This is a genomic window from Flagellimonas olearia, assembly GCF_009184425.1.
Lineage (GTDB): Bacteria > Bacteroidota > Bacteroidia > Flavobacteriales > Flavobacteriaceae > Flagellimonas > Flagellimonas olearia.
Genome location: NZ_WELG01000002.1, coordinates 1,035,871 through 1,151,213 on the forward strand (window position 1 = coordinate 1,035,871; position 115,343 = coordinate 1,151,213).

A 115,343-nucleotide genomic window follows, 5' to 3' on the forward strand; every position below is an offset into this window, starting at 1 on the left:
AACCAACTTCTTCAAGATTAGAGTTGACAAGTGTGGCCAACATTTTTTTGTTGTCCGCAAAAAATAGGCTCATTTCATAATCGGAAAGATTGGTGATCTGATATGTACTTTTTACTTTGAAATCAGTGGGTAGTTGCTTTTCAAAAAGTACTTCCTGAGCAAATACATGTGAAATGAATGCAGGGATGATAAGCAAATAAAACAAGGTTGATTTCTTCATGTTTTATCGCATAATTTAGTTAATACTTTCCCCATTCCCAACCCCATCTTCATCTGGGTTGACAAACACCAATTTTCCTTCTTGGTTTTCGGTCATCAAGATCATCCCTTGACTTTCCACGCCGCGCAATTTTCTAGGGGCAAGGTTTACCAAAACGGTCACTTTTTTCCCTACGATATCTTCCGGCTTAAAACTTTCGGCAATTCCAGAAACAATGGTTCGGGTATCCAGTCCGGTGTCTACTTTCAATACCAAGAGCTTATTGGCCTTGGGCATTTTTTCGGCCTCTACAATGGTGCCCACACGCATATCCAGTTTTGTGAAATCGTCAAAAGTGATGGTATCTTTTTCAGGGGTCACGGCTTTGTCCATTTGTGCATTTACTTTTTTGGTGGCTTCCAGTTTGTCCAATTGTTGTTGGATCTCCACATCTTCAATTTTTCTGAAGAGGAGTTCACTGGGGTTGATTTGATGCCCTACAGGGAGTAAGGTTTCGGAAGAACTTACACTATCCCAATTGATTTCGACTGCACTCGAACCTATGTTTAGGATGTTCTTTAATTTTTCCGAAGTAAAAGGCAAAAAGGGTTCACTGAGAACGGCCAAACCAGTGGCAATCTGAAGGGCAACGTACATAATTGTCCGTACCCGTTCCTCATCGGTCTTTATCAACTTCCAGGGTTCTTCATCGGCCAAGTATTTGTTGCCCAATCGGGCCAAGTTCATCAGTTCCTGACTGCCTTCCCGAAAGCGATACCGCTCCAAGGAGTTGGAAAGTATTTCGGGAAAGCCCTTAAGGGCTTGCAGGGTCTGCTTGTCCAAATCGGTGAAGGTGTTGGGAGTAGGTACCACCCCATTATAGTATTTATGGCTCAATACGGCTACACGGTTCACGAAATTCCCGAAAATGGCCACCAACTCATTGTTATTGCGAGCCTGAAAATCCTTCCATGTAAAATCGTTGTCCTTGGTCTCAGGAGCATTGGCGGTCAAGGCGTAGCGAAGCACATCTTGCATACCGGGGAACTCTTCCAAATACTCGTGCAGCCAAACGGCCCAATTCTTTGAGGTAGAAAGCTTGTTGCCCTCCAAGTTCAAAAACTCATTGGCCGGTACGTTTTCCGGCAAAATAAAATCGCCATGGGCCTTGAGCATGCTTGGGAAGATGATGCAGTGGAACACAATATTGTCCTTTCCAATAAAATGGACCAACTTGGTGTCTTTGTCCGTCCAATAGGGCTTCCAATCTTTTCCTTCACGTTTGGCCCATTCCTTGGTAGAGGAGATGTATCCGATAGGGGCATCAAACCAAACGTAGAGCACTTTTCCCTCGCCGCCTTCCACAGGAACGGGGATTCCCCAATCCAAATCGCGGGTCACAGCGCGGGGCTTTAGCCCATCGTCTATCCATGATTTGCATTGACCGTAAACATTAGGTTTCCAGTCGGATTTATGGCCTTCCAGAATCCACTCTTTGAGGAAATCCTCATAACGGTCCAAAGGCAAAAACCAGTGTTTGGTTGTTTTAAGCACAGGAACCCCTCCGGTTATGGTTGATTTTGGGTTGATCAGATCGGTTGCGTTCAAGGACGAGCCACAGTTTTCACATTGGTCGCCATAAGCTTCCTCATGTCCGCATTTGGGACAGGTACCGATCACAAACCTATCGGCCAAAAACTGTTGTGCCTCCTCATCGTACAATTGTTCGGTCTCTTCTTCAATAAAATCATCTTGATCATAGAGTTTTTTGAAAAAGTCCGAAGCAGTTTTATGGTGCACCTCTGCCGAAGTCCTGGAATAGTTGTCAAAGGAAATCCCAAATTCGGCAAATGATTTTTTTATGATGCCGTGGTACTTGTCTATGATCTCTTTTGGGGAGACCCCTTCTTTTTTGGCCTTCATGGGGATGGCCACCCCGTGTTCATCGCTACCGCAAATAAAGGCCACATCCTCACCTTTTAGTCTAAGGTAGCGGGAATAGATATCCGCAGGGACATAAACCCCGGCCAAATGGCCAATATGAATGGGTCCGTTGGTGTAGGGCAGCGCAGCTGTGATGGTATATCTTGAAGGAGACATTGTCTTGGGCATGAATGGTATAATTAGGCCCCAAAAATACTCATTTTGCAAGAAGCCTAAAATGGCTGGGTATGAAAAAGCAAAACCTCCGGATTGTGCAACCCAAAATTGGGGTGTGGGGTTGCGCAACTGGAGGCTTTTGCCATAACTGACTAGTGTCCCGCTCTTGTTACATGATCATTACGGATTTGCTCATTCGCTTATCCGCAACGGATATTCTGTATATGTATTTTCCTGTGGCCAAACTATCCCTCATATTTTCTCTAATATTGATTTCGGTTGAGCCTTCCAACATCATCTCATTGAAGACCGTTCCCACTTTTTGTCCTAGAATATTGAAGAGTTCAATGTCCACATGGGCGGCAATGGGCATTTCTAAATGAATGTGTGGTGCGCGTTGGTTAGGATAGTAAGGAGTATGTACAATGTTGTTCAACAAATCTGGATTGGGGTCCATTCCATCTTCACCCGGAGGTGTTTCCGGGAAGGTTGGAGGGTCGTTGTCCATGGCGATATCATCAAACTCTTCGCCGCTACAGTTAAATCCAAGATCAATGGCCCTGTAGGTGTATCCCAATAAATGTTGTTCCACCGATGCTCGGGGAACACAAAGCCATTCAGCCAAAACGGTACCATAAAGGTCCCTGAAGTCCATGGTGTATTCCAAATTTCCTCGGTTATTGGGCTCGTCTAGGGAAGGGTGATCGCCCACAAAGGCACTTCCACTCAATCCAGACCCGAAGAAAAGGGTAGGGGCGGCCTTACCGTGGTCGGTACCATTGGAGCCATTTTCAAATATCCTACGGCCAAATTCGGAGAAGGTCATGCTCAGTACCTTGTCATCTTGCTCTGTACAGGCCAAGTCTTCATAAAAGTTGTTGATGGCAATAGAGAGATTGCTCATGAGCCTTTCGTGTACAATAGGCTGGTTTCCGTGTGTGTCAAAACCGCCAATTGAAATCATATATACTTTAGTGCCAAGCCCTCCTTTGATCAACTTGGCCAATAGGGCCAATTGTCTTGCAAAGCCATTGTCTTGGTATTCCACACAACGCAAGGCATCACCACGCTCATAAGCTTCATGTATTTTGCCGGCATATTCGTAGGTGGTATTGGCAACACCTCTTAAAAAGCGTAATTGATCACCGTACATACAGTCATCAAATGGTGTGTTTTCATCCACATCATAAAACAAACCCGTCTCTGCAATCTGCTGTAACTGCTCCACATTGTTCGTTACAAAGGCGTAGTTGGTTTCCTCGCCCTGAAAGACCAAGTTGGCCAGATTCCCAATTTGAATGGCGGCAGGGGCCTCAGGAGGATTGATGAGATAATCTGGATATAGTTCTTCAAAATGTCTTCCCATCCAACCTGTGCGCTCCCCACTGAAACCCGTAGTGTTCAAATCGGTGTTCGCAAAAATATCGGAACCGGTAAAATGGGAAAGGCTTTGGTTTTCGTAACCTACCCCGTGCACGGCCTTGAACTGGCCATCACCCCAAAGCGATTCCAATGAGTTCATATAGGTGGGAACCCCAAAATCGTCAGTCAGTTTTAAGATTTTACTTTCAGGGATGTAGATATTGGGCCTTGCATTGGCATAGGAATCATATTGTTGTATGGGAATAACCGTGCTCAGTCCATCATTACCTCCGGACAGCCTGATCAGGACCAAAATATTGTCTGTTTCGGCAGCAGCAATCGCAGCAGTCAAGGGCGAGGGGGCCGAAGCGGAAATAAGGTTGCTCCCTAAGAACATGGAACCCGATCCTGCAATACCCAAGGCTTGGATAAAGGAACGTCTGCTCCAGTTTTTGTGTTCCAAATCGTGGCCTTCATGCTCAAGACCCTTATATGGAGTTGTATTGTGGTTGTGGTGAGAATCGCACATGGTGTAGGGTTATTTAAGTTGAAATTCGGGTTCTCTGGACATGTGTCTTAACAATAGGTATACTTGCGAAGGTCCAGTTTCCCAACCCAGCAAAGTCCAAGAGGGTTGGGTGCCCCCTTCGTAGTAGTTAACGTCCACATCGCTTCTGAAAGCGATATAGGCTCTATCATAGTCGGCATCGGTCAGTAGGCCTTTTGGTGTAAACCAGTCTATTATGGGTTTCGCCACCAAATCCGGGTTATTACTTGTTTGCCCTGCATTGCCCGAAAGTGCCAGTCCCAAATCCCTGAATTGTTCGGCATTGTCTTGGTAGAAACGCTGCAGGAACATCTCCGATGTCAGCCAACGGCCAATAATAAAATTGGTATTGATCCATTGCCGATCTCTTTGCCAACCGGCCACATCATAGGGGTCAAAAAGTTGCTGACCTATAAGCCCTGCAGAATCTATCATATTGATCACGGTGGTATCGTCATACCCAAAACCGGTTTCCTTGACCATGTTCAGATACAGGTCGAACGGACTTTTTATAATGACTCCGATCGTAGTTTCGTCAAAAAAGTGTTGACTTTTGAAAAGCTGGCGAAGTACTGGGGCAATTTCAAAATTGTTGGCCACAAAAGTTTGTGCCATCCCGTTAATAATGTCCAAGGCATTACCGCCTTCTTCCCCTGTGGAATCTGGGTGCACAAAATATTCATAAAGCTTCTTGCAGATAAACCCTGCAATTTCATTCCCTCTTTCGTTGAAGAGAATGTCAATGACATCATCATACCCCCAATTACCAGTTTGACCAAAAATGGTCTTGTTCTCTGTATTGAAATCCTCAGCGTTGAAGGTTACTTGTGTGCATCCTTCTTCCCCAGTTTCCGTATATCCCGATAACGCTTTTGAAGTTTCAATGATATCTTGTTCGGTATAGGCATTTCCCTCACCCAAGGTAAACAGTTCAAAAAGTTCCCTACCGTAGTTTTCATTGGGATTGTTCCCTCGGTTTCGTACCCCGTCCAAATAATACAGCATGGCACTTGTGAGGCCAATTTCGTGGACAAAGGTCTTAAAATTGCCCAAGGCGTTTCGTTGCAGGCAATTGATATAGTAGTAAAGAAATTGGTTACAGTTGTACACATCGATCTCGGTTACAAAATGATTGCTCCAAAAGAAGCTCATTCGATCTCGAAGACCGTTGGTGAGGAGTGCATTGCCGTAGGCGATTGAAAACTCTTCGAATTGGGCCCTTCGCATCTGTCCTGCCAAATCATCATCGTCCGGATAGTTGGCATTGGTCCAATCTGCCCATGCCGGGGCTGGAATGACCGGAGAGGCCAGTGCTTGATTTACTAGGTTGTCTACCAAACTCCCTGCATTTTGATTTATGGCATTGTTGATGGTTGGGACCGAGGCACTGAAATCAAGTCTCCGATAGAGATGGGCGGCACGTAGCCGATCCAATGGAGTAGTGTACGGCGCTAAGGTCGAGGTATTACAATTGATGAAGTACTCCATAGCAAATTCTGGCGTTAATTTGGTACATAGTTCGGGGCAACTATATGTTTATGCTAATGTTGGATGTGGTTCAATTGGGCCAACAAATTACAATCTTAACGTTCTGCACCCCATGAACTACCAAATTTTTCGATGAAATGCATCTTTTTTTCAGTATTTTTCTTTTTGCATGGCAAAACACACCGAATTTGGGAAACTAGGAGAGCAACTGGCAGTGGATTTTCTCTTGAACAATGGGTATGGGATTTGTGCGAGAAATTACCGGTACCTCAAAAGCGAAATCGATATAGTTGCCCAAAAAGGAAATACCTTGGTCGTTGTCGAGGTGAAGTCAAGAAATATGGGCTTTTTGGAAGATATTTCAGAGACAGTTAGCTCCAAAAAAATACAGCTTTTGGCCATGGCTGCAAATCATTATGTGCAACAAGAGGACCTAGATGTAGAGGTTCGTTTTGATATTATCAAGGTGGTTAAAAGGGGCAATAGTTTTGAAATAGAGCACCTTGAAGATGCGTTTTATTATTTTTAACCATTTGTTCGTTTTGTAACAATATGTTATTTTTGTAGCGAAGCCAAACTAAACCTAAAAATGAAAACAATCTCAGCGGTAGTTGAACATTACATCAAAAAGAAGCCTTTTTTGCAAACTGCCCTTGCGCAGGGCATCATTAACCTAACCTCGCTTTCCCGTCAAATCAAGCCCGAAATTGCCGATGAATTGGGCAAGGACGTCAAGGATGGGGCCATTGTGATGGCCCTTAAAAGACTATCAGACGACCTTGAATTCAGGGCCACGCACAGAATAGTGAAGGTCCTCAAGAACATTGGGGAAATTACAGTGCGTTCCAATTTGACCGATTATACCTTCTTGGCCTCTGATACCATATTACAACAACAGGCCCGACTCTTGGAGGAAGTAAATGCCAATCAGGATGTGTTCTATACCTCTTCCCGTGGGGTGAATGAAATCAATATTGTGATCAGCAATATTATGGATCGCGTGGTGGAAAAATATTTTAAGACGGAGCGCTGTACACAAAAAGTGGAGGGACTTTCCTCGATTACCGTAAAACTCCCTTCTGAGAATGTATCCGTGCCGGGAATCTATTATTTTATTTTTCAGCGATTGGCCTGGGAGGGCATTATTTTATACGAAGTGATCTCCACCACCAATGAGTTCACTATTCTGGTCAACGAAGAACAGGTCGATGTGGCCTTTAAGACCATAAAAGATCTAAAGTCTTTATAGTTGAGGATAAGGAAGCCAATTTTTCCGTCCAATTCGGAATTGAGGCGGTTCCCATAACAATTGTTAACTTCAAACAATTATTAAGGCTATCTATTCTATGAAACCATTGTTGAGACTCTCCTTGTTATTATGTGTATTGGGTTATCTACCCACCATGGCACAAGACCTCTATTTTCCCGAACGAAACGAATCATGGAAAATGGCGGACAAAAATCAGTTTAAGTACGATGTGCAGCAGTTGGGCGAAGCTGTGGATTTTGCCAAGGCTAACGAGTATTCTGGGTCCAGGGATTTGCGACGTGCCATTCTGGAAGGATTTCAGCGAGAACCCTTTCATGAAATTTTGGGACCAACCAAAAAACGTGGTGGTCCAGCAGGAATGATTTTAAAGGATGGCTATATCCTTGCTTCTTGGGGTGATACCAAGCGGGTTGATATGACCTTTAGTGTTACCAAGAGCTTTTTGTCCACGGTAGCGGGATTGGCAGAAGATGCTGGATTGATTCAGGATACCAAGGACAAAGTGGCCAATTATGTTTGGGACGGAACTTTTGATGGAGAACACAATACCAAAATAACCTGGGAACATCTGCTGCAACAAAACTCGGATTGGTCCGGAGAGCTTTGGGGTTTGAAGGATTGGGCGGACCGTCCACCCAATGAAGGGGGGCTGGACGATTGGAAATTCCGTAAGCTTAATGAACCGGGTACGGTCATGGAATACAATGATGTGCGGGTGAATGTTTTGGCCTATTCCCTGACCAATGTGTGGCGAAAGCCTTTGCCCATGGTTTTAAAAGAACAATTGATGGATCGTATTGGGGCCACCACCGCTTGGCGTTGGTATGGCTATGATCACGCTTGGACCGAAATAGATGGGCTACAGATGAAATCGGTTACGGGAGGTGGGCATTCAGGTGCCGGTTTGTTTATCTCTACCGAGGATATGGCCCGTTTTGGAATGGTGTTCATGAACCAAGGTAAGTGGGGCCAACAACAGTTGATCAGTCCGGAGTGGATTAAAAAAGCCACACAACCCTCAGTCCCCAATGTTAATTATGGCTATATGTGGTGGCTCAACCAAAAAGGGCCACGACATTGGGAGGGGGTGCCTGAGCACTTGTTCTATGCCGCTGGCTTTGGAGGCAATTTTATAGTGGTGGACCAAAGAAATGGATTGCTCATCGTAACCCGATGGCTGGAACCTTCAAAAATCGGGGAGTTTGTAAAGCAGGTGTACGAGGCATTTTAATCCTAGCCTAATTTCAAGTGGATATCACAAAACCCAAATTGAATGGCATTTTCGGGGTCTGATGGATTATCATAGGTCTTTAAGACCTTTTCTCCAATGTTGAATGGGATAGGGGCCTTGAAAATAGGTCCGTCAAAACAGAACGTATGGTATTCCCCGTTTTCACCACAAGGATCAACATCTGATGGAAATTTGTTTAGGAGTTCTTGGGACAATTCCTGTCCCAAAAAAGATGCATCCAATTTTGAATTGTTGATGCAAATGATCACTGCCCGAAACCCCAGTCCCAAAAATTCTTTTATCAATTGAGTGGTGTCCTTTTTCCACAAAGGGAACAGTGTGGTTAATCCATAAGGAGTTAGCATCTCCTCCCGATATTGCTTAAGGTCTTCCAGAAAGATGTCCCCAAAACCGGTATGGGTATACCCTTCGGAGCGCAATTGGGTAACTGTGTTTCGCATCAACTCATTGTATTGTTCCATACTGGGCTTTTCTGGAACTTCCAGGATATCCAAAGGAATCCCAACAGCCGCTGCTTGTGCCTCCAAAACTTTTCTGGGCAAGCCATGCATGGAAACTCGATTGTAATGCGCATTAACCGTGGTCAACAATCGGTCAACTTCATAATGTCCTTGCTCTAACAGATAGTGGAGTGCCAATGCGGAATCCTTGCCGGAACTCCAGTTGAAATAGGTCTTTGGTTTTTGTTCCATGAGTGGTTTTTGGGTTATGATACCGCCACTTTTTGGGGGCTAAGGGGTTCCAAAACCTTCAACGCCTTTTCCACACTGGTGACTCTATCGAATACCAACAACAAACGCAGTCCGTTACGGGTCTGCTTTTCCTTGAGTTTGGCTTGTTGGGGATGGTGCTGTACATAGTGCAACACTTGGGTGAAGGCGGCGGTTTGGTAAAACTTGGATTGCTGGTCTGCTATAAAATACCCCATGAATTTGCCCTTTTTCATAATGACCTTTTCCAGACCAATATCTGTGGCGATCCATTTGATCCGAATGGAATTCAACAAGTCCACGGCTTGCTGTGGCAGTTCCCCAAAACGATCCACCAACTCGGATTCATATTTTATGAGCCCCTCCTCATCCTTGATTTCATTGAGTTGGGTATAGAGGTTCAATCGCTCTGTGATGTTGTTGATATAGTCATCTGGGAAGAGCAGTTCAAAGTCCGTATCCAGTTGAATGTCCTTCACAAAAACTTTTTCCTTGTGGCCTTCCACTTCCTCGTACAACTCCTTGAACTCATTTTCCTTGAGTTCCTCTATGGCCTCGGTCAATATTTTCTGATAGGTCTCAAATCCTATTTCGTTGATGAAACCACTCTGTTCCCCGCCCAATAAATCACCGGCACCACGGATTTCCAAATCCTTCATGGCAATGTTGAATCCACTTCCCAAATCGGTAAATTGCTCTAGGGCCTCGATACGTTTTCGGGCGTCGGGGGTCATGACCTCATACGGAGGGGTAATGAAGAAACAGAACGCCTTTTTGTTGCTTCGGCCTACACGGCCTCGCATTTGATGCAGGTCGCTCAAGCCAAAATTGTTGGCATTGTTGATGAAAATGGTGTTGGCGTTGGTCACGTCCAATCCACTTTCCACAATGGTGGTGGAAACCAGCACATCAAACTCCCCGTTCATAAAGGCCAACATGAGCTGCTCCAGTTTTTTGCCTTCCATCTGTCCGTGGCCTATCCCAATTTTGGCATCGGGGACCAGACGCTGGATCATTCCGGCCACTTCCTTGATATTCTCAATGCGGTTATGGATAAAAAATACCTGCCCGCCTCTTTGGATTTCATAGGAAACCGCATCACGGATGATTTCCTCATTGAATCGAATGACCTGACTTTCGATAGGGTATCGGTTGGGCGGCGGCGTGTTGATGACGGATAGGTCCCGGGCTGCCATCAAACTAAATTGCAGGGTTCTTGGGATAGGTGTGGCGGTCAGTGTAAGCACATCAACATTTTGCTTGATGGAACGGAGTTTTTCCTTTACTGAAACCCCAAATTTTTGCTCCTCATCCACAATCAATAATCCCAATTCCTTGAACTGGACATTTTTGTTGACCAACTGATGGGTTCCGATGATAATATCGATTTTGCCTGCCGCCAAACGCTCCAGAACATCCTTTTTCTCCTTGGCGGTCCTAAAACGGTTTAGGTAATCCACGGTTACGGGCATATCCTTCAAACGCTCCCGAAAGGTTCTGCTATGCTGGAATGCCAAGATGGTAGTGGGCACCAGAACAGCCACTTGTTTCCCATTGTCCACGGCCTTGAAGGCCGCACGGATGGCTACCTCGGTCTTCCCAAAACCAACATCCCCACAGATGAGTCGGTCCATTGGGCGCTCACTCTCCATGTCCTTTTTGACATCTTGGGTGGATTTTTCCTGATCGGGGGTGTCCTCATACAAAAATGAAGCCTCCAACTCGTGTTGCAAATAACTGTCCGGGGCATATTGAAACCCTTTTTCCAGCCTCCTTTTGGCATATACCTGAATGAGGTTGAAAGCAATTTTCTTGACCCGGCTCTTGGTTTTTTGTTTGAGGTTTTTCCAAGCCGCTGAACCAAGCTTGTATATTTTTGGGGGTGCCCCGTCCTTGCCGTTGTATTTGGAAATCTTGTGTAGGGAATGGATGCTGACATATAATATGTCCCGGTCACCATAGATCAATTTGATGGCTTCTTGTTTCTTGCCTTCAACATCTATTTTTTGCAGTCCCCCAAACTTACCAATACCATGGTCAATATGGGTTACATAATCCCCAATCTCAAGTTTGTTGAGTTCCTTAAGGGTAATGGCCTGTTTTTTGGCGTACCCATTTTTCAGGTGAAACTTATGGTAGCGCTCAAAGATTTGATGATCGGTGTAACAGGCCAGTTTTAGATCTACATCAATGAAACCTTGATAGAGTGGAAAAACCAGGGTTTGGTAGTGTACGGTCTGATCTACTTCCTCAAAAATATCGTGAAGACGCTTGGCCTGTTGTTCGGTGGAACAGAATATATAATTGGTGAAACCCGCTTCCCGATTCTCATTGAGGTTTTCAATGAGCAGGTCAAATTTTTTATTGAAGGCAGGCTGGGGTTTGGTGTTGAATTGAATAGCAACATTATTGTTCTCTGTCTGCTTCTCGACTGCGCTCGAAGTGACAGTTGCTCCTATTTCAACACATAGAAAATCCTGCAATTGGGATTTCAGCAGAGTGGAGTCCACAAAAAGCTCTTGGGGTTTCGCATGCTTGATTTCCTCGCTTAGTTTGGTGAAACTTTCCTCCGCCTTGGCAAAAAAGGAATCAATGCGATCATAGATCAAAGCCGGGTTTTTGGCAAAAACCACCGTCTTGGATGAAATATACTTGAGGAAACTCTCACGGCTCTCCTGCAAAAATTTGTTCTCCACATTGGGTATAATGGTGATTTTCTTCACCTTTTCCAGAGAGAGCTGTGTCTCTACATCAAACGTACGGATGCTGTCCACTTCGTCCCCAAAAAATTCAATACGGTAAGGCTCATCATGTGAAAAGGAAAATACATCCACAATACCTCCACGTACCGAAAATTCCCCGGGTTCGGTCACAAAATCCACCCGTTTGAACTGGTATTCGAAAAGCACCTCGTTCAAAAAATCCAACGAAAGGGTGTCTTCCAATTTTATCTTGAGGGTGCTTTTGTCCAGTTCCTTTCGAGTGACCACTTTTTCAAAAAGAGCATCGGGATAGGTGACAATAATTGCCGGCTTCTTTCTGGAGTTGATACGGTTGAGGACTTCGGCCCGCAGCAGCACGTTGGCATTGTCCGTCTCTTCAATTTGATAGGGTCTGCGGTAGCTGCCCGGGTAAAAAAGCACATCTTTTTCCCCGATCAACTGTTCCAAATCGTTCAAGTGGTAGGCAGCCTCTTCCTTATCGTTCAAAATCAATAGAAAAGGTGTCTCGACCGATTTAAAGGTTTCAGAAAGTACAAAGGAAAGGGACGAACCCACAAGACCTTTGATGTTGATTTTTGGGGAGGGTTGAGACGTGTCGGATGTGTCCGAATCTGGGCTTTGGGCAATGGTATCCCGCAGTTTTCCCAGTGGGGAAGACTGTGCGTAGTGTTGTGAAATGGAGACTTTGGTCAATCCAAAAACTTTGCGACAAAGATAAAATGAAATGTTTTTTATAAAAAGTGTTTTTTGGATTTCTCAATCGTCCCTGTGTTCCTCATTTCGAAATGATACCGAGGTTTGTTCTGTTGGTAAGCAATTGGTCAAAAGGGCAATCTAGACTTTTTTGGTTTTTGACACGAATGACACAAACATTTCAAGTTGTCATTCTGAACTGAGCGAAGAATCTATTGGTGGTTGTAAGGTCTAAAGTTAGGACACGAACTATTTCGAATTCTTTTTGTCATTTCGAGCCCTGTCCTGAGTGTATGCGAAGGAGCTGTGAGAAATCTATGATTTGGTGGGATTTCTCAATCAATGTTCCGCATCTCATATCGAAATGACAAATCGGTGGTATTTTCAACCAGACCCCTGAGTGGAGTTGAAGGGGCATTTTTGGAAATCTAAACCTTGACCACAGTATCTTCCACAATAGCGAATACCTCATCTTTTTTTGTAGGCTTAAGGGTGTGGGTTCCCGTAAACTCCCCAAAGGCGGGTAGGATCATTTGGTTTTTGGTTTTAAAAAAGCAGGGGAGTCGCAGGCTTTGCCTTCCCAACCCCCTTAGCTTTACGGCAGGATGGATGTGACCGCAAAACGTGAATTTGGCCCCTCTTGTTTCAGGATGATGGGTCAACAAGAAATCATCGATGAGAAGTTCTGGGAAGATGGCAATGTTGAGCTGCTCAAATTTTAAGGGTGAAATGATATCGTGGTTCCCGGTCACCAGAATGATTTCCGCAGGGGTTTTGGCTACCCAATTTTCAAACAGCTCCCATTCCTTGTTGAGCGAGGAATGAAAAAGATCGCCCAAGAAACAGATTTGGAAAGGTTGTAGTTCGGACACGATTTGGTCCAACAACATATAATTTTTATGGACTGCCTTTTGGGGGACGGCCGCCCCAAATTTTCTAAAGTGCGATACTTTACCCAGATGCACATCGCTGATGAGCAATAGCGATTTTTCCACCCAAAAAACTCCGCCCAAAGGGTGCAATTGGAACTCCTGGTCTTGTATGATTATGTTTTGGGTCACGATAGTTTGCTGGTACAAATTTAATGGTATTGTCCTTTCGAACGAATGTGGGAAATCTTTTAAATTGACACGAATGGCACTAATTGTTGCAAGTGTTCTGTTGTCATTTCGAACCGAGCGAAGCGGGTGTGAGAAATCTATTCAAAACAAGATTTCTCAATCGTCGCCGGCTCCTCATTTCGAAATGAAGTTAAGCACAAGGAGTGACTATCGGGTCAGTTTTGCGGTCATGCGTTTAATGCGGTCTGCCAGTTTCTCATTGGACAACTTTTCCCGAAGACGGTCCGTAATGATGGGAAATGAAAACGGAGTAGCCTGGCTACATTTTTTCCAAACCAGGTCCTGTTGGGCAATACGTTCCAAGGCCAAGCGTAAACGACCCTCTTCCAACTGATGTTCAAACGTTTCGGTAAAGGCTTGCTGGTAAAGAAGGTTGTCGTCCTCAAAATCCTTGAACACATCGAATAGTAATTGGGAACTGCTTTGCAGATGCTTCATTTTCACTCCCTTCTCGGGGTAACCGGTAAAGACCATACCACTGATCACGGCAATATCCCTGAATTTCCTTCGGGCCATTTCGTTGCTGTTCAAACTTTTTTGAAGGTCGGAAAGCATGTAATCGGAAGTGAATAGATTGTTGTCCATAATATCCTGGATGTTGATTTCTTTATCGGACAGTAGTTCGAACCCATAATCGTTAAAGGCCAAGGAGCAGGTGATAGGGGTCAATAGACTTATGCGATAGGCCAAGAGACTGCTCATCCCCTCATGGATGGCCCTGCCCTCAAACGGATAAAAAATATGGTGGTACCCGTCAGAGGACTTAAAGGTCTCGATCAAAAACTGATGGGGCAACGGTACAATGCTTTCCTGACGTTGCTTTGCAAACATGGGGGCGAGTGCCCTAATTTCTGGACCTTGTTTGGAAATGGGCAGTTTCGCGGTATACAGTTCTTCCCGTAACAATTCGGACATTTTTGCTGAAAAACTGAGTCGACCACCCATCCAACTTGGAATTTTATTGCTGCGTTTGGAAGAATTGCGCACTTGTGCCGACATGCCCTTGATCCGGATGAATTCCAGATTCCTTCCTGCAAAGGTGAACACATCACCTGGGGTGAGTTTTGAGATGAACGATTCTTCAATGGTCCCGATATAGCCTCCCTTTTGGTAACGAACCGATAGACTGGCATCGCCCACAATGGTCCCAATCTGAAAACGGTGGCGCATGGCAATGGTCCTATGGTTTACCTTGAAACGGCCATCTTCTTCAACCTCCACCTTTTTATATTCATCATAACTTTTTAAGCTTTGGCTGCCCATGACCAAAAAATTGAGGAGCCACTGCCACTGTTCCTCGGTAATGGCTTGGTAGCAAAAGGTCTGTTTGATTTCGGGATAGATCTCTTCTGGAAAAAATCCATCGGAAACTGATAAGGTGGTCAGGTATTGTATGAGTACATCAAAACTGTTCAGATAGGGGATACGGTCTTCCACGGCGCTGTTCAATACCGCTTTTTGCATGGCCGAAGCTTCTATAAGTTCCATGGCATGGGTAGGTAAAAAGTAAATCACACTTTCCTTTCCCGGTCGATGTCCACTTCTTCCGGCGCGTTGTAAAAAACGGGCCACCCCTTTGGGACCGCCAATTTGGACTACCGTCTCCACGGGGGCAAAATCTACCCCCAAATCCAGACTGGAGGTACAGACCACGGCTTTGAGGCTTTCATTTCGAATGGCCTGTTCCACCCAAAGACGGGTATCCTTGTTGATGCTACCGTGGTGCATGGCCATTTCCCCGGCAAACTCTGGATATTTCTCCAATATTTTTTGAAACCAGATTTCGCATTGGCTGCGGGTGTTGGTGAACAGGAGGGTAGTCTTGCTGTTATGGATGATGGGCACAACCTCATCCAACAAATGCAGTCCCAAATGGCCCCGCCATGGAAAAGTTTCCATTTGCTCGGGGATGATGCTCTTTACGGTAATCTTTTTGTTGAGGTTGGCCTTCACCAAGACCGAGTTTTCCAAGGCCGGGGAGGTGGGCCCCAGCAGTACTTCCCGGGCCTGCTCCAGATTGCCTATGGTGGCCGATATACCCCAAATACGAAGGTTTTTGCAGATGGTCTTTAATCGGGAGAGCCCCAATTCCATCTGCACCCCCCGTTTGGTGCCCAACAGTTCGTGCCATTCGTCCACCACAATGGCGGAGCAATCCTTGAAAAGTTTCGCGTATCCTTTCGAGGACAACAACAATTGTAAACTTTCAGGAGTGGTGATCAAAAGATCGGGCATGGCCGTACGTTGCTTGGCCCGTTCCTTGGTAGAGGTGTCCCCGGTTCGGATGCCCACGGTCATTTGGGTGTCCAAATCTTGGGTAATGCGTTCTGCGGATTGCTTTATTTCTTGGGACAAGGCCCGGAGAGGGGTGATCCAAATCGCTTTTAACCCTTTTTTATGTTTGGTTTTATAATCCGGGTGGTTTTTAATGTGGTTGAGCACAATCGGAAACCAAAGCGCATAGGTTTTTCCGCTTCCGGTCGGAGCATTCAGCAGTCCGTGCTTTCCTTCCAAAAAAGCTTTCCAGGTTTCCTTTTGGAAAGGGAAAGGTTTCCAGTCTTGTTGACTGAACCAGCTTTCGGCAATATGGAAAAGCTCGGAATCTTTCAGATCTAAGTGCTTGAGGGTTGTACAACGGTACGAAAATTACAAATTTCTTTTGGTCGCATTTTTATGAACCTTTCTACTTTAAAATTTATATTTGTGCCACAAAAATTAAAGTATGCCCATTTTAGATTTATACGAGCACGGAGACCACAGGAAAAAACTGGCCCATTTTGCCACTTTGGCCACTTTGGCAGCGGTGGATGGCGAAATCAATCCAGAGGAAAAAGCCATTTTGGACAAATTTGCCTTTAAGCTGGATATCACTGAAGCGGAGTATAAGGAAGTGATGGAGAAGGGAAACAAGTATCCCATTGAGACTCCACACAGCGGTGAGAAACGCTACCAGAGGCTGTTCGAGTTCTTCCAGATTATATTTTCAGACCATCAAATCGATGAGCCTGAGCGTAAAATCGTGGAGCGATACGCCATTGGTCTAGGGTTTTCACCAAAAAGTGCCAACCAGATCATTGATAAGTCCATAGCCATTTTCACTGGGAAAATAGATTTTGACGATTACCACAGGATCATGATCCGTAAGGACGCCTAGGCGTTGGCCATAAACTCTTCCGCTTTTTCAACCATTTTTTTACTTCCACAGAAGAAGGGAACCCGTTCGTGAAGTTCGGTGGGCTGAATGTCCATGACCCGTTGGAACCCGTCACTGGCCTTTCCATGGGCCTGCTCTGCTATGAAAGCCATGGGATTACACTCGTACAGCAACCGTAGTTTACCCTTATGGGCCTTGCTGCTCTTTGGATACATATAGATACCGCCCTTGATCATATTCCTGTGAAAATCGGAAACCAAGGAGCCTATATATCTGGAAGTATAGGGTCTATCTCCTTCTTCTTTTTGACAATATTTGATATAGTCCTTCACACCTTGGGGAAAATGGATGTAGTTCCCCTCATTGACAGAATAGATGTTCCCATCTTCGGGATACTGCATATTGGGGTGCGATAGATAAAAGGTGCCCAAAGCCGGGTTCAGGGTAAAACCATTAACGCCATTTCCAGTGGTATAGACCAACATAGTTGAGGTGCCATAGATAATATACCCCGCAGCAATCTGGTTTTTTCCGGGCTGAAGAAAATCTTCAAGGGTCACTGGCGTGCCCACGGGTGTAATTCTCCGGTACACCGAAAAAATGGTCCCCACCGAAACATTGACATCTATGTTGGAAGAACCATCCAAGGGGTCTATGAGCACCACATACTTGTTCTGGTGCTGTTTGTCAAAACTGTTGATGCTGATAAAATCGTCTTCCTCTTCAGAGGCAATACCACAAACAATCTCCCTATTTTTAAGGGTCTGAATGAACTTTTCGTTGGCCAGGACATCCAACTTTTGTTGGCTTTCACCTTGAATGTTGGTTTCACCGGCAGCACCGATGATGTCCACAAGTCCGGCTTTGTTCACTTCGTGGTTGACCACCTTGGCAGCCAAGCGAATGCCATTGAGGAGTCTGGAAAGTTCACCGGAAGTGTATTGAAAAGAATCTTGGTTGGCGATGATAAATTCACCTAGGGTGCGATGCTGCTTATCAAACATGAAAAGGTTGTTTTATTTGACGACAAATATCGTGCATTTTGTGAAACTATATCGATTTCGTTGATCTTAAGTTTTAGATATTTATAACTTTGAGTTTTATTTGTAACAAATGGAATACTTGATTAGAAACGCCCGGAAAGAAGATATGGGGCAGGTCCTGAAACTGGTTCAGGAACTTGCCGATTTCGAGAACGAACCCGAAGCGGTGGAGGTTACCCAAGCTGATTTGGAAAAGGACGGTTTCGGGGAAAACAAGTTGTTCCATTGTTTTGTGGCCGAGGTGGACGATGAGATCGTGGGGATTGCCTTGGTCTATCCTAGATATTCCACTTGGAAAGGTCCTGTCATTCATTTGGAAGACCTTATCGTGGCCGAAAAGATGCGGGGCAGTGGTCTGGGGACCGCCTTATTGGATGAGGTGGTAAAATATGGGCACGGCCTTGGCGTAAAACGGATATGTTGGGAGGTGCTGGATTGGAATGATCCTGCCATTGAGTTCTATGAAAAGAAGGGAGCCAATGTACTGCGCGATTGGGATGTGGTACAGTTGGACGAAAAGGGAATTGAAAATTATATGGAAGATTTGGATTGAACTTCCAGTTAACAATACTATAGCATGAGAGTTTTTAAGTTTGGAGGGGCCTCTGTAAAAGATGCCGATGGAGTAAAGAATGTGGTAAATGTCCTCAACCAAATGGGGCATAAAGATACCTTGGTGGTGATTTCCGCAATGGGAAAGACCACCAACGCCATGGAGAAAGTGGTAGAGGCTTATTTCAAAGATAAGGATGCCGTGGTAGGAATATTGCAAGAGGTTATGGATTATCACGATGGTATCTTGGGTGATTTGTTCAAGAACCCATCCCATCCCGTATATGCAAGGGTTAAGCTACTTTTTGAAGAAGTCAATGGCTTTTTAACGTGGAACAAATCCCCAAAATACGCCTTTGTATATGATCAGGTGGTAGGTTATGGAGAATTGGTTTCGACAACCATTGTGAGCGAATATCTCAATGAAGTAGGACTCTCCAATGCGTGGTTGGATGTCCGTACCTTGATCAAAACGGACAATAATTACCGTGATGCCCAAATCAATTGGGAGCGTACCCAAGATGAAGTTTCTGCAAAGGTGGACATGTCCAAGTTGAACATTACCCAAGGCTTTTTGGGAAGTGATGACAACAACTTTACCACCACTTTGGGTAGGGAAGGTTCGGATTATACCGCGGCCATATTGGCCTACTGCCTCAATGCGGAATCCGTTACCATCTGGAAGGACGTACCCGGTGTGTTGAATGCCGATCCCAGAAACTTCAAGGAAACCCAATTATTGGAGCAGATTTCATATAGGGAAGCCATAGAGTTGGCCTTTTATGGGGCCTCTGTGATTCACCCTAAAACCTTACAGCCTTTGCAGCGCAAGGAAATTCCGTTGCACGTGAAATCCTTCGTGAAACCATCTGATAAAGGAACCACTGTTGGCAAAGGGGTCAATATAGTCCCCAAGATTCCATGTTTTATCGTTAAGAAAGATCAGGTGCTCCTTAAGTTGTCCTCTTTGGATTTTTCATTCATAGTGGAGAACAACATCAGTGAAATCTTCAAGTTGTTCCATGACCATAAATTAAAAGTGGATCTGATCCAGAACTCCGCCATTAGTTTTTCGGTATGTCTGGACAACAAATTCAATGGACTCCAGCCCATGTTGGATGAACTGAAACGAAAATTCAAGGTAGTCTGCCATGAGGATGTATCCCTTTACACCATTCGTCATTTTGATGATGCGGCCGTAAAATCACTTCAAAATGGAAAGTCCGTACTTGTGGAACAACGTGGCAAGGAAACGGTTCAGCTTGTGGTAAAATAGAATAGTTTGCGATACTTTTTGGGATCCAGACCCCAATACCCGTAATTTTCTATCTTTACGTTTACCTAAACAATACGAAAATTTATGGGGCTGGTTTCTGCGAAAGAGGTAGCAAAGGTAATTCATCTGGACAAGTATGGCTTTTTGGGCACCTTTGTAGGGTGGCTCTTAATGGTTGCCACCAAGATTACCTCCATAAACCGATTTTACAATAAGAACAAGGAACTCGATGGCCCCGAATTCTTGGAGTCCATTTTGGAGTATTATGAAATTGACTTTGAGGTTCCAGAGGAAGATTTAAAAAGACTCCCCAAGACGGGTCCGTACATCACCATCAGCAATCACCCTTTGGGCGGTATAGATGGTGTCCTGCTATTGAAACTGATGCTGCACGAGCGTGAGGATTTCAAGATCATAGCCAATTTTTTGCTGCACCGTATAGAGCCGTTGAAACCCTACATTATGCCTGTAAATCCTTTTGAAAACCATAAGGATGCCAAGAGCAGTATCATGGGTTTTAAGAATGCACTCAAACACTTACAGGAGGGTCATCCGCTGGGGATTTTCCCAGCTGGGGAAGTCTCTACATACCGGGATGGCAAATTGGTGGTGGACCGTCCATGGGAAGAAGCCGCGATCAAATTGATACGTAAGGCCGAAGTTCCCGTGGTGCCCATTTACTTTCATGCACGTAACAGTCGACTCTTCTATCGGTTGTCCAAAATGAACGATGTGTTCAGGACGGCCAAGTTGCCTTCAGAATTGACCTCGCAGAGTAGGAGGCCCATCAAGGTTCGAATAGGTCAGCCCATTTCCGTGGCCACACAGAATGAAGAAGAAACCTTGGAATCCTACACGGAACTGCTTCGCAAGAAAACCTACCTCTTGGCCAATGTGTTCGAAAAAGAGCGTTTGATCGATAAGGTGCCGACCACATTGAAGATTCCCAAGCCTCCCAAGAAGATAGCCACCCCGGTTAGCTCCAAAGTGTTGGAAGGGGAAGTGGAAAAATTGCGGGAGAAGGACTGTAGGGTACTCCAGAGCAAGAACTATGAGGTATATCTGGCCCAACAGAAAGACATTCCCTTTATCCTGAATGAAATAGGAAGACAAAGGGAGATTACGTTCCGCGAAGTTGGGGAGGGGACCAACAATGCCATTGATTTGGACAAGTTCGACTCCTACTATCACCATCTCTTTTTATGGGATGATGAGGAAAAGAAGATTGTGGGCGCCTACCGGATGGGATTGGGATCCGAAATCTTCAATCAATACGGGATAGATGGGTTTTACCTGCAGGATCTTTTCCGTTTTGAACCCGAACTATATGGGATGATGGAAAAATCCATAGAAATGGGGAGGGCCTACATCATCAAGGAATATCAACAAAAACCTATGCCCCTTTTCCTATTATGGAAAGGAATTGTACATACCACATTGCGTCACCCTGAGCACAAATATCTGATTGGAGGAGTGAGCATCAGCAACCAGTTTTCCAATTTTTCCAAATCCCTGATGATCGAATTTATGAAATCCAATTATTGGGACCCCTATGTGGCACAATACATCCGACCCAAAAAGGAGTTCAAGGTAAAGCTCAATGATGCGGACAAGGAGTTTATTTTTGATGAGACCCAGGCCGACCTCAACAAGTTTGATAAACTGATCAGTGAAGTGGAACCGGGCAGTCTTCGTTTACCCGTTTTGATCAAGAAATACATCAAGCAAAACGCCAAGGTAGTGGCCTTTAATGTGGATCCGCTGTTCAACAATTCCGTGGATGGACTCATGTACATTCGGATTGCGGATCTCCCTGAAAGTACGGTAAAACCCGTTATGGAAGAATTTCAAGCAGAGTTGGAGCGTAAAATGGGGCAATGAGTTGGTCATTGAAAATCTTTTGGGCAATCGGGTTTCTTTCCACATTTTCTGTTCAAGTATGGGCCCAGGAGATAACAGGAACCGTTCTCGATTCTAAGACCAAAGAACCCATTTTTGGTGCCTCGGTATATTATGACGGGAGTTCCGTGGGTACCATGACCGATGAAAACGGGAATTTTGAAATACGCCTTCCCTACCGGAACAATGCTGTTTTGGTGATAAGCCATTTAGGATATCAGGCCAAGGAAATGGTCAATTTGCCCGAGGATGCCATATTACGCGTACTCCTCCAAGAACAGGTTGAAGATCTTCAGGAAGTGGTGTTGACTTCCGATCCTTTTTCGCGTAAGGAGAAATTGGAAGTCTTCCGGCTGGAATTTTTGGGGGACACCCGGGGAGGACGTTCCAGTATCATTGAGAACGAAGAGGATATACGGCTGTATTTTAACTCGGAGGACAATACCCTTTCCGCATACTGCGATAAGCCTATCGTGATTCAGAATGATTATTTGGGCTACCGGGTTTTCTTTTACGTGGATGAGTTCAAGATTTTTTTCAAAAGGAAAAGTTTGGAACGTATTGATAATATTCATCAGACCCTTTTTGATGGATCTACCCGTTTTTTTGACACCTCCCAAGGGAATCCCAAAATTGCAGAGCGGAGAGCAAAGGCTTATCTGGGTTCTCCACGACATTTCATGAGAGCCTGTTGGTATGGCGATGTTGAAAATCAGAATTTTAAGCTCAAAAAGAACTACAAGGATGTGGTCCTGACGGATTTTATGGTGAATATGGCCAAGCCTGATCAAGATTTAAGGGATATCCGGTTTATGGGTAGCCAATATGTGATCTATTACAGGCAAAATGGCAATTACAGGTCCACACTCAAAATCAATGAATTGGACACTACCTATATCTTGGATAGATATGGCAACTATTCGCCCTTTGAAAGCTTGGCTTTTGGTGGCCATATGTCCGATTACCGTCTAGGGGATATGCTTCCCATGGACTACGGTCTCTGATATTATTGATTAGCCCATAAGTTCCTCCTTTACAAAATCATGGCAAAACTCCTTGATTTCTTCCCGAGTCTTTAAAAAGGCATCGTGGATTTCCTTTTCGTTGCCTTTGACCTTGGAAGGGTCGGAAAAATTTTGGTGGATTCGTCTAGCGTTTTGGGCGGGGATAAAAGGACAGTTTTCCTTGGCGTGGTCACATACAGTGATGATGTAATCCCAGTCAATGCCGGTATACTCATCCACGTGGTTGGAGGTATGGTTTGAAATGTCAACCTTGTCTTCTTTCATGATGGCCACGGCTCCTGGATTGAGTCCATGAGTTTCTATTCCTGCGCTATAAATGTTCGCCAACTTATCTTGAAAATAGTTGAGGTAGCCATGGGCCATTTGGCTTCTACAGGAATTTCCGGTACAGAGTACCAATACGTTTTTCATTTTTTTATTTGGTTTTTGATGTGATGCTTATTCTATTCCAACCTTGTTACTACGCCTTTCAAACAATAGGTTGTCTTTCCAGGCCCCGTGGATTTTACCCACGCGTTCGCGCTTGCCAATATAGCGAAAACCCACTGTTTCATGGAGTTTGACGCTCCCTTTATTTTCAGGGAAAATACCGGATTGCAGTGTCCAGAATCCAGCCTCTTCACTTTCAATGATAAGCTGTTGCATAAGCTGTTTTCCAACCCCTTTTCCGCGGCTATTGGAGCCAATGTACACACTGACTTCGGCAACACCTCCGTATACACATCTGCTTGAGACAGGTGACAGTGCCGCCCAACCTAGTACCATACCATTTTGCTCAGCGACCAACCTACATGAATTGATATGGGATTGGTCCCAACTTTCATAGGTTGGGGCTTTGGTCTCGAAAGTGGCAAAGCCAGTAGCGATACCTTCGGTATAGATTTGCTGTACCTGCTCCCAATCGGAAGCTTTCATGGCGCGGATCAACATGGTGTCTTTTTTAACAGCAACCCGATCCAGGGGAGCAACTGGCTTCGGTTTCAACGGTGGATGCGGCAGAAGCTGGTTCAACCCCGCAAGTTTCCTTGGCCTTGCAATCTGTTTTTTCAATGGACAGTTTTATAATGAGTTTTTTTTCGTCCAAAGCATAGTCATCCACAAAAAGCTGGGCCGTGTGAAAGTCATCATTGCTGTATTCAAACTTGATTTCAGCGTCTTTTTGCATGGGTTTTATCCGATCTACCTTGTTCAGGATGGACAAGGCCTTGTATACGGACATAAAATCCCTTTTTCCAATTTCTGTGGGACTTTCCCATAGCTGGACCACGGTTTCTTTCCAGAAATCCGTTCCCGCGCCGCAGTCAACAGAATCCACGGTGATATTTTTTACTTCAGTGATGTGATAATTGGCTCCAACCAATCTATCCTTTGTGTATTCAAACAGTAGACTTTTGTCTTGGTGTTGTTGGAGGATGGATAAAAATTCTGATGTTTTCATGTTAACAACAATTACGGTTAATATTGGAGAAGAACGTGTGGAAGGCTTGTTGGAGCTCTTCCCAGCGTTCTTGATTAATACAGTAGCAAAGATTTTTCCCCTCAAAAGTCCCTTTGAGCAGCCCAATTTTCTTGATTTCGTTCAAATGTTGGGATATGGTGGGTTGGGCCAAACCAATCACATCCACAAGATCATTGCATATACAAGCATCCTGTTTGCTGATATATTCCAGGATGGCCACGCGTGCAGGATGCGCCATGACCTTGGCTATTTGGGCCAGTTCGTTATGGGTTGGTGAAAAGATATGTGTTTTGGAAGCTCCCATATGAGGGTATTTTTCTTTGATGTTTAATTTTATATTGCAATATTACGATAAAGCAAGTAAAAATAAAAGCCAGAAGAGAAAAATCTGGCTTTTGTATCTGTTTTATAGGCTTTTGAACCAGTTTTGGAAGTGTTCCCCTACCAAAAAGACCGGTTTTTGTGTTCCGTTTATGGCGCCGATCAAACTAACGACCCAAAGGATAACCGGGAATATCCATCCAATAAGGTTTACCACTGGGATGAGTCCCAAAACAAACCCAACCAGAAAAATTCCGAGTACCTGCCTTACATAAAAAGAACCTATTTCGGTTTTGTTGCTGTTGTTCATGATGATGGCTATAATCCATCCGATCAAAGTCAAATGGGCAACAAGGGCAACTGTTTTACCGCTATCAGGGTTTTTGGGATCAAAGGTCTCCTTTACATCCTCCTTGAAATCACTTGCGGCTTCCTTGGCTTCCTCCGCAGCTTCTTTGGCTGCATCTTTGGCTTTGTCAAAAGCTTCTTCAGCTTTGTCTCCTAAGTCTTTTTTTTCTTCGGACATGGTTTTAATGTGTTGGTTAAACGAGTTTTAAATGTAGCAAATTATTCAATACCTAAAGAAATGCTTTATCAACAGGCTCCCACAATTCCAATTTATTGCCTTCCGGATCCATGATCCACCCAAATTTACCATAGTCGTATTCCTCTATTTCCCCCACTACGGTGACGCCCTCTTTTTTTAAGGTTTCCAGCAATTCCACCAAGTTTTCTACCCTAAAGTTCATCATAAACTGCTTTTCACTGGGTTGAAAATAGGTAGTGTCTTCGGCAAAAGGACTCCATTGGGTCATACAATCATTTCCCTTTTGATCCTTCCACCAAAAGGAACATCCATATTGGTCCGTGTTGAAACCCAAATGAGTCTTGTACCAATCCTTGATTTTGCTCGGGTCTTTGGTCTTAAAGAAAAATCCGCCAATTCCAGTTACTCTTTGTTTCATGATCTTTTAATGTTTTGTTCATATAAAGCGACCCAATCCTGAGGGGTTATTTTTTCACATAGTTGGGCAATCAGCTCAAAGGGAATGGTTTTTTCATTTTTAAAACGAATACAGCTTTTGCCCATATCCAATTTGGTTGATACGTACTTGGGGTACTCCTCCACAAACCAATCGTGAAGCTCTGGATTGGCATAAATGCCGGAATGGTATAGGGCTATAAAATTTTTCTGTGAAGCGATATTGATAAAGGGCAGTGGCAGACTAGGATTGCAGTGGTACCCATCTGGATATAGGGAATGTGGTACCACGTAGCCGATCATTTTATAACTGATGCATTCCTGAAAACCTTTGGGGAGATTTGCCTTGACCGTTTCCCTTAATTTGGAAACGGCCTCCCGATGGTCTTTTGGGACTTTACGGATATATTCATCCGGGGTTTGGGCGTCTATGGTCATTTTTAGTGAATTTTGCCAACGGCCCAAAGCCAATATTAGGGCGGCTTAGGCTTTTAAAGTTAACAAAATTTCTCTTTGACCTTGTCCACAATGGTCTGGGCCAATTTTTCTTTGCTTTCCACGGTCCATCCGGCCACATGGGGGGTCAATAGTACATTTTTAGCCTTTCGAAGATATTTGAAGGCCTTGGGTTTTTGGATGAACATGTTTTCAAAGGACTTCTTTTCATATTCCAATACATCCAACCCTGCACCCAATACTTTCCCGGATTTTAATCCAATGACCAAGTCTTTGGTCACTACGCATTTTCCCCGGGCCGTGTTCAATAACCAAAAGGGTTTGTGAAATGCATCTATGAACGTGGAGTTGACCATGCCCACAGTAAGTTCGGTCTGGGGTACGTGAAGGCTTACGACATCCGATTTTTGTTGAAACTCCATAACGCCTACTTGGCGGGCGTTTTCATCGCCAACACCTCCCACAATATCATAACAGATGACTTCCACATCAAAGCCACGGAGTTTTTTGGCAAATGCCTTTCCCATGTTTCCATAGCCTATTATGCCCACGGTTTTACCATCCAGTTCCACGCCACGGTTCCCCTCACGGTCCCATTTCCCTTTTTTTACCTCACGGTTGGCCTTTCCCATATGGTTCATGAGGGACAATAGCATCCCCAAGGTGTGTTCGCCTACAGCATTCCGATTGCCCTCTGGGGCAGAGGCAAGGAAGACCCCTTTGTGTTTGGCATACTCCACATCAATGTTTTCCAAGCCGGCACCGACCCTTCCAATGAATTTTAAATTGATGGCCTTGTCCAAGAATTCTTGGTCCAGGGTGAATCTACTTCGGATGATCACACCGTCGTATTCGTGTATTTTGCGTTCCACTTCTTCCTTGGAAGAAACGTAATCTTCATGATTTTCAAAACCCAGTTGTGCAAACTGTTCCAGAAGTAGGGGGTGGTTGGTATCCAGATGGAGAACTTTCATGGGGTCAAATATACAATTCCTAGATTTTTGGATATACGGTCTGCGTTTTTTCATGCTGCACGTCTCCGGTATGGGCCGTAGTCAGCTTTTCAAAAAGGAGTACATGCACCTCTTCCCCATTTTTGGTCATGGGGTTGTGTTCCACTCCCTTGGGTACCACAATGATTTCTCCTTCTTTCACAACCTCGGTCCGGTCCCTAAATTGCATATAAAGGGTGCCTTTGATGACTTGGAACAATTCATCTTCATGCTCATGGGCGTGCCAGACAAACTCTCCCTGCAACTTGGCCAATAGTACTTGCATATCGTCCACTACCGCAATTTGGTGTGGGTGCCATTGGTTGGTGAATTCAGTATGTTTTTGCTGTAGATTGATGGCTTTCATTTTTCCAGGATTAGTTTTTTGATGAGTGAAATTTGACCTAGGTGATAATAACTGTGCTCAATCACTCCTTCTATGTTTCGTAGGTAGGTTCCGTACTTTTCATCAACAAAGGGAGTATCCAATAGGGAGTCCTCCATTTTTTCCACATGCATGGCGAATTTTTCAGAGTTGACCAGAAACTCCCTTACCAAGTTGCTCCAATCCGTTTCCGATGTCATGGCGGGCATATCAAAACTGAATTTATCGCGAATTTCAAGCTTTCCTCCTTCAAACACGTTTAAAATGCCGACTAGGTAATAATTAAGGTGGTACGTGAGCAAGGCTATGGTATTCAGGGATTGTATCCTTTGATTGGCCTGTTGCCACGAAATGCTTTCTATCTGTTCCTTTATATTGGTTTGGGCAATCCAACGGCCACTCAATAGGACTTCCCTCAATCTGGTTGCCATGAATTCACTTCGTGTCATCTGGATTTACTTTTAAGTCGAAAGGAATTAAATCCCCAAAATAATCTTGGCAATTGAAAAATAGATCAAGATTCCAAAAATATCATTGCTTGTGGTAATAAAAGGGCCCGTAGCTATGGCTGGATCTATGTTCCTTTTGTGAAGGAAAAGGGGGATAAAAGTGCCGATAAGTCCGGCTACAACAATGACTACCACCAATGATAGGGAAATCGCAAGGGCGGTAGTGAATGCTCCTTTCCAAACCCAAGTGAAAATCAACAGTAAAGTAGCCAGAATAAGTCCGTTCAACAGAGCCAATAACATTTCCTTAATGAGTCGGTTACTGATACTTCCCTTTAGATCGTCATTGGCGAGACCCTGTACAATAATAGCACTGGATTGCACCCCTACGTTACCTGCCATGGCCGCTATTAAAGGGGTGAAAAAGAAAAGGACTGCGTGTTTGGAGATCATTTCCTCAAAACCGCCCATAATGGCGGCGGCTCCCAAACCACCCAAAAGACCCAATATGAGCCAAGGCAATCGGGCTCGGGTAAGGACCCAAATATCATCATCGGCCTCCACGTCTTGTGATATACCTGCTGCCATTTGGTAATCCTTGTCGGCTTCTTCCTTGATCACGTCCACAATATCGTCAATGGTAATGCGGCCCACTAATCTACCTACTTCATCAACTACTGGAATGGCCTCCAAGTCGTATTTGGACATGATCTTTGCCACTTCCTCGCCTTTTTCGTTGACCGTCACGGAATCCACTTTGGGGATATACACATCCTTGATGTTGGTTTTGGTGGAGGTGGTCAACAAGTCCTTCAAGGATAGCCTTCCTTTTAGTCTGCCTTCATCGTCCACCACATATATAGAGTGTACCCGGGTCACATTTTCAGCTTGGGCCCTCATTTCCTTGACGCAGGTGAGCACGTTCCAATTTTCGTTCACCTTTACCAATTCCTTTGCCATAAGTCCACCGGCACTGTCCTCATCATAGCGCAGCAGGTCCACAATATGCTTGGCGTGTTCCCGATCCTCAATCTCAGAGATGACCTCTTGGACCATCTCTTTGGGTAGCTCATTAATAATGTCCACCGCATCATCCGTATCCAGCTCCTCCAGCTCCCCTGCGATTTCCTTTGCGGTAAGGTTTTTCAATACCGCTTCCCGGATATCTTCGTGCATTTCCGCAAGGATGTCCGATGTTTTCTCACTTTCCAGAAGCTTGATGAGATAGGTGGCCTCATCCACATCGAGTTCATCCGCTATTTCGGCAATATCGGCATAGTGAAATTCCTGCATCATGGATTGAAGGTCGGCGTTTCTCTTTTCCGAGATCAGTTGCTGGATTTCTTCTAAAAGCTCGTCTGTAAGTTTAAACGGGGTCATTGGCTATCTTTTGGGTCAACGTTACAAAATCTGCCACACTGAGCTGTTCTGGGCGCTGGTCAAAGATAGTATCTTCTTTGAGATTATCGGAAAGATCAAAGGTTTTAAGACTGTTTCGAAGGGTCTTGCGTCTTTGGTTGAAAGCAGTTTTTACCACCTTGAAGAACAAATGCTCATCACAGGGAAGCTTCAATTCGGGTTTTCGGGTGAGGCGCAATACCCCGGAGTGCACTTTGGGTGGAGGGTCAAAAACCTGAGGCGGTACGGAAAACAAATATTCGGCCTCGTAGAAGGCCTGCACCAAGACCGATAGAATGCCATAGGTCTTGCTTCCCGGTTTTTCACAAATGCGCTGGGCCACTTCTTTTTGGAACATTCCCGAAAATTCTGGGATCTGTTGCCGTATTTCCAGCATTTTAAAGACAATCTGACTTGAGATGTTGTAGGGGAAGTTTCCAGTTATGGCAAATTGCTCTTCACCGTAAAGGTTTCGTAAATCAAACTTTAGAAAATCAGCTTCAATGATGTTGAGGCGATTGTTCTTCTTTAGGATTTCGGCATGCTCCAAGGGAAAGCTGTGGTTGAGGTATATGATGGACTCTTCATCCAAGTCCATGGCCACCAAATCCAAATCTCGTTGTAAAAGGTATTTGGTGAGCACACCCATCCCCGGACCAATCTCCAAAACGTTGGTATAGCCTTTAAGGCTGAGCGTGTCCGCTATGTTGCGTGCTACCGTTTCGTCTTTCAGGAAATGCTGCCCCAAATGCTTTTTGGCCTTTACCGCACCATTTTCCTGCCCATTTTCCATACGTTTGGGCCTACCATTACCAGGCTTTCTTTTATTCTTCTTGGGCACAGGGGTTTTTTTGCAAGTTACTTGGAATTTTCGACATAGACCCATGCCTTCAGACCGGATTCCAGGGGGAATATTTTACGACTGTAGGCGCTGGTTTCATAAATATCGGCCTTCTTTAGGTCAATTTCAGAGACCTCGTATACCTTACCTTCCACTTTGTCCTCAATTTTACCAGTTTGAATTACTAGGGAGTATCTACCGTAAACGGCATTTTCCATTTTTTTGAATCCCAACAAAAAATCGGGTTGCCCATCTAGAATGCGTCCAAATACGTATTGCTGTACTTGAAGGTCTTGGAGCGTGCCGTAGGTAAACAGGTATGCCAAGGGGTTAGGGAATTTGTTGACTGATGACTTCGAGTTCTGTCCGGAAGGCCACAAACTTATTGGGAAACAATTTTTGGGCATCGGCACGTAAACGGTCGGCATCTTCACGGTAGTACGATTCCAAAGTCTGTTTGTCTTTTGTGGTGTACTGTATGGAGTAGGTAACCCCTCCCATATCTTCCTCAACCAGCACCTTTACCATTTTGGCATGGGTGAACTTTCCTGTGGCCAACATATCGGGCAGGTGCTTGTCCTGCATCCATGACAACCATTCATCATGCACACTTTCATCTATATTGATCGTAACATTGTATATGATCATGGCCTTTTGGTTTAAGGCCCTAATGTAGGGAAGAATTAGTTAATGGCATCCCCGCGGAGCATCCTAAAATTCTTTCGGGCCTGCGGAAAATAATAACTGTCCTGATAGTTGTAGATGATCTTCTCGTAATGGGCCTTGGCCTTTTCGGGTTCATTAAGGATGTTTCTATATAATTGGCCCAAAGCAAAGTGGGCGTCATCGGCCAAAATGCCATCGGCATAAAACTCCACTATTTTTTGGTAATTGAACCGTGCGCCTTCATAGTCTTTTTGGGTTTCCAAAAGTTGGGCCTGCCGTAGCAGTGCCTCGTCCTCAATTTTTTCGCCTTTGTGGTTTTCAAGGATGTCCTCCAATTCCGCAATGGCTTCCTTGTTTTTATTTTGATAGGCCAATAGGTCGGCCCTGGCATATTTTTTCAATGCGGTCTGGGTGGAGTCTTCCAAGGAATTGTCCGAGATCAATAGGCTCAACTGCATGGCATCATTGGCAATCAGCTGAGAAGTGGAGCTTCGGAGTACTTTCAATTGGGTCAGCGCCCAATCAAAATCTCCCTTGTAAAAACTGGTCTGGGCCACTTTGAAACGGGCATTTTGACCCAGAACATCATTTTTAAGGCTTTTCTGTACCTGTGTGAAATAGATAAGTGCTTGATTGAATTTTTGGTCGTACACCAAAATATCACCCAAGGCCAATTTTATATAGGCCGTGATCACACGTCCCAAGGGTAGCTCAAGGCTTTCCTTGAGCATGGCAATGGCAGGTTCCGGTCTTTCCCGTTTGAAAGTGAGAAAGTTGGCATAGGCAATCTGCAATTGTAGGGTACGGCTTTGGTTTCCATATGTTGCCACCAAATCCTGAAATTTTTTCTCAACCTGGTTCAAAACCTTATCTGTTGGGTCTTTCAATTCAATATCAATAAGGCTCAACTCAGCGTTCAGTTTGTTTCCGGGGTCGGTGCTATTTTCCACCACGTATTCAAAAATGGATACGGCATTGTCCAGATCATTGTCCTCCAAGGCAATCTGTCCCAAATTTTCCAATCGGTCCACGGAGGTTTCACCGGTACGTTTAAAAATGGCCTTTTCCTGACTGAATGCGCTGTTGTATTGTTTTTGCTGGACAAAAAGCCAGCTCAACAATTCGTTCCAAAGAACATCGGGGTTTTGCTGTGCGTTCTTCAACAATACCTTTCGCAAGATGACATTGTTGGGGTTGGAAGGGTCTTCCGAGATGAAGTCGTCTATATTGCGGAGCACATTGGACCGGGAAGTCCTTCCTTCCCAGATAAGATTGAGATAGGATTGGTACATTCTTTCAATATTGCCCTGCTCGCCATAAATCCTGGCCAGTTGAAAATCGTAGTTCAAATCCGGTTTTAGGGCCATGGCATTGGTGTAGGCTTTAATGGCATAGTCCAATAGGGCATATTTCTGGAATCGATACCCTACACTGTATCCATAATTGGGGTTTTCATCAATTTTTTGGATGGCCTGATCATAATAAGTCGTTGCCTTTTCGGCTTGGTCTTGCAATGTATAGTTATAACCGAGTTCAATAAAAAAGGTGGGAAAGGCGTAGGTGTCCTTTATTTTTTGCAGAAGAAAGATTTCGGCATCCTCATAACGTTCCAATTGCTGGTAGCAGGCCACCAAACCTTCGGAATAGTCGGTTCGCCGCGGGTTTTTCTCTACCAATTTTTCATAGAAGACCACTGCTTTTTCAAATTCCCCATCCGCAAAGTACTGTTTGGCCAGAAAATCTTCCTGGGAATAGGAAAAGGTCTGCACCAAAATGCTCGATATGAAAAATAGGATAAGCCTCAATAGCTGGTTTTATTGTAAATATAACGTACAAAAGTGCGGGATTCTGTTAACCGAATCCAAAATGCTGCAAAAACCAAGTGTCATGTAGGATGTTTGCTGATAATCAATCCATTGGTTTGAATGTGGATTCTTGAATGTTTTAAGATTATCTAAACAGCAACTTTATATTTTAATAATAAACCTTACGTATTATGTAAGAAAAATATTATTATATTTAGAAAACCTTAAAATTTATTCTATATGAAAACAAGTAGCAAATTGATTGCACTATTGTTCGTAATGTCATTGGTGACATACGTTTCTGCACAGAATTTGGACAATTCTTCTTCGTCCGCAACCAAGGAGGCTTCCTTGAAAAGTGATGCTGTTGAAGCCGTTGAGGCCACAGGGATTTCACTTTCTTGGTGTGGAACTGGACCTTATGGTCAAGTGGATGGTTCAGTGTATGGTGGTACTGCTCCCTACAGATGGTACCAAGGTGGTACGCTGCTAATGACCACGTATTCCAGTAGTGTTACTTTAAATTTTGGGTGCAATGGTGGGGTCCTCACGGTAAAGGATGCCAATAATAATGAGGATGCCGATATTGTTCCACAAGGATGTGTGGACCACGGGTGCAATTAAAAGGCTCCAAGCTAAAAAATTGGATTATTGAAATTTGCCGGGACATCACTTTGAGAAAGATGGGCCCGGCATTTTTTTTTATGCAATGGTGTCAAATCCGCAGTAGGGAACCAAAACATCGGGAATCTTGATGCCGTCCTTGGTCTGACAATTCTCCAAGATTCCGGCCAATACCCTTGGAAGGGCCAAGGCGCTTCCATTCAAGGTGTGCGCCAATTGACTTTTTCCATTTTCATCTTTAAAACGTAGCTTCAGCCGGTTGGCCTGAAAGGTTTCAAAATTGGAAACGGAACTGATTTCCAGCCAACGGTCCTGGGCTGTGGAGAACACTTCAAAATCATAGGTAAGGGCAGAGGTGAAACCCAAATCCCCGCCGCAGAGACGAAGGATTCGATACGGCAATTTTAAATCGCGAAGGATATTCTTCACATGCTCCACCATTTCATCCAAAGCAGCGTATGAATGGTTGGGGTGCTCCATCCGAACAATCTCTACCTTGTCAAATTGGTGCAAACGGTTCAAGCCACGTACATGCGCTCCGTAACTTCCGGCTTCCCTTCTAAAGCAAGGGGTATACCCGGTATATTTTATAGGAAAGTCGGCTTCGGCCAAAATATCATCACGGTGCAAATTGGTGATGGGCACTTCCGCGGTAGGGATGAGATACAAATCGTCCGCGGTCGCATGGTACATTTGCCCTTCCTTATCCGGTAACTGTCCGGTTCCATAACCGGAGGCTTCGTTGACCATGAGAGGAGGTTGTATTTCCATATATCCGGCTTCGGTATTCTTGTCCAAAAAGTAAGCAATGAGCGCACGCTGTAAACGGGCCCCCTTGCCTTTGTAGACCGGGAAGCCGGCACCAGTGACCTTTACGCCGAGTTCAAAATCAATGATGTTGTATTTTTTGGCCAGTTCCCAGTGTGGTAATGCATCCTCTTCCAGAACAGGGATATCACCTTCCCTAAAAATTTCTTCGTTGTCCTCATCGGTGTTTCCCGCAGGAACAGATTCGTGGGGCACATTGGGTATCTGATACAGTTGCTCTTGCAAGGCAGTGGCAGCAGCATTTAGGTCATCCCCCAATTGCTTTGAGGCTTCCTTCAATCCTGCGGTTTTTTCCTTGAGGGCATTGGCCTCCTGTGCTTTTCCGGATTTAAAGAGCATGCCAATTTCCTTGGAAAGCTTGTTGGATTCGGCCAAGGTCGCGTCCAGTTCGGTTTGGATGGAACGTCTTTTTTCATCCAGTTCGATAATCTTTGACAGCATGGGTTCCGCATCAATGTTTCGCTTTTGTAAAGCGGTGATGATACTTTCCTTGTTTTCCCGAATGGTATGTAATTGAAGCATGGCCTTGTATTGAGCCGCAAATTTAATTCAATCTGAAGACGTGCCCAACAATTATTCCTTATGCGATGGACGAATCCATTCGTTGTGGGCCAAATGCTTCCAAGGAACACTGGCCAAATCCACCTTGGGGTCTATGAACTCATAATATTCCCCTTGGTTGATTTTTACCGTATTGATTACAAAAACTTGGATGTCCTCTCCTTTTTGGGCATAGTCTTTCTTAAGATACTGGGCAAATTGCCAGGCAAAATCTGGGTAGCACGCCACCCTTCTGCGCTGTTTTTTGGTGAGATAATCATTTAAGTTAATATTGATGGCCTTACCGGTCTCTTTATTGACCACCGTATACTTGATGGTTCCTGACCGACTTCGCAACATCATCCGCCAACTGAGTCTATGGCCTTCCTCGGTCCATAGCACGTCGTCCTTGAAGGCGTGGTGGCGTAAAGGGAGGACAAGTTGTACAAGAAAGTACCCTCCCAAGATTCCCAGAATCCATTTGTGATTTTTGGGAAGTGTTGTGGATTGTTCAACAACCACTTTTTTGGTCTTGAGAAATATGTTACGAATGGTTTGGGGTTCAAAAAAGAAGACAGTGAACGCCAAGGACAGATAGGGGAAAATCCCGATTTGGAACACCACACTGTTGAAGAGATGGAAAAAAATGGCCAGGACAAAGGCAATTTTACGGGTGGGTTTCCAAAGTAGGGCGGGCACAATGAGCAAATCGAAAAAAATCCCGAAAAACGCCACGATTTTATGCACCCATTTTTCCTGTAAAAGTTCCCCGATCAAAAAATAATCCGATTTGGATTTCATCAACAATTCAATGATGCTGAAATCCAGCCAATCCCCATATAGTTTGGCCACTGAGGCATAGGTATAGACAATGAACAGCTGAAGGATAATGGTCCATCGAACCCAATTGGGCATGGTGAACGAGTGGAGCTTTGGGTTCAATTTTGCATCCAAAGAGGCATCTTTGTGTGCAGGTAGAAATGCCATAATGTAGGCCAACAGCATCAGCAAGTAATAATGGTTGTTGTACGATGTCTTTTGCATCAGGTATACCCCGGTCCACATCAAGGCAAAGGCAAAAGCGCTGAATCGGTATTTATAGCCTAAAGTAATCAGAATCCCCAAAGTGCCCATGATGGCAAAGTAAATGTACATGCCATTGCCAGGTAGGGGTTGTAGCCACTCAAACCCAATAAAGGTGAAGGTGAACTTGGGTTCGATCAAGGTTCTTCTGACCCAACCTGTTGCTATGGCCCCATAACATTCTGCACTGACCAAAAGACCATAGAACATACGAAAGACAACCAGTTGGGCATTGTCTATTTTTTTAAAGAGAAAATGGAATGACATCTATTGGGAGATTAGGTCCAACGACACCTCTTTGTCCTTTGCCAATTGCTGTTGCAGCTCCTCAATGGAGTTGAATTTGTGCTCATCGCGAATGCGATGTAAAATGCCCACCTGTATCTTCTTGTCATACAGATTGCCATCAAAATCAAAAAAATTGATTTCGATGCTTTTTTCTGACCCTCCTACGGTAGGATTGTACCCAATGTTCATCATCCCGAAATGTTCTTGGCCATCAATGGTGCTCTTGACCACATACACGCCCGTTTTTGGAATGAGTTTGTAGGTTTCGGGAATGTGCAGGTTGGCGGTCGGGAACCCAAATTGCTTGCCAAGGCCTTTCCCTTTTTTTATGATACCCGTAAGCATATAGGCATAGCTGAGATAGCTGTTGGCGGTGGCAATATCGCCCTCTTTAAGGGCATTCCGGATTTTTGTTGAGCTTACGGAAACATCATCGATTTCTTGGGCGGGAATTTCCTCTACCTCAAAATCAAGTGTGTTTCCAAAAGCAATAAGGTCTTGGATATTGGCATTTCGGTTTCTGCCGAACCGGTGGTCGTAACCAATGATGATTTTTTTACTCTTTAAACTGTTGACCAAAATATTACGGACAAACTCGGTTGCCGAAAGTCGTGAAAACTCTTTTGTAAAAGGGTGGATGATGAGATAATCCAGGTTCAAATCATTTAAGATTTGGGTTTTTTCCTCAATGGTATTCAGTAGTTTTATGTTGGTGTCTTTTTGGAGCACCATTCTGGGGTGGGGAAAAAAAGTGAGGACCGTAGACTTTAATCCGGTATTTTTGGCACTATTTATGAGGCGTTCCAATATCTTACGGTGACCCAGATGAACACCATCAAAAGTGCCAATGGTAATTACCGTTTGATACGTATTGCGCTTAAAAAGAGAAATATCCTGGATTGTTTCCACCTAATCAAGAAATAAAAAAGGCTTATTTTTGAAATTGACCTATGCCCAAACTATGTATGAAGGCTAAATTACACCTTGTTTTTTCAATAACCATATTTTTTGGCTCCTTTTGTGTATTTGGACAACAGGGGTATTGGAAACCTGCCCAAAAGGAAACCCATTTAAAGAGCTCGTCCATAAAGCATGTGGAAAAGGCTCGCGCGGTTTTTTCTTTGGAAGAAAGCCTGTTTATGGAGAAGCTTGAATCTTCCCGGACCTCTAAAGGGAAAGGCTTAGTGGTGTACTTTCCCAACGGAGATGGGGAAGTAGTTCCTTTTGTGCTTACCGAAACACCTGTATTACACCCTGAGTTGGCGAAAAAGTATCCCAATATCCGGTCGTTTACAGGGATGAGCCAAGATGGAAAATACAAAATCAAACTCAGTAGTTCCCACAATGGGCTCCAGACTATGATGGTGAACCTGAACAATCATGAAAAGGTTTTCATGGAACCCATATCAAATAAACCCAACGCCTACGTGCTTTACAATAAAGGTGCAGATGCCGTTGGGAAGAATAGCTTTGTCTGCGAGACCGAGAAAATTCAACAGAGTCTTACTGCAAAAACCATAGTGCCCTTGGTGGATGATCAAGTGCTCCGTAAATATAGGATCGCTGTTTCAGTAACTGGGGAATATACAACTTATCATGGAGGTACAGTTGCAGATGCCTTGGCCGCTATAAATGCCACCTTGACACGGATAAATGAGGTCTTTGAAACCGATTTGGGGGTTACTTTGGAGTTGGTCCCCAATAATGACTTGGTGATTTATACCAATCCAGATACCGATCCATACAATGGGAACCTTAATTCACAAGTTCAGAATACCTTAACAACCAATATAGGGGAGGCCAATTATGATGTTGGGCATTTGTTTCACAAGGTGGGGTCTGTTTCCCAAAATAATGGAAATGCAGGTTTTGTTGGGGCGGTGTGTGTGGATAACCAAAAGGGGAGTGCTTTTTCAGCAGCCTTTGAGCCCGAAGGGGACATCTTTGACCTTGATTTTGTATCACATGAATTGGGCCATCAATTTGGTGCCAACCATACATGGTCTTTTGAGTCGGAAGGAACCGGTGTGCAGGCCGAACCAGCCAGTGGAACCACCATTATGGGATATGCAGGCATTGTTGAAGGAAACAATGTGGCGCCCAACGGGGATGATTATTTTCACTATAACAGCATCTTGCAAATATCAGATTACCTGCAGTCTACTTCGTGTGCCCAAACCACAGCGATTGCCAACTCTCCCCCGGTACTTTCCCCCGTAAATGACTTTATTATACCAATAGGGACAGCTTTTGTATTGGAGGGTAGTGCAACAGACCCAGACCTGGGGGATGTTCTTACATACACTTGGGAACAGATCAATAATGGTGTGGTAACGACCAATACTTTTGGACCAACCAATGCCAGTGGTGCCAATTTTAGATCATTGCCCCCTTCCACCGACCCGGAGAGATATTTCCCCCGATTGTCCGAGGTGATGCAAGGAAACCTTACTCAGACCACTCCAGGTGAAAGTGAGGCATGGGAAACTGTTTCTGAAATAGAGCGGACACTGACCTTTGCCTGTACAGTGAGAGACAATGCTCTAGGTGGGGGACAGGTAGTGTCGGATGTGTTGGATGTAAAAGTCATTAAAGCGGCAGGACCTTTTGTAGTGACATCCCAAGCTTCATCCGAAACATACAGTGCGGGGTCTATTCAAGAAGTTACGTGGGATGTGGCCAACACCAACATTTTACCTATTGATGCAAAGACCGTGGATATTTTCCTTTCTTTGGATGGAGGGGTCACTTTCCCCATTTTGTTGGCCGATGACACCCTGAATGATGGGGCGGAGGATATACTTCTGCCGGGGAATGCTGTGTCCAATGCTCGTATTATGGTAAAGGCGAGTGATAATATTTTCTTTGCTGTGAATGCAACGGGTTTTACTATCGAGGCGTCAGAGGTAGTCTTGGGGTTCTCCGAATTGTCTTATTCCGTTTGCCAACCTAACGACATTATCATCCCTTTTGCCTATCAGACTTTTTTAGGATTCAACGAAACTTCTACATTCTCAGCAGATGTACCTGTGGGCATAACTGCAATTTTTTCACCGACCAATGCAAGCGTTGATGGTACCTCAGTGGATTTAACACTTTCCAATACGGGAAGTGTTGCCCCCGGAGTTTATGATATTACGGTTACTTCTACTTCGGCCTCGGTAACCAAGGATGTGGTCTTGTCGCTTAATGTACAGGATTCTGGCTTTGCGGAGGTGGTATTGGTCTCTCCCGGCGATATGGAAGCAAATGCATCTTTGAAAACCCAATTGGAATGGGAGATTGACCCTATGTACTCCAATTATGACGTGGAAATTGCCACGGATGTTGGGTTTTCCAATGTGATTGAATCGGCCTCTGTGCCATTCAATTATTATAAGGCCACGAATTTGGAGGAACAAACCGAATATTTTTGGAGGGTAAGACCAAGTAACGATTGTGGTACGGGTACTTTTGGAACACCTTTCAGTTTTACAACCATACAGTTGAACTGTAAGAACTTTGAATCCAAGAATCTGCCCTTGGAAATTTCCAATATTGGAACCCCAACAATAACATCTTCTATACAGTTTCTTGAAGATTTACCTATTTCCGATGTCAATGTAAATCTCGAACTGAATCACACCTATTTGGAGGATTTAATGATAACCCTTATTTCTCCACAGGGCACCCGTGTTGCTTTGATATCCAGTACCTGTGGCGGGTTGAATAATATAAATGCTGTTTTTGATGATGACGGAAGTGAGATAGTTTGTGGAGGGAATCCAGCTATTTCTGGAACCGTGGCCCCTCTAGGTTCTTTGGCTTCGCTGAATGGAGAATCCATTTTGGGGGAATGGGTGTTGGAAGTCAAGGACAATGCATCCAGTGATGGGGGGGCGTTGATGGCTTTTTCAATGGAAATTTGTGTGGAAGGTAATTTTAGGCCGGATGATGATGAAGATGGAGTGTTTGACGACGGGGACGATCTTTGCTTGGGCACACCAAAAGGCATTGAAGTGGATACCAATGGTTGTGCGGTCTATCGATTTGCCCAAGATAATTTTGAGGTGCAAATCCTTAGCGAGACCTGTAGGGATAACAATGATGGCTCTATAATCATCATACCTGTTGACACGGCCGTGGCTTATTCGGCTGTTTTGAATAGTGGGGGAACCCCTCTTAGTGTGGATTTTACGAATGGACATACATTTTCAAATTTGAATGCTGGAACGTATTCTTTGTGTATTTCAGGGACCAATGGCTTGATTACGTATCGTGAAGTATGTTACGATATTGTGGTTTCTGAGCCTGATATCTTGGAAGTGGTTGCCCTTGCAGAAGAAGGTTTGGTGCAGCTTAACATGAGTGGAGCCAATTTGTATAATGTGGAACTAAACGGATTGGTGACCCAGACTAGGGATTCCAACATACAATTGGAATTAAAGCAAGGACAGAACACTTTGAAGGTGTATACGGATTTACCTTGTCAAGGTATTTTTGAACAGACCTATTTTAATGCGTTGCAGCCTATTTTGTCCCCAAATCCAACAAGGGGAATCACAGAAGTTTATCTCAATGGATATATCGGGGTTGTATCACTAAAGGTGTTCTCATCAAATGGAAGGTTGGTGAAGACCTATGTGAAAAGATTGTATGGAGAAAATTTGGAATTGGACGTGTCGGAACTATCCAAGGGAGCTTATTACCTTCAGGTTGAAAAAGAAGGAATTAAGGATACATTTAAATTGATTAAAAAATGAAGCAACTTTTAGTCAGTCTTATCCTTTTGCTATTATTGGTCTCTTGCGGAGGGAATGATGATGGGCCTGTGACTCCTGAAGCGGCAGAATTGGTTTTCCCTGCGGAAAACTCCGAATGTAACACAGGGGTAAGTGTCAATGAAGAACTGAGTCAGGTTACATTTGAGTGGAGATCTTCGGCAAACACCAATAGTTATACTTTGACGGTGGTCAATTTGGAAACCAATGCCCCACAAACCATATCAACGGCGGCGACATCGGTCAGTTTGTCCATAGCAAAGGGAACTCCTTTTGCATGGTCCGTTACCTCAACCAACAGTAGGTCCGATCAGGTGGTAACAAGTGAGACATGGTTGTTTTATAATGCGGGTGCCCAAACCACTTATACACCTTTTCCTGCGCGGGCCGTATCTCCCGTTTCAGGTTCAACAGTGTTGAAGGATATAGCCAATGAAGTGACTCTGGAATGGTCTGGAGCCGATGTGGATAATGATATAAGCTCTTTTGAAGTGTTTTTTTCAGAGGTGAACCCACCGGTATCATCTGTGGGGACCACGGAGGCGGATACTATGGAATTGGCCGTAAGTGTGTCTTCCGGAAAAACATACTACTGGAAAGTGTTGACCACGGACCAAGAAGGAAACACTTCAGATTCTGGGGTGTTTGAGTTTAAAGTGCATTGAACCTAAGAACCATTGAACTGGTTCATGGTGTTCTTTGTGCCCGCAAAAATAAAAGATAGAACAAGGTCTGCTGCTTTTTGTAACCGTTCAGGGAGTGCTTGGTTTTCCTCGCTGTTCCATTCCCCGAGAACGTAATCCACCTGCTTTCCCTTACTGAATTCAGCACCAACCCCAAATCTGAAACGGTTGTATTGGGAGGTCTGCAGGGTATTCTGTATGTCCTTTAGCCCATTGTGGCCCCCATCGCTTCCTTTGGTCTTCAGGCGGATAGTGCCAAAGGGAAGATTGATATCGTCCGTGATTACAAGTACATTGTCCAATGGGATTTTTTCCTTGTCCATCCAATATTTAACGGCTTTTCCGCTTAAGTTCATGTAAGTGGAAGGTTTTAGGCACAAAACGCTTTTTCCTTTGTGCTTAAATGTCGCTACCGCTCCGAGTTTGGCATCTTCATAAGTGAAGCTTTCCTGTTCTGCCAAAAAATCCAATATTTTAAACCCAATGTTGTGTCGGGTCTCTTCATATTCTGACCCTATATTTCCCAATCCGACTATAAGGAATTTTTTCATGGAATCTGTTTCTAGTAGTAAAGGTTTGGTAGTGTTGAGAAATGCTTTGATGAATTTGAGCATCTGTTTAAACGATGTATTTGTCCAAAAATACAAAAGCATCCCATTAATTGCTTGATCGCAAATGGGATGCTTTGTGTTTTATAGATGTAACGGCCTATTCCGTAGCTTCTGCTTCTGGGGCATCGCCACCTTCAGCAGCACCTTCAGCGCCTTCCTCTTCTTCATCATCTTCTGAATCATCAGCAACAGAAGTTCTGGAAGCTTTCACCTGTACCACCGCAGTACTATCTGGGTGTAGAATGGTAAAATCATCGCTCAACAAGGTTTCTACGGCAATGGTACCACCGATTCTAAGTTTGGAAATATCCACTGTGATAAAATCAGGCAACAATTCTGGCAATGCCTTGATGGATAGTTTTCTTTTCCTGAACAACAAACGACCACCATTTCGTACCCCAGGAGAGTTTCCTTCCAAACGTACGGGGATGTTCATGGTCACAGGTTTGTCATTGAACAATTGATAGAAATCGATGTGCAAAATTTTGTCGGTCACAGGGTGAAATTGAATGTCCTGAAGTACCGCGTCAAATTTTTGACCATTTTCCAACTCAATCACAGCAGTGTGTGCGTTGGGAGTGTATACTAAATCTCTGAATGAGATTTCTTCCGCAGAAAAATGCAATGGACTTTCCCCTCCGTACAGCACGCAAGGGACCTTTCCAGCATTACGTAGGGCCTTGGTAGATACCTTGCCCACGCTTTCTCTTTGGGATCCTTTGATAGTAATTGACTTCATTGTAATATATTAAATTGATTTACATTAAAAATTTTGAAGATATGGAAGTGTTGTGGTGAACCCTGTGCATTACATCCGCAAAGAGGTTGGCACAACCCAATACCTTTATTTTTTTCTGGTTATGGTCAATAGGAATTGAATCCGTAATGATCAGTTCCGTCAACTTTGAGTTTTCTATTCTTTCATAGGCGTTTCCGGACAACAATCCGTGTGTGGTCACTGCTCGTACACTTAAGGCACCGCGTTCCATCATAAGGTCTGCAGCCTTGGTAAGGGTACCTGCGGTGTCCACCATATCATCCACCAAAACCACATTCTTGCCCTCTACATCCCCAATGAGTTCCATATGGGAAATCACATTGGCCTTGGCCCGTTGTTTATAACAGATGACCACATCGCACTCCAATGCTTTGGAATAGGCATAGGCCCTTTTGGAACCACCCATATCCGGGGAGGCAATGCAGAGATTATCCAGATTTAGTTCCTTTAAATAGGGAAGGAACAAGGTGGAAGCGAACAAATGGTCCACAGGTTTTTCAAAAAAACCTTGGATTTGATCCGCGTGCAAGTCCATGGTTATGATTCTTGTGGCTCCTGCTGTTTCCAACATCTTGGCTACAAGTTTCGCGGCAATAGGCACACGGGGTTTGTCCTTTCTGTCTTGTCTGGCCCAGCCAAAATACGGCATCACGGCGGTAATGTGTCTTGCCGAGGCTCTTTTGGCGGCATCGAGCATCAATAGCATTTCCATTAAATTTTCCGAACTTGGATTGGTAGAACCAATGATAAAGATGCGTGCCCCGCGAATGGATTCCTCAAATGAAGGCTGGAATTCCCCGTCGCTGTATCTGGAAAACTGTATCTTGCCCAAATCTGCACCGTATGAAGCGGCTATTTTTCTGCCGAGTTCAATACTTTGGGTACATGCAAAAATTTTGGGTTCAGGAACTTGATAGGCCATTGCAAACTCTTGTTGTCTAGCTTTTTAACGATGCTTTCTGGTAAAGAGGTGCAAATTTAAAAATTAATTCGGGTTGCTAAAGGATAAATACAAGTATTTTTTGGTGTTGAATAAAAATATTTGTTTAGCTTTGCATTCCATTTTGAAAAAACATCCAGAAATGCCTTGGTGGCGGAACTGGTAGACGCGCTGGATTCAAAATCCAGTGTCTTCGGACGTGTGGGTTCGATTCCCACCCAAGGTACTTAAAAACCCTGATAATCAATTGATTATCAGGGTTTTGTCTTTCTATGAGTGACGTAAAAGTGACGGTTTTTGAGATAAAAAATGATAAAATTACCACTCTAAAACTTCAGGATCTGTCCAGTCTTATGGATAAATTTAGTCACAAATTTTCTAAAGGTCCTAACCCTATAAAAAGTAAATTATCGGCGGTAAAGCGTAATTATGATCTCAGCATTAGAAGTGTAATACTGTGGCTGTTATATTTTATATCAATTAATAACTAATATTTTGAATGTTGCCATGATATATGGTTAGAGAGAACAGTTTAATGCCTATCTTTAGATGAATATATTTTGTTCAAACCCTTTTCCAAAGTCTTACTACTATCTTATTGCCCGTAGAGAAAAGGTTTTTTACACATCTATTTACAAATATTTCACAATTCTTCAGGGTAAGGGAATCAAAAGTAAAGTCGTATTTCCTTTATAAGCTTTGATGTTTTAACATAGAAGTGACATCTGTAGCACATGATTTGAGAACATAATGTTTTGAGATGCTGTGCTGCGGAAATGAGTAATTAAAACCTAAAATTAATAGAATGGCAGACAAGGCAGATTTGGATTTTACGTACACCACCATAGACAAAATATTCCGTTTAAGTATGGGTGAAACCGCTGATTACAGCGGTGCCAAATATGATGGTGATTTTTCAATGTCCTTGGAGGAGGCGCAAAAGGAAAAGAACAGGTTTATAACGGACAGCCTCAATATAGATGGGGAAAGCAAGGTGTTGGATATGGCATGTGGCTGGGGTCCATTCTCCCATTTTATCACAAAGGAAAGGGGGGCAATCAGTATTGGATTGACCTTATCGAAAGGGCAAGCGGAGGCATGCCAAAAGAATGGACTAAATGTGTTTGTAAAGGATTGCCGGTATGTAAAACCGGAAGATTTTGGAACCTTTGATGCCATAGCTTGTATAGGAGGTTTAGAACATTTTTGTTCGGTTGAGGAGTGGAAAGAGGGGAATCAAGAAGAGGTATATAGTGATTTTTTCAGAACCCTTAATGATTTATTGCCAAAAGGAGGTAGGTTCTACATGCAGACCATGACGTTTAGCAAAAACATGATCGATTTTGAAGAACTGGACGTCAAGGCCAAAAAAGGCTCGGCAGCCCATGTCATGGCTCTGATGGTCAAAGAATTTCCGGGTTCATGGTTGCCCTACGGCCCAGAAATGGTGATACGAAATGCAGAACCAAACTTTAAATTGATCTCACAAAGTAGTGGTAGACTGGACTATATTGAGACGATAAGCCAATGGCGAAAGAAGTTCAGGAAGTTCAACCTGAAAAAATATTGGCTCTACTTATCCCTAGTACCCAAATACGTTATGGACAAGGAATTTAGACATCAAGTGGCCGTCTTTAAAATCAGCCCAAACAAAATATGCTTTGAAAAGGAAATAATGGACCATTATCGGTTGGTGTTTGAGAAAATTTAGACAGTCAAAAGTTTATTGATGAAATCCTTGGAATTGAGAAAGACCATTCAAAATGAATGAATGAAATTATATATAAAATACATGGTCAGTCTTCGCTGCAAAATGTTGGTAAAGGAAGAATTGACAAAGTTGGGACTGGATTATGTTACATTGAATCTGGGCATGGTGGAAACTAAGGAGGAAATTACCCATGAAAAGAGAATCCAACTCAAAAATAATCTACTGAAGTCTGGATTGGAATTATTGGATGACAAGAAGAGCATATTAATTGAAAAAATCAAGAATGCAATAATCGAAATGATCCATCATACCGATGAGGTCCCAAAAACCAATTACTCCGGGTATTTAAGTGAAAAATTAGGGTATGACTACACGTATTTGTCCAACACGTTTTCTGAAGTGAAAGGAATCACTTTACAGCATTATATCATTAAACACAAAATCGAAAGAGTAAAAGAGTTGCTCTTATATGACGAACTCAATCTTACCGAAATAGCATATAAACTTCATTATAGTAGCTCCGCACATCTCTCCAATCAATTCAAAAGAGTCACCGGTCTCACACCCTCCTATTATAAAAAGTTAAAGGCAAAAAGGACACAAAACTTGGAAAACCTGTGATATATGTAAAGTTTAATATTATTTGTGTAGCAAACCCCACCTAATTCTATCGCACCTTTGTTCATTGCTGATAATTATATGATCAGCTCGATAACAAACCATGCTATGGACATATTTAATAAAAATATATCGGTTAAAGGGATTCTAGGAAAACTTCTCAGTCTTTCCAATCCGATCATTGAAGGCTTAAGATTAAAATATGAAGAAGAAAATGAATTGCACAAAAGTTTAGTGCCTGGGTTGATTCGAATTAAAAATGATTGAAAGTAATCTTTAATGTATTGTTGGCTCCGACGCATTGAAGCAATTTAATTTGTTGATACGTGCTTTTAAATTTTTAGAAGCCCAAAAAAGAGCAGGAACTAAAAAACACTGCTCTTTTTTCTTGGTGTTACTTTCCTCCAGCCCAAAAGAATATTTTGCAATCATTGCCCCAGCCATTCCAATTATCCCAAGCCGACAATAAACATTCCGTTGTGAAAAAATGTGTCATCTATTTTATTCTGTTCATAACAATGCTCATGCTGGCAAGCACATTGCCATGAAGCAATGACAACTTAAATAAACACACTATGTCAAAAGAAAGAGAAGGAAAGAAAAAGTCGGGAAAAACACCACCTTCAAAAACCCCCAAAGAAAAAAAGACGGCAAAAAAGGCCAAGCGCAATGCCAAAAATAGATCCGAATAGGTGAGAGATACTAATCTTATATTATTTAATTATGGAAAAGGGTGAATTTGGGGAATCCATTACGTTTAACCTAGCGGATATACTGGAGTTCAATTCCAATGCCATTGTGGTAAAAAACATAAGTGTCCAGAACAACTGTATCATACAAGCATTCGCATTTGATTTCGGCAAGGTGTTGTCCCATAATGAATCACCTTTTATTCGATTCATCCATATCATTGAAGGAAAAGCCGAGGTTGTAATAAATGGTAATTCCACTTTTATGCGGAGAGGGGATTCCATAATTATACCTGCATTTACACCCTGCTCTTTTGAAGCAAATCATAAATTTAAGATGTTATGTGCCACCATAAAAAATGAATGAGGTATCGATTTCATCTACACAAAGAACATTGCCAATGAAAAAGAATAACATTACAAAAAGATATAAAAAAGGAGATCTTGTTTACGCAAAGGTACGGCCCAGTGTCCTTCTTGTAGTACGATTGTACATACGTAAAATCTACCACTGCGCCATTCAAAATGATTCAACCGCTAATGAATTGCTTTATTTTGATAGTGAGCTTCTCCCCTATATAAGTGGCATATCAATAATAAAAAAGCAACATAATTGAATTTTGTTATGGAGTCAATAATTACCAGGTTCATTCTGATTCATTTCATAATAAGCTGTTTAAGAGGATTTTATAGATACTTTATGATTGAAAAGCACCAATACAATTACTATGACCATTCTATGAAACTTGGGGGGAGGTTGGCTCACAATTGGTTACACAGCACTTTCAATTCAACGACTCTTTTCATTTCCGTTTGTTTAACCGTCCTGGTATTTTTTATCTCTTAGGAATTGCATACTGCCGATATAGAAATGTATCTTTTTCCATAACTTTTTGATAGAATTAAGTCTATTTTTCTATAGTAATTGACTTGATTTCAGATTGAGTTCCCTAATTCTTAAGTAACAATTAGAATTGCTGTTACAATAATCCTAAATAAAGAGTATTTGTTCAAAATATTGGGCAAACATCGGCTGTTCATCTGTATACAGAAATTCCTGTTGGTATCAATTGTATGAGAGATCGCCTTATCACGTAAACGTCAAGATGGTTGCCAAATATGATGTAAAAACTGTTTTGGGAAAGTGGTAAAGGACAATTGAATTATATCGGGACAATGAATGATGGTGTTGAATACCTTATGCCTTCTCAATAATTTCCTCCTTATCTGCCAAAACATTAAATTAGGTAAATGAACGACAACATCAGTAAATACTTGCTCTTATTGTGTATTGCATATGCCTATATACGGCTGTTTGTAACTTATATAAGATTCTTTGCAAGATATATGTTCAATGAAAGGGTTGGATGGGACAAATACATTGAAAGGCCCCGATTGCTGTTTTATGGTATTGGGCTACTTCTGATGCATACCACCTATTCTAAGATTATGAAGGATTCCCAGGAATTTTTAAGTGTATATTCCATTTTAAATCTTGTAGTCTTTGTTCAAGGATTTGTGTTCAGCCAGATAACATGGTCCAAGATGTTCAAAGGTGTTTTTATTCCAAGTATCAAAAAGAAGCTACGCTCATCCAAGAATTTCAATATCTCGGCATCCAAATCACATTTGGACAGGCTGTATGATGAACTTGTCAGGTATGAAATGCTAAGACTTGAACAAACTACCAGGGAGGATTTTCTAAATGCGCTTACCAATAATTGGAATGCACACGAATCCAAAATCCATTTTAACCTGGATTCCCCAAGTGCCAGAGAATTTTATGAGTTCTTCACGACATCTTTTCCAAACAACTCAATGACCTTAAAGGACTTCTTCGAGACCTCCAATGTTATCCGAAGACCGGATGGCAGACCTTACAACTATTTCACCATAAAGAACGCGCCGATACGTACCCCTGTTTCCAAGCGGAATGGAGATCTGCAGGTTGTTTTTTCCTCTTTCCAAAACCAATAGGATTACCTACAATTCCAATTTGGATACATGGCATGCAATGCTGACATTTCCTTTTGTTTCCCTTGCTAGTTTAGTTCTATAGTCACATAAAAATGGGAAAAATGGATTATTTGGAACTAATGGAGAAATTGGGCCGAATTGAACGGTTATTGGTCTCCAACAAGGAAGTATTGACATTCGAGGAAACCTGTGAGTATACGGGTATTTCCAGAAGTTATCTGTACAAACTGACCGCAGCTAGGGAAATTCCCCATTCCAAGCCCAATGGGAAAATGATATTCTTTGAAAAGAAGAAGCTCAATGAATGGTTATTGCAAAATGGAAGAAAATCCAAAATGGAAATTGAGGATGCGACCATTAAATACACCCTTAAAAGGAGAAATGGCCAATTGTAGAAAAATGCATTTGATCTTGCGTCTGAGTGAAAATTCAAGATGTGTCATTGTCATGACAAATCTTGCTTTTGCTCCCGGAGGTCGCAAAAGATGATGGAAATATGAAAAAGGAGCTCGTCCAGTTCCGATGCTCGGTCTACGAGAAGAAACTGCTGAAGGTAAAGGCCAGAAAGAGCGGCCTATCCATCAGTGAATACTGTCGCCGAGCAGCATTCAATGACAGGATAATTGAGCGGATGACCGATGAGCAAATTGAGGCCTATAAAATGTTGGTGAAATACCAAAGGAACTTCAAACTGATCACCAATATGTTCCGCAAACGCAACCCAAAATTGGCAGAAGAAGTAGCCCAACTGGCCAATGAAATACGACAGCACCTTATAAGCTTCAAAAAATGATAGGAAAGGGTAAAGCAATATCACACACTGCAGCTTCCATGAGCTATGGACTGAAGGAAGAAAAGGATTCAGAAATTATCCACAGTCAATATCTGGCCGGGGAAACTCCAAGGGAAATTACGGAGGAGTTCAGGGTCATTCAACAGCAGAACGAACTATGCAAAAAGAACACGCTAAGCTTTGTGCTAAGCCCGACGATAGAGGACGGTAAAAAACTGGAAGCGAAACAACTGAAAGAAATGACCGAACGGTTCCTTAAAGAAATGAGGTTAAAGGAAAATCAGGCTGTGGCCTTTGTACACAGGGACAAGGAACACGTACATGTCCACCTCTATGTGAACCGGATAAGCTTTGAGGGAAAGGCCTACAATGACAGTTTCATTGGAAAACGGAGCCAACAAATGGCCGAGAGGGTGGCTAGACAGATGAGCCTCACTACAGTAAGGGAGGTGCAACAAGAAAAGTTGTACAGGATGAATGAAATCAGGTCGGAAATACAGCGGATCCATGAAAAAGTCATGGCCAAGGAACGGCCAAGGGATTTTGACCAGTATATCAAATCGATGGAGGAGAACAAAGTGAAAGTCATCCCGAGTATCAACAGACAGAACCAATTACAGGGCTTTCGGTTCGAGTACAAAGGAACGAACCTTAAAGGTAGCGAGGTGCACCGTTCCATGTCCATGGGCAGAATCGCGGGCCAAATGAACTTTGAGAAGGACAGGGTACAAAGAATGGCAAAGGACAGGAGCATGGAACTTTTGGGTAGGACAGTGAATATCCCATCCAATTTGGCAGCAACCATTGCCAAGAAAACAATAAAACTGGCCATCAAAGTGGTCAGGGATACGGGAATAGGAATCTAAATAGTATATCATGGCAAAACTTGATGAAATAGCGGAACTGTTGACCGAGGAGATAAGTGAGTTTGAAAAGAGCATCGCACGATTGGAAAAGGTGCATGATGGCATGCAGAACCTTCAACTTAGGCCTGATACTGCTGGGATTGATGCACTCTTGAAAGAGTACAGCAACAATCAAAAGAAGAACATTGAGGAACAGCAAAAACTAATGCGACGGATTCTTCGCAAGGTGGAGAAATCAATTCTGTTGCCAAGTTGGGCCATAAAACTGTCTTGGGGATTGTTGGTGTGTGTCCTTTTGGTCATCGGATTTTCGGTCTATCAGGTATCAAGAATATCCAAGAAAGAAGAGGCTGCATATATCAAAGGCCGGGACAGTGTCATGGGACATTACGGGACATTCCTTGAGGAGAGCCAGCAGGCAAAGAAACTCTACCAAAAATGGATAGAGGAAAACGGCAAAAAGTAGGATGGCGCCCTATCCGTTTTTTGCTTAACGTTTATCTGCAGGAACACTACAAAAATCGGACAGGATCCATGCGCAAAGTTTAGAGGTAAGAATTTGGGACATTTGCCCCCATAAAAAAACCATCTTCAAAAGATGGTTTTTATTGTTCTTCAATTATAGAATCTAACTGATCAATAATTCGACATTTACTGCGTTCATGCCCTTCTGCCCCCTTTCCATTGTAAATTTCACCTTATCGTTTTCACGGATTTTATCTATGAGGCCACTTTGGTGCACAAAAACATCATCATTGGAGTCATTGGGCTGAATAAAACCAAAGCCCTTCGCTTCATTAAAAAACTTTACTATTCCTTCTCTCATTACTTTATATTTAATATTAATAATATTCTATTCAATGTTTGTTTTTATTTGTTGTTTTATTATCACCTCTCTTTCAGGTATGAACAGGTTGTACCTTCCCTAACTTTCGTAAAACTCCAACATGGTCGATAATGGCGGCGATAAATGTTCTTTTTGTATTATAAGGAATCCCAAATTCCCTGGCAGTATCCGCTACGATACCAGATATTTTTCTATAATGTATATGGCAGACATTGGGCAGTAGATGATGCTCCACCTGATAGTTCAACCCGCCAATCAGCCATGAAAATATTCTGCTCTTGGGAGAAAAATTAGTTGTTGTGGCCAATTGGTGGTCTGCCCAGTCACTTGAAATTACCCCATCTTCATTAGGAAGAGGAAATTCCGTATTCGGCATGATGTGCGCTACTTGAAATACGATACTTATCAGTAGACCTGTAACAAAATGCATGCTGAGAAAAGCCAGAACGATGATCCATGGGGACAGAGGTACGACCAACAAGGGTATGATCAAGGCATACGAAAAGTATATCGACTTCCATCCAACAATCTTCATGAGCGCATTCCTGTAACCATTTTTTTTGTTGAAAAATCCCATTTTCCGATACCGATCAAGTCTTATGAAATCTTTGGTAGTTATCCAAGAGACCGTGGATAGGCCATAAAAGAACCATACATACAAGTATTGAAATCTATGCAGCCCATTTTTTTTGGCATGTGGGGAGAACCGAAGGAAAAAAGGAGCGTTGATGTCGTCGTCGGCCCCCTCTATATTGGTATAGGTATGATGTAGTACATTGTGTTGGATTTTCCAAACAGCGGCATTACCACCTATGAGGTTCATGGTGTACCCAAGATATGTGTTCACTTTTTGATTTTTGGAGTAAGATCCATGGATGGCATCGTGCATAATGCCCATTCCTATTCCGGCCATTCCTGTTCCACTTATTATATAAAGACCGAAAAGTAATGAGGGAGCGGTAACCATCCCTATGTTTATTAAAATCAAGGGGACAAAAAAAACAGTGAGCATGACCATGGTCTTCAAAACCATACTTATGTTGGCATGTCTACTGATATTGTTTGTTTTAAAATATGTGCTGACCCGGTTTCTTAGGGTTTTTGAAAAATCAGAATTTGAATTTTTTGAAAATCTTGGCTTGTTAATGCCATTAATTGCGGTTTGGGATTGCTCACGCATGTGATATAAAGGGATAATTGATAAGCACAATTGGCTTGGGCATGTTGAAGAATTATCCAAATATGGGGACCATTACATAATTGTCCGAATCCATAAAGGCGTCACCATCCTTAACGTTTGGCTTAAAATATTTGACTACGTTATAAATTAAAAAGAAGAGAGCTGAAAATGAATTGAAGATCTGCGAAGACTAAATTGACTTGGGCTTTCTGAATTTTAACCTCACAAACTTACCATTTATCTGGGCAGTATTCCCCAATAATGTGTTAATTGTTGAAAACAAGTATTTTAGGAAACGAAACTATTGAAAGGTTGAATTGCCATTTCAAAGGCAATTAGCATCGAAAAAACGATCGTGCACTATGAAAGTAGAACCATTCCTTATCATAAAATAAACTGGGCAAACGGGTTTAGTTCCAATTTAAATCCTTTCCTTTACAGCGCATCACGGGTTATGGACGATGATTGCTCCAATCCTTAAATAAAAAGATAGCCCTCCCCTTTTCCCATTTACAATTCACAAAGGGCCACCTCTTAGTTATTTTTTGCTTGAACCAATATTCACATTTTTAAGACCAGACCAAACAGGTCAAAGTCCAAAATTTTGTATATGCCAGGGAATCCGACATATCCCTGAAAAAGAGTTCAATGTGTAAATATTAGCCCTTAATGGCAGGATTTAAATAATAAGTAATGACAATAAAATATGCTGATAATTAAGATAGTTCCTGGCGAGAACATAGAAAGGGCCTTAAAAAGGTATAGGAACAAGGTGAGGAACACCCAACAGTTGAAACGTATCAGGGACAATCAGGAGTTTACCAAAAAATCCGAGGAGAGAAGGGAGGGCCTGAAAAAGGCAATCCATAGAAAGGAATATTTAAAAAAGAATGAGGAGTGATTTTATGGACAAAGATTTAAACCTAGCCGTCTTAATAGACGGTGACAATATCCCTTCCAAATATGTGAAGGAAATGTTGGAAGAGATTGCCAAATATGGCAATCCAAGCATTAAGAGGATTTATGGTGATTGGACAAAGCCAAGTTTGGCGAAATGGAAGGATGTCCTACTAAAAAATGCCATTACCCCTGTGCAACAATATGGGTATACCACCGGTAAGAATTCAACGGACAGTGCCATGATCATTGATGCGATGGATATACTGTATTCCGGTAAGGTGAATGGTTTTTCTCTGGTCTCCAGTGACAGTGATTTTACACGTCTGGCCATACGGCTAAGAGAGGCGGGGATGACCGTTTTTGGTATTGGAGAGCGAAAGACCCCAGACCCCTTTATCGTTTCATGCGACAAGTTCATATATCTCGAAATACTTCATAAGACCCATGTTGGGGAATCCAATACTCCTGAGAAAAGTGATAAAAACAAGATTGATAAAATCACCCCAAAGGTTATTGATCTTATACTTTCCACCATTGCCGATGTGGAAGATGAGGAAGGTTGGGCGTTCTTGGGTGAGGTAGGCGCATTGTTGCAAAAGAAACAACCCAATTTTGATGCAAGAAACTATGGGTTCCGAAAACTTACACCTTTGGTCAAATCCATCGGTCAAATCGAAATAGGGTCCAGGAAGAATCCAAAAGGCAATGGGAACTTGATTTATGTAAGGACGATGACTTAATGAAGAACAAAACCTATGAGACCTCTTTCAATATCAAAACAAATTACAGCAAGGGATACACACTCCTTGAACAAATATCTTAGTGATATAAGCCGTATTCCTATGATTACTGATGAGGAAGAGGTGGAATTGGCAGTTCGCATAAGACAGGGAGATAACAATGCTCTGGAAAAATTGGTGTCTTCCAATTTGCGATTTGTCGTTTCTGTGGCAAAACAGTATCAGTCGCGGGGACTCAATTTGCATGATCTCATTAATGAAGGCAATGTTGGGTTGGTCAAAGCAGCTGCCAAATTTGATGAAACTCGTGGATTCAAGTTCATTTCTTATGCGGTATGGTGGATCCGACAAGGTATAATACAGGCACTGACAGAAAAATCGAGGATGGTCAGATTGCCCTTGAACAAAATAAATGTGATCAACAAGATAAACAACGTCTCTTCCCATTTCGAACAAACGCATCAAAGACCACCAACAGCGGATGAAATATCTGAAATGATTGATTTCTCGCTATCAGAGATCCAAATATGCCTAAAACATTCTTCCTGGCCCCTTTCAATGGATGAACCATTGGGGATTGGGGATGGAGGACTAAACTTACATGACGTAATACGTTCCGATGGGTTTGACAGCCCAGAACAGAAGTTGATCAATAGTTCGTTACAATTGGAAATTGATGGTATTTTGGATATTTTATCTTATCGCGAAGCTTTTGTGATTAAGATGTATTTTGGGATAGGAGCAGAAGATTCCATGGGATTGGAAGAAATTGCTTTTAATTTAGATCTTACAAAAGAAAGGGTCAGGCAAATAAAAGTAAATGCCTTGGCCAGGTTAAAGAGCTCCTCTAAAATTGAAATTTTGAAGCAGTATTTGGAATAGATTGTGTCTAAAAGAAAAAACAAGTAACAGTTTACGTTCCTTTATATTTATTTTCAAGTCTTGAATTATAGTTGGAAAGATCGAGGTGCTGGCAACTCACGATGCTTAAAATTTTACCTACCACCCAAGGCTTGAAATTACATTGGGTTGTTTTTTATACTTTTGAAGCATGAAATTTTTGGCAGTGTCATTATCCTTGTTTACAGTTCTCCTTTCATCATACCCATGTTGCGAGGAGGCCGGTTCCTGTTCTGGGATTTCGACTGTTGTGGATCATTGTGGCGATGATGGCGGACAAGAAACCCCGCATGGCAAGGACACCCCATGTTCCCCTTTCTATACTTGTGGCAGGTGCCCTGGTTTCACCATTTCGTATGAGACCTTGGAACTCGTTTCCCTGGATCCTGAGCCGCAAACCTTGCCCATTCCCTATATTGAACTCCTGCCCAAGGAAGTATATTTCCATTCCCTGAAACCTCCGCGTACAATTGAAGTATAGTCAATTCTCATTTTAAATGTTCTAGGTCAATTCCTTTTGGCCTGGATTCAACCTACTTCAAAAATCGTAATATGAAAGTAAAAGTAATTTTTATACTATCCCTTTTGGGGATGGTTTCAATTCATGCGCAGAACAGTCTTGATCTTGTGGTCAAGGATTCCCTTAATGGTGAACCTCTCATTGGGGTCACCGCGGTATTGGTCTCCCTGAATAAAGGGGCCATATCTGATGAGATTGGAAGAATACATATGGAGGATATCCCAAATGGGACCTTCCAGCTTAAGCTGAGCTATATTGGGTATACCACTGTGGAGCGCAACCTTAACTTTCCCTTGGACGAAAAAGTTCAAGGACAGATCTTTACACTGATGCCCCAGACGGAAGAGATGGAAGAGGTAACACTTGTCTCCACCAGGAGCGGCCGAACCATCGAGGACATCCCTACCCGGGTCGAGGTCATCGCGGGGGAAGAACTCTCGGAAAAGGGTAACATGAAGCCCGGGGACATCAGGATGCTGCTCAATGAGAGTACCGGCATCCGTACCCAACAGACCTCGGCCACCAGTTACAATTCCAGTATCCGTATCCAAGGGCTGGACGGGAAGTATACCCAGCTCCTCAGGGACGGGTTCCCACTGTATTCTGGATTTGCCAGTGGGCTCAGCCTCATGCAGATCGCTCCCTTGGACTTGAAACAGGTGGAGGTCATCAAGGGGTCCAGTTCCACTTTGTACGGGGGTGGGGCCATAGCCGGTCTGGTCAATTTGATTTCCAAGACCCCTGTAGATGAACCCGAGCTCAGTTTTATGGCCAATGGCACTTCTGCCCTTGGTCTGGACCTCAGTGGGTTTTATTCCCAAAAGTTCGACAAAGTGGGTACAACGGTGTTCGCCTCCTATAATCTGGGGACACCTTATGATCCTGCGGATATCGGGTTGACGGCCATTCCCGAGTTCGACCGCTTTACCCTGAACCCCAAATTGTACTTCTATCCCGGGGAAGCTACGGAACTCCTGTTGGGCATCAATGCCATTTGGGAGGACCGCCTCGGGGGCAACATGGATTTTGTGAAAGGCGATGCTGTGACCAATCCCTACTTTGAGTCCAACGAAACCCAACGGGTATCTACCCAATTGGGCTTCAAACATGCCTTTAATGACCGTAACCGATTCGAGCTCAAGAACAGTTTAAGTTTTTATGACCGTACCATCCAGATTCCGGACTTCACCTTTTCGGGCTATCAACGTTCCTCCTTTAGTGAACTTAATTTTTCAACCAATTTGGAAGATGATGTGGAATGGGTCTTCGGGGCGAATCTGTGGACGGAATTTTTCAACGATACCCGAGAAGATCAGACAGAGGCCTTGGACCAATCCTACCAGAATTTTGGATTGTTCGCCCAAAATGTTTGGCCCATTGATGAAACGTTGTCACTGGAGACTGGACTTCGGGCCGATTTCCATTCTGATTACGGAGCTATGGTCCTTCCTAGATTGTCGGTGCTCTATGAACCCACCAGTGCTTTGACCTTTCGATTGGGTGGTGGCATGGGGTACAAGACTCCAACGGTGTTCACCGAGGATGCGGAGCGGTTACAGTTCAGGAACGTTCTGCCCATCGATACCGATAAGACCGACCTCGAGCGTTCCCTGGGCGGCAATTTCGACGTCAATTATAAGTGGGTTCCCTTGCCAGGGATGACGATGTCCATCAATACGCTACTGTTTTATACAAAGATTGATGACCCTATGGTTTTGATGGCCAATGATAATGGGTTCTATGAATTCCAACAAGATGGAGGCTATGTGGACACCCGTGGTGCAGAGGTCAACCTGAAAATAAGATATGGGGATTTCAAGCTCTTTACAGGCTATACCCATGCCAATGTCAAACGGCATGAAAATGGAGAAGAGAAGGATTTTCCATTGGTCGCCAAGCACCGGTTGAACAATGTTTTGATGTTTGAAAAGGAAGACAATCTTTGGGTGGGCCTTGAAGCCTATTATTACAGTCCGCAACAATTGGGCAACGGGGAAACTGGGCAGTCCTATTGGATTGTGGGCCTGATGAGCGAGAAAAAGCTCGGGGAGCATGTTTCGGTCTTTCTCAACTTTGAGAATTTTTTGGATACTCGACAAACCAGGTTCGGTTCAATCTATTCAGGAAATCTGAGCGACCCACAGTTTTTGGATATCTATGCGCCTGTTGATGGTTTTGTTGTCAATGGGGGATTCAAGATTAGAATATAAGGTTTTCCTAAAATTAATCAAGAATTGTGATAGAATTTAAGTAATCTGCAATGTTGGTAGCTTATCAATAGCCTCATCTTGTAATCTTTGGATATGATTAAGGTACTTAAGTGTACTTTTAGTGGAGCTATGGCCCATGGCATCAGCAACAGTTTTGAGGTTGGCACCATTTATTAGCAATTGGCAGGCAAAAGTATGTCTGGCACAATAAAAGGTAATGTGTTTGTCAATTTTAGCTCGTTTTACCCAATATCGTATGGCTTTGTTGGCCCCATTATCACTAAGGGACTGTATGTTGAAAATAAAATCTTCATTGTCTTTAGGCTTGCCAAGAATATTGTTTGCTGTCTGACCAAGACGGTTGTTTATCAGTTCTCCAGTCTTATTTCTATTGGTGATCAATCGACCTTTGTTGATATTCTTCCATTTGAGCTTTCTAATTTCAGCAAGACCAAGTGATGTGTAACAAGCAAACAAAAAGGCTCTTTTTATTTCATTATTTCCGCATCTGGTATTAGCCAATTTTTGTAATTCATCCATATCCAACACTTGCTTTTTTAAAGTATCGTCTTTATTTGGATTGGAGAAGCGAATGTCAACTGTTGGCATTTCTTTTAAATAACCTTCAATTTTGGCCGCTTTCAATATCTTTTTGAACCTAGTAAAATAGTTGTGGGCAGTTTCCCCGGTAAGCCCTGCATCATGGATTAAATAATCTTTGAAGCTGGACATTATTTTTGGATTTATTGAGGAAATCGTCAACCTAGGGTTATTGACGGCCAGTTTAAACTTTTCAATGGAACTGGTAATGATACGAACATCCTTGTTTTTGTAGTTTTTAATATAGTTTTCAGCAAAAACAAAGAAATTCAACTTTTTTAGATGCTGGGGAACATGTCCAGTTTCATCTGATAAAAGTTCCAATTCCCTATTGGCTCGAATTCTTTCCGCAACCCTTTTCTTTTCAATTTTGGATTGATCTTTTGGGGAGAGTTTTATTTTGAGAAATTCCCTCCATCTTTCACCGTTATGATGAATATCCAAATAGAGACTTTTTTCTCCTGATTTTAAAGTTCTGCTTCGAAGTTGTACGGACATAAAAGTGACGTAAAAGTGACGGTTTTTGTCCAAAAATACGAAATGAAGCGAAAATCAGCAAACAAAAATATTTTTTAAATATTTGATATACAGTTATTTATACTCATTTGGCATCAAGGAAAATTGTAGGTTCGATTCCCACCCAAGGTACAAAGAGTCCCTGTAAACATTGAGTTTGCAGGGATTTTTTTGTGCTGTACCACAAAGTTTTGTCTTTGGTGTTGAGGATTACCCCATGAAACCTTAATTTTCAATTCTAAAACCAAATGCCAAATGCTAAAATCCTTAAGTGTCATCTTTCTTTTTTTGGTGGTAGGTGAGTTTGTCACCTATGTTTTCAAGATTCCCATAGCCGGAAACATCATAGGGATGGTGCTGATCTTTCTGGCCTTGAAATTCAAGGTAATCCCATTGGACATGGTGAAACCGGCCTCAGACAAACTGCTGAAATATCTGGTCCTCTTTTTTGTGCCGTATGGGGTGGGACTCATGGTGCATTTTGAGACCATAAAGGAACATTGGCTCTCCATTGGGTTGGCTGTTTTGGGAAGTACCATACTAACATTGTACCTAACCGCATTCCTTCAGGAAAAACTCGAGAAAAAATGAAAGCCTTTATCGCCTTGCCCGTGGTTTGGGTATTTTTGACCTTGGCCGTGTTTTTTATGGCCCAACGCCTACACAAAAGATTGGGATGGGCCGTGACCACCCCAATTCTGGTGACTATTTTGGTACTTATCCTGTTCCTGTCCCTATTTGATATTGATTTTGAAACCTATGACAATGGCGGAAAATTTCTCAGTTTCTTTTTAGGGCCTTCAGTAGTGGCACTTGGGGTTTTGTTTTATGAAAAATTGGATGAGATCAAATCCAACCTGATGCCTTTTTGCATCTCTGTGTTTGTTGGGGGAGTGAGCAGTATACTGAGCTTGATTTTTATATTATTGGCCTTTAAGGCGCCTGAGATATTGATCAGGTCCTTGGCCCCAAAATCGGTTACCACACCCATAGCCATTGAAGTGGCCAAATCGGTTGGGGGCGTACCCTCCATAACGGCAGGAGTGGTCATTGCTGTTGGGATTTTTGGCAATGCTTTTGGAATCCATATCCTTAAACTTTTGGGCATTACCAGCAAAACGGCCATTGGGACCGCCTTGGGTACGGCATCCCATGGCATAGGTACGGCAAGGGCATTGGAAGAAAGTAAACTGGCTGGAGTATATAGTGGTTTGGCACTTTGTGTAAACGGGCTAGTGACGGCCATAACAACTCCGTTTATCATCGAATGGTGGATGGGGTGATCAAGATTCCATATGGATGTTTTTGGCTAACTTGATGAACACATTTCAAGGGTTGGATGAACCAATATAACTAAAGATATATAGAGCATGAAGAAAAAGTATAAGGGAAGAAACTTGGGCTATCTCCTTTTAATGGGGTGGTTCGGATTGATTTCAACAACGGGAATCGGGCAACAAAACGAAAAGATGGTTTGGCATGATGCCTCTACAATGTTTGTGGCGGGAAAACTGGATACGTTGGATACTGAGCCCTTTCAACGCTTTCCAGCTAGTATGAAGGAAAAAGTTAGGGAGCAGGTATGGCGATTGTCGCGAAATTCGGCCGGCCTTTACCTTGAATTCAAGACCGATGCCGGCGATATTGAGGTTCAGTATGGAGTGGAGAACCCGCATGCATTTCAACATATGCCTGCAACAGGGGTAAGTGGTGTGGATTTGTATGCATTTGATGAAGATAAAAATTGGCAGTGGGTGAGGGGCGCCTATAGCTTTAAGGACACAATTACCTATCGTTATAATGGCATTAAGCCGGAAAATCGTAAAACAATCAAAACCTATCGGCTTTATTTGCCATTGTACAACACACTGGAGTGGCTAAAAATAGGGGTGCCGGAAACCTCGGTTTTTGAGGATGTAAAAACGATTACGGACCAAAAGCCCATAGTGGTGTATGGCACTTCCATTGTTCAGGGAGGGTGCGCATCGCGTGCCGGAATGGCATGGCCTGCAATCTTGGGCAGACAGCTGGGCCAACCCATACGAAACCTCGGTTTTTCAGGAAACGGGAGACTGGAACCGGAAATCATTGATTTTATGGCCCAAAACCAAGCTTCCCTTTTTGTGTTGGATTGTATGGCGAACTTTACCTTGGAAGGAAGTCTTGGTGCCCAAGAAGCAGAGAAGCGTATTCTTAAGGCTGTTCAGGATTTAAGGGACAAACAACCCAATGTGCCTATATTGTTGGTAGAACATGCGGGCTATTCCGATGGAGAAATGCAGCCCCAGCGGAAGAAAGTATATGAAGCACTGAACATAGCCACCCAAAATGCCTATGCCCAGTTGATAGCCCAAAAAGTGAAGTCCATATACCTTCTAGAAAAGGCCGAAATGGGTTTGGGTGAGGATAGTTTTGTCGATGGCACCCACCCCAATGACCACGGCATGGTAAAATATGCTGTGGCTGTTGGTAATAGTATTACCGAAAAAATTGCCGTGGATGGGAAAACTTCAGAATGATATCTTATCCAGAGTTCTTGCAACCCCAATGAATTAATTGGACTGTATAACACATGGTTACCCTTTTTTGGGATGATTTCATTTCATGGGTTGGGCCTTACAGTCCGTGATGATGTAGTTGAAGTGCTCCACATCGTCAGGATTTAGTTTTAGTGTGCCGGTTACGCTCACCACGGCATCCATCTTGAAGGACTGTGCGGAATCGAATTGTAGTTCAATGGCGGTTTCGGGTCCTGCCGCTCCACAGAAAAAGCAGGTAGCCATAGGGTTTTTGGATAAAATATAGGCGTTTTCACCCGGAGAAATATTGATGAAATACCCAACAATGGAGACTTCTTGATTATCCAAGGACAGGACATGGTCTGAAAATGTAGGCGCCAAAAATTCAGCCCCAAAAGAAGGGATATATTTTATGGAAAAAGTAACCTCGGCCAAGTCGTCCCAGTCTATTTGCTTTTGTGCTTGTAGGGTTGCAGAAAAGACCAATGATGCCATTACGATGCAAATTTTATTTTTCATGACTCAGAATTTTGGATATGTTCATTTTGATGATGGGGGATATGGCAAGGCCTATGGCCAATAATACCATGAGTAGTGCCAATGCCCCGGTTTGTGCTATTTCTTTATAGTTCAGCAAGAGAGGTACACGTTGCTTGTATTGGTCCATGATCATTTCAAAAATGAAGCGCAACCCTATTTGGGACAGCAATATGCCCACGATAAAAGCAATGCCCACGATCAAGAGCCCTTCATAGGCCACCATTTTGACCAACTGCGGAACATTGGCTCCGTAGGTGCGCATCAAGGCTAGGTCAAAAGCGCGGTCCCTTACCATTCTGTACAAGCTTATAAATATGGTGATACAAGAAATGATGAGGATGATATAGGCAATCCATGTTACCGTTTTTACACCCACTCCGGTAAACTGGTACAAGCGCTCCAGTTCATATTTTGGGAGGGCTGCTTGCATGGTGGTATTTGAATTGATGTTTCTGGGAAGTGTCAAAAAGCCCATGGGACTCCTGAACGTTACCAACAAAGAGGTAATCTCTTTCTCATGGGTATCATGGGGAGCAGCTTCATGATGGTGTACATCCCAAATGGTGTTAAGGTCGGTCACAATCAACCGATCCAATATTTTATGGGTGGGTTTGTAGATGCCCACAACGGTCAAGGGTTCTTCATGGTCATGGTCATTTTTTTCCGCCAATCCATGGGAACTAAGGAATGTATCCCCAATATGTAGGTCAAACCTTTCTGCCACTGCGGCTCCCAAGACAACTTCCATGGGTTTTTGAACGGCCCTTCCCAGCTCTATGGTTGCGCTATACAGTATGGAAAAATTATTGGTGGTTCCCACGATGCGATACCCTTTATAATTGTCACCATAGGAAATGGGCACGGCCATTTTTACCAAAGGATTTTTGGATAGCTTTTGAGCCTCTTTATAGGAAATGTTCCCTGTGGGATTATCTATATGCAATACTGAGGAAAGTACCAACTGTAATGGACTTCCTTTGGCACCAACCACCATATCTATGTTTCCAAGATTGCTTTCCAATTGCTGTTTGAACGATGCTTCCATTTGTTGGATTGCCAAAAGAAGGGCAATGCTTACAGACAGAATGAGAATGCTCAAAAAGGTGTATAAGGGCTTGTGCCGAAAATTCCGTATGCTGATGCTCCAAACGTTCATAGTGTCAAGGAATTTTGGAACAGGGGTTGTATCCTCCCGTCGTGTGTGATTACGATAAGATTGGCATTATTGGCTGTTGCCTGATCTATAAGCAGTTGCATTACGGCCTCACAATTATCATCATCAAGGCTTGACGTGGGTTCATCTGCCAAGATCAGTTGCGGACGGTGAATGACCGACATGGCAATACCCAGCCGTTGCAATTGTCCCTCGCTCAGTTCCCGTACTTTCTTAGATCGGCAGTCAATGATGTCCAATTGCTCCAATAGGTCCGAGATGATGGTGTTTGAAATGGCCTTGTTGGCGAAGAACAATCTGGCCTTCAAATTTTCAAATACGTTCAAGGACTGAATAGCATGGTTTTTTTGGAATACCAGACCAATGTTCTGTCCCCTGAAGCGGTCCATTTTCCTGTTTGAAAGGGAATGGATGGAGATCCCTTCAATTTCAACCTTGCCCTCCAAAGGGGTAAGCAATCCGGCCAACAAGTGTAAAAAAGTAGTTTTGCCAACACCGGATTTCCCTAAAATGAGAAGGTTTTCATTTGGCCCCAATGAAATATCGGGAAAGTTGAAAACCAAGTCCCTTTCATCGTATTGAAAGATGAGCCCACTTGTTTTTATCATAGAAGTACACTTTAGTCCACAATTTTGATATCTATGGAGGTCCTGCTCTGCCACCCTGTGGCATCGGTTACCGAAAAGGCGCAATGATAATCTCCTATATCAATGTCATTTGGAATGGCGACGGTGAGGTTGATTTCATAGGAAGTCCCACCATTTTCAATGGAATGGTTTTCCATAAATATCATGGGATTGACCGCATTTTTTATAGGACTCAACTCACATTGGGCCCCTTGGTCGTCATGGGTGTGATGGTCAAAGTTGTGATGGATGTTGAGGCTGTATGCGGCCAGTTCCATATTATCGGTGACCATGGCCTTGAAGGTGTAGGATTGTCCTTTTTGGATTTCTTCGCAGGCCTGTGGAAACCCTTCACTATAGTTTATACTAATGGTGGGTTTTTCCTCATCTACAGATGAGCTGTCACCATTGGAACAGGATATCAGCCAGCTGATGGGAAGGATGATCAAAAGTAATTTTACTAACAGTTTCATTTTGAAAAAATTAAAGCCGCATGGTATGGTGCCATGCCATGCGGCGATTAGGATTATGATTCGGTTACGTCAATGTGGGTTTCATACTCGTAGGTATTCCCATCTTCATCCTCAATGGTGAAAATGATATGATATTCGCCGGCTGGCGCTGTGACCGGCACATCAATATGCTTGTGGAATTCTGCTTCGGTCAGCTCGTGGAAATCTTCTGAGTAATCACCTTCAAAATCCCATTCCACTTCACCTTCTCCAACTTCTAGGCCATGGGCATGTACATCAACCATTACCTCATGGATTCCATGAACGGCACCAATCATAAATTCCACGTGAAAGTCACTTCCCCTGGCCACGGTTTCATCCATATCAAAATCACTTATAGTGATCGGGTCCAAAACTTGTACATGGCCTTCAGCTTCCGTACTGTTGCCCAGCTCGTCGGTTACCGTCAAAACAATATGGTATTCCCCGGCCGGAATGTTGGAAGGAATGTCTATGTGCTCATGGAAAGTGGGGTTTATGACCAAATAACTGGCATCTGTCCAGGTTTGTTCATAATCCCATTCCACTTCGCCCTCTCCCACTTCCAGGTCATGGGCATGGATGTCAATGGAAATGCTGCTTACAATGCCTTCTGCAGTAATCTCTGCTTCCAAATGGATGTCGGACCCTTTGTAGGCTACTTGATCGGTGGAATGCGAGCTGCCTTCCCCGTATTCAAAATTGGAGACTGTAGGGGCAGCTACGGGTGGAGTGCCTTCATCATCACTGCTACAGGAATAGAGGGCGAGGCCTAAAAAAATGATAAGTGCTAAAGATTTAAAATTTGCTTTCATACTACTTGTTTTTGGGTTATACTAATTTGATTTATATTAAAATGGTATGGTGGCCGAAACCGATAGGTTCCTACCGGGTTCGGGTACATCTATAAGTCTGTAAAAACTGGTGTGGTCGTAATACTCCGTGTTGAACACATTGTTGAGTTTGACGCGCATTTGCATGGGTTTGCCGTTTCCAAAGAGAGGCAGTTGGGTCATGGCGGACAGGTTGAACGCTTGATACCCTTCCGTTCGCTCTTCGGGGGGCACAATTTCATTTTGCGCGGCCGTTGCCCTAAAATCAATGGTGATCAATGGCTGTTGAAAAAACAGGACACCCTTAAATTGATAATTGATTGAGAACAGACCGGACAGGGGAGGGGAAAAAGGCAAGGTGAAATCCTTTTTAGGACCACTGGTCTGTCTTGCATATACGTATTCCAAGGAAGCTTCCAAGTGCAAGGCGTCGGTCAGGTTGGACCCTGCTTTGACCTCACCGCCAAACCGGAACACCTTACTTTGGGTATACTCATAGATTTGAAGGGTCTCGTAATAATTGGGTGTGGGGTTCAGATAGATGAAGTTGTCAAATAAATTCACAAAAGGACTTATGCCCAGAGTAAACCACTGGTTGGAGTGATCAATGGCCAAATCCACTTGATAGGATTCCTCGGGATCTAGATCAATGTTGCCCCGCTCGTAGCGATACATGTGATAGTTGACCCCATCTGAAGCCAATTCGTTGGCCAATGGCATCCGGAAACTTTTCCCCAAATTGATTTTGTAGGTGGTATTTTTGCTTAGGTAGCTTATACCCACCGAACCACTGAGATTTCCAAAATTCAGGCTTTTGTCCTGTGCACGTTGTAAGCGAGCATAGGAGGTTGTGCCATTTGGGTTGTTGATGGTGGATGTAAACCAATCGTAATAGGCCTTGGTTTCCACAAGACCCGCATCGTACCGCAGGCCAGCTTGCAAATGGAAGTTTTCGTTGATTTTGAAATGGTCATAGGCGAAGACCCCTGCTGAATACCGGTCGTACTCCGGAATCAAGAAACCCCACCCGCCAATATTGTTGTTCTGAAGCTCGGCGTCCATTCCAAAAACCACATCATGTTTTGCATTGGGCCTAAAGGTGTCCTTGGCATTTATGGAAAAGGTGTTCTTGGTAAAAATTCTTTCCCTGCTGTTGGGTGGAGTGGGCATATAGCCATGGGGTACGGGCTCTGAATGCTCTTCCCTTTGGTTGTTTTGGTAGCCCAGATCTAGGTGCAGGGTGTGTTTCCCTTTATAGAGGGTGGTATTGTTGATGACCTTAAAATGGTTCACTTTGTGAAAGGGAAGGTCTACATCCCTATTGGAGCCATCATAATCAATGGTTGAGGTCCTTACCTCCAATCCGTGCGCGTTGGCAAAAAAGCCGTTTTTGGCATTGACATTGCTGAAAAAGGTCTCGGATTTGATGTCATCTTTTGCAAATCCAATACTGAAACTGGCATTGGCCTCCCTTCCTGCAGTATTTCTTAAATGGTTTTCATGGAGTTCAAAAATGTAGCTTTCGTACCGTATCCGATCGGTGGGTACTTTATAATCCCCATAATCCCTGTAAGTGAGCCTGGCTCGGTAGAACCAGTTTTGTTTTCTGGTTTGGATTCCTGCGGATACTCCCAATAGATCATTGTTGGTTTCCCCCAAGAGATTTACTTCTCCTCCAAAAGAATTTGGTAAGGGAATGTTTGGGGGTTGAATGTCCACAACACCGGCTATGGCATCGGAACCATAGAGTAAGGAAGCCGGACCTTTTATAATTTGGATGTTGTCTATCCCATATTGATCTATTTCCAACCCATGGTCGTTGCCCCATTGCTGGGCTTCGTGCTTTATGCCATTTTGCACCACACTCACCCTGTTGAACCCCAATCCCCTAATAGTGGGCTTGGACTGTCCAGAACCTATGGTCATGGTACTGACCCCGGGAATTTTCCGCAGGGTCTGCATAAGGCTGTTTTCCCGGTTTTTCTCCAGAAATTCTTTGTTCACCCCAACAGAAATGGTGGAAAGTTCTTGGGCTTTGCGGTGTTCGGTCTTTCCGTAAAGTTCCACCTCATCAAGGTTGGTGACAGATGCCACTAATTCAATGTTTACCCGGCCCATATTGGGATTGACCTCCAGGGTAAGCTGTTGGGAGGTGTATCCTATATGGGTTATTGTAAATTTTTTTGGGCCTTGGGGGACATTTTCAATACTGAATTCACCACGATCGGACGAAACGGCAAATAAATTATCACCTATGATGTTGGCCCCAATAATTGGACTTTGGGTATGGGCATCTATAATAACTCCATTTATGGTATGGAGTTCTTGTGCAGATGCTTGAAGGCATAGACCGATGTATAGCCATGCCATGAGCATTTTGTTGCGCATTATGTAAATACTATAAAATTGTAGGATATGCTCCTGACAAGGAGCTTAATGGCCAGGTTCCATTACATCTTGTGTAAGCAATAATTGTACAGGTTGCCCTAAAAAGGCTGTACGTGTACCATACAATGTGCTACAAATAAATCTCTGTTGAAATTGTAGGAACTATTGGGTTTGACCCAAAGGGTAACAGTACAATATTTATTAAAAATGTAAGGAAGAAAATTAGGCTGTGGGAGGGGGGCGCGAAAATGGAAGGTTTAGGCTTGTGCCGGATGGAATGTGTACATCATAATCTACGCCGATTTCCTTTTGAAGGACAAATTCAACAATTTTGGTCAGGGGTTCGTGTGAATCTGAAAGTACAGCAGGTACTTGATGGTCCGCTGCAATATTGTGGCATATGGCACAATGGTCTAGGTAGTCCTTATCGTCATCATGCGAAAGTACGTGCAACCCTGCAAGCTCCGTGGTAAGGAACAATGCGAGGAAAAAGTACGTAATGCTATGTATGAGACGATTTTTTTTCATACGCTCACAAACTTATTAAAAAAGTTCTGTTATTGTTGTGTACACCATGTTAATATGGGATTTTTTGAAGTAATTGATACAAAACTGAACGCTTTTGTTCAAAAATTTTCCTCGGTCAGCTCCTTATTGATTACTGCTCCGGCAAAATTTCCTTGGTGCACGGCATTGGCCACCGAACGCATAGGGGAGGTATTATCACCGCAGGCATATATGCCATCAACGGTCGTTTTTTGCAGTCCATCTATTTTGATGTATCCCTGTTCTGTGATTTCACAACCCAATGTTTCTGGAATCTTACAGTATTGTTCAAAGGGGATTCCGGCGTAGATTGCATCAAATGGCAATATCTTCCCATCTTTAAAAACCACATGGGCAATGTTTCCATTTTCATGTTCAATGTGATGGATTTCACCTTCTTCAATTTTGATGGTGTGCTGTTGAAGCTTTTCCAATTGTTCCATGGCAAAATCAGTTGTATTGGAAGTAATAATGGTGAGGTTCTTGGTAAGATTGTTGACCAACCCGGCTAGATGAAAGGCCTTTTCCGCAGGGGCCCATATACCGGTCTTTTTTCCATGAAATTCATAGCCATGGCAATAGGGGCAATGGATAAGTGTTTTTCCCCAACATTCAGAAAATCCGGGGATATTGGGAACATTGTCCTTCACGCCCGTGGCAAAAATCAACTTCTCGGTCTCAAATTTTTTACCGGATTGTGTGCTGATTTCAAAACCTTCGGTGGTTTTTTTTCCATCAATGGCAACATCCGTATGAAAATGAACAGTATTGTATTGTGATACCTGTTGTTGGGCAAGGGATGAGATTTCCGAAGGGGTCTTTCCGTCTTGGGTGAGAAAGTTATGGGAGTGGGGCGTGGGTTTATTGCAAGGTTCACCCGAATCTATCACCAAAACTTTTTTTAAAGATCTACCAAGGGTCATGGCTGCTGATAAACCGGCATAGCTGCCACCGATAATGATCACATCAAAAACGCTACTTTGTTCCATTTTATGGTTTTATGGGGGATTGGGTTGCCAAAGTTAGAAACATTTTTTATTATTGCAACATAATCGCATTAATAAATTATGAAGCGAAGAAGCACACCTACCAAAGAAGCGGTATTGGATTTGTTGTCCCGGAGAGGCAAGGCCATGAGCCAGGATGCCATTGAGAGGGAAATAGATATCGATATCAACCGTGCGACCATCTATAGGGTCCTGAACAGTTTCTGTGACGATGGCATTGTGCATAGAATTGTGGCCGAAGATGGGAAGCAGTATTTTGCATTTTGTATCAACTGTGGGGAAAACCAAGTGCCAACACATCACTTTCATTTCAGATGTACCACATGCAAAACCATAGAGTGTTTAAAGGAAGAGGTGCATTTTTCGCTGCCCATCGGCTATCAGGTAGAGAAGGTGAACTGTATTTTGACCGGAACTTGTGAGGATTGTTCTTGACTTATGATTTCATGTGAATTTTCAAAAAGAAAGCCCTCTAGAATCCAAAGATTCTAGAGGGCTTTTTAAGCTCACCAAGTGAAATTGATTATATGTTGATATTGACGTAAATGGCCCATCTGTTTTTGGCCTCGACCTTTCCATTGTTCAAGTCCTGAGCCAAAGGTAGCATACTTGACACACCAAGGGCCAAGGTCTTATAGTTGAGTTCCACACCCGCCTTTCCAAAAAAGACATAGCCACCCGTGTCGTTGACCTCCAAACCAAACTCTTTATTTTTTTCGAAATGTTCACCACCAACACCTATTTGGGGAGTAAGGGCAAAATCAGTACCAAAATAATAGGTCTTAAAAGTGTTAAGGGTGTAATTCAACTGGTTTCCAAAGCGATACTCTTTGTCATTTTCAGACTTGAAAGTGTAATTCACCATAAAGGACAATCCCCAATTTCTGTGCTTTAGGCCATAATTGGCGGCCAAAAGATAATCCCAACTTCCTGTACCCAATTGAAAACTAGGGTTGACGCTGCCCTCAAGGTTTTCGGAATCAAACTTTCCTGTGGGCATTTTAATTCCACCTCCCAATTGTAGGGTATGTTCAGGTTTTATGGAAACAATACTGTCCGGGGTTTGTTGTAGAACCTGATAGAAACCAAGGACTGTAGCATCTCCTAAACCATTGATATTCTGTTCTATGCCATCTGCAAATGTACGGGTATGGAATTGGTACGGTAGAACGGCATTTACCATAAACCGTTGTCCAATGGGCACTTGGGCCCATAATTGAACGGTATTGAAATTTTCATCAATCCAGGGGGAATTCGCGAAAATGCCATCTCTGGATTGGTAACGTTGCCCTATATACCTTAGCCCAAAGAAATTGTTGTTCAAACCGGTACCAAAGCCCATGCTGCCCCCATTTCCACTACAACCACAGGTGTCGCAAAAGTCGTATAAGAGGAAGCCCTTCGAATTTAATTTGGAACAAGGGTTGGTCGGGATTTCGTTTCCCTTCAGGGATAAGGTCCCTAAAAATAAGATGAGTACTATGCTATAAATTTTCATGTTCAATATTCAGCAAAACGTTTATCAGTAATAAATTCATCATCGGTAAGCGTGCCCAAGAATGCAATAAGGGCCAGCTTTTCATCATTGTTCAGGGAAATGCCCAATGCATTCCCATTTTTGAGCAATGGGTCCAGGGTTGGCGAATCTTTCACCCCATTTTGGTAAAAGTTCAGGACAGACTCCAGACTTCCAAACCTTCCATCGTGCATATAGGGTGCGGTCAGGGCCACGTTGCGTAGGCTGGGCACCTTGAACTTGTAATTGTCCGAAGGACTGCCACTGACCTCTGCCCGGCCCAAATCATTTATGTTGGGATTGGGAGGAAGGCCGTTGTTCCTGAAACTGCCATCGGAAAACAAATCCGTGGTGTGGCAGCTTGCGCATTTTTCCTGAAAAATGGACAAGCCTTGGAGTTCTTGGTCTGTTAAGGAGACCTCATCCTCATTCCGGACATACTTGTCGTATTTGGAATTATAGGAAACCATCATGACCATAAATTGGGCCAGAGCCTTTAAAAAATTGGTGTGGTTCACACCTCCTTCTTCAAAAGCGGCATTAAAATCCTTTTGATAGACTTTATCTGCCTGTAATTTTTGAAGGACACTTGTCATGGTTTCACCCATTTCCACCTCATTGGTAATGGGAATAATGGGAAACAGGTCCAGATGATTGGTAGCCCCGTCCCAGGCAAACTCTTGGAAAAAGGCCATATTGGCTATGGATGGCGTATTTCGGGTACCCTGAAGATCATCGATTCCATGACTGAACTGATGCCCATGATGGGTAAAGGAAAAACGTTGTTCATGACAAAAACCGCAGGAAATAAAGCCATTGGCAGATAGTTTGCCATCGTAAAACAGTTTTTTCCCCAGCTCGAACCCATATTTGGTAGGTGGGTTTTCCGATACATTGTACGCCATGGGAGGAAAATTGGACGGAAGAGTTACCGTTAACAATTCATTCTCCCCCACAGCGATATATTCGCCATCATCATTGGTGCAAGACACCATTGCAAATAGCAAGGGCATCCAAAAAAGATATTTCATCGCACTATGGATTAAGAGATAGAGAGCCGCCCCAATGGGACGGCCCCATCTATGTGTTAGTGGGAACTACCGTCTCCGTTATGTACATGGTCTACAGTGAACATGTTTGAGGTATTCACTGCTATTTTTGGGGATTTCTCCTCGCTGACCATGATTACAGCCTGTTCCGTAAGCGATATCTTGTTCTCACCATCAAGGATATTGCTGGCATTTGCAACCAAATGGATGATCGGGGTCATATCTTCACTTACCAAAGCTTCCGTACCAAGACTTAGGGTTGTCTCCTTATAATTGTCCAAGCTGGAGCCATGGCTTCCCATATGGATTTTAAAATCCGTTGCATCTGCTACCGTAGATGAGGTAAAGGTTCCTTCAAAATTGAGGAACTTATAACCGGCTTGCCAGGACCACATCATGTTGGTGCTTTCCGCTTTGGTCAATAAATCCCCTTGTCCTTCAGCGCCTTGAAGGTATTTTTCTTGGTCCACGCCAATGCCAAAGGCCAATGAGGTGTACCTTCCGGCGGGCACGTCCATGAGGACTACTTCTGTGGTTCCAGTTTCTTCACTGGTAATAAAATACCCTTGGTCTTTTGGGTAGGTAAATACGGTACCGTCCTCATCGGTCAACCTAAAATTGCTTACAATGTAGTTGAGACGGCTAATGGTCAGGGTCTCGTTTTGCGAGTTGGTATACGAAGACCCTAAAAGTAGGTCGTCCCCAGCCATGCTGTTGTCGAATTCTATTTTTACCATCCCGTTTCCGGTCAGTTCTGTAGCATCGTCATCGCTACTGCAAGAGATTATAAATACGGATAGGGTTAGCATTACTGCCAAATTATATATTGATTTCATGATTGATTCAAATAAATGAGGTTATTGGAGACCCAAGGCAATTAAGTATGGGTTTCCTGTTAAAATGATTTAAAAATGAAAGGTTTCCGCACTTGTTATGCGGTAAACTAGATTTTGGACATAGGATTATTTGCTTTCAAAAAACAAAACGAAAATCATATGAAACCAGCTTAATTATGGGAATCAAACATTGGGTGGATGAAAAACAGAACCGATATATGGGTTGGGTTCACGGGTTATCATGGATGGTAAAGCCTTTTTAATGGAAGTCTGATCTGAAAAATCACAAAGAAGGATGTCAACAAAGCCTATGGGATACTCTTTTAAGTCTATGGCCGGAAGGTTTTGTTTCTTTTCGCTCTGTTCTTCCTGAATCATCTTTGACAAGTAACACTTCCCATTACAATTGAGCATGGGTTTATCCTTATTGATACACAGGTATTCAGTGATATAATCCTGATTTACAAGGTAGTCGAAAACGGGCAGTACAGGGCGCATCATGGCCATTAGGTACAACAGAGTGAAAAATATGGGAAGCCCGTGTTTTTTCAAAAAAAAATCGCTTGAAATACAAAGATACAGCTGATTCAATATCTTTTCAATAAGAATATTGCTTTTAATATAATTATCTTATTATCAATATTTTAAGCTTATTTGTTTTTGAAAAGGAATTTTCTTTTTTGAAAGACTCTCCTCATATATCCCAAGTTTCACAACAAATGATCGACCAGATACAACATAACTTCCGTTTTGTTGAGGTTTGTTAATATGTTTGAGTGGGCGTAATACCTAGGTCCAACCTCATTTCCTCAACTATGAACATGCCTCAATGCCATTGGAACAAAAGATGCCGCTTGTTGGCTATTTTGTTTTTGTTTTTATCACTTCAGATGGGGTACGGGCAATTATGCTCTGTGGATGCCGGACCAGATATGACAGCCAATCAAGTGGGCAATGTCTTCTTAAATGCGGTGACCCCGGCTACAGGAACAGGAACATGGACACAGTCATCTGGCCCTTCCTTGGTCGGTTTTGCCGATAGCAACAATCCCAATACCCAAGTTTTTGGAATGGTTCCGGGGACGTATATTTTTGAATGGACGGTTTCGGACCCATCCTGCACCACGACATCCGATACGGTAGGAGTTACCTTTTTGGGAGTAGACCTTGAACTGGATGTTTTGGCCAGCAATTCGAGCCCGGATGTAGGAGACATAGTGACCTTTACCATCAATCTCAGCAATTTAGGGGATGTGGATGCCACAGGAGTCGCAATTGAGAATATTGTGCCGGCAGGTTACGAAAATGTCAATACCATAAGTGATGGGGGAACCTTTTTTATTGGACCCCGGGCCATAGTTTGGACGGGACTCAATGTTCCCCAAGGAACGAATACGGTATCGTTGACCTTCAATGCAACGGTGCAGACCCCCACAGGGACTTCAAGTGAGTTTAGGCATACGGCCGAGGTCACTTTTTGTGATCAAATTGATTTGGACAGCACTCCAAACAATGATGATGGTGACCAAAGTGAGGATGATGAAGACTTTGTAATAGCTTCTCCCCAACAGGCGGACTTGTCCTTAACAAAGGCGGTGGTTGGCGGTAATCTTTCCCCAGAGGTGGGTGAACAGATCAGTTTTGAGATAACCTTGACCAACAATGGTCCCGATGATGCCACGAATGTTCTTGTGGAGGATCAATTGCTTTCAGGATTCAGTTATGTTTCCTATACCGCTACGGCGGGAACCTATAGTTCTGCCAGTGGATTTTGGCAAATAGGGACGTTGACCAATGGGGCTTCTGAAACCTTGATTATTGACGTAGTGGTAAACCCAACTGGAACATATACCAATACAGCACAAGTGGAAGCATCCGATGGGTTTGATGTTGATTCGACCCCCGGCAATGGAGTCCCTTCCGAGGATGATCAAGGGATTGTGACCTTATCCCCGGTGGAAGTCATTGACCTTTCCTTGACCAAGACCATAAGCAAGTCCCCACCTTTGGTGAGCGATAATGTCATATTCACACTAACGGTTTCCAATGCAGGCCCCAGTGAGGCCACTTCCGTGGAAGTAACCGATATACTGCCTTCTGGATTTACCTATGTTTCTGATAATGGAGGAGGGGCTTACGATGAGACCACGGGAATTTGGAATGTGGGAAGTTTGGCCAGTGGAGATTCAGAAAGCTTGAATATTTTGGTAAACGTGAACCCAACAGGAAATTACACCAACGTGGCCGAGATTACCAACCATGATCAAATGGATTCGGATTCCACCCCAAATAACAATACTCCTGGTGAAGATGACCAAGATGAAGTGGTGGTTACCCCTGATCCCTTGGTGGATGTTTCGGTAACCAAAATGGCGGATGACCTAACCCCTAATGTGGGTGACCAGATTGTATTTACCATCACCGTACTTAATGACGGACCCAGTGAAGCGACCAATGTGGTGGTCACCGATCAGTTGGCATCCGGATACGGATTGGTTAGTGCTGTTACATCGGCAGGGACCTATAATGCAGTTAACGGGGTTTGGAACGTTGGGAGTTTGACCAATGCAACCTCTGAAACCCTTACCATAACGGCCAATGTGCTCTCTAGTGGCGACTATGCCAATACAGCGGAATTGACAGGATTAACAGAATTGGATGTGGATTCCACCCCCGGAAACAGTAACGGTTCCGAAGATGATCAGGAAACAGTGGTGCCAACTCCGGTACCGGTATCCGATTTGCTGTTGCGTAAGTCTGTGGACCAGCTTAGTCCCTTGGTGGGTGAAGACGTAATTTTTAGCATCAATATCTCCAATTTGGGACCAAGCGATGTGACGGGAGTGGAGATTATGGACCTGTTGCCCTCTGGGTATACCTATGTTTCCAACAGTAGAACCGCAGGAGCGTATGATGCTGCTACGGGAATTTGGGAATTGAACAATGTATTGCCCAATGGGGTGACCGAGACCTTGAACATTGTGGCTACGGTGAATGCCACCGGAGATTACTTCAATGTAACCGAGGTGTTCTCGTCCAACAATGTGGATCCCAATTCAACCCCAAACAACAATAATGTTTTCGAAAATGACCAAGACAGTGCGGGTACCATTCCCATTCCGGCCTCGGATTTGGAGTTGAGCAAAACTGTGGATAACGAATTCCCTGATGTCTCCGATACCGTTACATTTACCTTGACTTTGGAAAATGTGGGGCCAAGCGATGCAAGCGGCATAGTGGTGGAAGACCTATTGCCTTCTGGGTATACCTATGTTTCGGATGATTCCGGAGGACTATATGATCCTTATGGTGGTTTCTGGTACTTGGGAAGTGTCACAGGAGGGGCGAATGCAACGCTAAATATTGAGGCAGTGGTAAATCCTTCGGGAAACTATACCAATAGGGCAGAAGTAGTTTCGGCCATTCAAGTAGATCCAGATTCCACTCCCGGGAACGGTGTACTGGCGGAAGATGATCAAGATACACAATCCACAATTCCCAGACATGTCTCGGATATTTCACTGGCCATTACAGCGGACAATCTGACTCCGTCCGCGGGCGACGAAATTATTTTTACGATTACAGTGAACAATGCCGGACCCAATGATGCTACAGCTTTGGTGATAGAAGACGAATTGGCATCAGGCTACAGCTTTGTAAGTGCTGTGACCTCTTCGGGAACCTATGATGAAATAGCCGGCTCTTGGGAGTTGTCCAACCTTACAAGCGGAGGTTTGGAAACCTTGGTATTGACGGCTTTGGTATTGCCCAACGGAAATTATAAAAACACGGCGGAGTTGATTGCATTGGGAACCTATGACCCGGACTCTACTCCCAATAACAACCTGGGTTCTGAAGATGACCAAGTAAGTGTGGTTCCTATTCCGAATGGTTTGGCCGATCTATCCCTCACCAAGATGGTGGATAACCCCACGCCGAATGTCGGTGATGTGGTCCGATTTACAATCAGTGTCACCAATGGTGGGCCTACCGATGCTACCGGGGTGGTGATCTCTGATCCTCTACCCATAGGATACACGTATCAATCCCATACAGCCACGGCTGGAGTGTATAATCCCAATACGGGCTTGTGGAACGTGAATCGAACTATTTTCAACCAGAATACGGAAACCTTGGAAATTCTCGCCATGGTGAACACACCAATAGGTGAAATGGATGAGTATTTGAACGTGGTCGAAATCACCGCGAGTGATTTTGCCGACCCGGATAGTGATCCCAATCAAGGAATCGCCATGGATGATTTTTCCGATGGGATACAGGACGATGATGAAGCCAGTGCCTTTGTGGTTCCTCAGACCACTGATTTGGCTTTGACAAAGGAAGTGGACAAGATTTCGGTGAATATGGGCGATGAAGTGGTGTTTACCATAACAGTGACCAATTTGGGAACTGTGCCTGCCACCAATATTGGGGTGGAGGAACAATTGCCACAGGGTTTCCGGTTGCTCACTTCACAATCCTCTTTGGGTTTTTATGATGAAGCGTCCGGTTTTTGGGAGTTGGATACCTTGGAAGTTTCGGAAACGGCCCAACTTGAGTTGACTGTGGAGGTTTTGGATATTGAAGATTACCTGAATACGGCAAGTTTGGCCTTTGTGGACCAGTTGGACACCAACAGTGACAATGACAGTGCGGAAGCCTTTGTTTCCCCAAGTTGTTTGGTGGTTTACAACGAGTTTTCACCCAATGGGGATGGGGTCAACGATTATTTTAAGATCGACTGTATTTCCAGATACCCCCAAAATGTACTTCAGGTGTATAACCGATGGGGCAATATTGTGTACGAAAAACGCTCCTACAATAATGATTGGGATGGTACGCCCAATGGAAGGGCCATTGTGCAGAAAGAAGATCAGTTGCCTGTGGGCACCTATTACTATATTTTGGACTTGGGTGATGGCTCCGAGCCGCGAACGGATTGGTTATATCTAAATCGATAGGAAAATGGGGTGGAGCTTGACTAAACAGATACAACAACTGAAAAAACAACTTGGACTTGTGGGTTTACTAGTGGCCTGCTTCGGATGCTTTTCCGGATCCGCGCAACAAGATCCCCAGTATACCCAGTATATGTACAACACCATGAGTGTGAATCCGGCCTATGCCGGTTCCCAAGGTTACCTTACAGCTTTGTTGTTGCACCGTTCCCAATGGGTGGGCATCAACGGGGCACCGAATACCCAGGTCTTGGCGGTGGACACTCCTTTGGAAAATAAATTGGGTGTGGGGGGGATATTGGCACATGATGCCTTGGGGCCCTCTTCGGAAATTTTTGTGGATGGAAATGTGTCCTACACCATACAACTGGATAGTACCAATCGAAAATTGTCCTTTGGACTAAAAGCGGGTGGGCGACTTTTTGATGTGGATTTCTCCAAAGGATTGACAGAAAATCCAGATATGGCCTTTCAAAACAATATCAAAAGTAAATTTTTTCCAACCATTGGGGCAGGATTGTATTACCAGACCAAGGACAGCTATTTGGGCTTTGCCGTGCCCAACTTCTTTTCGCAAAAACATTATGATGGGGAAGAACAGGAAATCGCAGCGGAACGGCTCCATTACTATTTTATAGGGGGAAGGATGTTCGATGTGACCCCCGAAATAGTGCTTCGGCCATCCTTTTTTATAAAATGGGTCCCGGGGGCACCGATCATTTTGGATGTTTCGGCCAATGCCATCATAAGGGAAACCTTCACCTTTGGTGCCGCCTACAGGTGGGATGATTCCTTTTCCGTATTGTTGGGCCTCCAAATCAATTCCAATTTGAATGCAGGCTATGCTTACGACCTAACGTCCTCCAATTTAGGGGCTTATACCGGAGGAAGCCATGAGCTGTTTCTCAGATATCAATTCAAAGAGATGAAAAAAGAGGTAATATCAGAATGAGATTGCCCTAGACCATATACCAAACCTAGAACCTAACCTCATGCAGCATGCCTTCAATATACGTTGAAGGCTTTTTTATTGAAAAAAAATTCAAAGAGATGCAACCCTTTCATTTTTGATTTGTCATTGGGATAGAATGAAATAGAACTATTTTTAGCGTCATTGAATAATCGTCCAGGATTTTTGGAAGCAAACGTACGTTTTACGCACCAAGCTTTGGTGGAGCAGAGCAAACAAGGAAACCCCAACGCGCAATACCAGTTGTATGGATTGTACGTGGATGCCATGTTCAACGTGGCCATGCGCTTACTCACCATTCGGGAGGATGCCGAGGATGTTTTGCAGGAAAGTTTTGTGGAGGCGTTTAAAAAATTGGACACGTTTCGGTTTGAGAGCACTTTCGGGGCATGGCTCAAACGAATTGTGATCAATAGGAGCATCAACCACTTAAAGGCAAAACGATTACTGTTCGCGTCCATGGAAAATGAAGGAGAGGCCGCAGAGGAAGATGAAAAATTGGAGGTGGATGAGTTTGAAATGGAAAGGATAAAAACCGGTCTGGCCCAATTGCCAGAGGGGTACCGACAAATCATCACCTTGTATCTGATCGAAGGGTATGACCATGTTGAGATTGGGGAAATCCTTGGAATAACCACCTCCACTTCCAAATCGCAATACCACCGCGCTAAAAAGAAACTAATTCAAATTGTAAAGGAGTTATGATGGACAATTTTGAAAAACGTATTAGGGAGAACAAGGAGGCTTTTGATGTTCACAAGGTGGACAGGGACAAGCTTTGGAAAGGCATAGCCTCGCAATTGGAGGAGAAAACGGAATCCAAGGTCATCCCACTCTGGAAATCGAGAGGGTTTAGGGTGGCGGCATCCATTGTATTGATGGTGGGACTTTCACTGACAGCATTTATGACGATGAATGCCCCAAGCCAAAACATAGAGGGGTATGCCAGCGAGGAACTTTTGGAAATAGACATGCATTATCAGCATCTGGTACATCAACAGGTAGTGTTGATACAGGAAAACCCAAAACTTTCCGCTTTGGACAAAGAAGAGTTTTTATCCTTTATGGATGAACTGGACGAGGAGTACATGCAATTAAAATTGGAAATGCGGGACAATCTGGACAATGAACGGGTACTCGAAGCTATTGTGAACAACTATAAAAAGCGTATTGAACTGATAGAGAATCTGCTGAAACAGATAAACGCTTCAAAAAAAGAAATGGATTATGAGGGATATACACTATAAAACCATGATTACGGCACTATTGGTGTCTTTCTGGACCATTGCCACCCTCGCGCAAAGCGAACACAGCAAGCAATGGAACAAGACCTATGATCTCTCGCCAACGGGCAAGGTGCATATTGAGAACAAATATGGGAATGTGGTTGTCAATGGATGGGGCAAGGACCAGGTTAAGGTGTCCGTTTCCATCCAAGTGAACCATAGGAAGGATGAAAGCGCGGAAAAACTATTGGAGCGGATTCAGCCCAAAGCGATCCAAGCCGGAAATTTTATCCAATTCATATCCGAAATAAAAGATCGTGATGCCAATCTTTTCGCCAAATATTTCAGCAAGGCCAATCCGTTCGATTTTGATAAATCCAACGTGCAGATAGATTATGAAGTATTCCTGCCCATCAATGCGGAACTCAATATCAATAATAAGTTCGGTGACATCATCATAGAGGCATGGGAAGGGGATTTGGAAACCGATCTCCAACATGGGGATATTTGGATCAATAGCGATATATCAACGGCCAAGGCAGATATACGTTTCGGGAAATTCAATGCCCGGAACATGGGGTATGGGAATATTAAGATGGACAATGGTTCCATTGATATTGAACATGCCCAAAAGTTGAAAATCTTGAGTAGTGGAAGTGAGATAACTTTGGACCAAGTGGCAGATTTGGAACTCTATTCCAGCAAGGATGAGGTGGAATTGGTAATGGTGGGCAGTCTTCGGGGGGATTTTAAATTTTCAAATGTGGATATTGCCGATGTAACAAATGGGATGTTCCTCACACTAAGGATTGCGGATGTGGACATCAAAAAAGTGTCCAAACCTGATGCAGACATCAATATTGTACAGGAATCCTCAGAAATCAACATGAACGTTGCGGGCTTGGCCTTTGATTTTGGCGCGACCTTGGAGCAAGGTCTGTTGCGGGTGCCCAAGACCTTTACCGATATCAAGACCAATGTGACCAATGAAGGAAGCAAGATCAGGGATATCACGGCAAGTTATGGTAGCGGGACCAAAGGGAAATTTACCATCAATGGAATCAAAGGAGTAATCGTCCTTACTGATTGATGTAACATAAAAGTTGCGGAAGATGCAACCTTTTAAAAATTTGAATGTCTTTAATACGAAAACCAAAAAACGAAACATGATACGACTGAAACCAATACTTCCCATACTTCTTTTAGGATGTATGGCCATGGGTCAAGCCCAAGAGGAAGTAGACTACATTGAATTTAACGACCGTAAAAATGTGGTGCATGGGGTGTACTTGGGCCTCACCACCTATTATGGGGAGATTAAGGGAAAATCCACGTATTTGGGTGGCCTTAAAGTGGCCTACGTAGCCAACCGACAGTTTGAGGTGGGGTTTGCAGGGGTCTTCTTGTACTCTGAACAGGACAATCCCAGAACCATCAATGAAGATTTGATAGGAGCCTACGGAGGACTTCATTTGGAGCCCATACTTTTTAGCAAGTCGGTGGTGAACCTTTCCTTTCCATTGCTCATTGGGGCTGGGGGCGTAGGGTATCTGGGGAATGACTTTGACGACCGTATTGGCGATGTTGACGAAGATGATATCGATGCCATTTTTGTGGCCGAACCAGGGGTAAGCCTTTTGTTCAATATTTCCAGATATCTGCAATTGGAAGCCGGGGTAAAATATCGTTTTTCTAGCAAGTTGGAATTGGATGCCAGTCCGCTCCGCAACATCAATGGGTTTTCCGGGGGGATAGGACTCAAAGTGGGTGTTTTCAATATGGGACGTAATCGGTACAAAAAACACCTGCGCAATGGCCAGTAAATCAAAAAACAATGGACGATCATTGCATCAGGCAGTAGTGGCCAGACACGTGTTCACACAAAATGGGACCGTGTTCTTGAGAAGCGCCCAAAACCTTGAAATGAACGAGTGGTCCGCCATAAACTTTTATTGGATGCCCGTACTGAAATTGGAACGGGAACTCGGCTCATAACAGCTTTTTCTTAATCTAATCACATCAAAAAATGAATGGTATGAAATCAATTCAAAGGATTGCTATTGCCCTATTTTTGGGCTTTACGGTAACATCTTGTGTCCAAGAAAGTATATGGGTTTCTGAGGAGGTATCCACTAGGGACTATGACTTTACTGGTATAAGGGCACTACAAGTGTCATCGGATTTTAGGGCCTACGTTACTTTTTCTGATACAGAGGAGAAGGTTTCCATCAAGGCCAATGATAATCTGTTCAGAAGAATCGATGCCTATATGGAAGGGAGTAAACTGGTGGTTAAACTGGAGAACAATGTTCGGGTTAGGGGGAAGGAGACCATGGAACTCTATGTGACCACAAAGAACATTTCCAAGTTCAAGGCTTCGGCAGATGCGGCCATCTTTATGGAAAGTCCCATAAATACCAATACGGTTTCCATTGAGCTGAGTTCCGATGCTTACTTTGAAGGGGACATCACGGCAGATGACTTGGAACTCCACATGGCTTCGGACAGTGAGGCCGAAATGTATCTGGATGTACAGGATGCGTATTTGGACCTTTCGTCCAGCTCCAGACTGCAAGGGGAATCCAAGATAAAAGACGCCAAGATCAGACTTGCCTCGGATGCAGAAGTGGATATGGTTGGGACCATTGAAAGCCTGGATGCCATCATGTCATCGGACAGTGAGTTGAAGGATTATGGACTTGAAGTGCAGGATTTGCGAATAGATCTTACGTCGGACAGTGATGCCTTTTTAACGGTTACCGGCACCATTGATGTTACGGCCAACTCGGATAGTAGATTGTATTACAAGGGCGATGCGGAGATTATCCGGCAAGTGTTGTCCAGTGATGGGAAAGTCATCAAGAAATAGCCTTATCTTTATATCCTTGGTCCCATGGAAGGGATTTGTGAGGATTGAAAAGATAATTGATGGAACAGAACGAGCTATACCCCATTTTTTTAAAGGCCTCCCACTTGAATATACTCATTGTGGGAGGGGGCAATGTGGGTTTGGAAAAATTGACTTTTTTATTGAAGTCCAGCCCCAATGCCAACGTACAGATGGTAGCTCCGGAATTTTTGCCCGAAACCTTGGAATTGGCCAATAGGCATAAGGCTGCGATTACAACGGCAGTCTATGATCAAAGCTTTTTGGAAGGTAAGCATATGGTGGTGGCCTGTACGGACAAGATGGAGGTGAACGAGCAAGTGTACCATGATTGCAGGAAGCGCAGTATTTTGGTGAATGTGGCCGATAATCCACCCTATTGTGATTTTTATATGGGAGGGATCGTTACCAAGGGAAACGTAAAAGTGGCCATCTCCACAAATGGAAAGTCGCCGACAACTGCAAAGCGACTACGTCAATTTTTTGAAGATGTAATTCCGGATAATATAGATGATTTGGTGAAGAACCTCAATGAATACCGTAAGACCTTAAAAGGCAATTTTGAGGAAAAGGTGGAGACCTTGAATGAGTTCACCAAGGGATTGTTGGATGGGGAACCTAAGAAGGAGTAAGCCAAAGAATAGGTTTTTCCTAAAGCCGTTTCATGGCTTCCATGAGCTCATCTTTTTTCCTGGGGGAAATGCTAACGTGCATATCATTGCTCATAATGATATACCCACCATCCGATTTGACATACTTCTTTACTTCATTCAGGTTGATGACATAACTGTTGTGCACCCGCATAAACTGATAATCGCCTAAAAGGTTTTCGTATTCCTTCAAGTGTTTGCTCACCATTAGTGTATTCTCATTTCGTAGAACAAAGGAGGTGTAGGAGCCATCCGCCTTACAAAGTACTATCTCTTCAATGGCAATGAACTCCATGCCTGCCGTGGTGGCCAAGCATATTTTTTCCTGTCTGTGGTTTTCTTTGGACAGACTCTGCATCAGCGTGTCTATTTGCTGTCTGTACACATTGGTGTCCATCCGGTTTCGTGCCTTTTCAACGGCATCCTGAAGTTCACTCAAGTCAATGGGCTTTAATAAATAGTCAAGGGAACTGAACTTAATGGCCTTGATGGCATATTTTTCAAATGCCGTGGTAAAAATGACCTCAAAGTTGGGGTTTTTAATTTGGGTGAGGACATCAAAACCCAATCCTGATTGAAGTTCAATGTCCAGAAACACTACGTCCGGGCTATATACGGATAGAACTTTGACGGCTTCGGACACGGAGTTGGCTGTTGCAATTACTTTGACGTCCTTGCAGAATTCCTCGAGCATTGATTTTAAGGTTTCCCTGCTGTGTTTTTCATCTTCAATGATAATTACTTTTAAGGTCATTTGGCTGGCTGGTTTTGGCGGTTATTTTACCTTGTCACTCTTTTTTATTGTACTTTCTAGACATAAACCGATGTATTTTCTTTCTTTTTATGAAAGAATAATAATATTTCGTATATTCGACATATTAGGAAAGGTCGTGCTTTAACGTATTTTTGATAAAATAGGAGTTGAACATGTTTCCCAAAATGTTTTGAATTCATTGTGAATGTTTAAGTTATGAATTATTTTTTTGATTCGTAACTGGTGCATGTATCCTTTTGCACAAAAAATGTATTTCTCTTCTTTTTGATTATTGATTCAAAGGATTTTCCTTACAGTTATGCTATTCATGTCCTTTTTGGATTCAAGTGTTATGCGTAATAAAATGGAAATGTCAACGGATGGATTTGGAATGTTGTGAGGGAAATAAACCATACCCGTATTTATCTGGTTCTGCTATAAGAGGGGGGGAGTTCAGAGAAGAAATAGGGTTTCCTGTATTCATGAGGTTGTTTTTTGCACTTGTAATGATTTAAATTAATATAAAACTCACCATGTTCGTTCTTCCATATTGCTGTTGCGCAGCATAACCCCATACTTGCTAGCATTTTTAAAAAGAATTACTAATGGTGAGTTCATTAATGTTTGATTGGATTAAAGCGGTTGGGCCGCACTATCTTCATCGCCAGAACTGAAGAATAGAGCTTTGATGTCTACGTACGGCCCAGTATATTTTGCTGTTAGTCTTGTTTTAGATTTTGGAGTAAAACTAATTACCTTCCCTATATTTTTTTGCCTTGATTTGACGTAAGCATGATTTGGGTTCATGGATGCCATGTTTGAATTAACGGAAGTCATAAAAAAAGGTTCAAAAGCTGAAATTGATATTTTGAAATGGGATTTCCACAAAACAGGAAATCCCATTTTCGGACATTATAAATGAACACTAAAAGTTTTGCTGGACTCTAGCACAATCTTAAATAATGTTTATCCGGTTGAAATGAGCTTTTGTTCGTTGGAGGATAACGGAGAGCCTTTGGTCCTATAACCGGGTCTTTTGGGTGATGGGGCCACAAAGTGTCCTTTAAAGTCGATAGCCGCTATATTGCTGAGATACCCAAGGATATCTTCATAGCTGTTCCAATTTATACCAGCTCTTTTTAAGTTTCTATGGATGAGAGATTTTTCAGATTTTATGGACCAATTCCCATAGATTTTCTTGTCATTGGATTTAATGATCAGGATTTTCAGTTTGCTAAGGTGCCATGCAGGTACATAGAAATTGGTGACACCATCATTGAGCGATTTAAAGGTTACATAGACCTTGCCAACATTTTTATATACATTGGCCGTATAGCCCATTTCGGTATTGTTGAGCGGGAGCTTAAGACAGGCCTCTTTGGATTCCAGATAGAATAGGATGGGATTATTGTTCAGAACCTCTTCCGTGATCTGTGGGACATCCAAGGTGAATGACCAACCAGGCAATTGCTTTGTTATATCAATGGACAGTAATTCTACGGTGTTTGAATGCCCTTTTTCATTTTCTTTATACATTACGTTGGGTGCAAAGGGTCTGTTAAAAAGATACAACGGGTATCCAATGATGATGGCGGCACAGACCAAGGTCCAAATTATAGTGAACAGTTGCATAAGGGTTTGTCTTTTGGTTAAAACTTGGGAACTTTTTTAAACTCAAGTCTAAGTAACAAATTCTGTTTGGACCGTATACCCATGAATATACCAATGCCCCTTTTGAATTGACGGATGAACCTCGGCCGACAAAACGCCATTTTAATCGATGAAATACACTTCAATGTGGAAAGTGATACTTCACAATCATGGTCTTCATCATTTCAATGCTCCCCATCATTCATTTCCTCCTCTAGTTGTCCAACTATTTTCATAACATCATAATTGGCAATCTTTCGGGTACTGTAATTTCTTTTGATGTGGTTCACATAGCTATGTATTTCCAAGGCGTAGTAATTTTCCAACTCAAATATGGAATCTTCCTGAAATTCGGTAGTTTCACCTATTTTTCTTTTTCCATATGATCTTGCGTGGTAGACAATTTTATTACTGTTGCCGTCCTCATCTATCCATTCTATGGTCACTTCAATGAAGTCGTCCATGCGTTCCCGGAGTTTATAGCTAGCTTGCTTTGGAATTTTGCCAAGTTCGTATTCAGACTTTACCAAGTCTAGAATCCATTTTTCTAAAAAGTTTTCTTTCATGTTGGTTAACTTTTGTTTAGGTGTTCTGATTTGGGCCTATTTCAGACGTAATAATTGTTTTTTGAGGATGATGGTTCAAATCCCATATTGGGATGGGTTGGTTTTTTCCATGGACCAATGATGATATGGTCTATTGGAAAGCAAATGGTTTGGAGATTGAAACATATTGCAAAGAAGAGGTTGGATAATTGTGCAATATGCTAGGGAAGGTTGAGCAGCTTGAATTATTTCAATCCATATGTAATATATTCTTTAACCAATTCAAGGTTTTTGTTCGGGCCTCGGAGCTTTGGGTATTGTCATCGGTATCAAAACCATGGCCAACTCCGTCATAAATGTTAAGCTCAACAGACTTCCCTTTTTCGGCCAATAGGCCCGCTAAGCATAGAGAACCTTCAGAAAGGGAATCCCCTGTTGGGATTTGAAATAGAATAGGTGCATAGTTTTGGTATATATTTTTTTCCAAGGCCTCGGAGTTACAAGGACTACTGCCCCAGTAATTGTACCCGCCAGACCCTCCATAATAGAATACGCCACCGGCAAACCCTTGCTGGGGTCTTGGCTCAGGGGACATTACCCCGGAAGAAGTATCGTATTCCTTCCCACCAAAGCTTTGTGTCCATTCCCAGCCTGTTGGTGTGGTGTTGGTGTCATATAGTGTAGATATAACGGATGTTCCACCATCTGAAAACCCCAATAAACCTATATCCTCGGAGCGCACTACTGGACTTCCATCCTTGAATTTTATTTTTCTGAGTTGGGACATTGCGGCATTGGCATCCCTTGATCGTATAAATTGGGAACTGATCTTAAAATTATCCGGGGCTGTTTCCCATTTCCCAGTTTTCTCAGTAGCACCCCGCCCCGAAAAACTGTCAACAAAGGCCCCAACCATGCAGTTATTGTCAAACAATTCCTTCCATTCACGGAATTGACTGGTCATGGTCTTGCTTTCAGGATTGTCATCCTTCCACATACCTCCTGAGCCGTGTAGCACAACTACAGCAGGCAATGGTGTGTTGGCATCACAATCTTTAGGAACGGACAGGTATACCGGAACCCTTACATGATGTACTGGGATATAGATAATGGTGTCATGGGTAGATGAATTGATGACAATCTCTCGTATTTCAGAATCAAAATAGGCATCATCATCACTGCAGGATGAAAAGGCTAAAAGACCGCAAAAAATTATGGGGAGGCTAAGTAGTTTGAATGATTTGGGAAATGACTTCATAATTCAATAAAATTAGTTTGTTAATAAGTGCATGTACAGTTTGAAATGCCCTGGAAGAGGTCAATGCCCAAGGTGAGGACGTGGGTGCCAGTGGAGTATCCCAATATTTCGTTCATGACGAGCTGATAGGAATATCCAAAGTAAAAATCCCCTTTTTTCAGTCCCATGATAGGGGCAAAATAAAGAGGCGTTCCAAGTTGGTCGTTCAAAAATCTATAGGTTAGACCAACATAGTAGTAGTCCATAAAATCATACTTTCTTATTTTTAAATTCAAATCGGTTACGGACCTATTGTCATTCTCAAAGTATTGTAGAAATATTGAAGGTTCTATTTCGTAGTCCGACCTTTTGGTTTTTCGATACTTGTACCCAGAATAGAGATAATAATTCCGAAGAGTATTGGGCTCGAAAATGGGATTGAACTTTTTAAAATCTTTATCTAAAATGTTGCCAACATTCAAACTCATATAAAATCCGCCTTTACGATAAAGAAACCCTAGGTCAAAATTGGGATTGCTTGATGACCGGTCATCCACCACTGCTTGATCATTATTGTCCTTAAAGTTCTCAATGTCTATTCTAAACTGGTTCAGATTGAATGACATGGCCATGGAAAAAAAATGATTTTCATATTTGTTTATGGTCAAATGATGGGCAAAGGAAACTTTGCCGCCGCGTTGTTTGGTCTCACCATTGGAATCATTATAGAGTACCATTCCTATCCCGGATCTATTTCCCAATCGAACATCGGCAGATAATGATTGGGTATCTGGTGCATCCCGTACACCTACCCATTGGGTGAGTCCATTCATACGGACTTTTACATAGTTTCCAATCCCTGCATAAGATGACGACATTAAAAATGGATTGTCCGATAGATATTGGGATAATTGGGGGATGGTCAATTCCTGGGCATTGATTACATACAGATTAAACAACAATAGTATCTTGATAATTCCTTTCATCACTAGCTCATTTTATCTGTATAAGGTAAAGTGCCCAACAAACTCCCGGTCAGAGCCATCATTCAATTTTATGATGTACCAATAATCACCTGAGGGAAGGGGCTTTGATTCATAATAGCCATCCCAACCTTGGTCCATGGTCCCCATGATTTTGATTTTCCGGCCGTATCGGTCAAAAATGTAGGTTTGAACATCTGGGAACCATTCCATGTTTCGTGGTCTCCAATAATCATTCTGCCCATCATTGTTTGGAGTGAAGAAATTGGGAACCGATATTTCAATCAGGGTCATCGTTATGGTTTCTGTGGTTTCGCAACCATTATTGTCCACAACTCTTACTTGGAAAGTTCCGCTCCTGTCAATGGTAAATGTGTTGGATGGACTTCCAGGATTATCTTCAAAATAATAGGTGTAGGGAGGAAACCCTCCCGAAACATTGGCAGCTATTTCATTTACATAAACATTTGCCAACGAGAGTTTTAGTGGCTCAATCTGATTTATGGAAAAAGGAATTTCCAAAAGGCAACCGTTGGTATGCAATATGGATAATGAATGATCCCCAGGGCTGATGACTTCAAAATCTGGAGTCATTACAAAATCATTGGGGTTTGTAGAATCCAGGGCGTAGAGAAGAGCATTGCTGATGGATGGGTCGGACAGCGTGACCGCAATGGTATTGGAAGGCAATCCGGAATCGCATAAATAGATGGGTTCTACGGATGCATCGAGGTTGGGCCCACCAGCTAAGATTTCAAAGTTGGTTTCAGATTGACAATCATTTTGATCTATGACGGTCAACTTGTGGTTTCCAGCAGCCAGATTCTCAAAGGAAAAAGAATTTTGGTTAAAGAGTTCGGATGGCATAGAATCCAATTGAACGGTTAGGGGCAGATTTGTATTGAAAACATTCACATGTACCACACCATCTTCACTTTGCCAACAAGTCTCATTTTCTACGTTGGTCGATATATCAAACCCAGTAATCGTCACCACAAAGGAGTTCTCCGCTGCGGGGCACGTTCCGTTGGCGGGGCTGTAGACAAATATGGTGTTGTCTCCCAGGTTGGTGATAGGGTCACCCTCGAAGAGGGCCGTCCCCGTTCCCGCGGCCCCTGTGAAATAGTTACCGTTGGTGAGGGCTGGCAGGATGTATGAGTCGCATGCCTCGACATCGGCGGGGTTATCGGGCCTTGGCTGTTCGGTGACGGTGACGGTTGCCGTTGCGTCCGTGGTGCATGGTGCTGTCGCGGTGACGGTATAGGTGTAGGCTCCCGCCCCGTTGAATGCGGGGCTCCAGTTGCCCCCTGCATCGGGTGTTCCCCCGAGCTGTGCGAAAAGGTCCGCATCAGTCAGCAGGGTGCCCTCACAGATGTTGATGTTGGCGTCTGTTCCGGCATCGGGTTGATCTGTGATAGTAATGGTGAAGCTTTCTTCATCTGTGCAAACCGGAGCAACACCACCAGTTTCATCATATATATATAATGTAATATTAGAGGTAATAATGTCTCCTTCACTGTACATAGTGCCACCTCCTAATGGGCCTCCTGGTAGGTCATAATACGCTTCATTTCCGGAAAGGGTTCCCGTTATAGGAGGAAGTGCATAAGATTCACATGCCTCTTGGTTGGGAATGGCATCTATATCAGGCTGAAGGTATATATAGATAGTTTGTTCAACATCGGTATAGTTTCCATAGATATCCGTAATTCTGTACGTTCGGGTAATGGTTTCAGGGTTTGTTAAGCCATCTGAAGTGTCTCCAATATGGGTAACAGTGTCCACGGCACAGTTGTCTGCTTCATCCGTGACAACACTTGGATCTGGTAGGGGAGGGGCACCACAAACAGTCAAGGTCAATGGGTTACTGGCCTTTGGAGGTTCGTTGTCAACAATGGCTACGGTAAAAACGTCCAGATGTTCAAAATTCACATTGTCGAAATAGGCGTTTTGGCTTGCATCAATACTTGTAGCAAGAATCTCGGTAAGAGTGCCGGTCAAAAAGTTGCCATCACCATCAGTATCTATCAATAATATTAAGTTGCCACAGTTACCATTGTTTAGAATGTCTGAACCGGAAAGGTCGACTCGAACACTTACATTTGTAATTGGATCAACTCCACCGGGAGAAACTGTTTTTTGTATTCTCCATTCCCTTCCGATTCGGGCACTATAATCTGTAGGAAGTTCAATGAGAGATTGGTTGATATCACCATGGTCATTTCCCCATAATAGATAATTATGAAGAGTGGATGTGGTTGTTACCGATGTGCTATTTGCAGTGGTGTTGTCTACAATCGGTCGGGATTGGTCTAGATTGTCCGTTGCAAAATTATTGTCCATTGACATGGTAACGACTGCTCCAGTATTTTCACTTTGGGCAATACGTTGGTGAAGATTGTATCGTAGTTTTAAATCGTCATAGGATGTGCTGTTGTCTCCTCCATCTATATCTTCAAACCGATCTCTGCCCAATCCGGCTATGTCATATATGTATATTGGGTCTGGTTGCCAAATGGTGGTCCCATCTGCTGCTAGATAAGTGTATCCTTGATTGCCAACGGTACTGCCCAATTGTCCTGTATTGTTTAGGGTGATGCCATACTTAATGGCCAAATAGCTTTCCACTCGTTGTATGGAGTTGGCATCCAAAGGACCATCGGCCAATAAAATTTCGGCAATGTTTCCTGTAAGGTTTCTATTGGAATCATTGCTGTTGAAATGTTTTCCAAGTCTATTGAATAAGTATAAATCCCGTTCAACATCTGGAAAGTTTTTTATGATGTTGATATCGGGTAAACCATTTACTTGTGTTCTTAAGACTTCATCTTCCAAAAAAGGGTTTGTGTCAACTTGTCGCACAAGAACACCAATGGTAGGTAATCCTTGGAGATCAATATTGCCACTCTCAAAATCACTCCATGGGGTCCAGGTTCGCCCAATTGAGAATCTATTTCCATCCGAGACGCCTATGGAGAGATTGGTAGTGGAACTATGGTAAGAATCGATGTCTCCTCCAAAAAGTAGGCGTTGGGTTTCAGCACTATTTCCCATACCGCGGGCATGGAATACAATAAAGACTGTAATCTCTTCTCTGGTTGATGATCTAAAATGTAAAGCTTGTCCATCACCACTTCCATCAAATTCAATGGAAGGATTAAAGTTCATATCGTTTCGGCGTAGTGTGGGTAGGCGCGGAATGGAACCAATAGGGTTAAGATACGCTGGTGAACCAAATGAGTGTTCAAAACCTAAGGGGTAAGGTTGGGAATAGTTTCCAGGAGCTGGATGTTGGACAGCATCTTGGGGAGTCCCATCGATGAAGTCGTACCAAGTGGTCACGGAAGTACCATCAGCAGGGGCCGGGGGAGTGAAGAGTTGAAATTGTCCGCTGGGAGTAGGCGCTGCGTTCACCGCTCTGTCCGCAGTGAACCACGTGTCAACTTGTTGGCCCAGTATGGAGTTGCTTAAAAGCAAAATGCCCAGTATGCATAAGGGACGCAACCATTTTAAATTACAATGGAAGAAGACCGGTTTTGATATGGTCCGGATTCGGTTGTAGTGTAGTAAAAGTTTTGTCATAACAAGTAGGTTTTAGGGTGTATTTCTTGTTGGGGTAAAATCAAGAAATAGATTTGGTATTATAAAATAAAGTGCTGCCGTGTTACCAAAAGGGGGTCAATTAACCAATGGGCGTTTAGAATTGACGAAAGGGCGTTTAGAATTGACGAAAAAATGTACCAACCTTAAAATTTTATGGTTTTTGTGCATATATGGACAGGTGCATGAATTAGGAAATGAAGAGTTACGGTCCATGGTTTTCAATAAAAGGGCCGCCAAAAATGTTTGACGGCCCAACTATACCATGGCCAACAGTACTGAGAGAAACCAAACCTTACACGCTCAGTTGAATTATGGACAGGATAGTTACTTTGGTCAGTGGTATGTTGTATATATAATTTTATTGGGAGAAGTAGTTGAGTAGGATCTTCTGCATTCAATGTGTAATCTGATCCTTAAAACCATTACGACCAAGGAATTTAAATAAATTCCTTGGCGTAACGGAAACCTCAACTAAACTAAACACTTTTTCGACCTTTGGTCTTGAAAAGTGCATTGCTATATGTGCATGCGTTAAAAATTGATCTTGCTTTTCAATTGGCTTTAACGCTTACTTGCACAACAAACATAGGATGTTATTTCCTTCCAGAGGTGTCCCAACTAACCAATGCCCCATTTGATCTTACGGATGGGCCATTTGAATTGGTGGAATATAATTTGGGTTCGAAATTTGTCAAAAAAAAACAGCCCCAAAAATGGGGCTGTCCTTATGTTATATTTGAAATATATGTCCCGGCGAATTACGAATTGTCATCCACACCGGCATCCGGAGCATTGGTTTTTACGGAAGCAATCCCGTTTTCCATGGCCGCAGTGCTGGAATACATTTCACTATTACCGATTACCTGACCGTTGGAAGCCTTCAGGTTAAAGTAAGGGCTACCGTCTTTGGCAGTCTTTCTGTCGAACCTACCATCTTCCTGAGAATTTTTTCGGACAGATTCAATTCCGTTCTCGCAGGCGGCTTTGGTGGTATACCCTTCGCTGCTTAAGATTACTTGGCCGTTATTGGCCTTTAAATTAAACCTGAACTGACCAGATTTATCTGTTTTGATTTCAAATTTTCCCATACTGAATATATTTTATATCTTAAATCTAGATATTTTCTTAAAAAATGACCAATAAATGGGTGTAAAATTACCATTAAACTAACAGATAATGGGCTTTTGCACGACACTTGAACCAATCAACGCCAGTAAGAACAACAAAAGATAGGTTACACACGTACTTGTCCATCCCCAAATACATAGTATTTGTTGGTCACCAATTGTTTTAGCCCCAAGGGCCCACGGTGGTGCAATTTATCAGTACTGATGGCCAGTTCTGCACCCACGCCCATCTGTCCGCCATCGGTGAAACGGGTGGAAGCATTTTGGTATACCGCCGCACAATCCACATTTTCCATGAAAGTTTGGGCCACGGTATTGTTTTCGGTCATGATGGAGGCCGAATGCCCTCCGGAATGGGTGTTGATCTTTTCAATGGCCTCATCTAAATTGTCCACAGCTCCAATAACACATTTCATGGCCAAGAACTCCTCTTCCCAAACCGATGGGTCGGGAATGACATTTTCTTCTGGTAAGATGGATTTCACCTTTTCATCTACTAAAATCGATACGCCTTTGTCAATCAATAGTTGTCTCAATTCCTTGAGTTTATCATCGTAACCTTCCATCCTTGTATCGATCAATATTTTGTCCAAGGCATTACAGGCCGAAATCTTATGGGTCTTGGCATTGATGATGACCTCCAAGCTTTTTTTCCAATCCGCTTCTTGGTGTACATAGAGGAAATTGTTTCCTCGACCACTTACGAGAACGGCACATTTGGCATGTTCTTTCACAAAAGCAATCAATCGTTCACCACCACGTGGAACGATCAGATCTAGGTCTTGGTCCGGGTTTTTCAAAAATTCTTGGGTCTGGGTACGGTCCATTTCCAAAAACTGGATGAAATCGGCGGGGAGATTGTTCTCTGCCAAGGCCTGATGCCAAAACTTTACCAAAGCCTTGTTGCTATGATAGGCTTCTTTCCCGCCTTTCAACAATATTTTGTTATTGGCTTTAAAGGCCAGCACGGCAGCTTCCACGGTAACATCAGGTCGGGATTCATAAATGATCATGATGGTCCCAAATGGAGCCGTTTTGTTGATGATCTTTAAACCATTGTCCAAATGCCGGGTAGATATTTCCTGATTTACCGGATCTGATTGCAACCGGACTTCCTTCACGGCCTGAATCATCTGATCTACCTTTTTTTGGTCTACCACCAAACGGTCATAGAGGGCTTGATCGTCCCGATCAAAGGCATCCAAATCTTTTTGGTTGGCTTGGAGGAGCTCTTCCCGGTTTTTGTCCAGGATTTGCTCCATGTCTGCCAATACTTTATTCTTTATATCTGTGTTCAATAATTTCATAGTCGTTTTTTAAAGGGAAACTTTGGTCCCCACTTTTTTTCCTTCAACAATGTCTATAATGATATTCTCTTTCTTCCCGTTCACAATATAGGATGGAATGTTGTTGGCCGCCGCTATTTGGGCGTAGTTCAATTTAGAGCCCATTCCACCACGGCCTTCGCCTTCGGCTTTATTGCCCTCTTCAATATACTTGTCCAAATCTTCTTTGGGCGCCACTTTTTGAATGACTTCGGAATCCTCTTTTTCGGGATGTCCATTGTACAATCCATCAATATCGGTCATGAGGATGAGCTTGTCCGCATTCATCAATTGGGCAATCAACGTGGCCAATTCATCATTGTCCGAGAACATGGACATGGCTACCGAAACGGCGTCGTCTTCATTGGCAATGGGCACTACACCTTCGGACAGAAGACCTTCTATGCAATTGATCATATTGTCCCGGTGTACCCCAGGGTTAAAATCCCGTTTTGTGGGCAGTACTTGCGCACATTTCATTCCATAATCACTGAAAATGTTGTAGTAGTGCCGCATCATTCTGGGTTGTCCTATGGCAGAATATACCTGTCTGCGCTGGGTCTTGTCCTTTATTTTGGATTTTCCCAGCACCTCTTTTCCCGCAATTACGGAGCCAGAGGAAACCAAAATGGTCATGATGTCACGTTCGTATAGTTCAGCGATCTGTTGCACCAAACTATTGAGTACGGGTCTTACAATTCTGTTGTCCTTGTTGGTCATTACATTGGTTCCTACCTTAACGACCACGAGTTCTTTATACATGATTTAATATTCTTCGCCGAGTTCCACGGCGCGGTTAAAGGCGGCAAAGGCCGCTTCTTTTATCAATTCGTTTACATTATTGTCCTGCATGGAATCCAAAGCGGCACGGGTGGTACCTCCTTTGGAAGCCACTCTTTCCATCCATGAATCCGGGGTAAGGTTGTTCTGGTTGAACAGTTCCACGGCCCCGGTAAAGGTTTGGCTCACCAGAACTTTGGAAACATTTTCGGAAAAGCCCATTTGTAGGGCGGCCTCCATCATACTTTGCATAAAGTAAAAAACGTATGCGGGACCACTCCCCGAAATGCCTGTTGAGGCATCAATAAATTTTTCATTTTTTACGCGGAGGGATTTTCCAGTGGTGTCCAACAGGCCTTCCACCATAAAAAGTTCCAAACGGGAAACTTCGTCGGAAGAAACATAGCTGGTCAAACCCTTACCCACCTGAGCGGGCAGATTGGGCATGGCCCGTACCACTTTTTTAATACCAAGGGATTCTTGGATAAAGTTAATGGTGACCCCGGCCATTATGGAAATGAACAATTGCTCGGGATTTACCAAGTGCTTCATGCGTTTAAAGAGTTCTTCGGCATGGAAGGGTTTAACGGCCAAAAAGATGATATCTGCTTGGGGAACACAGTCCTCCAAACGATCTATGGCATCAAAATGGGCGATTTTATCGACCTCTTCCATTTTTTCCTTTGATTTGTCCAACACCATGATGTTGCGCTTTTTCAATAGCTTGGACTTGGACATACCTGTGGCGTAGGTAAGTCCCATGTTACCTGCGCCAATAACCAATACTTTCATTGTTTTATATAAAGGGTTAGAATATTTTTAAGCGGATACATTGCAATCCTTACAGTCTTTTACTTCTCCGTAATAGGTTTCACGGTATCTGTGCAGCGTGCGAAAAGGAAGGCCAAAAATATACTCTTTGATATACGTGACCTGGGTAGTGAGTTCCCCCATTTTAACACTATACCGTTTTTCGTATTGGGTCTTCCGCTTGATTTTTGTAAGTTTCATGATATGGTCAATGTGTTGATGACTATTCGTTTTCCCTGTTTAGGTATTTTTCACGGTATTCGGCCGTTTTGATGGTCTTTCTTCGCCGTACCGATTTTTTGGTGTACTCCTGACGGTCCCTGATTTGCTCCAATCGCTTGGTATTTCTATACTTTCTTTTGTAGCGCTTTAGGGCACGTTCTATACTTTCACCTGATTTTACTTCTATTTTGAGCATATATTGATTTATCTGTTCAATCTCATTTCTGTGTGGGTCACGTCAAACCCATTCTCTTTAAAAAACGCTTCTTTCGGATATTGGTTTTCGTTGGTGATGTGGACGGCTACGTCGCCTTTACAGTATTGGAGGGTGTATTCCAAGAGCTTTGGCTCAATGTTTTTGCCTCGATGCTCCCGGTGCACCACAAAAAAGACCATAAAATTCTCTGGGATATAATCGCCCATCCCTGTTTTGTTGACCACGGCCAGACCAAGGATTTTTTCCCGTTCCTCAATGACAAATACATATCCACCCAAGCCCGGTATTTCCTTTGCCGAATATTGTATGGCTTTTCGGATGGCATTTTTTGATGCTTTTTTTCCATCTTGGTGGTCGAATATAAAATTGGTCAATCTGGCGGTTTCCATAGTGGAAAGCCGTGTATAAGCGTCATAGGTTTTTATCACCATGCTTTGATGCTTGTCTAAAATGTTTTTTTGATGGTTTAGGGTATAATTGCATAGGAACGATGCAGGCAATTGCGGAGTTTTTCCACAATGTTACATCGCAAAAATTACCACTGAAGTGGTCTAAAAATTAAAGCGTAGGGGGGATGAATTTATCCGGTTGGTTTCTAAAAACCAGATATTGAAAGCTCAGGATCCTGCAATTTTTCCTTTCGTGGAGTTTGATCTTCATCGCTGCAAAGGTAGCCAATGCAAACGGTATATGCCAATTATACTGGGTTTTATGCTTTTTATAACGTTTGTTTCACGCTTGTTTTAACAGTTTTTGGAGCTATGATCTAGAGGCTATATATTCTTAAAATTTGGCAATTGGGAAACATCTGGGCACCCAATTTGCTCCATTACCTGCTTCAATTGGGTTTTTAACAACATGGCGGTATGGTCCCCGCCGGATTTCCCTAAAGCCGCTGCTCCATACATAAAGGAACGGCCCAAAAATGCAAATTGTGCTCCACTGGCCAAGGTTCTGGCAATATCGGGTCCAGAGCGCACACCACTGTCCATCATCACGGTGAGCTGATCTCCATATTTTGCCGCTATCCGGGTCAAGGGTTTTATGGTGGATTCCCCGGCATCCAATTGTCTACCTCCATGATTGGATACAATAATACCATCCAATCCCAAGGATATGGCCTTTTCGGTATCCGCTTCCGTGGCCACTCCTTTTAACACCAATTTTCCTTTCCATAGATCCCTGATTTGGGCAATTTTATCCATGTCCATGCGCTTGCTAAAGGTCTGGTCCATGAACAATCCTAATTGTTTTAAGTTGAGTCCTTTGGGCATATAGGGTCGCAACACCTCAAAATTGGGTTGGCCATGCTTTAGGGTCTCAAAGGCCCATTTGGGTTTGCCCAATACTTGTAGAATATTGGCAATGTTCATCTTTGGTGGCATGGATAGCCCATTTTTGATTTCCTTGGCACGAAACCCAAAAACCGGGGTGTCACATAAAAGGACCAAAACGGGGCAGCCGGCTGCCTCGGCACGTTGAATTAAATCGTCACGGACCGATTTCTCCGTGGGATGGTATAATTGGAACCACGCTTTACCTTCGGTAATCTCACTGATGCGTTCTATGCTCGATGTGGTCACCGTACTCAGAATAAAGGGAATGTTATGGTCAAAGGCTGCTTTGGCCAAAATTTCGGGTGAATTGGGCCACATCAACCCCTGAAGCCCTATGGGCGATATCCCAAAAGGGGCATCATACTCCTGTCCAAAGATTTTGGTGGTCATGTTGGCCTCTTTGTAGGCATCCAAATATCTGGGCAATAGCTCAACTTCCCTAATTTCCCGGGTGTTCTTTCGCAGATTTACCTCTTCATTGCATCCACTGTCCAAATATTCAAAGGCAAATCTGGGAATGCGTTTGCGAGCCCCTTCTCGGAGGTCCTCAATGGAGGGATATCTAGGATTGAACTTTGGGGTATACCGGGCCATATCTGCTGTGTGTTTCTTCTATCTGCGTGGTTCCAATTGTTATGCGGTTACTCCGATGGAGCGCTTTCAACCGTATCAAAAACGTGTTTGGCGTAGTTGTAGCCTTTGGTTTCGTACAGTTTTCGCATATGGTTCAATCTGGACTTGAAATCTTCAAAATCCTTATCTTCTTTTTGGGACCAAACCACTTCAGATAGTGCAGTGGCTCTTGGTAGGGCCATATATTCCATATGCTCATCCGTTGGGATATACTCGGACCAAATGTTCCCTTGGGCTCCCAAGATATAATGCTGTTGATCTGCCGATAATTCCTCTGGAACAGGTTCGTAGCTATATACTTTTTCAACCGGCAAGAAACCACCAATGGATAAAGGCTCATTGTCCGTGTCCTTGGACTGATAGTGGTCAAAATAACAGTGGGAATTTGGGGTCATGATCACATTATGGTCTTGTTTTGCCGCTTCAATGCCTCCTTTTACACCTCTCCAGGACATTACCGTTGCATTGGGGGCCAAACCACCTTCCAAAATTTCATCCCATCCAATGATCTGCTTGCCTTTACTATTGAGGTATTTTTCCATTCGGGTTACAAAGTAACTCTGTAGGGCGTGTTCGTCCTCAAGACCTTCCTCTTTGATCCTTTTTTGGCAATTGGGGCAGCGCTCCCAGTTTTTCTTTGGACATTCATCTCCTCCAATATGGATGTATTTTGATGGGAAAAGGGCGGTTACCTCGTCCAATACCCCTTCCAAAAAGGCAAAGGTCTCTTCTTTTCCGGCACAGTAAACATCATTGTATACCCCCCATGACTCTTGAACTACCTTGGGTTGGCCATTTTTCTGTTGTTCCTTTGAAGCTTCGGACATTAGACCGTTGGGCACTTCAGTAGGTTCCTCAGGGAAGCAGCTCAAATACGGATAAGAAGCAATGGCCGCTTGGCTGTGGCCGGGAAGTTCAATTTCTGGAATGACCTCAACATGGCGCTTTTGGGCATAAGCCAAGACCTCCTTTATGTCATCTTGGGTGTAGAAACCACCGTAACGCTCATTGTCATTGGTTTCACCGGGATAATGACCTGTTATGGTGCCATTTCGGTAGGCTCCGACCTTGGTGAGTTCAGGATATTTTTTGATTTCTATACGCCATCCTTGATCCTCGGTCAAGTGCCAGTGGAAGGTGTTCATTTTGTGCATGGCAATCATGTCGATGTACTTTTTCACAAAATCTACATCAAAGAAATGACGTGCTACATCCAAGTGCATTCCCCTGTAAATGAATCGGGGTTGATCTTTGATGGAGACAGCAGGTACAGTAATATCGGTAATGGATGACCCTTCTTCGGGGGGGCTGATCAATTGTACAAGGGACTGGATGCCATAAAAAACACCTTTGGCGTTCTTTCCCGAAATGTTGATTTGGTCAGGGGTCACCTCAAGCGTGTATCCTTCTTCGTTTTCAATTTGATCGTTCAGAACTAGGTCGATGCTGGCTTTTTGGTCCGTAATGGATGGACTTACTTGGGTCAACTGTTGAATGGACTCGGCAAGAAACGTAGCTTCTTCGTTAAGGCCTTCGGCAGCACTGATGGAAGTGCCTCCATCTATCACAAACTTACCGACCTGCATGGTCAATTCCGCAGGTTTAGGAATCACTTGATAGTCTTCCGCTGTGTTTTGAACGTTGTCGTACTTTCCGGTACAGGCCATTATAAAAATGGCCCCTACGGCAATAATCACTTTCTTCATAGGGTTACAAATTATAATTCAAATATTTTTTTGGTCAACAGCCATTTCTCCCCGGGTTTGGCCGAGGGCAATGCTTGTTGGTAGTTCCACATCAGTTTTTCCCATTCCTGTACTTTGGGATTTTCAGCATCGGCCTGTTGTTTTGCTTCAAACGAAAAGGAAGCATCGACCTCCATGATCATGAACAGGCGATTTTCAATTCGGTAGATTTCCATGTTTCGGATTCCGGAATCGGTAATGCTCTCCAAGATTTCAGGCCACACTTTTTTATGATGGTCTTCGTAGGCTCGAATACTTTCTTCATCATCCACAAGGTCCAAGGCGAGGCAAAATCTTCTCAAATCTCCCATATGTGTTCGTTTTTGAAGGTTTTGAAACCAAACCATGCAATGTAAACAAAACAGCAGAGCGGTAGTATAAAGGAGAAGTTCACTTCTGAAACCCCCATCATTTTGGTATCGGCCACACCATTTCCGCCAACATCAATGATCATACCTTGTAGTTTGGGCATCAAGGCACCTCCAACGATGGCCATGACCAATCCGGCGGCACCCAATTTGGATTCCTCCTCGGTGAGTCCGTTTAGGGCAATGCCATAAATGGTAGGGAACATGAGCGACATAAAGAACGAAACACCTACAAGACAGTACAATCCCAAATGTCCTTCAATAAAAATTGTTCCCGCGGCACAGGCCCCAGCCAGCACGGCAAACCACATCAACAGTTTTCCTGAACTGATGAACCGGAGCATATAGGTGCCAATGGCCCTTCCCACCAAAAAGACAATGAACGCCACAAATTGATAGTTGGCGGCCACATCACTTGCCATGCCTATGGCCTCGGCATATTGATAGATATAAGTCCAGCACATGATCTGTGCGCCCACATACAGTACTTGGGCCAATACGCCCAAGATGTATTTAGGTCTATGGAACAATGCTTTTCCGGTTTCTTGGAGCGAAGGAATAGTGCCATCGCCTTTGGCCTGGGGCATCTTGCTCACCAAGATCAATACAAAGACCGCCAAGATCACCAATCCAAGGATAACATAGGGGTCTCTAATGACCATAAGGTCCGATGTTCGGATCAAGGCTTTCTTCGCTTCATCCAAGGATGAATAATCCGCGATGTCATCGGATTGTAATTTTTTAAGAACGAATTGCTGGGCAATAAGCAGACCCAAAATCAATCCCACAGGATTAAAGACTTGGGCAAGATTTAAGCGCTGGGTGGCCGTTTCTTTATCGCCCATGGCCAAAATGTATGGATTGGCGGTGGTTTCCAAAAAGGCAAGTCCAAAGGTAAGGACGTACAGCCCTAGGCAGAAAAACCAAAACTTTTCGGTGATGGCCGCGGGGTAGAACATCAAGGCACCGGCGGCATATAGGGCCAAGCCTATCAATACCCCAACCTTGTAAGAATACTTTCGGACGAACAATGCCGCTGGCAAGGCCATGCAGAAATACCCTCCATAAAAAGCCATCTGTACCCATGCAGCCTGGGAGTTGGACAACTCCAACACTTTTTTAAAGGCCTGAACCATAGGGTCGGTCACCGCATTGGCAAAACCCCAGAGCGCAAAGAGCGAAGTGATCAGGATAAAGGGTAAGAGAACTTTTTTGGATACAATTTTTGGTTTGGTCATGGTTGATATTTTAAAGCGAACGGTCCAAATGGGTATAGCCACCATCCACATAGATCAGTTGGCCGGTGGTGTGACTGGATTTTTCTGAAAGAAGAAAAGCTACTGTATTCGCAATTTCTTCCGGAGTGGTCATTCTTTTTTCCAAAGGGATATTGTCCGTGATTTCTTTGAGTTTTTCTTCTGGGTTATCAAACGAATTTATCCATCTTTTATATAATGGCGTAAAGGATTCGGCAACAATTACGGCATTCACCCGAATGGAATAAGGGAGCAGCTCCACGGCCCATTCCCGGGTAAGCGAATTTCGGGCCCCGTTTGCGGCCGCATAGCCTGAGGTGTTCCCTTGGCCCGTCACCGAGGTTTTGGAACCTATGTTTACAATACTTCCCTTGTTCTTCTTCAATTGGGGCAAGGCATGGTGGGCCATCACATAATAATGGCCAACATTTCGCTCCAAGGAACGTTTGAAATCGTCATAATTTCCATTTTCAAGCCCCACGCCGTCATTGACCCCGGCATTGTTCACCAGTCCATCGATTCTTCCAAACTCTTGGATGGTTTTCTCAATGGCATTTTTGCATTGTTGGGGGTCGGTGAGTTCCGCGATGGCATAAAAGGCTTTGCCTCCGGTTTTGGTGATTTCTTCCACGGCAGCCAATACATCACTTTCCTTTCGTCCAATAATTACCGGGATGGCCCCTTCATGGGCGAGCACTTGGCAAATACCATTGCCAATGCCCTTGTCACCTCCGGTGACCATAATCACCTTATCCTTCAATCCTAAATCCATGTATTATTGGTTTGTAGTGAATACCCCTATTTCCGCAAAGGAAGTCCGGGCGTCCCCATTGTGCTTTTCCAAAGCACGTAATTTAATGTATCTGCCTGAAACCGGCTCGAATTTAACCTTTTGTTCAATGCGATTGTTGAACACATTACCAAATTCTCCTTTTGATGCCGATTTCCATGTGCGGTTATCTGGACTGACCAAAAATTCATATTTGGTGATCATTCCAAACGGATAGCGTTCTTGGATAGGCCAGTAGCTAAATCCGGTAAGGGTATGGGATGCGCCCAAATCGATGGTAATGTCATTGATATCGGAGGAGTCCTTATCCGTGGCCCAAAAGGTATGGGGGTCCTCATCCATAAGCTTAACGACATCCGCATTATTTTCTATGGCACCAACTACTTTCCAATCCTTTTTAGCCAAGTCAAAATATTGGCTCACCGCTTGGGTTTGTTGTCCATTGTTTGGATTTACGGCGATGGCCTTTACGGTGGCTGGTGTCAAAACAGGAAAAGGACCCTCATATTTTTGTGAAGTCGTGGTTGGGTCATCCCCATTCGTGGTCACATAGAGGTCCACTTCGTCATCCGGTACTTCAATGGAAACCATCCCTTCTTTGTTTCTGGTGATTTTTGGGTCCACTAAAAAGGGAGGGGCATTGTAAAGTTCTAGGGTGGAGAGGGTGATGGGGCCTTTGGCGTCCAAAATATCCACTTTTACTTGGGAAGCGGTAACCGTTTCAAACCTGAGGATACGTTTGTACCCTACAGTGGTCTGCTCATCCAAAACTTGCCATGTGCCATCGACTTCAGCACTGACCGTGAATTTCTTGATGCGTTGTCCCAAAGGAATATACTCTTGGAGGAGTATGCGATTGACTTTGGTGGGTTCATTAAAACGTATAGTGATGGAAGCTTGGGTGGTTCCCTCATCCGTGGCCCAATAGGTGTCAAAGTTTCCATCAATGGCCTTTTCGGCATTGAAGGAGGAACTGTTACCCCTGACGTTGGAGGCTTCGGCGGTGTTTCCCTGGGCCAATTCTTGTGCAAAATCCTTATCGATTTGTGCTTTGAGTGCCATTAATTGTTGTACATCGGTTTCATGCACCAAGCCTCTATCGTCCACGGGGAGGTTCAACAAAAAGTTTCCGTTCCTACCAATGGATTCGTAATACGTTCGCACCAAACGCGGCAAGGTTTTTACCTGATGGTCCTCGCCGGGATGGTAATACCATCCGGGACGAATGGAGGTATTCACTTCAGCGGGCAGCCAATATGTTCCATCTTCATGGCCGGAACGCAGTTCCACATACCTTGGCCATCCGGGATGGATCTCATCCCTGCGCATCACGCTCCAGTTGGTCTCATTGGCCCAACCTTCCTCGTTACCCACCCAGCGGATGTCTGGTCCACCATCACTGAAAATGACCGCATTGGGCTGTAATTCCCTAATCATTTCGGTGGTCTTTTCCCATTCGTAATAGGTTTTGTTGTCTATTTTTCGGGTTTCATTGGCACCGCCATAGTATCCTGAACCTCCGTTGGCACCATCAAACCAAACTTCGAAGAGTTCCCCATAATTGGTCAACAGTTCCCGTAATTGTTCGTGGAAAATTTCCACATATTCTGGTTTTCCATAATATTCGTTATTACGGTCCCAAGGAGAGAGGTATAATCCCAACTTAAGGCCATACTCCTTGCAGGCATCGGCCAATTCTTGGACCACATCGCCTTTTCCATCCTTCCATGGCGAATTTTTAACGGAATGCTCGGTGGTCTTGGTAGGCCACAAGCAGAATCCATCGTGGTGCTTGGCGGTCAAAATGATTCCCTTCATTCCTGCCTCTTTGGCCACTTTGGCCCATTGTCGGGTATCCAATTGAGTAGGGTTGAAGAGGTCTACAGATTCCCCTCCCGTACCCCATTCCATATTGGTAAAGGTGTTCATGTTGAAATGGATAAAGGCATAGTATTGCAGCTCATGCCAGTCCATTTGGCGTTGCGAAGGGGTGGGACCAACAGCTTTTGGGGGCTCCACGGTCTGGCAAGCCATCAGTAAAAGAATCAGGGATAGGGTTAGAATGTGGGCTTTTCGAATCATTTTCATGGTTTTATTTTATGAGATACCAGGTATAGCCGTTCGGGGCAATTTCCACTTGGAGCGGAATGGTATAATCTCTAGTGACAGTATATTCTTTTGGGTTTGTTCCTTTGTGTGACACTTGGGTGATAGCATGGATATCCGTATAGTACATTGGAATTTCCAAGGTTTCCTTTATAGTTTTATCCGTGGGGTTGAATAGCATCACCAGACCTTTATTTTCTATATCTGGATTGGCATGCATAAACCCGTCCCAAGACCTTCCATCGGGTCTTTTCAGGTGGATGATGTCTGAGTTTAGGATATCCCTGTACTGTTTATAATGTTCAATCTGTGATATCACCAAATCTTTGGTTTCCTTGGCATCGTACAAGCGTGGTCCACGGTAACAGGCCTGCACCCCGGAACCATAGTTTTGGGCCATGTGGGCCTCGTAGGAATCCAAATGGTCTTTTAGCGGCTCCAAAGTGGCTGCTTTTCCCCCGCCGTGATATTCGGTGAGCGGAACAAAGGTCCAAGCCATGGATGGTGTTTTTTCCCAAGTGCCATCATAGATGTTTTGTCGCCCCAGTACAATCTGTTGCTCCCGGGGAAGCGACCAGTTGACCTCCCTATACCCAATGCCGCATTTGTTGGAGCCTTCCAAAAAGTAAAAGTCAGGAGCGTTAAGGTAGATGCCGTTTTCCCGCAACCAATGGTAAAAATCCACGGACATGTTCCATTGCACCCATTGTGAGTCTTCGTACCCTTTATGGTATTTGTGTGTGGTCGATGCACAGTGGTCGCCTGGGTAGGGCCCGTCATGTTCCAAGAGGTCAAAACCTGTATTTTTCAAGAAAAACTTGAGTTTTTCCAAATAGTCTTTGCCCCATTCGCTGGCCATGCAAGGAGCGTTTCCAAATTTGGTGCCCCCCGGTTTTCCGGTTTCCTTATTGATGACATCCACAGATTCGTTGATGCTTCGGCTTGAAAATAGCGAGTAGCCGCCCAAGGCGATGCCTTTACTGTGGGCATAATCGGCCAACTTCTTATATTTTTTGATATTTTCTGGGGAATTGTCCTCCATGTTCAATCCACTCCCAAAGCTAAGGATGACCATCTCGTAGCCCGTGTCCACACATTGGTCTATGGCGGCTTTCACCTCTTTTTCATCCGTGGTGGTCAAATGCATGAAAATGGGATTTTCGGTGACCCATGGAGCCAGTTTTCGATACATTTTTCGGAGGCTGAGTGCGGTCTGTTCCCGATTGCCCCGCTCTTCGAGCAATAGTTCATAAGTCCTGAAACTCTCAAAAGTGCTTTCAGGTTTTAGGTCAAGGTTGGGACCTACAGGGAGTTGACTCACCAATAGGCAAGGGGTCTCCATCTTCCAGTTTACTTGGGAGGTGTATTCCGGGTCTTGCTCCCAAAATGTGGTTACGGTAGATTCGCCTGCGGTAAACCCGCCGAAAGCGTAATTGCTCTCCACATGCAAGTTGGGTTTTCGCCATGTGTTGGGCGTCTCCACAGGGTTTTCAACTTCAGGAAAGGCCAACAGTTCGCTTTTAAATCGGTTCAGGGTGATGGTGTTCTCTCCGAGATTTTTCACAGAAATCCATTTTGAAATCAATGGCATGCCATCAAAAACTTCATAATGGACCAAAACCTCTATTCCTTGCAATTCTTTGGATTCGTGGTTGAACTTTAAGGTGAGACGCTTTCCCGTGGCAAAGGAATTTTCTGCGGTGTTGTACCGTAGCTCAGGGTTCCAAGCAATGCGAGGACTTATATCTTCAATGACATGGCTTGTGTATTGAAAATCGGAAGTCTGGGCTTCAAGGTCATTTAACCATGATTCCTTGAAATAGCCATGCTCTTTTAACCCGTATAAGCCGCCAACGTTATAGACACTGTCGTTCAAAGTGACCTCCGCTTCCGGTTTGATGCTACGGAGCATGGTTTCCTGTGTGGTAAGGTTTTTAAACTCTACCGTGGCTGCATTGGGCAGCAACTGTATTTTCCGAAGTACCAATCCATTGGTCAGTGAAATGGTATTTTCCGATTCCGTTATTTCCGCTTTATAGGTATCCGGTTGCAGAAGCCAATCCGTTTGGACTTGGGCAAAGGAGACCATACTACAAAGTAGTATGAGGAACAGGGCACTATTTCTTTGGTTCAATTTCATTCCGGTTGTGTTGCATTGGGCCATGGAACTTGCTCTCCAGTTGCTTTGTCAAAAGGCATTTGGGCGTCAACTGCTATCAAATGCTCCGTGAGGATGGCGGCCAATTCCTTTACCTTTTCAGGATATTCCCCCACTTTGTTTTGGGTTTCCCCAATATCTTCTTTGATGTTATAGAGTTCCATTTGTTGGTTTTTGTGGAAATAAATCAATTTCCAATCTCCCAATCGGATGGCACTGAACGCATCGATTCCGGGTCCTTCGGGTCCCCATTCGTTGGGGTAATGCCAAAAGAAAGGGCGATTATCGGCAGAGATATTGTCTCCTTGCAATAGGGAAGTGAAACTTTGACCGTCGACCACTTGTACCACTTCCGGACTTTCAACACCGGCCATTTCCAAAATGGTGGGGAAGAAATCCTCTATGATGACAGGAGTATTGGTCACAGAACCGGGAGTGGTTTTTCCGGACCACTTCACCAACATGGGCTCTCGGATCCCCCCTTCGTAGATAGATCCTTTTCCACTGGCCAGAGGTTTGTTGTGGGTATGAGGTTCCCCACCACGGGCCACGGCGCTCAATCCTCCATTGTCCGACATGAAGAGAATAATGGTATTTTCTGTAAGCTGCTTTTTTTCCAGATAATCCATAATGTCCCCCAAACTTTTGTCCATTCCTTCCACCATGGAAGCATATTTGGCTTCGGTGCTGTCCAATCCCTTGTCCAAATATCCTTGAACGAACCTTGGATCACCCATGATGGGTGTGTGTACGGCGTAATGCGCCATGTATAGGAAAAAAGGTTTTTGGTCCGGTTTGGAATCCAATTTTTGCAAGGCCTCTTGGGTCAATGCTTCGGTGAGGAAAATGTCCTTGCCATGGTATTTTTCCAATCCGGGTACCGCCCAAATCTCCTTCCCTTTTTTTCCGTTGCCGAAGTTTTGCATCCCGTAATAGCTTTCCGGTGCACCAGCGGCATGTCCAGCAATATTCACATCAAAACCCAGGTTCAATGGGTTTTCGCCAGGGGTTCCAATAGCCCCAAAATGTGCTTTTCCGGTATGGACGGTGAAATACCCGGCGTCTTTTAAAATTTGAGGAAATGGGGTGGCATATACCGCTAGTGAATCCTTATTGTTTTGTGGGTTGATGCCGTTTGTATTCCATTTTGGAAAGCCCAAGGTTGGATGGTTGTTCTCCATGGGCTGGATGGCATTTTTGTGCAAGGTCCAATTGGTGACCCGATGCCGTGCGGCATTCATGCCGGTGATAAGGCTTATCCGGGTAGGGGAACAGACCGGAGTGGCGTAGGCCTGGGTAAATTTCATCCCCTCGGCGGCCAAACGCTCCATGTTAGGGGTATGGTATAGGTCATTGAAAGGGGTTCTTTTGTTCCAAAAAGGGACAGAGGTGTCTTGCCATCCCATGTCATCCACCAAAAAGAGGACAATATTGGGCTGTGAAATTTCCTGTTCCTTTTCTTGTTCCTTGCAGCCCAAAAGTAGTGTTCCAAAGAGTAGGACAAAGGCAAAATGTTGTAGTGAAGTTTTCATCTTAATTGCTTTCAATTACAGAACCGTCTTCGCGGTACAAGTCTATTTTACCATCCAAGAGTACGGCCAAAACGGTCATGTTTTCGTCCAACACATAATCAGGGACTTGGATGTATTTAATGCCCGGATAATGGCTCCAATAGATTTTGCCCACCACTTTGTGGGAAAGTTTGGTGCCATCGCCCACAACCCATATGCGGTTGATCTTGTTCTTTATTCCCCGAAGTACGATTTCCCCGTTCGGATTTCCTTTTACGAACAGATACAGGATGCTTTTATCTTTTGAAAGTGTAGTGGGGCCATAGAAATGTTCTTTGGGAATACCTGCAACGGTGCCAAAAATGGCCTCTTTGTGCTTTTGGGTCCACCGTCCCAAACCTGTCAAGAGTTCTTCCTGTTCCTTTGGGATGGAACCATCCCCTTTTGGACCAATGTCCAATAACAAGTTTCCACCTGATGAAATCACATCGGTAAAAATGCCTATTAACTGATCCAGACTTTTATAATCATGGTCATTTTTTTGATATCCCCACGAGTTGTTCATGGTCATACAGAGTTCCCAATAATTGTCCTTGGGACGGGTAACGGGCATACCCTGCTCGGGAGTGGCGTAATCCCCATGCCCCTGCAATCTGGAATTGATGATGGTGCCTGGATTTTGATCCAGCAGCATTTGTCGTACTTTGGGGGCTTCCCACTCCGCGGAACTGTGCTCCCAATCCCCATCAAACCACCATAAATCCGGATTGTAGGTTTTTGAAAGCTCTTTGAGTTGTCCTTGGTAATAGTTTAAAAAAGTGTTCCATCGTTTGGGATCATCTGCAGGTTTGTACCGCATAGAATCCCTGGTATGGTGGGTGTAGTCTTGATAGGACCAATCGGGGAGCGAATAATAGATGCCCACCTTTAACCCATCCTTTCTCAGGGCGTTGACAAAGGGGGAGAGTACGTCCCTTTTGGCCGCCGAAGCCTTTTTGGCGTTAAAATCGCCAAACTTGCTGTCCCAAAGGGCAAACCCATCATGGTGTTTTGAGGTGATGACGGAGTAACGTGCCCCACTCTTTTTGATAAGGTCGGCCCAAGCCACGGGGTCATAGTTTTTGGCGGTGAATCCATTGGTCTGTTTCAGGTAATCGTTGTGTGAAATATACCCGTTAAAAAAGGACCAGGACTCATCAATGCCGTTTACGGCATATAGGCCCCAATGGATAAAAATACCCAGCTTGGCATCTTGGAACCACTGCATTTTCTCTTCTTCCGGATGTGTATTGTTCTGTGCATGTCCGGGAAGTGATGTCAAAAAGAGTAAGGTTAGAATACCTAAAAGGGTCATCTTTTCAAGGGCTATCCGGATAGTGTTCTTTCGCAATGGTGATGTCATTTTATATGGGGTCATTTAATCGTTTGTCTTTGTAAGGTTTGTATTTAGTTTGATTTCTTCGTTGGCCTTTATTGGTAGGTCAACCACGGACGAGCCATATTTTAAGGTAATGCTCGTGTCTGATGGGGAACGAAAAGCAACTTCCTCCAAGGTACCATTCTTCCAGCTCATGTCTACCTCAATATTTCCCCTGGCCTTTAGGCCAGTTATTTTTCCATCCTTCCAGTTGGGAGGGAGGGCCGGCAGCAATCGAATAAACCCTTCGTGTGATTGGATCAGCAGTTCCGCTACCCCGGCGGTATATCCAAAATTACCATCAATCTGGAAAGGGGGGTGCATGTCGAACATATTGTTTGCCAAGGAAATCTCAAAGAATTTTTGGATGTTTTCCCCAGCCGAGGCACCATCCAACAAGCGGGCATTCAAATTGATCATCCAGACGCGACTCCAGCCGGTTCCGGCACCTCCATGTTCCAATCGGTAATCAATGGTTTTTTGGGCAGCGGCAAAAGCTTCGGGATTGTTTTCCGTAATGTCGTCTCCAGGGTGAAGGGCATAGAGGTGCGACATGTGCCGGTGTCCTTTTTCAGGTTCGTTATAGGGTTCGTTCCATTCCAAAATGCGTCCATCCTTTCCAACGATCACTCCGGGATGTAGTGCAGCTCTCTTGGTTTTTACCTCTTCCACAAGCTCGTCTTCGATGTTTAAAATCTGGGCCGTTTCCAGAAAATTATCAAACACTTCCCCGATGATTTGATGTCCCATGGCGCTTCCCATGGAAACCGCGGCTGATTTGCCGTTTGGGTTGTAATAGGAATTTTCCGGGGAGGTTTCCGGGGTGGAGATCCATTTTTTGCTTTTGGGGTCCCAAGTCAGCCAATCCAAGTAAAAAGAGGCAATGTCCTTCAGGACAGGATAGGCCCGATTACGCAAAAAACCCTTGTCTTGGGTGAATTGATAATGCTCCCAATAATGCTGGGCGCACCATCCACCTCCATGGATCCACGATCCCCAATAGGCTCTTTCGGCCCGCATAAATGGGGTTGCCCAAAGGTCCGTGGTATGGTGGGCCATGGTACCTCTGGTAATGCCGTATTGTTCCTTGGCGGTTTTTCGGCCTCGTTCCAGCACCCTGTCGATAAGATTGAAAAAAGGTTGATGGAGTTCACTGAGATTGGTGACCTCCGCGGGCCAATAATTCATTTGTAGGTTGATGTTGAGGTGGTAATCGGCATTCCAAGGTGCTTCAAGATGTTCGTTCCAAATCCCCTGTAGATTGGCCGGATTGGTGTTGGGTCGCGAAGAGGAGATCAACAAGTACCTTCCATATTGAAAAAGTAGGGATTGCAGACCCAAATCTGTGCTTTCTTCCTTGCAGCGCTTTAAGCGCTCATCGGTAGGAATGTGGTTTAAATTATCTTCTCCCAACTCAAAACTGACCCTGTTGTAAAGTGGTTGGTAGTCTGAAACATGCCGTTCCAAAAGCGATGCGAACGACTTCTGCGTGATTTTGGAAAGGGTCTCGTCATTTTTTTCAGAAAAATTGTCGCCTTGATAGAAAGAAGTGTTGCCCACGATAAAGATTAGGGCTCTTTTAGCTCCTTTTACAGAAACCTTGCCATCTTTGGCAGTGACTTTTCCATCAGGGGCCACCACTTGTAACCGCACCTCAAAACGTACTCCGTGATCAATGGGCAAGGGTTTGGAGAATCGCTTCCCGCCATATTGGGTCACTTGTCCCAACATACTGATTTGATTTTGGGAAGGGTTGGAAACACTCACTGTGGCTTTGCCATGATCTTCAGGTCTGCTGAGGGAAAGTTCCAGATTCAAACCTTTCTGGGAGGTGGTGGTAAGTTCCATCACCATGGCATCATCGGGCTGGGAGGCGAACACTTTTTGGGTGTAATGGTTGCCGTTAAGCATATAGGAGGTGGAGGCCAACGCCTGGTTGAGATCCAATTCCCTTCGATAGTCACTGATTTCCCCAGTTTCTTTAAAATCAATGAAAAGATCCCCCATGGTTTGGTGTGAGCGTAGGACGGTCTTGTTGGAGAATTTTTCAACAATCAAGCTGTCCACTTCAGCAGTTTTACCCTCTCGCAACAATTGCCGCAACATTTCGAGGTCTTCGGGAGCTCCCTGCGCGTCTTCCCAATCAGGTCCTCCAGCCCACATGGAATCCTCGTTGAGTTGAAGGCGCTCCTTGAGAGGGTCTCCAAAAACCATAGCGCCCAAACGGCCATTGCCAATGGGAAGGGCCTGCATCCATTCTTCGGCGGGACTGGAGTACCATAAAATATCCTCGGAATCTTGGGCATTCAATGTAGATAGGATACTGGTCAAAATAAAAACCAGCCCCAATGTCAATTTTAATGGGGTGGGGTTCTTCGGTACAAAAGAAAAGGATTTGGTCATCATAGCTTATAAAACTTTTGAGCGGTTAATCCCATGACTTGTTTTCGAGATTCCCTTGGATATTTGGTCAGATATTGGGTCAAAATACAATTTACCTGCTTGTATTCGGCCGAAAGCAGACAAACGGGCCAATCCGAACCAAACATGATTCGGTCAGCGCCAAAGGACTGGAACACCACATCCAAATAGGGGATGAAATCACTTTTGGACCATTTGCCCCATTTGGCCTCAGTGACCATGCCCGAAGCCTTGCAATATACATGGTCTTGTTGCCCAAGTTGGTTCATGTAGTGTTCCCAACAGGGTTCTATTTTGCCATTTATTTTAGGTTTGGCAATGTGGTCTACTACAAAAGGTTGGTTGGGAAACAATTTTACGAGTTCCAAGGCAGAGGATAAATGTTTTGGGAATATGAGGATGTCGTACGTAAGCCCATATTTTTCCAAAAGGGAAATGCCTCTCAAGAATTCTGGGCGAAGCATAAAATAGTCGTCCGGTTCATCCTGGACAATATGTCTTAATCCCTTCAACAAAGGGTTTTTTGAATATTCCTGTAGTTTTTCCTCGATATCTTCGGCACAGAGATCCAACCAACCCACTACGCCCTTGATGAAGGGATGTTCCTCGGCGCATTTCAACAGAAATTCGGTTTCCGCTTCGGATTGATCGGCCTGTACCGCAACACAACCATCCAATTCATGGTTTTGGAGCAAGGGTTCCAAGTCCTCGGGCAAAAAGTCCTTTTTAAGGACTCCCATGGTGGAATCTATCCAAGCATGACTGCTGGGGCTGTATCTCCAAAAATGTTGATGGCTGTCAATTTTCATCCGCTCCGATCTTATAGTGTTTTCATTTCCTTGGTTTGTGGATATGTGTCTGAATCAAGTTGTAAAGTGTCCCCCATTTTTTGCTGTAGTTTTACCAAGTCGGTAAATAATGCCTTCACTTTTTCCTGCTGGTCTGGATGTTCCGATACATCCATCAACTCATTGGGGTCGTTGGTTAGGTCATACAAGCGCAGCTTTGCGGCCCGAGGATAAACAATAAGTTTCCAACCGTCTTTGCGGATCATACGTTGAGACCCTTTTTCATAACACCCATATACCTCTGCCAGCCCTTCGGTGTCCTGATTGATTTGGGGCAACAGACTATTGAACTCAACATAATCGGGTTTTTCAACTCCCGCCAATTGTAAGGTAGTGGCCATAATGTCTTGCAGGTACACGTCGTTTTCCACCTTTTTTCCTTTGGGAATGTCCGGACCCACAACCATCAAGGGTACCCGTACACTGTGGTCGTACATGTTCTGTTTTCCCAATAGGCCGTGTTCGCCCACAGAAAGTCCATGGTCGGCCGTGAAAAAGATGTAGGTGTTTTTGTCGAGCCCTTTCTCTTTCAGTTTGGAAAGAATCATGGCAATTTGATCATCCAGATGGGTTGTGATGGCGTAGTATTCCTGACGGTTCTTTTTTATGGCATACTCGGTACGCGGAAAAGGGGCCAGTTTTTCGTCCCGCAGGTTTGGCCCGGCTCCCATGGCTTCTGCATAGGGGTATTTGGGCAGAAACGATTCGGGAAGGGCAATATCATTGACATCATAGCTTTCCACATATTCCCGGGGCGATTGTCGCGGATCATGCGGCGCATTAAAGGCGATGTACATGAAAAACGGTTCAGGGGCATCGGCAGCATTATCAATAAAGCCAAGGGCGTCGTCCCGAACCAGTTCGGACCAATGCTTTCCGCCTTTCCAATATCCTCCTCTATCCGTGTCCCAGGGTTGCCAAAGGGTATCGTTTACACTTAGTGGCCTATTGTAGCCTTCCGGGGTGTCAAAAGGCATGCCGCGGAGCGAACGTGCCACATGGTCAAAAATACTATCGGCTGGGGCCGAGATATGCCACTTGCCTGTCATATAGGTTTCATAGCCCACGGTTTTTAGCAACTGGGGCCAAGTCTTGTCAAATTCCTTGTTTTGGGCAAAGGATTTGGAAACCTCTTGGGCACGCCAAACGGACCTTCCACTAATGATCATGGCCCTTGAGGCCACACAAATGGCACCGTTCCAACCTCCCATATTGTAGGCGTGGGTAAATGTGGTGCCTTCTTCCACCAATTGGTCCATGGCCGGGGTGCGGACCTCCAAATTACCAAGGGCATGAAGGTCGCGATAACTTTGATCGTCCGTAAACAGAAAAATGATGTTGGGCTTTTCCAAAGAGGTATCCGCACTATCCTTGGGAGTGTCCTTACATCCCAAAAAGACTAAAGTGCTGATTAAAAGTGTGTATGTTGGTTTGGGCCACTTCATTTTTTCATGTTTGCTGTTGAAGGAATTATTGACCGTAGGCTTTCGCCGTTTGCGTTGAACTTCCCAGTCCATCAATGCCCAATTCCACTACATCTCCCGGTTTTAGGTAGGTGGGGGGTTTTAGGCCCAGTCCCACTCCAAAAGGGGTTCCGGTGGAAATCACATCACCGGGCAGCAGGGTCATAAATTGACTGATGTAGCTGATTTGTGTTGGAATGTCAAAGATGAAATCCGAAGTGCTGCTGTCCTGCATCATCTTCCCATTCAGCTTGAGCCAGAGGCGAAGTGCATGAGGGTCTTTGATTTCATCGGGAGTGGCGATAAAGGGTCCAAGAGGGGCAAAGGTGTCACAGCTTTTTCCTTTTACCCACTGACCTTCACGTTCCAATTGAAATGCACGTTCGCTGTAATCGTTGTGCAATACATAACCGGCCACATGGTCCAAGGCCTGTTCTTTGGAAACATAGGATGCTTTTTTGCTGATAACAATGGCAAGTTCCACTTCCCAATCCGTCTTTTCACTGTTCTTGGGGATGACCAAATCGTCATTGGGTCCTACAATGGCCGAGGTGGCCTTGAAGAACAATACAGGTTCCTTGGGCACGGCCATACCACCTTCGGCGGCATGCTTGGCATAATTTAGTCCTACGCAAACCATTTTGGATGGTCTTTGCAACGGAGCCCCCAAGCGGGTCTCCTTGGAAACCTCTGGGCAATTGGAACCATTTTCCTTAAGCCAATCGGTTAATCTGGCCAGGCCGTCACCTCCAAAAAAATCTTCGTTGTAATCTTGGCCAAAGGCTGAAACATCCAACCATTTGCCATCTTCCGTCTGTACACCGGGTTTCTCTTTTCCTTCTTCACCAAATCGTATCAGTTTCATATAGGTAGTATTTTTGCTTTTGAATTATGTGAATTTTATATTCTGTAATCGTTTCTTTTTGATTGGTCTTGCACTATCCGTTCAATTTGATAAAACCACCATCAATGGGAAAATCCGTTCCTGTGATGAAAGAGGCTTCATCGGAACATAGATAAAGGGCAAGACTGGCCACTTCCTCCGGTTTTCCCATACGGCCAATGGGTTGGGTCTTGGACAATTTCTCAAACATTTCCTTTTCCTTGCCCGGATAGTTCTTGGCCAAGAAGCCATCCACAAAAGGGGTGTGTACCCGTGCCGGGGATATGCAGTTACATCGGATGCCGTTTTCCACATAATCCTTGGCCACGGAATAGGTCATGGTCAGCACGGCCCCTTTGGTCATCGAATAGGCAAACCTATCCGAAATGCCCACCGATGAGGCAATGGAGGCCATGTTAAGGATAACCCCAGAGCCTTGCTCCTTCATTCTGCCAATAACGGCATGGATGCAGTTATAGACTCCTTTGATGTTCACTTGGTACAGTCGGTCCATATCGGCTTCCGAAGTACCTTCAATATTGCCCACATGGGCTATCCCGGCATTGTT

General features: G+C 43.7%; 109 protein-coding genes, 1 tRNA gene and 1 pseudogene (2 of these 111 only partly in view). 38 read left to right on the forward strand and 73 right to left on the reverse strand.

Annotated elements, in window-relative coordinates; genetic code table 11:
- The 4 genes from F8C76_RS14030 to F8C76_RS14045 form a co-directional block, all read right to left on the reverse strand.
- Positions 1-220: the start of a hypothetical protein gene (locus F8C76_RS14030; protein ID WP_152132330.1), read on the reverse strand. 1,199 nt of this gene lie to the left of the window's left edge; only the first 220 of its 1,419 coding nucleotides appear in the window; it begins with the start codon at positions 218-220; its stop codon lies off the left edge, out of view.
- A gap of 15 nt (positions 221-235) precedes the next feature.
- Positions 236-2,311 (reverse strand): methionine--tRNA ligase, encoded by a 2,076-nt coding sequence (metG, locus tag F8C76_RS14035; protein WP_152132331.1) that lies wholly within the window; start codon positions 2,309-2,311, stop codon positions 236-238.
- 157 nt (positions 2,312-2,468) lie between these two features.
- A complete protein-coding gene (locus F8C76_RS14040) occupies positions 2,469-4,190 on the reverse strand; it encodes a DUF1501 domain-containing protein (protein ID WP_129655256.1) in 1,722 nt (573 codons plus the stop codon).
- Positions 4,191-4,199: 9 nt separating this feature from the next.
- A complete protein-coding gene (locus F8C76_RS14045) occupies positions 4,200-5,696 on the reverse strand; it encodes a DUF1800 domain-containing protein (RefSeq protein ID WP_152132332.1) in 1,497 nt (498 codons plus the stop codon).
- Positions 5,697-5,865: 169 nt separating this feature from the next.
- Here F8C76_RS14045 and F8C76_RS14050 point away from each other — a divergent pair, with 169 nt between their 5' ends.
- From F8C76_RS14050 to F8C76_RS14060, 3 genes are all read left to right on the forward strand, one after another.
- Positions 5,866-6,225 (forward strand): YraN family protein, encoded by a 360-nt coding sequence (locus F8C76_RS14050; RefSeq protein ID WP_152132333.1) that lies wholly within the window; start codon positions 5,866-5,868, stop codon positions 6,223-6,225.
- Positions 6,226-6,285: 60 nt separating this feature from the next.
- The gene (locus F8C76_RS14055; RefSeq protein WP_129655261.1) at positions 6,286-6,945 is read left to right on the forward strand and encodes an aspartate kinase; all 660 of its coding nucleotides are present in this window, start codon (positions 6,286-6,288) and stop codon (positions 6,943-6,945) included.
- Between the two features lie 154 nt (positions 6,946-7,099).
- Positions 7,100-8,197 carry a serine hydrolase domain-containing protein gene (locus F8C76_RS14060; protein ID WP_249042419.1) on the forward strand — a complete coding sequence of 366 codons (1,098 nt, stop codon included), beginning with the start codon at positions 7,100-7,102 and terminating at the stop codon, positions 8,195-8,197.
- A 2-nt stretch (positions 8,198-8,199) separates the two neighbouring features.
- On the opposite strand, the gene F8C76_RS14065 is transcribed toward F8C76_RS14060, so the two are convergent.
- The 4 genes from F8C76_RS14065 to F8C76_RS14080 all read right to left on the reverse strand — a co-directional run bounded on the left by F8C76_RS14065 (position 8,200) and on the right by F8C76_RS14080 (position 16,075).
- A complete protein-coding gene (locus F8C76_RS14065; RefSeq protein WP_152132335.1) occupies positions 8,200-8,910 on the reverse strand; it encodes a Dph6-related ATP pyrophosphatase in 711 nt (236 codons plus the stop codon).
- Between the two features lie 14 nt (positions 8,911-8,924).
- The gene (gene mfd / locus F8C76_RS14070; RefSeq protein ID WP_152132336.1) at positions 8,925-12,344 is read right to left on the reverse strand and encodes a transcription-repair coupling factor; all 3,420 of its coding nucleotides are present in this window, start codon (positions 12,342-12,344) and stop codon (positions 8,925-8,927) included.
- A 428-nt stretch (positions 12,345-12,772) separates the two neighbouring features.
- Positions 12,773-13,405 carry a ligase-associated DNA damage response endonuclease PdeM gene (gene pdeM, locus F8C76_RS14075; RefSeq protein WP_152132337.1) on the reverse strand — a complete coding sequence of 211 codons (633 nt, stop codon included), beginning with the start codon at positions 13,403-13,405 and terminating at the stop codon, positions 12,773-12,775.
- Between the two features lie 207 nt (positions 13,406-13,612).
- Positions 13,613-16,075: a ligase-associated DNA damage response DEXH box helicase gene (locus F8C76_RS14080; RefSeq protein WP_152132338.1), complete on the reverse strand. Its 2,463-nt coding sequence runs from the start codon at positions 16,073-16,075 to the stop codon at positions 13,613-13,615.
- A 112-nt stretch (positions 16,076-16,187) separates the two neighbouring features.
- Here F8C76_RS14080 and F8C76_RS14085 point away from each other — a divergent pair, with 112 nt between their 5' ends.
- Entirely contained in the window at positions 16,188-16,619 is a 432-nt protein-coding gene (locus tag F8C76_RS14085) for a TerB family tellurite resistance protein (protein WP_129655269.1), read from the forward strand.
- Here the strand turns inward: F8C76_RS14085 and fbp are convergent.
- Positions 16,616-17,623, reverse strand: a complete 1,008-nt coding sequence (gene fbp / locus F8C76_RS14090) for a class 1 fructose-bisphosphatase (RefSeq protein WP_152132339.1) — start codon at positions 17,621-17,623, stop codon at positions 16,616-16,618. The two genes, F8C76_RS14085 and fbp, sit on opposite strands and share 4 nt — an antisense overlap.
- Before the next feature lie 109 nt (positions 17,624-17,732).
- On the opposite strand from fbp, the gene F8C76_RS14095 reads away from it, so the two are divergent.
- From F8C76_RS14095 to F8C76_RS14110, 4 genes are all read left to right on the forward strand, one after another.
- Complete coding sequence (locus tag F8C76_RS14095) at positions 17,733-18,215, forward strand: GNAT family N-acetyltransferase (RefSeq protein ID WP_152132340.1); 483 nt, start codon at positions 17,733-17,735, stop codon at positions 18,213-18,215.
- A gap of 24 nt (positions 18,216-18,239) precedes the next feature.
- A complete protein-coding gene (locus tag F8C76_RS14100; protein WP_152132341.1) occupies positions 18,240-19,490 on the forward strand; it encodes an aspartate kinase in 1,251 nt (416 codons plus the stop codon).
- 84 nt (positions 19,491-19,574) lie between these two features.
- Complete coding sequence (locus F8C76_RS14105) at positions 19,575-21,371, forward strand: GNAT family N-acyltransferase (RefSeq protein WP_129655277.1); 1,797 nt, start codon at positions 19,575-19,577, stop codon at positions 21,369-21,371.
- On the forward strand, positions 21,368-22,393 hold the full coding sequence (locus tag F8C76_RS14110) for a carboxypeptidase-like regulatory domain-containing protein (RefSeq protein ID WP_152132342.1): 1,026 nt from the start codon (positions 21,368-21,370) through the stop codon (positions 22,391-22,393). Before F8C76_RS14105 ends, F8C76_RS14110 begins: the two co-directional genes overlap by 4 nt.
- Before the next feature lie 9 nt (positions 22,394-22,402).
- Here F8C76_RS14110 and F8C76_RS14115 read toward each other — a convergent pair whose 3' ends face one another.
- From F8C76_RS14115 to F8C76_RS14185, 15 genes are all read right to left on the reverse strand, one after another.
- Entirely contained in the window at positions 22,403-22,825 is a 423-nt protein-coding gene (locus F8C76_RS14115) for an arsenate reductase ArsC (protein ID WP_129655280.1), read from the reverse strand.
- A gap of 27 nt (positions 22,826-22,852) precedes the next feature.
- Positions 22,853-23,344 (reverse strand): GNAT family N-acetyltransferase, encoded by a 492-nt coding sequence (locus tag F8C76_RS14120; RefSeq protein ID WP_152132343.1) that lies wholly within the window; start codon positions 23,342-23,344, stop codon positions 22,853-22,855.
- 10 nt (positions 23,345-23,354) lie between these two features.
- Positions 23,355-23,852: a DUF6428 family protein gene (locus tag F8C76_RS14125; RefSeq protein ID WP_152132344.1), complete on the reverse strand. Its 498-nt coding sequence runs from the start codon at positions 23,850-23,852 to the stop codon at positions 23,355-23,357.
- A 1-nt stretch (position 23,853) separates the two neighbouring features.
- A complete protein-coding gene (locus F8C76_RS14130) occupies positions 23,854-24,177 on the reverse strand; it encodes an ArsR/SmtB family transcription factor (protein ID WP_116216986.1) in 324 nt (107 codons plus the stop codon).
- A 102-nt stretch (positions 24,178-24,279) separates the two neighbouring features.
- Entirely contained in the window at positions 24,280-24,720 is a 441-nt protein-coding gene (locus tag F8C76_RS14135) for a YtxH domain-containing protein (RefSeq protein ID WP_152132345.1), read from the reverse strand.
- 52 nt (positions 24,721-24,772) lie between these two features.
- The gene (locus F8C76_RS14140) at positions 24,773-25,159 is read right to left on the reverse strand and encodes a VOC family protein (RefSeq protein WP_152132346.1); all 387 of its coding nucleotides are present in this window, start codon (positions 25,157-25,159) and stop codon (positions 24,773-24,775) included.
- Positions 25,156-25,614: an iron chaperone gene (locus F8C76_RS14145; RefSeq protein WP_152132347.1), complete on the reverse strand. Its 459-nt coding sequence runs from the start codon at positions 25,612-25,614 to the stop codon at positions 25,156-25,158. Before F8C76_RS14145 ends, F8C76_RS14140 begins: the two co-directional genes overlap by 4 nt.
- Before the next feature lie 59 nt (positions 25,615-25,673).
- On the reverse strand, positions 25,674-26,606 hold the full coding sequence (locus F8C76_RS14150; RefSeq protein WP_152132348.1) for a 2-hydroxyacid dehydrogenase: 933 nt from the start codon (positions 26,604-26,606) through the stop codon (positions 25,674-25,676).
- 19 nt (positions 26,607-26,625) lie between these two features.
- A complete protein-coding gene (locus F8C76_RS14155) occupies positions 26,626-26,991 on the reverse strand; it encodes a cupin domain-containing protein (protein ID WP_152132349.1) in 366 nt (121 codons plus the stop codon).
- Entirely contained in the window at positions 26,988-27,458 is a 471-nt protein-coding gene (locus tag F8C76_RS14160) for a DUF1572 domain-containing protein (protein ID WP_152132350.1), read from the reverse strand. The genes F8C76_RS14155 and F8C76_RS14160 overlap by 4 nt, the downstream gene beginning before the upstream one ends.
- Positions 27,459-27,485: 27 nt before the next feature.
- Positions 27,486-28,838 carry a magnesium transporter gene (gene mgtE / locus F8C76_RS14165; protein ID WP_129655298.1) on the reverse strand — a complete coding sequence of 451 codons (1,353 nt, stop codon included), beginning with the start codon at positions 28,836-28,838 and terminating at the stop codon, positions 27,486-27,488.
- Positions 28,825-29,649: a 16S rRNA (adenine(1518)-N(6)/adenine(1519)-N(6))-dimethyltransferase RsmA gene (rsmA, locus tag F8C76_RS14170; protein WP_129655381.1), complete on the reverse strand. Its 825-nt coding sequence runs from the start codon at positions 29,647-29,649 to the stop codon at positions 28,825-28,827. The genes mgtE and rsmA overlap by 14 nt, the downstream gene beginning before the upstream one ends.
- Before the next feature lie 65 nt (positions 29,650-29,714).
- Entirely contained in the window at positions 29,715-30,023 is a 309-nt protein-coding gene (locus F8C76_RS14175; RefSeq protein WP_170284034.1) for a gamma-glutamylcyclotransferase family protein, read from the reverse strand.
- Between the two features lie 4 nt (positions 30,024-30,027).
- Positions 30,028-30,345 carry a DUF4286 family protein gene (locus tag F8C76_RS14180; protein WP_152132352.1) on the reverse strand — a complete coding sequence of 106 codons (318 nt, stop codon included), beginning with the start codon at positions 30,343-30,345 and terminating at the stop codon, positions 30,028-30,030.
- A 35-nt stretch (positions 30,346-30,380) separates the two neighbouring features.
- A complete protein-coding gene (locus tag F8C76_RS14185) occupies positions 30,381-32,168 on the reverse strand; it encodes a tetratricopeptide repeat protein (RefSeq protein ID WP_439108299.1) in 1,788 nt (595 codons plus the stop codon).
- 240 nt (positions 32,169-32,408) lie between these two features.
- Here F8C76_RS14185 and F8C76_RS14190 point away from each other — a divergent pair, with 240 nt between their 5' ends.
- Positions 32,409-32,792 carry a hypothetical protein gene (locus F8C76_RS14190; protein WP_152132353.1) on the forward strand — a complete coding sequence of 128 codons (384 nt, stop codon included), beginning with the start codon at positions 32,409-32,411 and terminating at the stop codon, positions 32,790-32,792.
- 78 nt (positions 32,793-32,870) lie between these two features.
- On the opposite strand, the gene serS is transcribed toward F8C76_RS14190, so the two are convergent.
- The 3 genes from serS to F8C76_RS14205 are packed head-to-tail and all read right to left on the reverse strand — an operon-like array spanning position 32,871 to position 36,440.
- On the reverse strand, positions 32,871-34,142 hold the full coding sequence (gene serS, locus F8C76_RS14195) for a serine--tRNA ligase (RefSeq protein WP_152132354.1): 1,272 nt from the start codon (positions 34,140-34,142) through the stop codon (positions 32,871-32,873).
- Between the two features lie 51 nt (positions 34,143-34,193).
- Complete coding sequence (locus tag F8C76_RS14200) at positions 34,194-35,510, reverse strand: HTTM domain-containing protein (RefSeq protein WP_152132355.1); 1,317 nt, start codon at positions 35,508-35,510, stop codon at positions 34,194-34,196.
- Entirely contained in the window at positions 35,511-36,440 is a 930-nt protein-coding gene (locus tag F8C76_RS14205) for a bifunctional riboflavin kinase/FAD synthetase (protein WP_152132356.1), read from the reverse strand.
- A gap of 56 nt (positions 36,441-36,496) precedes the next feature.
- Between F8C76_RS14205 and F8C76_RS14210 the strand changes: the two genes are divergently transcribed.
- The gene (locus F8C76_RS14210) at positions 36,497-40,273 is read left to right on the forward strand and encodes a reprolysin-like metallopeptidase (RefSeq protein ID WP_152132357.1); all 3,777 of its coding nucleotides are present in this window, start codon (positions 36,497-36,499) and stop codon (positions 40,271-40,273) included.
- The gene (locus F8C76_RS14215; RefSeq protein WP_152132358.1) at positions 40,270-40,956 is read left to right on the forward strand and encodes a hypothetical protein; all 687 of its coding nucleotides are present in this window, start codon (positions 40,270-40,272) and stop codon (positions 40,954-40,956) included. Before F8C76_RS14210 ends, F8C76_RS14215 begins: the two co-directional genes overlap by 4 nt.
- 2 nt (positions 40,957-40,958) lie before the next feature.
- On the opposite strand, the gene pth is transcribed toward F8C76_RS14215, so the two are convergent.
- The 3 genes from pth to F8C76_RS14230 all read right to left on the reverse strand — a co-directional run bounded on the left by pth (position 40,959) and on the right by F8C76_RS14230 (position 43,285).
- Complete coding sequence (pth, locus tag F8C76_RS14220; protein ID WP_152132359.1) at positions 40,959-41,588, reverse strand: aminoacyl-tRNA hydrolase; 630 nt, start codon at positions 41,586-41,588, stop codon at positions 40,959-40,961.
- Between the two features lie 94 nt (positions 41,589-41,682).
- The gene (locus F8C76_RS14225) at positions 41,683-42,324 is read right to left on the reverse strand and encodes a 50S ribosomal protein L25/general stress protein Ctc (protein WP_129655319.1); all 642 of its coding nucleotides are present in this window, start codon (positions 42,322-42,324) and stop codon (positions 41,683-41,685) included.
- Positions 42,325-42,343: 19 nt separating this feature from the next.
- Positions 42,344-43,285, reverse strand: coding sequence for a ribose-phosphate pyrophosphokinase (locus tag F8C76_RS14230; RefSeq protein WP_129655321.1), 942 nt, complete (start codon positions 43,283-43,285; stop codon positions 42,344-42,346).
- Between the two features lie 162 nt (positions 43,286-43,447).
- Here F8C76_RS14230 and F8C76_RS14235 point away from each other — a divergent pair.
- The 9 genes from F8C76_RS14235 to F8C76_RS14275 all read left to right on the forward strand — a co-directional run bounded on the left by F8C76_RS14235 (position 43,448) and on the right by F8C76_RS14275 (position 50,423).
- Positions 43,448-43,529: transfer RNA gene (locus F8C76_RS14235), tRNA-Leu, on the forward strand.
- A gap of 579 nt (positions 43,530-44,108) precedes the next feature.
- Positions 44,109-45,014, forward strand: coding sequence for an SAM-dependent methyltransferase (locus F8C76_RS14240; protein ID WP_152132360.1), 906 nt, complete (start codon positions 44,109-44,111; stop codon positions 45,012-45,014).
- Between the two features lie 60 nt (positions 45,015-45,074).
- Positions 45,075-45,635: a helix-turn-helix domain-containing protein gene (locus F8C76_RS14245; protein ID WP_152132361.1), complete on the forward strand. Its 561-nt coding sequence runs from the start codon at positions 45,075-45,077 to the stop codon at positions 45,633-45,635.
- Positions 45,636-46,355: 720 nt separating this feature from the next.
- The gene (locus F8C76_RS14250) at positions 46,356-46,688 is read left to right on the forward strand and encodes a cupin domain-containing protein (protein ID WP_152132362.1); all 333 of its coding nucleotides are present in this window, start codon (positions 46,356-46,358) and stop codon (positions 46,686-46,688) included.
- Positions 46,689-47,572: 884 nt separating this feature from the next.
- Positions 47,573-48,298: a hypothetical protein gene (locus F8C76_RS14255; RefSeq protein WP_152132363.1), complete on the forward strand. Its 726-nt coding sequence runs from the start codon at positions 47,573-47,575 to the stop codon at positions 48,296-48,298.
- 101 nt (positions 48,299-48,399) lie between these two features.
- Positions 48,400-48,693: a helix-turn-helix domain-containing protein gene (locus F8C76_RS14260; protein ID WP_152132364.1), complete on the forward strand. Its 294-nt coding sequence runs from the start codon at positions 48,400-48,402 to the stop codon at positions 48,691-48,693.
- A 101-nt stretch (positions 48,694-48,794) separates the two neighbouring features.
- The gene (gene mbpA, locus F8C76_RS14265; protein WP_152132365.1) at positions 48,795-49,091 is read left to right on the forward strand and encodes a mobilization protein MbpA; all 297 of its coding nucleotides are present in this window, start codon (positions 48,795-48,797) and stop codon (positions 49,089-49,091) included.
- Entirely contained in the window at positions 49,088-49,957 is an 870-nt protein-coding gene (locus F8C76_RS14270) for a relaxase/mobilization nuclease domain-containing protein (protein ID WP_152132366.1), read from the forward strand. The genes mbpA and F8C76_RS14270 overlap by 4 nt, the downstream gene beginning before the upstream one ends.
- A 10-nt stretch (positions 49,958-49,967) precedes the next feature.
- Positions 49,968-50,423 (forward strand): DUF6730 family protein, encoded by a 456-nt coding sequence (locus F8C76_RS14275; RefSeq protein WP_152132367.1) that lies wholly within the window; start codon positions 49,968-49,970, stop codon positions 50,421-50,423.
- A gap of 162 nt (positions 50,424-50,585) precedes the next feature.
- On the opposite strand, the gene F8C76_RS14280 is transcribed toward F8C76_RS14275, so the two are convergent.
- Both F8C76_RS14280 and F8C76_RS14285 read right to left on the reverse strand, forming a co-directional pair.
- Positions 50,586-50,783 (reverse strand): cold-shock protein, encoded by a 198-nt coding sequence (locus F8C76_RS14280; RefSeq protein WP_152132368.1) that lies wholly within the window; start codon positions 50,781-50,783, stop codon positions 50,586-50,588.
- A 73-nt stretch (positions 50,784-50,856) separates the two neighbouring features.
- The gene (locus F8C76_RS14285; protein ID WP_249042420.1) at positions 50,857-51,837 is read right to left on the reverse strand and encodes a fatty acid desaturase family protein; all 981 of its coding nucleotides are present in this window, start codon (positions 51,835-51,837) and stop codon (positions 50,857-50,859) included.
- Between the two features lie 853 nt (positions 51,838-52,690).
- Between F8C76_RS14285 and F8C76_RS14290 the strand changes: the two genes are divergently transcribed.
- From F8C76_RS14290 to F8C76_RS14310, 5 genes are all read left to right on the forward strand, one after another.
- On the forward strand, positions 52,691-52,885 hold the full coding sequence (locus tag F8C76_RS14290) for a small ribosomal subunit protein bS21 (RefSeq protein WP_152132369.1): 195 nt from the start codon (positions 52,691-52,693) through the stop codon (positions 52,883-52,885).
- A gap of 4 nt (positions 52,886-52,889) precedes the next feature.
- Complete coding sequence (locus F8C76_RS14295) at positions 52,890-53,624, forward strand: NYN domain-containing protein (RefSeq protein ID WP_152132370.1); 735 nt, start codon at positions 52,890-52,892, stop codon at positions 53,622-53,624.
- A 15-nt stretch (positions 53,625-53,639) separates the two neighbouring features.
- On the forward strand, positions 53,640-54,506 hold the full coding sequence (locus F8C76_RS14300) for a sigma-70 family RNA polymerase sigma factor (protein WP_152132371.1): 867 nt from the start codon (positions 53,640-53,642) through the stop codon (positions 54,504-54,506).
- A gap of 169 nt (positions 54,507-54,675) precedes the next feature.
- Positions 54,676-55,005 carry a hypothetical protein gene (locus F8C76_RS14305; protein WP_152132372.1) on the forward strand — a complete coding sequence of 110 codons (330 nt, stop codon included), beginning with the start codon at positions 54,676-54,678 and terminating at the stop codon, positions 55,003-55,005.
- 71 nt (positions 55,006-55,076) lie between these two features.
- Positions 55,077-57,254 (forward strand): TonB-dependent receptor, encoded by a 2,178-nt coding sequence (locus tag F8C76_RS14310; RefSeq protein ID WP_152132373.1) that lies wholly within the window; start codon positions 55,077-55,079, stop codon positions 57,252-57,254.
- A 36-nt stretch (positions 57,255-57,290) separates the two neighbouring features.
- Here the strand turns inward: F8C76_RS14310 and F8C76_RS14315 are convergent, their stop codons facing one another.
- Both F8C76_RS14315 and F8C76_RS19080 read right to left on the reverse strand, forming a co-directional pair.
- Positions 57,291-58,178, reverse strand: coding sequence for a tyrosine-type recombinase/integrase (locus tag F8C76_RS14315; RefSeq protein ID WP_249042421.1), 888 nt, complete (start codon positions 58,176-58,178; stop codon positions 57,291-57,293).
- A gap of 12 nt (positions 58,179-58,190) precedes the next feature.
- A pseudogene (locus F8C76_RS19080) lies at positions 58,191-58,352 on the reverse strand (Arm DNA-binding domain-containing protein); the annotation flags it as partial.
- Positions 58,353-58,625: 273 nt separating this feature from the next.
- On the opposite strand from F8C76_RS19080, the gene F8C76_RS14320 reads away from it, so the two are divergent.
- From F8C76_RS14320 to F8C76_RS14330, 3 genes are all read left to right on the forward strand, one after another.
- Positions 58,626-58,961, forward strand: coding sequence for a CidA/LrgA family protein (locus tag F8C76_RS14320; protein ID WP_152132375.1), 336 nt, complete (start codon positions 58,626-58,628; stop codon positions 58,959-58,961).
- The gene (locus tag F8C76_RS14325) at positions 58,958-59,653 is read left to right on the forward strand and encodes an LrgB family protein (protein WP_152132376.1); all 696 of its coding nucleotides are present in this window, start codon (positions 58,958-58,960) and stop codon (positions 59,651-59,653) included. Before F8C76_RS14320 ends, F8C76_RS14325 begins: the two co-directional genes overlap by 4 nt.
- A gap of 87 nt (positions 59,654-59,740) precedes the next feature.
- The gene (locus F8C76_RS14330) at positions 59,741-60,889 is read left to right on the forward strand and encodes an SGNH/GDSL hydrolase family protein (RefSeq protein WP_152132377.1); all 1,149 of its coding nucleotides are present in this window, start codon (positions 59,741-59,743) and stop codon (positions 60,887-60,889) included.
- A gap of 78 nt (positions 60,890-60,967) precedes the next feature.
- Here F8C76_RS14330 and F8C76_RS14335 read toward each other — a convergent pair whose 3' ends face one another.
- From F8C76_RS14335 to F8C76_RS14370, 8 genes are all read right to left on the reverse strand, one after another.
- On the reverse strand, positions 60,968-61,408 hold the full coding sequence (locus F8C76_RS14335) for a hypothetical protein (RefSeq protein ID WP_211372157.1): 441 nt from the start codon (positions 61,406-61,408) through the stop codon (positions 60,968-60,970).
- The gene (locus F8C76_RS14340) at positions 61,398-62,585 is read right to left on the reverse strand and encodes an ABC transporter permease (protein WP_152132378.1); all 1,188 of its coding nucleotides are present in this window, start codon (positions 62,583-62,585) and stop codon (positions 61,398-61,400) included. The genes F8C76_RS14335 and F8C76_RS14340 overlap by 11 nt, the downstream gene beginning before the upstream one ends.
- Complete coding sequence (locus F8C76_RS14345; protein WP_152132379.1) at positions 62,582-63,211, reverse strand: ABC transporter ATP-binding protein; 630 nt, start codon at positions 63,209-63,211, stop codon at positions 62,582-62,584. The genes F8C76_RS14340 and F8C76_RS14345 overlap by 4 nt, the downstream gene beginning before the upstream one ends.
- An 11-nt stretch (positions 63,212-63,222) precedes the next feature.
- Positions 63,223-63,702, reverse strand: coding sequence for a DUF4625 domain-containing protein (locus F8C76_RS14350; protein ID WP_152132380.1), 480 nt, complete (start codon positions 63,700-63,702; stop codon positions 63,223-63,225).
- Between the two features lie 53 nt (positions 63,703-63,755).
- Positions 63,756-64,535, reverse strand: coding sequence for a DUF4625 domain-containing protein (locus F8C76_RS14355; RefSeq protein ID WP_152132381.1), 780 nt, complete (start codon positions 64,533-64,535; stop codon positions 63,756-63,758).
- A 36-nt stretch (positions 64,536-64,571) separates the two neighbouring features.
- Entirely contained in the window at positions 64,572-66,923 is a 2,352-nt protein-coding gene (locus F8C76_RS14360; RefSeq protein WP_249042422.1) for a TonB-dependent receptor, read from the reverse strand.
- Between the two features lie 240 nt (positions 66,924-67,163).
- Positions 67,164-67,469, reverse strand: a complete 306-nt coding sequence (locus F8C76_RS14365; RefSeq protein ID WP_152132382.1) for a hypothetical protein — start codon at positions 67,467-67,469, stop codon at positions 67,164-67,166.
- 98 nt (positions 67,470-67,567) lie between these two features.
- The gene (locus tag F8C76_RS14370; protein WP_152132383.1) at positions 67,568-68,476 is read right to left on the reverse strand and encodes an NAD(P)/FAD-dependent oxidoreductase; all 909 of its coding nucleotides are present in this window, start codon (positions 68,474-68,476) and stop codon (positions 67,568-67,570) included.
- A 78-nt stretch (positions 68,477-68,554) separates the two neighbouring features.
- Here F8C76_RS14370 and F8C76_RS14375 point away from each other — a divergent pair, with 78 nt between their 5' ends.
- Positions 68,555-68,929 carry a Fur family transcriptional regulator gene (locus tag F8C76_RS14375; protein ID WP_152132384.1) on the forward strand — a complete coding sequence of 125 codons (375 nt, stop codon included), beginning with the start codon at positions 68,555-68,557 and terminating at the stop codon, positions 68,927-68,929.
- Positions 68,930-69,017: 88 nt separating this feature from the next.
- On the opposite strand, the gene F8C76_RS14380 is transcribed toward F8C76_RS14375, so the two are convergent.
- The 4 genes from F8C76_RS14380 to F8C76_RS14395 form a co-directional block, all read right to left on the reverse strand.
- Entirely contained in the window at positions 69,018-69,992 is a 975-nt protein-coding gene (locus tag F8C76_RS14380; RefSeq protein WP_152132385.1) for a transporter, read from the reverse strand.
- Positions 69,993-69,994: 2 nt separating this feature from the next.
- On the reverse strand, positions 69,995-71,041 hold the full coding sequence (locus F8C76_RS14385) for a cytochrome-c peroxidase (protein WP_152132386.1): 1,047 nt from the start codon (positions 71,039-71,041) through the stop codon (positions 69,995-69,997).
- A 56-nt stretch (positions 71,042-71,097) separates the two neighbouring features.
- Positions 71,098-71,895 carry an MbnP family protein gene (locus F8C76_RS14390; RefSeq protein ID WP_152132387.1) on the reverse strand — a complete coding sequence of 266 codons (798 nt, stop codon included), beginning with the start codon at positions 71,893-71,895 and terminating at the stop codon, positions 71,098-71,100.
- Between the two features lie 183 nt (positions 71,896-72,078).
- Positions 72,079-72,447, reverse strand: a complete 369-nt coding sequence (locus F8C76_RS14395; protein ID WP_249042423.1) for a hypothetical protein — start codon at positions 72,445-72,447, stop codon at positions 72,079-72,081.
- A 338-nt stretch (positions 72,448-72,785) separates the two neighbouring features.
- Between F8C76_RS14395 and F8C76_RS14400 the strand changes: the two genes are divergently transcribed.
- From F8C76_RS14400 to F8C76_RS14440, 9 genes are all read left to right on the forward strand, one after another.
- Complete coding sequence (locus F8C76_RS14400) at positions 72,786-76,856, forward strand: T9SS type B sorting domain-containing protein (protein ID WP_170284036.1); 4,071 nt, start codon at positions 72,786-72,788, stop codon at positions 76,854-76,856.
- Between the two features lie 58 nt (positions 76,857-76,914).
- Complete coding sequence (locus tag F8C76_RS14405; RefSeq protein WP_249042424.1) at positions 76,915-77,805, forward strand: PorP/SprF family type IX secretion system membrane protein; 891 nt, start codon at positions 76,915-76,917, stop codon at positions 77,803-77,805.
- 183 nt (positions 77,806-77,988) lie between these two features.
- Positions 77,989-78,528 carry an RNA polymerase sigma factor gene (locus tag F8C76_RS14410; RefSeq protein ID WP_152132390.1) on the forward strand — a complete coding sequence of 180 codons (540 nt, stop codon included), beginning with the start codon at positions 77,989-77,991 and terminating at the stop codon, positions 78,526-78,528.
- The gene (locus F8C76_RS14415; RefSeq protein WP_152132391.1) at positions 78,525-79,070 is read left to right on the forward strand and encodes a hypothetical protein; all 546 of its coding nucleotides are present in this window, start codon (positions 78,525-78,527) and stop codon (positions 79,068-79,070) included. The genes F8C76_RS14410 and F8C76_RS14415 overlap by 4 nt, the downstream gene beginning before the upstream one ends.
- Positions 79,051-80,139 carry a hypothetical protein gene (locus tag F8C76_RS14420; RefSeq protein WP_152132392.1) on the forward strand — a complete coding sequence of 363 codons (1,089 nt, stop codon included), beginning with the start codon at positions 79,051-79,053 and terminating at the stop codon, positions 80,137-80,139. Before F8C76_RS14415 ends, F8C76_RS14420 begins: the two co-directional genes overlap by 20 nt.
- A gap of 76 nt (positions 80,140-80,215) precedes the next feature.
- Complete coding sequence (locus tag F8C76_RS14425) at positions 80,216-80,872, forward strand: hypothetical protein (protein ID WP_129655351.1); 657 nt, start codon at positions 80,216-80,218, stop codon at positions 80,870-80,872.
- A complete protein-coding gene (locus F8C76_RS14430; RefSeq protein ID WP_152132393.1) occupies positions 80,862-81,044 on the forward strand; it encodes a hypothetical protein in 183 nt (60 codons plus the stop codon). Before F8C76_RS14425 ends, F8C76_RS14430 begins: the two co-directional genes overlap by 11 nt.
- Positions 81,045-81,084: 40 nt before the next feature.
- Positions 81,085-81,918 carry a GIN domain-containing protein gene (locus F8C76_RS14435; protein WP_170284037.1) on the forward strand — a complete coding sequence of 278 codons (834 nt, stop codon included), beginning with the start codon at positions 81,085-81,087 and terminating at the stop codon, positions 81,916-81,918.
- Between the two features lie 59 nt (positions 81,919-81,977).
- Positions 81,978-82,568, forward strand: a complete 591-nt coding sequence (locus F8C76_RS14440) for a precorrin-2 dehydrogenase/sirohydrochlorin ferrochelatase family protein (RefSeq protein WP_152132395.1) — start codon at positions 81,978-81,980, stop codon at positions 82,566-82,568.
- A gap of 19 nt (positions 82,569-82,587) precedes the next feature.
- Here F8C76_RS14440 and F8C76_RS14445 read toward each other — a convergent pair whose 3' ends face one another.
- The 27 genes from F8C76_RS14445 to F8C76_RS14575 all read right to left on the reverse strand — a co-directional run.
- Positions 82,588-83,340, reverse strand: coding sequence for a LytR/AlgR family response regulator transcription factor (locus F8C76_RS14445; RefSeq protein ID WP_152132396.1), 753 nt, complete (start codon positions 83,338-83,340; stop codon positions 82,588-82,590).
- 966 nt (positions 83,341-84,306) lie between these two features.
- A complete protein-coding gene (locus F8C76_RS14450; protein ID WP_152132397.1) occupies positions 84,307-84,972 on the reverse strand; it encodes a hypothetical protein in 666 nt (221 codons plus the stop codon).
- 203 nt (positions 84,973-85,175) lie between these two features.
- A complete protein-coding gene (locus tag F8C76_RS14455; RefSeq protein WP_129655363.1) occupies positions 85,176-85,556 on the reverse strand; it encodes a hypothetical protein in 381 nt (126 codons plus the stop codon).
- Positions 85,557-85,785: 229 nt separating this feature from the next.
- Positions 85,786-86,793: a dienelactone hydrolase family protein gene (locus tag F8C76_RS14460; protein WP_152132398.1), complete on the reverse strand. Its 1,008-nt coding sequence runs from the start codon at positions 86,791-86,793 to the stop codon at positions 85,786-85,788.
- Positions 86,794-86,813: 20 nt separating this feature from the next.
- The gene (locus F8C76_RS14465; protein ID WP_129655367.1) at positions 86,814-87,758 is read right to left on the reverse strand and encodes a PorP/SprF family type IX secretion system membrane protein; all 945 of its coding nucleotides are present in this window, start codon (positions 87,756-87,758) and stop codon (positions 86,814-86,816) included.
- Positions 87,759-87,770: 12 nt separating this feature from the next.
- Positions 87,771-91,337: a T9SS type B sorting domain-containing protein gene (locus tag F8C76_RS14470; RefSeq protein ID WP_152132399.1), complete on the reverse strand. Its 3,567-nt coding sequence runs from the start codon at positions 91,335-91,337 to the stop codon at positions 87,771-87,773.
- Positions 91,338-92,116: 779 nt separating this feature from the next.
- Complete coding sequence (locus tag F8C76_RS14475; RefSeq protein WP_129655789.1) at positions 92,117-92,446, reverse strand: YegP family protein; 330 nt, start codon at positions 92,444-92,446, stop codon at positions 92,117-92,119.
- Between the two features lie 146 nt (positions 92,447-92,592).
- Positions 92,593-93,792, reverse strand: coding sequence for a glutamate-5-semialdehyde dehydrogenase (locus tag F8C76_RS14480; RefSeq protein ID WP_152132400.1), 1,200 nt, complete (start codon positions 93,790-93,792; stop codon positions 92,593-92,595).
- Positions 93,793-93,801: 9 nt separating this feature from the next.
- The gene (gene proB / locus F8C76_RS14485; protein ID WP_152132401.1) at positions 93,802-94,572 is read right to left on the reverse strand and encodes a glutamate 5-kinase; all 771 of its coding nucleotides are present in this window, start codon (positions 94,570-94,572) and stop codon (positions 93,802-93,804) included.
- Positions 94,573-94,575: 3 nt separating this feature from the next.
- Positions 94,576-95,382, reverse strand: a complete 807-nt coding sequence (gene proC / locus F8C76_RS14490; RefSeq protein ID WP_129655783.1) for a pyrroline-5-carboxylate reductase — start codon at positions 95,380-95,382, stop codon at positions 94,576-94,578.
- Positions 95,383-95,409: 27 nt separating this feature from the next.
- Positions 95,410-95,601, reverse strand: coding sequence for a hypothetical protein (locus F8C76_RS14495; RefSeq protein ID WP_152132402.1), 192 nt, complete (start codon positions 95,599-95,601; stop codon positions 95,410-95,412).
- 22 nt (positions 95,602-95,623) lie between these two features.
- Positions 95,624-95,818, reverse strand: a complete 195-nt coding sequence (gene rpsU, locus F8C76_RS14500) for a 30S ribosomal protein S21 (RefSeq protein WP_116217044.1) — start codon at positions 95,816-95,818, stop codon at positions 95,624-95,626.
- Positions 95,819-95,826: 8 nt separating this feature from the next.
- Positions 95,827-96,270: a GNAT family N-acetyltransferase gene (locus F8C76_RS14505; protein ID WP_152132403.1), complete on the reverse strand. Its 444-nt coding sequence runs from the start codon at positions 96,268-96,270 to the stop codon at positions 95,827-95,829.
- A gap of 342 nt (positions 96,271-96,612) precedes the next feature.
- Positions 96,613-97,770, reverse strand: a complete 1,158-nt coding sequence (locus F8C76_RS14510; RefSeq protein WP_152132404.1) for an alpha-hydroxy acid oxidase — start codon at positions 97,768-97,770, stop codon at positions 96,613-96,615.
- 47 nt (positions 97,771-97,817) lie between these two features.
- Positions 97,818-99,515 (reverse strand): beta-N-acetylhexosaminidase, encoded by a 1,698-nt coding sequence (locus tag F8C76_RS14515; RefSeq protein WP_211372158.1) that lies wholly within the window; start codon positions 99,513-99,515, stop codon positions 97,818-97,820.
- Between the two features lie 11 nt (positions 99,516-99,526).
- Positions 99,527-99,856, reverse strand: a complete 330-nt coding sequence (locus tag F8C76_RS14520) for an L-rhamnose mutarotase (protein WP_152132897.1) — start codon at positions 99,854-99,856, stop codon at positions 99,527-99,529.
- Positions 99,853-101,160, reverse strand: coding sequence for an L-fucose:H+ symporter permease (fucP, locus tag F8C76_RS14525; RefSeq protein ID WP_129655777.1), 1,308 nt, complete (start codon positions 101,158-101,160; stop codon positions 99,853-99,855). The genes F8C76_RS14520 and fucP overlap by 4 nt, the downstream gene beginning before the upstream one ends.
- Positions 101,161-101,170: 10 nt before the next feature.
- Positions 101,171-101,950, reverse strand: coding sequence for an L-fucose dehydrogenase (locus tag F8C76_RS14530; RefSeq protein ID WP_152132405.1), 780 nt, complete (start codon positions 101,948-101,950; stop codon positions 101,171-101,173).
- 3 nt (positions 101,951-101,953) lie between these two features.
- Positions 101,954-104,050 (reverse strand): alpha-L-fucosidase, encoded by a 2,097-nt coding sequence (locus tag F8C76_RS14535; protein WP_152132406.1) that lies wholly within the window; start codon positions 104,048-104,050, stop codon positions 101,954-101,956.
- A 10-nt stretch (positions 104,051-104,060) separates the two neighbouring features.
- Positions 104,061-106,214 (reverse strand): glycoside hydrolase family 36 N-terminal domain-containing protein, encoded by a 2,154-nt coding sequence (locus F8C76_RS14540; protein ID WP_152132407.1) that lies wholly within the window; start codon positions 106,212-106,214, stop codon positions 104,061-104,063.
- The gene (locus F8C76_RS14545; protein ID WP_152132408.1) at positions 106,211-107,764 is read right to left on the reverse strand and encodes a sulfatase; all 1,554 of its coding nucleotides are present in this window, start codon (positions 107,762-107,764) and stop codon (positions 106,211-106,213) included. Before F8C76_RS14545 ends, F8C76_RS14540 begins: the two co-directional genes overlap by 4 nt.
- 1 nt (position 107,765) lies before the next feature.
- Positions 107,766-109,160 carry an alpha-L-fucosidase gene (locus F8C76_RS14550; RefSeq protein WP_249042425.1) on the reverse strand — a complete coding sequence of 465 codons (1,395 nt, stop codon included), beginning with the start codon at positions 109,158-109,160 and terminating at the stop codon, positions 107,766-107,768.
- Positions 109,161-111,566 carry a glycoside hydrolase family 95 protein gene (locus F8C76_RS14555; protein ID WP_249042426.1) on the reverse strand — a complete coding sequence of 802 codons (2,406 nt, stop codon included), beginning with the start codon at positions 111,564-111,566 and terminating at the stop codon, positions 109,161-109,163. It abuts the gene before it with no gap.
- On the reverse strand, positions 111,563-112,390 hold the full coding sequence (locus F8C76_RS14560) for an amidohydrolase family protein (protein ID WP_152132409.1): 828 nt from the start codon (positions 112,388-112,390) through the stop codon (positions 111,563-111,565). Before F8C76_RS14560 ends, F8C76_RS14555 begins: the two co-directional genes overlap by 4 nt.
- A gap of 11 nt (positions 112,391-112,401) precedes the next feature.
- Entirely contained in the window at positions 112,402-113,874 is a 1,473-nt protein-coding gene (locus F8C76_RS14565) for a sulfatase family protein (RefSeq protein ID WP_152132410.1), read from the reverse strand.
- Positions 113,875-113,899: 25 nt separating this feature from the next.
- The gene (locus F8C76_RS14570; RefSeq protein WP_152132411.1) at positions 113,900-114,757 is read right to left on the reverse strand and encodes a fumarylacetoacetate hydrolase family protein; all 858 of its coding nucleotides are present in this window, start codon (positions 114,755-114,757) and stop codon (positions 113,900-113,902) included.
- Positions 114,758-114,830: 73 nt separating this feature from the next.
- Positions 114,831-115,343 carry the 3' portion of an SDR family NAD(P)-dependent oxidoreductase gene (locus F8C76_RS14575; RefSeq protein ID WP_152132412.1) on the reverse strand. Its footprint extends 258 nt past the window's final position, so only the last 513 of its 771 coding nucleotides appear in the window; its start codon lies off the right edge, out of view; its stop codon occupies positions 114,831-114,833.

Excerpts from the sequence above, each read along its gene's own strand:
- metG (WP_152132331.1), bottom strand. The coding sequence starts at position 2,311 with ATGCCCAAGACAATGTCTCCTTCAAGATATACCATCACAGCTGCGCTG.
- F8C76_RS14040 (WP_129655256.1), bottom strand. The coding sequence starts at position 4,190 with ATGTGCGATTCTCACCACAACCACAATACAACTCCATATAAGGGTCTT.
- F8C76_RS14045 (WP_152132332.1), bottom strand. The coding sequence starts at position 5,696 with ATGGAGTACTTCATCAATTGTAATACCTCGACCTTAGCGCCGTACACT.
- F8C76_RS14050 (WP_152132333.1), top strand. The coding sequence starts at position 5,866 with ATGGCAAAACACACCGAATTTGGGAAACTAGGAGAGCAACTGGCAGTG.
- F8C76_RS14055 (WP_129655261.1), top strand. The coding sequence starts at position 6,286 with ATGAAAACAATCTCAGCGGTAGTTGAACATTACATCAAAAAGAAGCCT.
- F8C76_RS14060 (WP_249042419.1), top strand. The coding sequence starts at position 7,100 with ATGGCACAAGACCTCTATTTTCCCGAACGAAACGAATCATGGAAAATG.
- F8C76_RS14065 (WP_152132335.1), bottom strand. The coding sequence starts at position 8,910 with ATGGAACAAAAACCAAAGACCTATTTCAACTGGAGTTCCGGCAAGGAT.
- F8C76_RS14085 (WP_129655269.1), top strand. The coding sequence starts at position 16,188 with ATGCCCATTTTAGATTTATACGAGCACGGAGACCACAGGAAAAAACTG.
- fbp (WP_152132339.1), bottom strand. The coding sequence starts at position 17,623 with ATGTTTGATAAGCAGCATCGCACCCTAGGTGAATTTATCATCGCCAAC.
- F8C76_RS14095 (WP_152132340.1), top strand. The coding sequence starts at position 17,733 with ATGGAATACTTGATTAGAAACGCCCGGAAAGAAGATATGGGGCAGGTC.
- F8C76_RS14100 (WP_152132341.1), top strand. The coding sequence starts at position 18,240 with ATGAGAGTTTTTAAGTTTGGAGGGGCCTCTGTAAAAGATGCCGATGGA.
- F8C76_RS14105 (WP_129655277.1), top strand. The coding sequence starts at position 19,575 with ATGGGGCTGGTTTCTGCGAAAGAGGTAGCAAAGGTAATTCATCTGGAC.
- F8C76_RS14110 (WP_152132342.1), top strand. The coding sequence starts at position 21,368 with ATGAGTTGGTCATTGAAAATCTTTTGGGCAATCGGGTTTCTTTCCACA.
- F8C76_RS14115 (WP_129655280.1), bottom strand. The coding sequence starts at position 22,825 with ATGAAAAACGTATTGGTACTCTGTACCGGAAATTCCTGTAGAAGCCAA.
- F8C76_RS14120 (WP_152132343.1), bottom strand. The coding sequence starts at position 23,344 with ATGTTGATCCGCGCCATGAAAGCTTCCGATTGGGAGCAGGTACAGCAA.
- F8C76_RS14125 (WP_152132344.1), bottom strand. The coding sequence starts at position 23,852 with ATGAAAACATCAGAATTTTTATCCATCCTCCAACAACACCAAGACAAA.
- F8C76_RS14130 (WP_116216986.1), bottom strand. The coding sequence starts at position 24,177 with ATGGGAGCTTCCAAAACACATATCTTTTCACCAACCCATAACGAACTG.
- F8C76_RS14135 (WP_152132345.1), bottom strand. The coding sequence starts at position 24,720 with ATGTCCGAAGAAAAAAAAGACTTAGGAGACAAAGCTGAAGAAGCTTTT.
- F8C76_RS14140 (WP_152132346.1), bottom strand. The coding sequence starts at position 25,159 with ATGAAACAAAGAGTAACTGGAATTGGCGGATTTTTCTTTAAGACCAAA.
- F8C76_RS14145 (WP_152132347.1), bottom strand. The coding sequence starts at position 25,614 with ATGACCATAGACGCCCAAACCCCGGATGAATATATCCGTAAAGTCCCA.
- F8C76_RS14150 (WP_152132348.1), bottom strand. The coding sequence starts at position 26,606 with ATGAAAGTTCTCCATCTGGATACCAACCACCCCCTACTTCTGGAACAG.
- F8C76_RS14155 (WP_152132349.1), bottom strand. The coding sequence starts at position 26,991 with ATGAAAGCCATCAATCTACAGCAAAAACATACTGAATTCACCAACCAA.
- F8C76_RS14160 (WP_152132350.1), bottom strand. The coding sequence starts at position 27,458 with ATGACACGAAGTGAATTCATGGCAACCAGATTGAGGGAAGTCCTATTG.
- mgtE (WP_129655298.1), bottom strand. The coding sequence starts at position 28,838 with ATGACCCCGTTTAAACTTACAGACGAGCTTTTAGAAGAAATCCAGCAA.
- rsmA (WP_129655381.1), bottom strand. The coding sequence starts at position 29,649 with ATGGAAAATGGGCAGGAAAATGGTGCGGTAAAGGCCAAAAAGCATTTG.
- F8C76_RS14180 (WP_152132352.1), bottom strand. The coding sequence starts at position 30,345 with ATGATCATATACAATGTTACGATCAATATAGATGAAAGTGTGCATGAT.
- F8C76_RS14190 (WP_152132353.1), top strand. The coding sequence starts at position 32,409 with ATGAAAACAAGTAGCAAATTGATTGCACTATTGTTCGTAATGTCATTG.
- serS (WP_152132354.1), bottom strand. The coding sequence starts at position 34,142 with ATGCTTCAATTACATACCATTCGGGAAAACAAGGAAAGTATCATCACC.
- F8C76_RS14200 (WP_152132355.1), bottom strand. The coding sequence starts at position 35,510 with ATGTCATTCCATTTTCTCTTTAAAAAAATAGACAATGCCCAACTGGTT.
- F8C76_RS14210 (WP_152132357.1), top strand. The coding sequence starts at position 36,497 with ATGAAGGCTAAATTACACCTTGTTTTTTCAATAACCATATTTTTTGGC.
- F8C76_RS14215 (WP_152132358.1), top strand. The coding sequence starts at position 40,270 with ATGAAGCAACTTTTAGTCAGTCTTATCCTTTTGCTATTATTGGTCTCT.
- pth (WP_152132359.1), bottom strand. The coding sequence starts at position 41,588 with ATGCTCAAATTCATCAAAGCATTTCTCAACACTACCAAACCTTTACTA.
- F8C76_RS14225 (WP_129655319.1), bottom strand. The coding sequence starts at position 42,324 with ATGAAGTCAATTACTATCAAAGGATCCCAAAGAGAAAGCGTGGGCAAG.
- F8C76_RS14230 (WP_129655321.1), bottom strand. The coding sequence starts at position 43,285 with ATGGCCTATCAAGTTCCTGAACCCAAAATTTTTGCATGTACCCAAAGT.
- F8C76_RS14240 (WP_152132360.1), top strand. The coding sequence starts at position 44,109 with ATGGCAGACAAGGCAGATTTGGATTTTACGTACACCACCATAGACAAA.
- F8C76_RS14245 (WP_152132361.1), top strand. The coding sequence starts at position 45,075 with ATGAAATTATATATAAAATACATGGTCAGTCTTCGCTGCAAAATGTTG.
- F8C76_RS14250 (WP_152132362.1), top strand. The coding sequence starts at position 46,356 with ATGGAAAAGGGTGAATTTGGGGAATCCATTACGTTTAACCTAGCGGAT.
- F8C76_RS14255 (WP_152132363.1), top strand. The coding sequence starts at position 47,573 with ATGAACGACAACATCAGTAAATACTTGCTCTTATTGTGTATTGCATAT.
- F8C76_RS14260 (WP_152132364.1), top strand. The coding sequence starts at position 48,400 with ATGGATTATTTGGAACTAATGGAGAAATTGGGCCGAATTGAACGGTTA.
- mbpA (WP_152132365.1), top strand. The coding sequence starts at position 48,795 with ATGAAAAAGGAGCTCGTCCAGTTCCGATGCTCGGTCTACGAGAAGAAA.
- F8C76_RS14270 (WP_152132366.1), top strand. The coding sequence starts at position 49,088 with ATGATAGGAAAGGGTAAAGCAATATCACACACTGCAGCTTCCATGAGC.
- F8C76_RS14275 (WP_152132367.1), top strand. The coding sequence starts at position 49,968 with ATGGCAAAACTTGATGAAATAGCGGAACTGTTGACCGAGGAGATAAGT.
- F8C76_RS14280 (WP_152132368.1), bottom strand. The coding sequence starts at position 50,783 with ATGAGAGAAGGAATAGTAAAGTTTTTTAATGAAGCGAAGGGCTTTGGT.
- F8C76_RS14285 (WP_249042420.1), bottom strand. The coding sequence starts at position 51,837 with ATGGTTTTGAAGACCATGGTCATGCTCACTGTTTTTTTTGTCCCCTTG.
- F8C76_RS14290 (WP_152132369.1), top strand. The coding sequence starts at position 52,691 with ATGCTGATAATTAAGATAGTTCCTGGCGAGAACATAGAAAGGGCCTTA.
- F8C76_RS14295 (WP_152132370.1), top strand. The coding sequence starts at position 52,890 with ATGGACAAAGATTTAAACCTAGCCGTCTTAATAGACGGTGACAATATC.
- F8C76_RS14300 (WP_152132371.1), top strand. The coding sequence starts at position 53,640 with ATGAGACCTCTTTCAATATCAAAACAAATTACAGCAAGGGATACACAC.
- F8C76_RS14305 (WP_152132372.1), top strand. The coding sequence starts at position 54,676 with ATGAAATTTTTGGCAGTGTCATTATCCTTGTTTACAGTTCTCCTTTCA.
- F8C76_RS14310 (WP_152132373.1), top strand. The coding sequence starts at position 55,077 with ATGAAAGTAAAAGTAATTTTTATACTATCCCTTTTGGGGATGGTTTCA.
- F8C76_RS14320 (WP_152132375.1), top strand. The coding sequence starts at position 58,626 with ATGCTAAAATCCTTAAGTGTCATCTTTCTTTTTTTGGTGGTAGGTGAG.
- F8C76_RS14325 (WP_152132376.1), top strand. The coding sequence starts at position 58,958 with ATGAAAGCCTTTATCGCCTTGCCCGTGGTTTGGGTATTTTTGACCTTG.
- F8C76_RS14330 (WP_152132377.1), top strand. The coding sequence starts at position 59,741 with ATGAAGAAAAAGTATAAGGGAAGAAACTTGGGCTATCTCCTTTTAATG.
- F8C76_RS14335 (WP_211372157.1), bottom strand. The coding sequence starts at position 61,408 with ATGAAAAATAAAATTTGCATCGTAATGGCATCATTGGTCTTTTCTGCA.
- F8C76_RS14340 (WP_152132378.1), bottom strand. The coding sequence starts at position 62,585 with ATGAACGTTTGGAGCATCAGCATACGGAATTTTCGGCACAAGCCCTTA.
- F8C76_RS14345 (WP_152132379.1), bottom strand. The coding sequence starts at position 63,211 with ATGATAAAAACAAGTGGGCTCATCTTTCAATACGATGAAAGGGACTTG.
- F8C76_RS14350 (WP_152132380.1), bottom strand. The coding sequence starts at position 63,702 with ATGAAACTGTTAGTAAAATTACTTTTGATCATCCTTCCCATCAGCTGG.
- F8C76_RS14355 (WP_152132381.1), bottom strand. The coding sequence starts at position 64,535 with ATGAAAGCAAATTTTAAATCTTTAGCACTTATCATTTTTTTAGGCCTC.
- F8C76_RS14360 (WP_249042422.1), bottom strand. The coding sequence starts at position 66,923 with ATGGCATGGCTATACATCGGTCTATGCCTTCAAGCATCTGCACAAGAA.
- F8C76_RS14365 (WP_152132382.1), bottom strand. The coding sequence starts at position 67,469 with ATGAAAAAAAATCGTCTCATACATAGCATTACGTACTTTTTCCTCGCA.
- F8C76_RS14370 (WP_152132383.1), bottom strand. The coding sequence starts at position 68,476 with ATGGAACAAAGTAGCGTTTTTGATGTGATCATTATCGGTGGCAGCTAT.
- F8C76_RS14375 (WP_152132384.1), top strand. The coding sequence starts at position 68,555 with ATGAAGCGAAGAAGCACACCTACCAAAGAAGCGGTATTGGATTTGTTG.
- F8C76_RS14380 (WP_152132385.1), bottom strand. The coding sequence starts at position 69,992 with ATGAAAATTTATAGCATAGTACTCATCTTATTTTTAGGGACCTTATCC.
- F8C76_RS14385 (WP_152132386.1), bottom strand. The coding sequence starts at position 71,041 with ATGAAATATCTTTTTTGGATGCCCTTGCTATTTGCAATGGTGTCTTGC.
- F8C76_RS14390 (WP_152132387.1), bottom strand. The coding sequence starts at position 71,895 with ATGAAATCAATATATAATTTGGCAGTAATGCTAACCCTATCCGTATTT.
- F8C76_RS14400 (WP_170284036.1), top strand. The coding sequence starts at position 72,786 with ATGGGGTACGGGCAATTATGCTCTGTGGATGCCGGACCAGATATGACA.
- F8C76_RS14415 (WP_152132391.1), top strand. The coding sequence starts at position 78,525 with ATGATGGACAATTTTGAAAAACGTATTAGGGAGAACAAGGAGGCTTTT.
- F8C76_RS14420 (WP_152132392.1), top strand. The coding sequence starts at position 79,051 with ATGAGGGATATACACTATAAAACCATGATTACGGCACTATTGGTGTCT.
- F8C76_RS14425 (WP_129655351.1), top strand. The coding sequence starts at position 80,216 with ATGATACGACTGAAACCAATACTTCCCATACTTCTTTTAGGATGTATG.
- F8C76_RS14430 (WP_152132393.1), top strand. The coding sequence starts at position 80,862 with ATGGCCAGTAAATCAAAAAACAATGGACGATCATTGCATCAGGCAGTA.
- F8C76_RS14435 (WP_170284037.1), top strand. The coding sequence starts at position 81,085 with ATGAAATCAATTCAAAGGATTGCTATTGCCCTATTTTTGGGCTTTACG.
- F8C76_RS14440 (WP_152132395.1), top strand. The coding sequence starts at position 81,978 with ATGGAACAGAACGAGCTATACCCCATTTTTTTAAAGGCCTCCCACTTG.
- F8C76_RS14445 (WP_152132396.1), bottom strand. The coding sequence starts at position 83,340 with ATGACCTTAAAAGTAATTATCATTGAAGATGAAAAACACAGCAGGGAA.
- F8C76_RS14450 (WP_152132397.1), bottom strand. The coding sequence starts at position 84,972 with ATGCAACTGTTCACTATAATTTGGACCTTGGTCTGTGCCGCCATCATC.
- F8C76_RS14455 (WP_129655363.1), bottom strand. The coding sequence starts at position 85,556 with ATGAAAGAAAACTTTTTAGAAAAATGGATTCTAGACTTGGTAAAGTCT.
- F8C76_RS14460 (WP_152132398.1), bottom strand. The coding sequence starts at position 86,793 with ATGAAGTCATTTCCCAAATCATTCAAACTACTTAGCCTCCCCATAATT.
- F8C76_RS14465 (WP_129655367.1), bottom strand. The coding sequence starts at position 87,758 with ATGAAAGGAATTATCAAGATACTATTGTTGTTTAATCTGTATGTAATC.
- F8C76_RS14470 (WP_152132399.1), bottom strand. The coding sequence starts at position 91,337 with ATGACAAAACTTTTACTACACTACAACCGAATCCGGACCATATCAAAA.
- F8C76_RS14475 (WP_129655789.1), bottom strand. The coding sequence starts at position 92,446 with ATGGGAAAATTTGAAATCAAAACAGATAAATCTGGTCAGTTCAGGTTT.
- F8C76_RS14480 (WP_152132400.1), bottom strand. The coding sequence starts at position 93,792 with ATGAAATTATTGAACACAGATATAAAGAATAAAGTATTGGCAGACATG.
- proB (WP_152132401.1), bottom strand. The coding sequence starts at position 94,572 with ATGTATAAAGAACTCGTGGTCGTTAAGGTAGGAACCAATGTAATGACC.
- proC (WP_129655783.1), bottom strand. The coding sequence starts at position 95,382 with ATGAAAGTATTGGTTATTGGCGCAGGTAACATGGGACTTACCTACGCC.
- F8C76_RS14495 (WP_152132402.1), bottom strand. The coding sequence starts at position 95,601 with ATGAAACTTACAAAAATCAAGCGGAAGACCCAATACGAAAAACGGTAT.
- rpsU (WP_116217044.1), bottom strand. The coding sequence starts at position 95,818 with ATGCTCAAAATAGAAGTAAAATCAGGTGAAAGTATAGAACGTGCCCTA.
- F8C76_RS14505 (WP_152132403.1), bottom strand. The coding sequence starts at position 96,270 with ATGGTGATAAAAACCTATGACGCTTATACACGGCTTTCCACTATGGAA.
- F8C76_RS14510 (WP_152132404.1), bottom strand. The coding sequence starts at position 97,770 with ATGGCCCGGTATACCCCAAAGTTCAATCCTAGATATCCCTCCATTGAG.
- F8C76_RS14515 (WP_211372158.1), bottom strand. The coding sequence starts at position 99,515 with ATGAAGAAAGTGATTATTGCCGTAGGGGCCATTTTTATAATGGCCTGT.
- fucP (WP_129655777.1), bottom strand. The coding sequence starts at position 101,160 with ATGACCAAACCAAAAATTGTATCCAAAAAAGTTCTCTTACCCTTTATC.
- F8C76_RS14530 (WP_152132405.1), bottom strand. The coding sequence starts at position 101,950 with ATGGATTTAGGATTGAAGGATAAGGTGATTATGGTCACCGGAGGTGAC.
- F8C76_RS14535 (WP_152132406.1), bottom strand. The coding sequence starts at position 104,050 with ATGATTCGAAAAGCCCACATTCTAACCCTATCCCTGATTCTTTTACTG.
- F8C76_RS14540 (WP_152132407.1), bottom strand. The coding sequence starts at position 106,214 with ATGAAATTGAACCAAAGAAATAGTGCCCTGTTCCTCATACTACTTTGT.
- F8C76_RS14545 (WP_152132408.1), bottom strand. The coding sequence starts at position 107,764 with ATGAAAACTTCACTACAACATTTTGCCTTTGTCCTACTCTTTGGAACA.
- F8C76_RS14550 (WP_249042425.1), bottom strand. The coding sequence starts at position 109,160 with ATGACCCCATATAAAATGACATCACCATTGCGAAAGAACACTATCCGG.
- F8C76_RS14555 (WP_249042426.1), bottom strand. The coding sequence starts at position 111,566 with ATGATGACCAAATCCTTTTCTTTTGTACCGAAGAACCCCACCCCATTA.
- F8C76_RS14560 (WP_152132409.1), bottom strand. The coding sequence starts at position 112,390 with ATGAAAATTGACAGCCATCAACATTTTTGGAGATACAGCCCCAGCAGT.
- F8C76_RS14565 (WP_152132410.1), bottom strand. The coding sequence starts at position 113,874 with ATGAAGTGGCCCAAACCAACATACACACTTTTAATCAGCACTTTAGTC.
- F8C76_RS14570 (WP_152132411.1), bottom strand. The coding sequence starts at position 114,757 with ATGAAACTGATACGATTTGGTGAAGAAGGAAAAGAGAAACCCGGTGTA.